At 59.5% G+C, this 115,343-nt stretch carries 96 protein-coding genes and 12 pseudogenes (1 of these 108 cut by a window edge); 69 read left to right on the forward strand and 39 right to left on the reverse strand.

The window, feature by feature from the left end; all coding sequences use genetic code 11:
- Positions 1-795, reverse strand: partial view of a ParB N-terminal domain-containing protein gene (locus RHIBR816_RS0132805; RefSeq protein ID WP_018240818.1) — the start only. It extends 960 nt beyond the left edge of the window; 795 of the gene's 1,755 nt are visible here — the first part of the coding sequence; it begins with the start codon at positions 793-795; its stop codon lies beyond the left edge, outside the window.
- 242 nt (positions 796-1,037) lie between these two features.
- Between RHIBR816_RS0132805 and RHIBR816_RS38805 the strand changes: the two genes are divergently transcribed.
- Positions 1,038-1,631, forward strand: a complete 594-nt coding sequence (locus RHIBR816_RS38805) for a hypothetical protein (protein WP_245262815.1) — start codon at positions 1,038-1,040, stop codon at positions 1,629-1,631.
- The gene (locus tag RHIBR816_RS0132815) at positions 1,621-1,968 is read left to right on the forward strand and encodes a hypothetical protein (protein WP_018240820.1); all 348 of its coding nucleotides are present in this window, start codon (positions 1,621-1,623) and stop codon (positions 1,966-1,968) included. Before RHIBR816_RS38805 ends, RHIBR816_RS0132815 begins: the two co-directional genes overlap by 11 nt.
- A 482-nt stretch (positions 1,969-2,450) precedes the next feature.
- On the opposite strand, the gene RHIBR816_RS0132820 is transcribed toward RHIBR816_RS0132815, so the two are convergent.
- From RHIBR816_RS0132820 to RHIBR816_RS0132840, 5 genes are all read right to left on the reverse strand, one after another.
- Positions 2,451-6,698, reverse strand: coding sequence for a helicase-related protein (locus RHIBR816_RS0132820; protein ID WP_018240821.1), 4,248 nt, complete (start codon positions 6,696-6,698; stop codon positions 2,451-2,453).
- Positions 6,699-6,804: 106 nt separating this feature from the next.
- Positions 6,805-7,203: a DUF3085 domain-containing protein gene (locus RHIBR816_RS0132825; protein WP_018240822.1), complete on the reverse strand. Its 399-nt coding sequence runs from the start codon at positions 7,201-7,203 to the stop codon at positions 6,805-6,807.
- 11 nt (positions 7,204-7,214) lie between these two features.
- Complete coding sequence (locus tag RHIBR816_RS0132830; RefSeq protein WP_018240823.1) at positions 7,215-7,817, reverse strand: DUF1419 domain-containing protein; 603 nt, start codon at positions 7,815-7,817, stop codon at positions 7,215-7,217.
- A gap of 143 nt (positions 7,818-7,960) precedes the next feature.
- The gene (locus RHIBR816_RS0132835) at positions 7,961-8,932 is read right to left on the reverse strand and encodes a DUF3991 and toprim domain-containing protein (RefSeq protein WP_018240824.1); all 972 of its coding nucleotides are present in this window, start codon (positions 8,930-8,932) and stop codon (positions 7,961-7,963) included.
- 218 nt (positions 8,933-9,150) lie between these two features.
- Positions 9,151-9,330 (reverse strand): hypothetical protein, encoded by a 180-nt coding sequence (locus RHIBR816_RS0132840; RefSeq protein ID WP_018240825.1) that lies wholly within the window; start codon positions 9,328-9,330, stop codon positions 9,151-9,153.
- Positions 9,331-9,853: 523 nt separating this feature from the next.
- Here RHIBR816_RS0132840 and RHIBR816_RS0132845 point away from each other — a divergent pair.
- The 19 genes from RHIBR816_RS0132845 (at position 9,854) to RHIBR816_RS0132935 (ending at position 41,904) form a co-directional block, all read left to right on the forward strand.
- A complete protein-coding gene (locus RHIBR816_RS0132845; RefSeq protein ID WP_018240826.1) occupies positions 9,854-10,447 on the forward strand; it encodes a DUF6088 family protein in 594 nt (197 codons plus the stop codon).
- A gap of 267 nt (positions 10,448-10,714) precedes the next feature.
- On the forward strand, positions 10,715-11,362 hold the full coding sequence (locus RHIBR816_RS0132850; protein ID WP_018240827.1) for a Shedu anti-phage system protein SduA domain-containing protein: 648 nt from the start codon (positions 10,715-10,717) through the stop codon (positions 11,360-11,362).
- A gap of 128 nt (positions 11,363-11,490) precedes the next feature.
- A complete protein-coding gene (locus tag RHIBR816_RS0132855; RefSeq protein WP_198294205.1) occupies positions 11,491-13,311 on the forward strand; it encodes a UvrD-helicase domain-containing protein in 1,821 nt (606 codons plus the stop codon).
- 145 nt (positions 13,312-13,456) lie between these two features.
- A complete protein-coding gene (locus RHIBR816_RS38195) occupies positions 13,457-14,164 on the forward strand; it encodes a 3'-5' exonuclease (RefSeq protein WP_245262816.1) in 708 nt (235 codons plus the stop codon).
- 274 nt (positions 14,165-14,438) lie between these two features.
- A complete protein-coding gene (locus RHIBR816_RS36905; protein ID WP_245262826.1) occupies positions 14,439-15,218 on the forward strand; it encodes a DUF6088 family protein in 780 nt (259 codons plus the stop codon).
- A gap of 4 nt (positions 15,219-15,222) precedes the next feature.
- Positions 15,223-16,281 carry a nucleotidyl transferase AbiEii/AbiGii toxin family protein gene (locus RHIBR816_RS0132870; protein WP_026187701.1) on the forward strand — a complete coding sequence of 353 codons (1,059 nt, stop codon included), beginning with the start codon at positions 15,223-15,225 and terminating at the stop codon, positions 16,279-16,281.
- A 13-nt stretch (positions 16,282-16,294) separates the two neighbouring features.
- Positions 16,295-17,152, forward strand: coding sequence for a response regulator transcription factor (locus RHIBR816_RS0132875; protein WP_018240830.1), 858 nt, complete (start codon positions 16,295-16,297; stop codon positions 17,150-17,152).
- Positions 17,149-17,727, forward strand: coding sequence for a hypothetical protein (locus RHIBR816_RS0132880; protein ID WP_018240831.1), 579 nt, complete (start codon positions 17,149-17,151; stop codon positions 17,725-17,727). The genes RHIBR816_RS0132875 and RHIBR816_RS0132880 overlap by 4 nt, the downstream gene beginning before the upstream one ends.
- 1 nt (position 17,728) lies before the next feature.
- Positions 17,729-21,130 (forward strand): UvrD-helicase domain-containing protein, encoded by a 3,402-nt coding sequence (locus RHIBR816_RS0132885; protein WP_018240832.1) that lies wholly within the window; start codon positions 17,729-17,731, stop codon positions 21,128-21,130.
- Positions 21,131-21,211: 81 nt separating this feature from the next.
- Complete coding sequence (locus RHIBR816_RS0132890; RefSeq protein WP_018240833.1) at positions 21,212-21,967, forward strand: multiubiquitin domain-containing protein; 756 nt, start codon at positions 21,212-21,214, stop codon at positions 21,965-21,967.
- On the forward strand, positions 21,942-23,114 hold the full coding sequence (locus tag RHIBR816_RS0132895; protein WP_018240834.1) for a ThiF family adenylyltransferase: 1,173 nt from the start codon (positions 21,942-21,944) through the stop codon (positions 23,112-23,114). Before RHIBR816_RS0132890 ends, RHIBR816_RS0132895 begins: the two co-directional genes overlap by 26 nt.
- On the forward strand, positions 23,111-23,554 hold the full coding sequence (locus tag RHIBR816_RS0132900; protein WP_018240835.1) for a DUF6527 family protein: 444 nt from the start codon (positions 23,111-23,113) through the stop codon (positions 23,552-23,554). The genes RHIBR816_RS0132895 and RHIBR816_RS0132900 overlap by 4 nt, the downstream gene beginning before the upstream one ends.
- A 166-nt stretch (positions 23,555-23,720) precedes the next feature.
- Positions 23,721-26,375, forward strand: coding sequence for a PD-(D/E)XK nuclease family protein (locus RHIBR816_RS0132905; protein WP_018240836.1), 2,655 nt, complete (start codon positions 23,721-23,723; stop codon positions 26,373-26,375).
- Positions 26,375-29,773, forward strand: coding sequence for an exodeoxyribonuclease V subunit beta (locus tag RHIBR816_RS0132910; protein ID WP_018240837.1), 3,399 nt, complete (start codon positions 26,375-26,377; stop codon positions 29,771-29,773). The genes RHIBR816_RS0132905 and RHIBR816_RS0132910 overlap by 1 nt, the downstream gene beginning before the upstream one ends.
- A 111-nt stretch (positions 29,774-29,884) precedes the next feature.
- Complete coding sequence (locus RHIBR816_RS0132915) at positions 29,885-31,051, forward strand: DUF6361 family protein (protein WP_026187703.1); 1,167 nt, start codon at positions 29,885-29,887, stop codon at positions 31,049-31,051.
- Positions 31,041-32,903, forward strand: coding sequence for a phospholipase D family protein (locus RHIBR816_RS0132920; RefSeq protein WP_018240839.1), 1,863 nt, complete (start codon positions 31,041-31,043; stop codon positions 32,901-32,903). The genes RHIBR816_RS0132915 and RHIBR816_RS0132920 overlap by 11 nt, the downstream gene beginning before the upstream one ends.
- The gene (locus RHIBR816_RS35135) at positions 32,900-36,037 is read left to right on the forward strand and encodes a helicase-related protein (protein WP_018240840.1); all 3,138 of its coding nucleotides are present in this window, start codon (positions 32,900-32,902) and stop codon (positions 36,035-36,037) included. The genes RHIBR816_RS0132920 and RHIBR816_RS35135 overlap by 4 nt, the downstream gene beginning before the upstream one ends.
- A gap of 27 nt (positions 36,038-36,064) precedes the next feature.
- Positions 36,065-38,767: a site-specific DNA-methyltransferase gene (locus RHIBR816_RS0132930; RefSeq protein WP_018240841.1), complete on the forward strand. Its 2,703-nt coding sequence runs from the start codon at positions 36,065-36,067 to the stop codon at positions 38,765-38,767.
- Positions 38,767-41,904, forward strand: a complete 3,138-nt coding sequence (locus RHIBR816_RS0132935; RefSeq protein WP_018240842.1) for a BPTD_3080 family restriction endonuclease — start codon at positions 38,767-38,769, stop codon at positions 41,902-41,904. The genes RHIBR816_RS0132930 and RHIBR816_RS0132935 overlap by 1 nt, the downstream gene beginning before the upstream one ends.
- Before the next feature lie 366 nt (positions 41,905-42,270).
- Here RHIBR816_RS0132935 and RHIBR816_RS0132945 read toward each other — a convergent pair whose 3' ends face one another.
- On the reverse strand, positions 42,271-43,377 hold the full coding sequence (locus RHIBR816_RS0132945) for an RHE_PE00001 family protein (RefSeq protein ID WP_026187704.1): 1,107 nt from the start codon (positions 43,375-43,377) through the stop codon (positions 42,271-42,273).
- 432 nt (positions 43,378-43,809) lie between these two features.
- On the opposite strand from RHIBR816_RS0132945, the gene RHIBR816_RS0132950 reads away from it, so the two are divergent.
- The 3 genes from RHIBR816_RS0132950 to RHIBR816_RS0132965 all read left to right on the forward strand — a co-directional run bounded on the left by RHIBR816_RS0132950 (position 43,810) and on the right by RHIBR816_RS0132965 (position 45,515).
- Complete coding sequence (locus tag RHIBR816_RS0132950) at positions 43,810-44,082, forward strand: AbrB/MazE/SpoVT family DNA-binding domain-containing protein (RefSeq protein ID WP_018240845.1); 273 nt, start codon at positions 43,810-43,812, stop codon at positions 44,080-44,082.
- Complete coding sequence (locus RHIBR816_RS0132955) at positions 44,079-44,483, forward strand: type II toxin-antitoxin system VapC family toxin (protein WP_018240846.1); 405 nt, start codon at positions 44,079-44,081, stop codon at positions 44,481-44,483. Before RHIBR816_RS0132950 ends, RHIBR816_RS0132955 begins: the two co-directional genes overlap by 4 nt.
- A gap of 132 nt (positions 44,484-44,615) precedes the next feature.
- Complete coding sequence (locus RHIBR816_RS0132965; RefSeq protein WP_018240848.1) at positions 44,616-45,515, forward strand: recombinase family protein; 900 nt, start codon at positions 44,616-44,618, stop codon at positions 45,513-45,515.
- An 11-nt stretch (positions 45,516-45,526) separates the two neighbouring features.
- On the opposite strand, the gene repC is transcribed toward RHIBR816_RS0132965, so the two are convergent.
- The 3 genes from repC to repA all read right to left on the reverse strand — a co-directional run bounded on the left by repC (position 45,527) and on the right by repA (position 49,511).
- Positions 45,527-46,846: a plasmid replication protein RepC gene (repC, locus tag RHIBR816_RS0132970; protein WP_018240849.1), complete on the reverse strand. Its 1,320-nt coding sequence runs from the start codon at positions 46,844-46,846 to the stop codon at positions 45,527-45,529.
- 204 nt (positions 46,847-47,050) lie between these two features.
- On the reverse strand, positions 47,051-48,064 hold the full coding sequence (gene repB, locus RHIBR816_RS0132975) for a plasmid partitioning protein RepB (RefSeq protein ID WP_018240850.1): 1,014 nt from the start codon (positions 48,062-48,064) through the stop codon (positions 47,051-47,053).
- Positions 48,065-48,293: 229 nt separating this feature from the next.
- A complete protein-coding gene (repA, locus tag RHIBR816_RS0132980; protein WP_026187705.1) occupies positions 48,294-49,511 on the reverse strand; it encodes a plasmid partitioning protein RepA in 1,218 nt (405 codons plus the stop codon).
- Positions 49,512-49,862: 351 nt separating this feature from the next.
- Between repA and traI the strand changes: the two genes are divergently transcribed.
- From traI to panD, 13 genes are all read left to right on the forward strand, one after another.
- Positions 49,863-50,495 (forward strand): acyl-homoserine-lactone synthase TraI, encoded by a 633-nt coding sequence (gene traI, locus RHIBR816_RS0132985; protein WP_018240852.1) that lies wholly within the window; start codon positions 49,863-49,865, stop codon positions 50,493-50,495.
- Complete coding sequence (gene trbB / locus RHIBR816_RS0132990; protein WP_018240853.1) at positions 50,492-51,463, forward strand: P-type conjugative transfer ATPase TrbB; 972 nt, start codon at positions 50,492-50,494, stop codon at positions 51,461-51,463. Before traI ends, trbB begins: the two co-directional genes overlap by 4 nt.
- A complete protein-coding gene (gene trbC / locus RHIBR816_RS0132995; protein WP_018240854.1) occupies positions 51,453-51,857 on the forward strand; it encodes a conjugal transfer pilin TrbC in 405 nt (134 codons plus the stop codon). The genes trbB and trbC overlap by 11 nt, the downstream gene beginning before the upstream one ends.
- On the forward strand, positions 51,850-52,149 hold the full coding sequence (locus RHIBR816_RS0133000) for a conjugal transfer protein TrbD (protein ID WP_018240855.1): 300 nt from the start codon (positions 51,850-51,852) through the stop codon (positions 52,147-52,149). The genes trbC and RHIBR816_RS0133000 overlap by 8 nt, the downstream gene beginning before the upstream one ends.
- Before the next feature lie 10 nt (positions 52,150-52,159).
- Positions 52,160-54,628 carry a conjugal transfer protein TrbE gene (locus tag RHIBR816_RS0133005; protein ID WP_018240856.1) on the forward strand — a complete coding sequence of 823 codons (2,469 nt, stop codon included), beginning with the start codon at positions 52,160-52,162 and terminating at the stop codon, positions 54,626-54,628.
- On the forward strand, positions 54,600-55,409 hold the full coding sequence (gene trbJ / locus RHIBR816_RS0133010) for a P-type conjugative transfer protein TrbJ (RefSeq protein ID WP_052522786.1): 810 nt from the start codon (positions 54,600-54,602) through the stop codon (positions 55,407-55,409). Before RHIBR816_RS0133005 ends, trbJ begins: the two co-directional genes overlap by 29 nt.
- Positions 55,403-55,579, forward strand: coding sequence for an entry exclusion protein TrbK (trbK, locus tag RHIBR816_RS0133015; protein ID WP_018240858.1), 177 nt, complete (start codon positions 55,403-55,405; stop codon positions 55,577-55,579). Before trbJ ends, trbK begins: the two co-directional genes overlap by 7 nt.
- Positions 55,573-56,769: a P-type conjugative transfer protein TrbL gene (gene trbL / locus RHIBR816_RS0133020; RefSeq protein WP_018240859.1), complete on the forward strand. Its 1,197-nt coding sequence runs from the start codon at positions 55,573-55,575 to the stop codon at positions 56,767-56,769. Before trbK ends, trbL begins: the two co-directional genes overlap by 7 nt.
- Before the next feature lie 17 nt (positions 56,770-56,786).
- Entirely contained in the window at positions 56,787-57,449 is a 663-nt protein-coding gene (locus tag RHIBR816_RS0133025; RefSeq protein WP_018240860.1) for a conjugal transfer protein TrbF, read from the forward strand.
- Positions 57,450-57,465: 16 nt separating this feature from the next.
- Complete coding sequence (gene trbG, locus RHIBR816_RS0133030; protein ID WP_018240861.1) at positions 57,466-58,311, forward strand: P-type conjugative transfer protein TrbG; 846 nt, start codon at positions 57,466-57,468, stop codon at positions 58,309-58,311.
- Complete coding sequence (gene trbH / locus RHIBR816_RS0133035; protein WP_018240862.1) at positions 58,311-58,772, forward strand: conjugal transfer protein TrbH; 462 nt, start codon at positions 58,311-58,313, stop codon at positions 58,770-58,772. The genes trbG and trbH overlap by 1 nt, the downstream gene beginning before the upstream one ends.
- 13 nt (positions 58,773-58,785) lie before the next feature.
- Positions 58,786-60,090 carry an IncP-type conjugal transfer protein TrbI gene (gene trbI, locus RHIBR816_RS0133040; RefSeq protein ID WP_018240863.1) on the forward strand — a complete coding sequence of 435 codons (1,305 nt, stop codon included), beginning with the start codon at positions 58,786-58,788 and terminating at the stop codon, positions 60,088-60,090.
- A 115-nt stretch (positions 60,091-60,205) separates the two neighbouring features.
- Positions 60,206-60,658 (forward strand): aspartate 1-decarboxylase, encoded by a 453-nt coding sequence (gene panD / locus RHIBR816_RS0133045; protein ID WP_018240864.1) that lies wholly within the window; start codon positions 60,206-60,208, stop codon positions 60,656-60,658.
- Positions 60,659-60,692: 34 nt separating this feature from the next.
- On the opposite strand, the pseudogene RHIBR816_RS38960 reads toward panD, so the two are convergent.
- Positions 60,693-60,889: pseudogene (locus tag RHIBR816_RS38960) on the reverse strand (aldehyde dehydrogenase family protein); the annotation flags it as partial.
- Positions 60,890-61,154: 265 nt separating this feature from the next.
- Here RHIBR816_RS38960 and ehuB (RHIBR816_RS0133050) point away from each other — a divergent pair.
- From ehuB (RHIBR816_RS0133050) to ehuA, 4 genes are all read left to right on the forward strand, one after another.
- Positions 61,155-62,018, forward strand: coding sequence for an ectoine/hydroxyectoine ABC transporter substrate-binding protein EhuB (gene ehuB, locus RHIBR816_RS0133050; protein ID WP_018240865.1), 864 nt, complete (start codon positions 61,155-61,157; stop codon positions 62,016-62,018).
- Positions 62,019-62,271: 253 nt separating this feature from the next.
- Complete coding sequence (ehuC, locus tag RHIBR816_RS0133055; RefSeq protein WP_026187708.1) at positions 62,272-62,928, forward strand: ectoine/hydroxyectoine ABC transporter permease subunit EhuC; 657 nt, start codon at positions 62,272-62,274, stop codon at positions 62,926-62,928.
- Entirely contained in the window at positions 62,928-63,584 is a 657-nt protein-coding gene (gene ehuD / locus RHIBR816_RS0133060; protein ID WP_018240867.1) for an ectoine/hydroxyectoine ABC transporter permease subunit EhuD, read from the forward strand. Before ehuC ends, ehuD begins: the two co-directional genes overlap by 1 nt.
- A gap of 15 nt (positions 63,585-63,599) precedes the next feature.
- Entirely contained in the window at positions 63,600-64,385 is a 786-nt protein-coding gene (gene ehuA, locus RHIBR816_RS0133065) for an ectoine/hydroxyectoine ABC transporter ATP-binding protein EhuA (RefSeq protein WP_018240868.1), read from the forward strand.
- 302 nt (positions 64,386-64,687) lie between these two features.
- On the opposite strand, the gene RHIBR816_RS0133070 is transcribed toward ehuA, so the two are convergent.
- From RHIBR816_RS0133070 to acs, 5 genes are all read right to left on the reverse strand, one after another.
- Positions 64,688-66,154 carry an NAD-dependent succinate-semialdehyde dehydrogenase gene (locus tag RHIBR816_RS0133070; RefSeq protein ID WP_034817685.1) on the reverse strand — a complete coding sequence of 489 codons (1,467 nt, stop codon included), beginning with the start codon at positions 66,152-66,154 and terminating at the stop codon, positions 64,688-64,690.
- Positions 66,155-66,269: 115 nt separating this feature from the next.
- The gene (locus RHIBR816_RS0133075; protein ID WP_018240870.1) at positions 66,270-66,455 is read right to left on the reverse strand and encodes a Rid family hydrolase; all 186 of its coding nucleotides are present in this window, start codon (positions 66,453-66,455) and stop codon (positions 66,270-66,272) included.
- Positions 66,442-66,816, reverse strand: coding sequence for a Rid family detoxifying hydrolase (locus RHIBR816_RS0133080; protein ID WP_018240871.1), 375 nt, complete (start codon positions 66,814-66,816; stop codon positions 66,442-66,444). Before RHIBR816_RS0133080 ends, RHIBR816_RS0133075 begins: the two co-directional genes overlap by 14 nt.
- Positions 66,817-67,131: 315 nt before the next feature.
- Entirely contained in the window at positions 67,132-67,743 is a 612-nt protein-coding gene (locus tag RHIBR816_RS0133085; RefSeq protein ID WP_026187709.1) for an adenylate kinase, read from the reverse strand.
- Between the two features lie 38 nt (positions 67,744-67,781).
- On the reverse strand, positions 67,782-69,740 hold the full coding sequence (acs, locus tag RHIBR816_RS0133090) for an acetate--CoA ligase (RefSeq protein WP_026187710.1): 1,959 nt from the start codon (positions 69,738-69,740) through the stop codon (positions 67,782-67,784).
- A 1,187-nt stretch (positions 69,741-70,927) separates the two neighbouring features.
- Between acs and ectB the strand changes: the two genes are divergently transcribed.
- The 8 genes from ectB to tnpB (RHIBR816_RS35140) all read left to right on the forward strand — a co-directional run bounded on the left by ectB (position 70,928) and on the right by tnpB (RHIBR816_RS35140) (position 79,192).
- Positions 70,928-72,268 carry a diaminobutyrate--2-oxoglutarate transaminase gene (gene ectB, locus RHIBR816_RS0133095; protein ID WP_052522790.1) on the forward strand — a complete coding sequence of 447 codons (1,341 nt, stop codon included), beginning with the start codon at positions 70,928-70,930 and terminating at the stop codon, positions 72,266-72,268.
- A gap of 135 nt (positions 72,269-72,403) precedes the next feature.
- Positions 72,404-73,879, forward strand: coding sequence for an aldehyde dehydrogenase (locus tag RHIBR816_RS0133100; protein WP_198294206.1), 1,476 nt, complete (start codon positions 72,404-72,406; stop codon positions 73,877-73,879).
- Between the two features lie 112 nt (positions 73,880-73,991).
- Positions 73,992-75,164: an amidohydrolase gene (locus RHIBR816_RS0133105; protein ID WP_018240876.1), complete on the forward strand. Its 1,173-nt coding sequence runs from the start codon at positions 73,992-73,994 to the stop codon at positions 75,162-75,164.
- Positions 75,165-75,189: 25 nt separating this feature from the next.
- Complete coding sequence (locus RHIBR816_RS37830; protein WP_157628313.1) at positions 75,190-75,441, forward strand: hypothetical protein; 252 nt, start codon at positions 75,190-75,192, stop codon at positions 75,439-75,441.
- 55 nt (positions 75,442-75,496) lie between these two features.
- On the forward strand, positions 75,497-76,315 hold the full coding sequence (gene ehuB, locus RHIBR816_RS0133110; protein ID WP_018240877.1) for an ectoine/hydroxyectoine ABC transporter substrate-binding protein EhuB: 819 nt from the start codon (positions 75,497-75,499) through the stop codon (positions 76,313-76,315).
- 442 nt (positions 76,316-76,757) lie between these two features.
- On the forward strand, positions 76,758-78,443 hold the full coding sequence (locus RHIBR816_RS0133115; RefSeq protein WP_018240878.1) for a GMC family oxidoreductase: 1,686 nt from the start codon (positions 76,758-76,760) through the stop codon (positions 78,441-78,443).
- A 99-nt stretch (positions 78,444-78,542) separates the two neighbouring features.
- Positions 78,543-78,914: a transposase gene (locus RHIBR816_RS36915; protein ID WP_084811396.1), complete on the forward strand. Its 372-nt coding sequence runs from the start codon at positions 78,543-78,545 to the stop codon at positions 78,912-78,914.
- Positions 78,911-79,192 carry an IS66 family insertion sequence element accessory protein TnpB gene (gene tnpB, locus RHIBR816_RS35140; protein ID WP_018240880.1) on the forward strand — a complete coding sequence of 94 codons (282 nt, stop codon included), beginning with the start codon at positions 78,911-78,913 and terminating at the stop codon, positions 79,190-79,192. The genes RHIBR816_RS36915 and tnpB (RHIBR816_RS35140) overlap by 4 nt, the downstream gene beginning before the upstream one ends.
- A 251-nt stretch (positions 79,193-79,443) precedes the next feature.
- Here tnpB (RHIBR816_RS35140) and RHIBR816_RS37835 read toward each other — a convergent pair.
- Positions 79,444-79,533 (reverse strand): annotated as a pseudogene (locus tag RHIBR816_RS37835) (IS5/IS1182 family transposase); the annotation flags it as partial.
- Positions 79,534-79,775: 242 nt separating this feature from the next.
- Positions 79,776-80,240, reverse strand: a complete 465-nt coding sequence (locus RHIBR816_RS0133135; RefSeq protein ID WP_018240882.1) for an Lrp/AsnC family transcriptional regulator — start codon at positions 80,238-80,240, stop codon at positions 79,776-79,778.
- A 491-nt stretch (positions 80,241-80,731) separates the two neighbouring features.
- On the opposite strand from RHIBR816_RS0133135, the gene RHIBR816_RS0133140 reads away from it, so the two are divergent.
- Both RHIBR816_RS0133140 and RHIBR816_RS0133145 read left to right on the forward strand, forming a co-directional pair.
- On the forward strand, positions 80,732-81,931 hold the full coding sequence (locus RHIBR816_RS0133140) for an aminotransferase class V-fold PLP-dependent enzyme (RefSeq protein ID WP_018240883.1): 1,200 nt from the start codon (positions 80,732-80,734) through the stop codon (positions 81,929-81,931).
- Positions 81,932-81,965: 34 nt separating this feature from the next.
- Complete coding sequence (locus RHIBR816_RS0133145; RefSeq protein WP_026187714.1) at positions 81,966-83,108, forward strand: M20 family metallopeptidase; 1,143 nt, start codon at positions 81,966-81,968, stop codon at positions 83,106-83,108.
- Positions 83,109-83,247: 139 nt separating this feature from the next.
- On the opposite strand, the pseudogene RHIBR816_RS37335 reads toward RHIBR816_RS0133145, so the two are convergent.
- A pseudogene (locus RHIBR816_RS37335) lies at positions 83,248-83,749 on the reverse strand (transposase); the annotation flags it as partial.
- A gap of 345 nt (positions 83,750-84,094) precedes the next feature.
- Between RHIBR816_RS37335 and RHIBR816_RS0133160 the strand changes: the two are divergent.
- The 5 genes from RHIBR816_RS0133160 (at position 84,095) to RHIBR816_RS35150 (ending at position 89,468) form a co-directional block, all read left to right on the forward strand.
- On the forward strand, positions 84,095-85,273 hold the full coding sequence (locus RHIBR816_RS0133160) for a Xaa-Pro peptidase family protein (RefSeq protein ID WP_026187715.1): 1,179 nt from the start codon (positions 84,095-84,097) through the stop codon (positions 85,271-85,273).
- A 239-nt stretch (positions 85,274-85,512) separates the two neighbouring features.
- Entirely contained in the window at positions 85,513-86,916 is a 1,404-nt protein-coding gene (locus RHIBR816_RS0133165) for an aspartate aminotransferase family protein (RefSeq protein WP_018240889.1), read from the forward strand.
- Between the two features lie 142 nt (positions 86,917-87,058).
- On the forward strand, positions 87,059-88,468 hold the full coding sequence (locus RHIBR816_RS0133170) for an aldehyde dehydrogenase family protein (RefSeq protein ID WP_018240890.1): 1,410 nt from the start codon (positions 87,059-87,061) through the stop codon (positions 88,466-88,468).
- A gap of 215 nt (positions 88,469-88,683) precedes the next feature.
- Positions 88,684-88,929, forward strand: coding sequence for an MFS transporter (locus RHIBR816_RS39140; protein WP_157628314.1), 246 nt, complete (start codon positions 88,684-88,686; stop codon positions 88,927-88,929).
- The gene (locus RHIBR816_RS35150) at positions 88,929-89,468 is read left to right on the forward strand and encodes a UPF0262 family protein (protein WP_018240891.1); all 540 of its coding nucleotides are present in this window, start codon (positions 88,929-88,931) and stop codon (positions 89,466-89,468) included. Before RHIBR816_RS39140 ends, RHIBR816_RS35150 begins: the two co-directional genes overlap by 1 nt.
- Before the next feature lie 387 nt (positions 89,469-89,855).
- Here RHIBR816_RS35150 and RHIBR816_RS38945 read toward each other — a convergent pair whose 3' ends face one another.
- The 4 genes and pseudogenes from RHIBR816_RS38945 to RHIBR816_RS0133200 form a co-directional block, all read right to left on the reverse strand.
- On the reverse strand, positions 89,856-90,068 hold the full coding sequence (locus RHIBR816_RS38945; protein WP_157628315.1) for a tyrosine-type recombinase/integrase: 213 nt from the start codon (positions 90,066-90,068) through the stop codon (positions 89,856-89,858).
- A 262-nt stretch (positions 90,069-90,330) separates the two neighbouring features.
- Positions 90,331-90,861 (reverse strand): annotated as a pseudogene (locus tag RHIBR816_RS0133190) (recombinase family protein); the annotation flags it as partial.
- Between the two features lie 45 nt (positions 90,862-90,906).
- Complete coding sequence (locus RHIBR816_RS0133195; protein WP_018240895.1) at positions 90,907-91,206, reverse strand: hypothetical protein; 300 nt, start codon at positions 91,204-91,206, stop codon at positions 90,907-90,909.
- Positions 91,206-91,436 (reverse strand): annotated as a pseudogene (locus RHIBR816_RS0133200) (transposase domain-containing protein); the annotation flags it as partial. The gene RHIBR816_RS0133195 and the pseudogene RHIBR816_RS0133200, both read right to left, overlap by 1 nt.
- A gap of 306 nt (positions 91,437-91,742) precedes the next feature.
- Here RHIBR816_RS0133200 and RHIBR816_RS0133205 point away from each other — a divergent pair.
- Positions 91,743-91,922 (forward strand): hypothetical protein, encoded by a 180-nt coding sequence (locus tag RHIBR816_RS0133205; RefSeq protein ID WP_018240897.1) that lies wholly within the window; start codon positions 91,743-91,745, stop codon positions 91,920-91,922.
- Positions 91,909-92,826 (forward strand): annotated as a pseudogene (locus tag RHIBR816_RS39145) (recombinase family protein); the annotation flags it as partial. The gene RHIBR816_RS0133205 and the pseudogene RHIBR816_RS39145, both read left to right, overlap by 14 nt.
- Positions 92,827-93,789: 963 nt before the next feature.
- Here RHIBR816_RS39145 and RHIBR816_RS35155 read toward each other — a convergent pair.
- Genes RHIBR816_RS35155 through RHIBR816_RS38200 form a run of 4 tightly spaced genes read right to left on the reverse strand, consistent with a single transcriptional unit; the run spans position 93,790 to position 96,467 of the window.
- Entirely contained in the window at positions 93,790-95,421 is a 1,632-nt protein-coding gene (locus RHIBR816_RS35155) for an IS66 family transposase (protein ID WP_018240899.1), read from the reverse strand.
- A 59-nt stretch (positions 95,422-95,480) separates the two neighbouring features.
- Positions 95,481-95,831, reverse strand: coding sequence for an IS66 family insertion sequence element accessory protein TnpB (gene tnpB / locus RHIBR816_RS0133220; protein ID WP_018240900.1), 351 nt, complete (start codon positions 95,829-95,831; stop codon positions 95,481-95,483).
- Positions 95,828-96,235 (reverse strand): transposase, encoded by a 408-nt coding sequence (locus tag RHIBR816_RS36935; RefSeq protein ID WP_026187717.1) that lies wholly within the window; start codon positions 96,233-96,235, stop codon positions 95,828-95,830. Before RHIBR816_RS36935 ends, tnpB (RHIBR816_RS0133220) begins: the two co-directional genes overlap by 4 nt.
- Positions 96,204-96,467, reverse strand: a complete 264-nt coding sequence (locus RHIBR816_RS38200; RefSeq protein ID WP_018240902.1) for a hypothetical protein — start codon at positions 96,465-96,467, stop codon at positions 96,204-96,206. Before RHIBR816_RS38200 ends, RHIBR816_RS36935 begins: the two co-directional genes overlap by 32 nt.
- Positions 96,468-96,773: 306 nt before the next feature.
- Here RHIBR816_RS38200 and RHIBR816_RS36950 point away from each other — a divergent pair.
- The 6 genes and pseudogenes from RHIBR816_RS36950 to istB (RHIBR816_RS35175) form a co-directional block, all read left to right on the forward strand.
- A pseudogene (locus RHIBR816_RS36950) lies at positions 96,774-96,995 on the forward strand (transposase domain-containing protein); the annotation flags it as partial.
- A 129-nt stretch (positions 96,996-97,124) separates the two neighbouring features.
- Positions 97,125-97,565, forward strand: coding sequence for a transposase (locus RHIBR816_RS0133245; protein ID WP_245262820.1), 441 nt, complete (start codon positions 97,125-97,127; stop codon positions 97,563-97,565).
- A complete protein-coding gene (gene tnpB / locus RHIBR816_RS0133250) occupies positions 97,549-97,902 on the forward strand; it encodes an IS66 family insertion sequence element accessory protein TnpB (protein WP_018240906.1) in 354 nt (117 codons plus the stop codon). The genes RHIBR816_RS0133245 and tnpB (RHIBR816_RS0133250) overlap by 17 nt, the downstream gene beginning before the upstream one ends.
- Before the next feature lie 41 nt (positions 97,903-97,943).
- Positions 97,944-98,612, forward strand: a pseudogene (locus tag RHIBR816_RS35170) (IS66 family transposase zinc-finger binding domain-containing protein); the annotation flags it as partial.
- 127 nt (positions 98,613-98,739) lie between these two features.
- On the forward strand, positions 98,740-99,999 hold the full coding sequence (gene istA, locus RHIBR816_RS0133260) for an IS21 family transposase (protein ID WP_026187718.1): 1,260 nt from the start codon (positions 98,740-98,742) through the stop codon (positions 99,997-99,999).
- Positions 99,996-100,340: pseudogene (gene istB, locus RHIBR816_RS35175) on the forward strand (IS21-like element ISRel3 family helper ATPase IstB); the annotation flags it as partial. The gene istA (RHIBR816_RS0133260) and the pseudogene istB (RHIBR816_RS35175), both read left to right, overlap by 4 nt.
- Before the next feature lie 150 nt (positions 100,341-100,490).
- Here the strand turns inward: istB (RHIBR816_RS35175) and istB (RHIBR816_RS0133270) are convergent.
- Positions 100,491-101,246 carry an IS21-like element helper ATPase IstB gene (gene istB, locus RHIBR816_RS0133270; RefSeq protein ID WP_018240910.1) on the reverse strand — a complete coding sequence of 252 codons (756 nt, stop codon included), beginning with the start codon at positions 101,244-101,246 and terminating at the stop codon, positions 100,491-100,493.
- A gap of 13 nt (positions 101,247-101,259) precedes the next feature.
- Positions 101,260-102,795, reverse strand: coding sequence for an IS21 family transposase (gene istA / locus RHIBR816_RS0133275; RefSeq protein ID WP_026187719.1), 1,536 nt, complete (start codon positions 102,793-102,795; stop codon positions 101,260-101,262).
- A 165-nt stretch (positions 102,796-102,960) separates the two neighbouring features.
- Here istA (RHIBR816_RS0133275) and istB (RHIBR816_RS0133280) point away from each other — a divergent pair.
- Together istB (RHIBR816_RS0133280) and RHIBR816_RS36955 are read left to right on the forward strand one after the other, a co-directional pair.
- Positions 102,961-103,506, forward strand: a pseudogene (istB, locus tag RHIBR816_RS0133280) (IS21-like element ISRel3 family helper ATPase IstB); the annotation flags it as partial.
- Positions 103,507-103,558: 52 nt separating this feature from the next.
- Positions 103,559-103,741: pseudogene (locus RHIBR816_RS36955) on the forward strand (transposase); the annotation flags it as partial.
- 101 nt (positions 103,742-103,842) lie between these two features.
- Here the strand turns inward: RHIBR816_RS36955 and istB (RHIBR816_RS0133290) are convergent.
- Entirely contained in the window at positions 103,843-104,619 is a 777-nt protein-coding gene (gene istB, locus RHIBR816_RS0133290) for an IS21-like element ISRsp2 family helper ATPase IstB (RefSeq protein ID WP_018240914.1), read from the reverse strand.
- Between the two features lie 11 nt (positions 104,620-104,630).
- A complete protein-coding gene (gene istA / locus RHIBR816_RS0133295; RefSeq protein WP_026187720.1) occupies positions 104,631-106,181 on the reverse strand; it encodes an IS21-like element ISRsp2 family transposase in 1,551 nt (516 codons plus the stop codon).
- Positions 106,182-106,354: 173 nt separating this feature from the next.
- On the opposite strand from istA (RHIBR816_RS0133295), the pseudogene RHIBR816_RS35180 reads away from it, so the two are divergent.
- Positions 106,355-107,146: pseudogene (locus tag RHIBR816_RS35180) on the forward strand (IS66 family transposase); the annotation flags it as partial.
- A gap of 245 nt (positions 107,147-107,391) precedes the next feature.
- On the opposite strand, the gene RHIBR816_RS0133305 reads toward RHIBR816_RS35180, so the two are convergent.
- The 8 genes from RHIBR816_RS0133305 to tnpB (RHIBR816_RS39150) all read right to left on the reverse strand — a co-directional run bounded on the left by RHIBR816_RS0133305 (position 107,392) and on the right by tnpB (RHIBR816_RS39150) (position 114,257).
- A complete protein-coding gene (locus tag RHIBR816_RS0133305; RefSeq protein WP_018240917.1) occupies positions 107,392-108,135 on the reverse strand; it encodes an SDR family NAD(P)-dependent oxidoreductase in 744 nt (247 codons plus the stop codon).
- A 56-nt stretch (positions 108,136-108,191) separates the two neighbouring features.
- Positions 108,192-109,022, reverse strand: coding sequence for an aldo/keto reductase (locus tag RHIBR816_RS0133310; protein WP_018240918.1), 831 nt, complete (start codon positions 109,020-109,022; stop codon positions 108,192-108,194).
- Positions 109,023-109,089: 67 nt separating this feature from the next.
- Complete coding sequence (locus tag RHIBR816_RS35185) at positions 109,090-109,779, reverse strand: 2-oxo acid dehydrogenase subunit E2 (protein WP_084811398.1); 690 nt, start codon at positions 109,777-109,779, stop codon at positions 109,090-109,092.
- Positions 109,779-110,015: a biotin/lipoyl-containing protein gene (locus RHIBR816_RS0133320; RefSeq protein WP_018240920.1), complete on the reverse strand. Its 237-nt coding sequence runs from the start codon at positions 110,013-110,015 to the stop codon at positions 109,779-109,781. The genes RHIBR816_RS35185 and RHIBR816_RS0133320 overlap by 1 nt, the downstream gene beginning before the upstream one ends.
- 29 nt (positions 110,016-110,044) lie before the next feature.
- Entirely contained in the window at positions 110,045-111,046 is a 1,002-nt protein-coding gene (locus RHIBR816_RS0133325; protein ID WP_018240921.1) for an alpha-ketoacid dehydrogenase subunit beta, read from the reverse strand.
- 3 nt (positions 111,047-111,049) lie between these two features.
- Positions 111,050-112,066 (reverse strand): thiamine pyrophosphate-dependent dehydrogenase E1 component subunit alpha, encoded by a 1,017-nt coding sequence (locus tag RHIBR816_RS0133330; protein WP_018240922.1) that lies wholly within the window; start codon positions 112,064-112,066, stop codon positions 111,050-111,052.
- A 290-nt stretch (positions 112,067-112,356) separates the two neighbouring features.
- A complete protein-coding gene (locus RHIBR816_RS0133335; RefSeq protein ID WP_018240923.1) occupies positions 112,357-114,009 on the reverse strand; it encodes an IS66 family transposase in 1,653 nt (550 codons plus the stop codon).
- Between the two features lie 62 nt (positions 114,010-114,071).
- Positions 114,072-114,257, reverse strand: coding sequence for an IS66 family insertion sequence element accessory protein TnpB (tnpB, locus tag RHIBR816_RS39150; protein WP_084811399.1), 186 nt, complete (start codon positions 114,255-114,257; stop codon positions 114,072-114,074).
- An 11-nt stretch (positions 114,258-114,268) separates the two neighbouring features.
- Here tnpB (RHIBR816_RS39150) and RHIBR816_RS39155 point away from each other — a divergent pair, with 11 nt between their 5' ends.
- Complete coding sequence (locus RHIBR816_RS39155) at positions 114,269-114,598, forward strand: DUF5372 family protein (protein WP_018240924.1); 330 nt, start codon at positions 114,269-114,271, stop codon at positions 114,596-114,598.
- Positions 114,599-114,721: 123 nt separating this feature from the next.
- The gene (locus tag RHIBR816_RS0133345) at positions 114,722-115,183 is read left to right on the forward strand and encodes a helix-turn-helix domain-containing protein (RefSeq protein WP_018240925.1); all 462 of its coding nucleotides are present in this window, start codon (positions 114,722-114,724) and stop codon (positions 115,181-115,183) included.
- The last annotated feature ends 160 nt before the right edge of the window (positions 115,184-115,343 follow it).

Below are 115,343 nucleotides of genomic sequence, written 5' to 3' on the forward strand. Positions count from 1 at the left end.
GTTAACCTCGACGATCGCCCCCTTTTTCGGCAGGTTGTCGGTCATCCATTCCTGCTGGGCGCCAAGGAAGGCTTCGACATTGGTCGTGTAGCGATTGTCCTCGTCGGCTGGTCCGAAGAGGTCCTCCGCCCATTCGATGCCATAGGCCGCACGCAGGTCATCGCCGAAGCTTGCGTCGCGGGCATACATGCGGGTCTTCGAAAGCGCGTTGGCGACCTGCCACCACGCAGCCGTGTCGCCCTTCTTCGGTTTCTGCGCCTTCCAGACCTCCTTCTGTTCCTCGACCGACGCGGCGGCGATCGTCCTGAGCTGCTGCTCGTTCGGCATATCGCCCCTTGCCATCTGGTCGAGCATGGCGGGAAGCACGTTCGCCAGCAGCCTGAGCTTGCGGATCTGGCGCACCGGCAGCGCCAGCGCCAGCGCAATCGCTTCTTCGCTCCAGCCGAGCGCCACCAGCCGTTCGATCGCCCGCCACTGGTCGACGGGATTGAGCTGGTCATGCGCCAGCGTTTCGGCCAGCGATCGCATGGCGCCGCCATCGTCTGCCCGGTCGATCACCAGCACCGCGATCTCCTCGAGACCGGCGGCGATCGCCTGGCGTACGCGCCGGTGCCCGGCATCGATCACATAGCCGTTGCCGCCATCGGCTTGCGGGGCGACGACGGGCGGCTGCACAATGCCGACGGCCTTGATCGTCGCCAGCAGCAATGCGTCGGCCTGCGGGGAGGATTTCGAGCGGCGCGCCCTGTCGGGATTTTCGGTGAGTGCGCGCGGATCGACGAATTTCAGTTCCATCGGATTGCTCCTTTTCAAGGGTTGGAGGACCAGGGCTTCCCCGGTCTTTTCCGTCTTCTTCTTGAAGACATCCCCCGGCCCGCAGGGCGGGCAGGCCGACGCAACTGCGTGCGACGCATCCCTGCCTGGCAGGCCAAGCGGGGTACTTGGGCCCTGCGCCGGACGCCGGGCCGGGATCGCGAACGCGCGCGGTTGAGCCCTTGGGCGTCGGCGGCTCGCCCGATCTGCGAACGGATTTCCTCATGTCCTTTCTTGCTGTTTTCCCCTCCCTTTCCCCGCCCGGCGGACCGACGTTTTTCGTGACAGGCGGTTGCACCGTCCGCCGTTCCAGTGGCACAAGAACGCGGACTGATTGCATCGGTGATCGTCCGCTGAGCGCAGGAATTGTGGAAGCACCGTCGGTGGTTCCTTCGGAAGGAGAGACGACGGTGTCCGGGAAACACGATCGCGACCAGCGGGCGGCAAGCGCCGCCGCATTCCGTCCGATGCAGGTCGAACTTTCATTTTCGACCATCACGATCAACCAGATCTTGGCCAATCCCCTCGAAGGGGAAACGCCGACAGCCCGCGTCAAGCAAATCGCCGTGATGATGGTGGTCGCCAGGCTGCATGGCGACGGTCTGCCCGTCACCTTGACCCGTCTGACCGAAATCACCGGCCTGACCAGAAGCGGTATTGCCCAGACGATCGGGCCGCTGGTTAAACGCGGGCTGCTGGTCGAGGAAATGGGCAAGAATGCCATGGGGCGCGGCATGGCCCGGCAATTCAAAATGTCCCCGACCCTCCTCCAAACCCTAGACCTGATGATGGGGAGTCCGATCGAAAATGGAAAATGAAGCCGAGCACCTGTCGCAAACGCTGGCCTGGACATGCGGCATGATCGCTGAAAGCAGTCCCGAGGATCGACGGCGGATCGCCCTTGCCTACAGGCAGGCGCAAGAGCTCATCGCCGGCATTCCGCTGGACGGCGGCGATGCCCGGCCCCGCATCGTTGCCTGCTTCAAGCGGTCCGATACCTATCGCGCCGCGGACGATATCGCCTGCGTCGGCTGGATACTGACCGCCATTCAGGAGCGGGTGAACCAACGAGACCTTCCCGACTGGCGTCAGTTCCGCAAGGTTATCAAACAGGCGGTGAGACAGCTGTCCCAGTCGGACCCAATCATGCATTGAAGGGCGACGCCTGGAATGATGGCGGCTCTGGTGTGAGCACAACCGGCAATCGGGACACGCTCAACGAGAAACGATCCCCGCCTGGAGAAGGCAGGGATTGAAGCCGAGGGACCACGCAAAGTCACCTTCGGCCAAAAAAAGAGGGCCAGCGGAAGACCGCGGCCCTTGAAGTGTGAAGGTCAATAAACCTCCAGAGGGGAACAGCCGATGCGGCGGCACTGGGAGGAGAAAACCGCGATGTGCATCAGCTGCGGTCACAATGCCCATTTTTTGACCTGACGGAAATCAATTTTTGTGCAATGCAGCCATGCAGATGCTGCACTGCACCCAATGGACGCCCCAGCCCAACCAGGCTTCGGCGACGCGCTTCCATGGCTCAACCGGCCGCTGCCGGGTCCCGCATCGTGCGGCGTAGTTCCGTTCGATCGCGTATGATCGAACGGAAGAGCCTGCGAGCCGGTCGCGTCCGCACACAAAGGGCGTCAGCCGGCCTTGTGTTCGTCGCTGCGATCGGGATCGTCCGCAAGCGCCTTTTCCACGGCGCTCAGTTGCCGGCGTTTGTCCGCCAGCTCCGCGGCAAAGGCGAAGGAACTCCCTTGCCGCGACTGGTAGGAGACGAGCCGGCGACGTGAATCTTCCAGCCTCTGACGAAACCGCTCCCGCTCGCCTTCAAAGCCGTCAAGCGCATGCTCGAGCCGCGCGACCGCGCCGAGCGGCGTGACGGTGACGGCGAGGTCGATCTCGTGATCGGCGCCGGTTCGCTTCAGCATCGTCTGATAGCGGTAGCCATCCTTCCCGAAGCGCTCGCCCGCGTAGACGAGATCGAAGCCGCCGATCGCGGCGATCACGACCTCTTCCTCCTGCTGCAGTTGGACGCGGGTGAGGATTTCCTTCATCAGCGCCCTGCCCGCTGGTTTGCGTTCAAAAAAGCGGTCTTCCGTAATCGTCATGACAAAGGCCTCGCCCGCCGTTGGGTCGAGACGTCCGAGATCCTGGCCGATCTCATTGATGCGTCGGGTCGCGTATTCGATGTCACGCTCGGCATCGCGGATCTGCCGGCGGATGGCGAACTGGTCATCCTCATGGGCGGCACGCAGCCGTTCGAGACGGGCAATGTCGGCTTCGAGCCCCGCTTTCTGCATCAGGCGCTGATCGCCCGAGGCAATTGCCTTGGCCATCGCGAACTGGTTGGCCTGCCCCTCGCCGAGATCTTCCAGCCTGCGGATCGAGGTGTCGCCGGAGAGCGCCGCGGCAATGAAGCGGGCCTTGCGCTCGTTGTTCTGCCACATCGTCGCGTCGAGTGAACCTTCGGTGGCGTAGGCGAAGATGTCGACCTCGTCATGCTGGTTGCCCTGGCGCACGATGCGGCCTTCGCGCTGCTCGATCTGCGACGGCAGCCACGGCACATCGAGATGATGCAGCGCCTTCAGCCGCGCTTGCGCGTTGACGCCGGTGCCCATCGTGTCGGAAGAGCCGATCAGGAAGCGGACTTTTCCCGCACGCACGTCGCCGAACAAGCGCTGCTTGGCCTCCGCCTTCCTGTAATCCTGCATGAAGGCGATTTCGGAAGGCGGCACGCCGAGGCGCACCAGTTCATCGCGGATCCAGCGATAGGCGGAAAAGCCCCTCGCCTTCTCGACGCTGATCGTGCCGAGATCGGAAAAGATCATCTGCGCGGCGCCGGGAAGTTCATACCGCTTGCCGTCGGGACGGACATAGGTCCGGTCGGCCGTGTCGCGCCAGATACGATAGGCGCAGGCGATCAGGCTGTTGAGTTTGTTCGCCGGCTCATTGTCGTTCTCGGCGTCGACCAGGCGCAGGTCGATCGCCGCATGGCGTCCATCGGTAATCACCGACAGCAGGATGTCGTCGCCGGGCTCCGGCGGCCGATCGCGCTCCTCGATCGCCTTGATGCGCGCGTCGAGCACCGTCTGGTAGCGCTTGAAGGCCGCGGTCGGCCTGGACGTGACGATCTGGCGCTTGAGCCGGCGCTGCTCCATGACGGCGGCTGCCATGGTCATCGTCTTGCCGGCGCCGACGGCGTGCGCCAGATAGGTCGAGCCTGAGGCGATGATGCGCCAGATGCCGCGCTTCTGGTGCGGATAGAGGGTGAAGGCCGAAGATGCGCCAGGCAGCTTCAGATGCGCGCCATCGAATTTTCTCGGCGCGATGTTGTTGAAGCGGTCGTTATAGACCCGTGCCAGCCGGTCGGTGCGATCGGGATCGGACCAGACCCAGCTCTGGAAAGCGGACTTGATCTTTGCCAGCTTCTCCTTCGCCGCTTCGGTGTCGACGACATTGAGCACCCGGCGTTCGCTCATCTCCGCCTTGATGGTGTCGAAGATCTGCGGCACGCGGCTGTTCAGCGCATCGGCGAGCAGTTCGCCGGCATGGCGGCGATCGGTGCCCCATTCCGAGGTGCCGGCCGCCGTCCATCCGAGCTGCCGCGCCTCCACCGTCCATGAGGCCAGCTCCGGCAGGTGGTGGATGCGGATTTCGGCCGCCATCGTCTCCTTGACGAAGGCGACGACGTCGGACGCGGGGATCCACGGACTGCCGAGACGCGCGGTGATTTCCGAGGGACGGAGATCGGCGGGCTGCACCTCGGTCAGCGCCCGGACATTACGCTCATAGGCCGGTTGAAGCGCGGCGGCAGCTTCGGCAACCTTCAGCTTGTCGCGCACATGGCCGGAGAGATAGGCGTCCGCCGTCTGCCAGGCGCCATCGGCCGGGTCCTGGAAAATCGCCTCGCCGAGTTCCGCGATCACCGCATCGCGATCGCAATGGACGAGCTCGGCGATATGATCGAGATCGACATGGCCGCGTTCGTTGAGCACGACGGCAAGCGCATCGGCGGCGCTGGTGATGTCAGGCGGCGCCGGCGGCGAGATAACCCGCTCGGAGAAGATCGGACCGGGTTTCGCGGTATCGGTCTCGAGATCATAATCCTCGATCGAGGCGACCAGCCAGCAAGCGGGGTCGTCGAGGAACGGTTGGAGATTGGGGCGCCGATGGGTCTCGCGCACCTCGCCGGTCTCCGGATCTTCGGCGATCGAGACCTTCGTATGGTTGATCGGCCCGTAGGCGCGCACGAAGCTCGACCAGGCGATGCGCAGGCGCACCTGCGCCCCCTTCGACGGCTGGTCGCACTCCTGGCACTTCAGCACCTCGCGCACCGCATCGCGGATCGGGATCAGCTTGCGGATGACGCCGACTTGTTTTTCCGGCAGGCCTTCGCCCGTGCGTCCCTTCCGCACCGTCACCGCGGCGGGTTCGCCATCGATGATTTGCGCAAGGCCGAAGGCTGTGTCGAAAAGGAAGCTGCCTTCGCGCACATGGCGATCGCTCGGCAGATCGATGACACGATCACCGTGCTCTAGATCGAGATCGGTTGCAGTCGGCTCGCCGTCGTAGAAGTCTTGCGGCAGGCGGCCGATCGCGGCATCGAGTGCCGCGCCGAGGTTTTGCGCGAGGCGCGAGCGGCAGGTGTAGGTTTCGCCGAACGGTCCCGATGTCAGCGCATGCTTGCCGAGCACGAAATCCGGATGCCGGGCGAACCAGCGGTTTACGCGGATGGCGCCCTCGTCGACTGTGGCTGCGCGAACGTCGTCGAGGTCGAGCCAGGCGAGGTCACTTGTCCGCTCGCCGATCTTGCGCTTGCGGAAAAACAGGATATCGACGACGACGTCCGTGCCGGCATCGGCGCGGAAGGAGCCCTCGGGCAGGCGGATCGCCGCGATCAGGTCGGCGGACCTGGCCATCTGCGCCCGGGCGGCGTTGTCCGCCTTATCCATGGTGCCATGCGACGTGACGAAGGCGGCGAGCGCACCGGGCTTGAGCAGATCGATAGACCGCGCGATGAAATAGTCGTGCAGGCGAAGGCCGAGCGAGCGATAGGCGCGGTCGGACCGCACGATGCGATCGGAGAAAGGCGGATTGCCGATCGCGAGATCGAAGCTTGCCGGCAGCTCGGTGCGGGCGAAATCGCCGGTGATAATCCTCGCCCGTGGCTGCAGCAGCTTGACGATGCGCGCGGTGACCGGATCAAGCTCGACACCGGTGAGGTGGGTGTTGTCGCGATAGTCCACCGGCATCAGCGCCGGAAACAGACCCGTGCCGATACCCGGTTCCAGCACGCGGCCGCCGCGCCAGCCCAGGCGCAGCAATCCGGCCCAGATCGCCCGGATGATGAATTCCGGCGTGAAATGCGCATATTGCGTGCAACGGGCCAGGCTCGAATAGTCGCTTTCGGTTACCGCGGTCTCAAGTGACGAGCCGAGTTCGTCCCAGCCCGCTCGGAAATCGACCTCGCCCGGTCGGCGGAACATGCCATTGGCCAGTTCGCCGGCGCCAAACCCGGTGAAGCGGACAAGCTTCGCTTGCTCGCCTCTCGTGGCGGCTCGCTCCTGTTTATCGATTTCAGCGGCAAGCAGGATAGCCGCTACGTTCGTTTTGGCCCGCTCTTTCCAGGATGAGCCAAGGCCGCGATCTCCGTCATCAAGATAGAAGTTGACATAATCGCCCTGCTTTCGAACGGCAGGGTTTCGAGGGGTGGTGCCCGGCATCGCCGGTGCGGGCGCCGGCGGCGTCGGATCGGGATCGTCGTCATTGGCAGGTTCGAGGGCGGCCGTCGGCGTAAAACCACCGAGGCCCGTGATACCGAGATTTGAACCCGACGATAGAGCGCTTGAGCCGAACATATCGAGCGTGAAGGAATCGTCATGCGCCATTGCAAAATTCTCCTGTGGTTGGAAGGCGCGCGCCGTCGCTCCACGGCCCGGACAGCGGTGGGCGAAACGGTGGCGAGATGGATGGGAGGTGCCGCGGTCCGGAGGGTCAGCAGCGGATCAGGGTGAGCGACATCGAGGCGTCGTCCATGACGACCGTCAGATGCGTGGCGCCGGGGGCTGCGGCGATCAGCGTGTCCAGTTCGGCCGCGTCGATGAACTCGACACCGTCATCGCCCCCGAAATGCCGCCGCTTGCAATGCCAGTAGTCCGGATTGGTCTTCGGATCGCACTCCTCGGCATGAACGACGAGCGGGCGTTGTCCCTCGGCAAGCTTGCCGTTGGACATGACGTAAACCCCTTCGTCGCCGACCAGCCACAGGCCGGCCCTCGCCTCGGTTTCAGAAGAGATCCCATGGTACGGGATCCGAAAGCCGCCGTTTGCGGCCGCGTCGGCGCGACCGCGCGCGAGCACGGCGCGGATGTTGGAGATGGAAAAGGTGAACATGCCGCCCTGCCTCACGCCGCTTGTCGCTCGGCCAGGAAGCGCAGATGCACCGGCAGCTTCGCCGCGATCTCCGCCTCGGTCAGGTCTTCCAAGAGTTTCAGCGTGGTGCCGCCGGATCTCTCGAAGAACATCACCATGCGCCTGCCACGGTCAGCCTCCGGCCAACCCTCACCGGCATAGGCGCGATAGTCGTCAGCCGTGCTGCTCCAGATATGCTCGAGCCGCTCCTCGCGGCTCATCGCCCGGACGGGACGGGATTCGCGCTCGATGATCGCGGCGCGCATGCGCTCCGAAAATCCTTTGTCGGCCAAGTCGCAGTAACCGTGGAAGTGGCGGATGCGCCCGTCGATCGACAGCGTGAAAAAGACGCTGGTAATCGAGCCGGTCAGGAACTCGCGCATCGCGAACATCCCACCCCGCATCCAGAGCGGCGGCAGGATCTCGAACATGTAATCGTGGGATGCCTCGCCGATCTCGAACCATTCGCCTCTGTAGAGGCCGCTATCGTCGCCCTCCCATCGGTTCGGGCGCTCAGCATGGCGGTCGAACATGCGAAACATCTGCCTGCGGTTGGCGATGCCCTGATAGACTTTGCGGATGGGCGAGAGGGTCATTGTCGGGCTCCTTCAAGGCCTCGTCCGGGCCGAAGCGCGGCGGATCCTCATGGTCGCCATCTTCTCTTCAGCCCTTCCTGACCCTTCCCCACGGCCGCCTCTCCGTCCGGACGGGTCAAGGGCAGGCGAAGCCTGGCGGAGCTTCACCTTTGACGCGGCCGGCGGGCATGCGGCAGGCCATTTCCCGTTCCCCTGCTTTTCTTCTCTTCCCTCGCACACACGCCCACCTTGGCGCGAAGCGCATCATTCCAGTCCTCGGCCGGCGGCATCAGACGAGCCCAATCACATCCGGTGTCTTCGGCGATGTCGCGCAGCCGGCCGGCGAAGGTCTCGCCCTGGCTGTTGGCATCGGTGGCGGCAACCAATTGGGCGCCGGGGCGCGCGGCAAGCCTGCGCACCGCCGCATCCGTCGCCGGCGACCATCCCCCGCCGGTGCTGAGGTAGAGGGTGTGCTCACGCAACCCCTCGAGGGCGGCAAGGCTCAAGGCATCGATCGCTGCCTCGGTAACGCAGAGACGCGAGGCACCCGGAGAACCGATGCGGAACAGCACCTTCGATCCACCGGTGGAATAGCCGCGCCAGTCGGGGCCACGCTCCTCCCAGCCGGTGAGGCCGCCGTCGCCATCGACATGGGCCGCCCACATGCTGCCGTACGGCCCTTCGCGCAACAGGTCCTGTCGAACCGCTGTCCGGATGACAGCGTCCGGCAGAGACCGTGCCTCGCGCAGGTAACGCCAGGTCGCCGATCCCGGCCAGGGCTTGCGCCGGGCGCCCCAGCGATCGCCGATCGAGGCTGCCTGTTCGGTGTCTCGCATCGGTTGCGCCCAGGTCGGCGCTGTCGCGACGAAGCCTACCAGCGATGCGACGCGATCCACGGCTTCAGCGAAGGAACCGCCGTCGACATGCGCGACGAGGCTGAACACATCGCCCTTGGCGTCGGACAGGGGATCAAACCAGCCTTTCCCACCATGGATGACGATGACGATCTCGGCCTCACGCCGGTATTTGACCGCGCGCCGCGTGCTCTCCTTGCGATCGATCGCAAAGCCGGCCTGCTCGAGGATAGCGGCGCAGGGAACGCGGTCGCGAAGCTCTTCAAGTTCTTGTCTTTCCATCTTTCTGGCCGGCGCTCTCGCATCCGCCTTTCTTGTCCGTTTCTCTTTTCCCGCAATTTGCGGGACCGCTTCGGGATGCCGCGAAGAGCAAAGGCGGCAAGGGCGCGGCCGGCAAGGTGCAGAATTGCACCTGGGCGACCTGGCGGTGCCGGCCGCGGCGAAGCTTCCCTTGCCGCCTGCCGCTCGCAAGCGGCACCTCCGGGAGAGAAAATGCCGGCTCAGTGAGCCGGCCCGAACTGGAACGGATCGTATTCGGCGACCGTCTCCACTTCGCCGTCTTCGAGTTCGTCGGACGGAAGGACGCCGAACTCGTCGCCGGAGCGAAAGAGCGTGATGGGCACCATGAGGGTGCGGGCGAGTTGGAAGGCGTGGTTCTGTGCTGTGGCAAGATCGGACATCTGAAGGCTCCATCTTCGCAGCGGGCCATTCCCGCTCGATGGCTCCTTCGAAGGGCCGGGGCCCGGTCGCGATCACCGCGAAGGCGTCAGCCGAAAGCGGCGGCACGCTCGCGTAGCCGACCCCGCCAGCGGGTTGATCGTGGAAGATCCGGAACCGGACCAGGACGCCATCACAAGAGAGCGGGATTGGTTTGCTGCGAAGTGTCAGCTGGTATTCCGGGCACCCGTGCCACAGCTGCAGCTTCGTCTTCCTTCTTTCCGCCGCACTCACGCAGGTGCTTCGCGGCAACCGCGACGCCAAAGGAGGCACTTGCGAATACGGCCGCGCCTCGGCAAGGCCACCAGCGATGCGATGTTAGACATGCTCGATGGCCTGATGAGTCAGTAGCGCCTGGTGGAGCGACCAGCGGCCACTGACCAATATTTTGATATAAATTTCGGTCAGTATGTCGGGGGCCGCCGACGTTCACCTTCTCTTGAATAGTGTCAGAAACTTGCATATATTCCTGACAGGAGAAATTCCATGCAAAAGCTGACGTCGCAAATTATGGTCCAAGCTGAACGACTGCCGGAAGGCTCCGCGCTTTCCGCAAAGAGCTTTTTGCATCTCGGAAATCGTGCTGCCCTGGACCAGGCTTTTTCGCGACTGGCCGAGCGCGGCGAACTCGTCCGGGCCGGCCGGGGCATCTATATGCGGCCAGTCAAAAGCCGTTTTGGCAACCGAGCGCCGACGGTCGAACAGGCAGTGGAAGCCGTGGCGCAGCAACGCGGCGAGGTCATCGTCCCGAACGGCGCCGCCGCGGCGAATGCCCTCGGCCTGACCACCCAGGTCCCGGTCCGCTCCGTTTATCTGACATCCGGCCGTAGCCGGACGATGAACCTTGGAAAGCAGACGGTCGACCTCAAGCATGTGCCTCGCTGGCAATTGGCTTTGGCCGATCGACCCGCCGGCATGGCGGTCCGTGCGCTCGCCTGGCTGGGGCCGGAGAAGGCCGATGAAGCTCTGTCGAGGATCAAGCGAAAGCTGCCGCCGGGCGAATTTGGAGAACTAGTGGCGGCGGCTCCGCAGTTCCCGACCTGGCTCGCAAGAAGCGTGGGAAAGGCTGCGCATGGCTGATCTGTTCCTTGCCCTGTCAAAGGATGACCGGGGCGATGGCCTTGGCCGTGGCAGCCGGCCGCACCGGGCGGCCCACTCGTCTGCTCGAGAAGGATGTCTGGGTATTTGAGCCGGCCATTGCGGGTCTAAATTACCGCCTGGGCTCAAGATGAAGCCATCCGGTCGCGGAAAATAGGGGTGGAGGGCGTGCTTAACCGGTTCGCTCAACTGTCCGTTTACCCGACTATTCTATCCGTCAAGAGGTATACTTAATGCCTTAGGATCATCATGAAAACTCACAAGCAGGAATTTATCGAGTTGCTCAGCGGATTGGATAAGATTGAACGAAAGCTTCGAGAGCCTCGTGTTCAAACTTACCTGGAACGAAATGTACAGCTCATTTGCCCGGAACATTATATTGCCCCGAGGATGGTCATCTCTAAACTCAGAGTGGGTGCTGACTTTGCTTGCGATTTTGCATACTTCGCACCTGTGTCGGGCGCGAACTATCTCAATCTCGTCGAAATAAAAGATCCAACCTGCAGCCTCTTCACAATCAAGAACACGATAACCTCCTTCATTCGGGATGCTCTTGACCAGGTCCGCACGAATCTCAGATGGGCATCGGACCACAGGCCGGACATCGAGTCTTTAAGAGCTGAGCTGGCAGCGCAATTTCCCGCAACTGAGAGCGGCATGGCTTTCGCCAAAGGTATTCTCTATTGTGGGCGTCGCAGCGAGATCGAAAGTCACCCTGAGCGGCGAGCCGTCTGGCAAGAGTTTGTTTCAGATGCGAAGAAGCATGTGGAGATCCGAACGTTCGACGGCCTCATGCAGGAAAACACATTTGCCTTCGCTCAGACCATTAATGCGGACAGCGAGATAAAATGTTATGCACGGCGCCGCCGCCGATACTATTTGAAGCATCCAAACTAATCAAAATGACGATTGCGCATGGCTTCCAGACTCAACTTTCTGGTAGCAAGTGTGTTCTGATGTCTGATCGCGCTCGAACATACCGGCCTGGATTCTTTGCGCGCCTCCTTCCCCAGGGGAAATGGAAGGTGATATTGCGCTCGTCGTTTCCGGCGATCGTGCAAATTAATCTGAATGGCGCCAGCAATCTTGCTTGCCAGGACGTCATAGCCATTTCTGTCAACAAGGCACTGCTTTGGCATTCGGTCGAAGTCCGGTCTCGCAATCACGTCCACGCCCTTCCCTGTCTTGGAGAAGAGGCCGCGACTCGGCTGGCGGCTGATCTTTATGGTTTCATCAACAGCCATCTTTTCGAACTGATAGGCTCCGATCTCAAACGTCTGAGCGAGGTGGATAAGAAACTGACGGGCATCGTCGAGGGCCAAAGCCAATATCTCGCCCATGCCGACCTCGCGCGGGCTATTGCCAGTGTAGACGGTGAAGCCGCCGCCGCCCTCTCGCACCCTCTGTTCGATCCGGAATTGATGCCAGCCATCTTGAAAGCGGCACTTCCGCGATCACTCGCCTTCATCACCGACCGGGACGTGCGCCACAGATATAATGAGACCTTCGTTTCTACCGAGCTGTCGAGATACCGGTCTTTCTTCGACAGTCTGGACGGCCGATCATTGTCCGATCAGCAGCGTGAGGCCTGCATTCGATTGGAGGATAACAATCTTCTCGTCGCCTCCGCGGGTTCAGGCAAGTCCGCCACCATGGTCGGCAAGGTCGCTTATGTCCTCAAAAAGCGTCTTTATCGGCCCGAGGAAATCCTGGTCCTCGCGTTTAACAAGAGCGCGGCCGACGAACTGAAGGAGCGCATAGCCCGGCAGCTTGCGGTCGATACCACAAACCTTGAATGCAAAGTCACCACGTTTCATGCTCTCGGTCGCGGAATTATCGAAGAGGTCGAAGGCCGTCCGCCTCAGCTTGCAGATTGGGTCGACCATCCGGCGGGCGAGGCGAAGATCATCGAACAGATTATCGACGAGCTATTGCGATGGGATCCGGAATTCGCCGGCCTGTGGGTCAATCTCCTCGTCCTCCATCCCAAGGCGGATATCCCCGCAGAGGTGTTCGATTCTGAAGCTGACTACGACCGTTACCTCTCAGCGCGTCGACGGAAGGGAAATGCGACCATCGGCACGATGGCCGGCGTCTATGTAAAGTCGCTCCAGGAACAGACGATCGTCAACTGGCTCTGGCTGCACTCTGTCGAATTCGAATACGAACGTCAGATTCCCATTGAAGAGGAGAACGGCGAGATCCGGTACGTCCATCCGGATTTTCACTACCCTGCCAGCACCACTATCCATGAGCATCTGGCCATCAATGCCGACGGTTCCTCCCCATTTGAAAACTACGTCGCCAATGCCAAACACAAGTTGGACGCCTACCGCAAGGCCGGGATGGACGTTTTTCAGACGACGTCAGCTCAGGCGCGCGATGGGTCGCTGATTGCAGCCCTTGAGGCCGAGATCACGAAACGGGGTATTCCGCTCGAACAAAAAAGTTACACCGCTATCGTCAAGGTTCTCGAGCCGGTTGTCATCAAGCATTATCACAAGCTTATCGCGATCTGCATCAAGCACATCCGCGCCAGCCATCTGACCTTGGATATGCTGCTTGAGCGCGCCAAATCGCTCCACGACCGGACGCGTGCCAGGGAATTTGCGCAAGCCATCTGGAAGATCACGGAATCCTACTCCCGGAAACTGGAAGAAGCCAAACGCATCGATTTCGACTCGATGATCGCCAACGCCACACGACTCATTGAGACTGGGCGGTATTGGAGCCCCTACTCCCTGATCCTCGTCGATGAGTTCCAGGATATCTCTGAACCGCGGGCGAACCTGATCAAGGCACTGAAACACCAGAAGCCGTTCACCAAGATCTTTTGGCGTCGGTGACGATTGGCAATCTATCTATCGCTTTGCCGGTTCAGACATAACCATCTTCACACAGTTCGAGGCAAACTTTGGCGCGAGCTGGAAAGGGCGTCTGGAGCAGACATATCGTTGCAACCAGCTGATCGCAGAGACGGCCGCCAGTTTCGTGCAGAGGAATCCTGCCCAGCTGAAGAAGACGGTTCGGTCGACGCGACCGACCATTCCACGATCGATCCGGGTCATTCCGATCGGTGGTGACGGCGGTAAGCCGGATTTCGGTGAGGCGTGTCACCAGTTATTGCTGCGCCTCGATACCTTCTTGGGTGGAATTTCGGGGCAATGGCGGAACGATGAACGCAAAAAGCTCAAGGCTATGGTGCTGTGGCGCTATAACCAGCTCGATCCATTCAGAGGTGCGCCGACGGAATTCGAGCATCTCGAAGTTTCGGGACTGTCTTTTCATCGCGCCAAAGGGCTCGAAGCGGACTATACAATACTGCTCGATGTGAGCGAAGGCGATTATGGGGTACCAAGCCGTATCGAAGACGATGAACTGCTCAATCTCGTCATGCCATGGCCAGAGACCTTCGAATTTGCCGAGGAACGCCGTCTCTTTTATGTCGCATTGACCCGCGCGAGCCGCGGCGTATTCTTGGTCACGAATAGCCGTGAGCCTTCCAGATACATCCGGGAACTCTCAGAGATCGCCGGCGATAACCTGCGTTTCGAAACCATTGATGGTGACACGGTACATCAATGTCCGGCGTGCCGCGTGGGTCATCTGGTGGAACGAAAAGGTCGGGGCAACAGCCATTTTTTCGGGTGTAACCAATATCCCGGCTGTGACCACATACAGCGACGAAGCGCCGAATGAACAAGCCAAGTTGCCGGTGCGGCCGCGCGAGGTCTCTATTCCACTCTTCCAGTCGATTTGTCAGCCGGAAAAAACTGCTTTACCTGCGCAAGATCGTAATTCCGAGCGCATGTCGCGTCGGAACGCCAGATGCCATGCATTTTCGTCGTTACGTTCTTCGATGAATATGGGAGGCGTTTGTCCGAAATTTGTATATGTATTTCGGACTGGCGATCTGTCCGAAAAAAGTATACATCTTTCGGACATGGCAGACTCACCCGACTTGAAAACAGCAATGCTTAAACGCATCCGTGCGGACGCACCGCGTAAGGTTTGGACGCCTAGCGATTTCGTTGACCTCGCCTCGCGAGACGCGGTCGACAAGGCGTTGCAGCGACTAACAAAAACAGAAATCCTCAGGCGAATCGATCGAGGACTTTACGACCAACCTGGTTTTAACAAACTAACTCAAAAGCCTAACCCTCCCGATCCGCGCTCAGTTATCGATGCCGTTGGACGCCGCGATCAAACCCGAATGCTTGTGGACGGGATGACCGCAGCGAATGACCTCGGTTTGACTGACGCTGTCCCTGCAAAAATTATTGTCCATACCGATGCGCGCCGGCGACCGATTAAGCTCGGCAATGTGACTATCACCTTTCGTCCGACGGCAGCCAGCAAACTGTTCTGGGCCGGACGACCGGCAATGCGGGTCGTTCAAGCGCTTTACTGGCTTCGCGATATTTTGCCCCGCGAAGGTGAAAGTCACCACGTGCGCGGCAAGCTTGCCAGGCTTTTTGAGGATCCTGCCGTCGGCGCGGCTATTAAAGCCGATTTGGTAGCAGGCATTCCCGCGCTTCCAACATGGATGTGGACATTTCTAAAGCCGCTCATCGAAGATGAGATGGGTGGCCATGATCGGCATGTCAGTAACAATCGCACTGTAGATGATCACGACGCCGACGATCATCGCCGCGACGACGATGATGGATATCGCCCAGACGATACTCGCCTGAAACGTAAGTCAGTCTCGACTCGCATAGCAAGCAACAAACGCAGTCACTCCAGGCCATGACGAAATGAATCCAGCTTTTGACGAAGTTCTAGCAGCCGGAGAGGCGGCGATGTTAAGCGCGTTCGACACAACAGCTCAACGCCTCGGCACGTCGGCACAGAACATAGAAAAGGACTTCTGGGTCTGCTGGACGCTGGACGTCTTGTTCAACGGCTTGAAAGAAGGTGGTCCCCGCCTCCTCTTCAAAGGCGGAACCTCGTTGTCCAAAGGGTTTGGCCTGATAAGCCGCTTCTCCGAAGACATCGATGTCACGGTGTTCAGGGACGATATCGGCGAGGCGGCGAGCATCGAGGAACTTGAGGAACTCAGTGGCAAGAAACGCAAGGCACGTCTCGAAGCGATCAAAGATGCCTGCAAGGCCTACATCAACGAGCCACTCCGCGACGAACTAACGGTGATCCTTGCGGACCGCCTCAAGGCCAACGGTGTTGATGCTGCAAAAGCGCGGATCGAGGCTGACGACACCGACCCTGACGGTCAGACATTGTTGATCTGGTACCCCGCGGCGACGCCGCGTTCCGATTATGTGAGAGCGGCGATCAAGATCGAGTCGGGCGCGAAATCCGCGCTTGATCCGAACAGCGAAGTGCCGATCAAGCCCTATGTCGATGATGATCTTCCGGCGCTCGACCTGACGGTGCCGGCGGTGCGGACCGTCGATCCTGAACGGACCTTCTGGGACAAGGTCGTAATTCTCCACGGGCTGCGGCGCTGGTTCGACAAGCGCGATGAATTGAAGGGCGGCGGGCAGCGGGTATCGCGGCACTACTACGATCTGCACCGGCTCGTCGGGACAGCCGCTGGGGCGGCAGCCATCAAAGACAGAGCGCTCGGCGACGATTGCGTCGCGCACGCGCGCATGTTCTTCAATCGGCCCGACTTCGACCTTGCGACCGCTGTACCCGGCTCGTTCGCGCTTGCGCCGCATGACGCGATGATCGAACAGCTCCGCGTTGATTATCGGGCGATGCAGGGCATGATTTTCGGCGACGCGCCCGCGTTCGAAGCCGTGATCGAGAGCATCGCTTCGCTCGAGGCAAGCCTAAACAAGATGGCCGAATGAGGCGGGGGCGGCGATGAAGAAGCTGGAGGGATCGGTGAGCACGAAACCGGAGCCGGACGCATATCGCAGCGGCTACGCGGTGGTCGCGCCGCTGCGCAAAAGACGACTGACTGGCGAGGTTTATGAGCGCGACCCGAAGGTGGAAACACTCATCGCAGAACTGGCAGTCTTGCCACGCGACGAGTTGATCGGCCGAGCTGCATTCACCAAGCGCTCCGACCCAGGCTACGTACCGAGCGAGTGCCTCGTGTATTTTATTCGCGCTTCTCGTCACGACAATAACGAGGCATGGTTCGAGCGGCTCTATCGCATTCTCATGGAGAGGGTACTGCGCAGCGTGCCCAGATCAGAAAGCTCCGACGGCAAGACTGAATCGCTGACGCGCAGCGTGGTCCGTGACAAGGTCTTCAGCCGGTTTGTCGAAATGCTATCCGCGGACCGGGCATCATATGTCGACAAACTCGACTATTTCGAAGTGCGGTTCGATGGCGCTGTTGCGAGCCTCAGACGCGATGCTCAGGAACAGGCTTGGCGGGACGAGAACAGATCCCAGCCTCTCGAATATGACGAGGAGAGTGGTGAGCTGACGGCGGAGGTGGAGAGAGCGGCCGGCGCCCATGATCCTTTTGCCGCACCGGATTTCGACGATCCGGTTTACCGGTCGCGTCTGGATGCGGCGATTGAGGCTCTACCGCCAGAACAAATCAGGATCATACACATGCTGAAAGAGGGCTTTCCCATAGATTCAAAGGAGCCAGACGTCATGACCATCTCCAAGGCATTGGGCCGCTCCGAAAAGACGATCCGGACTTATCGCGACAAAGCGATTGCAGCACTGCGGTTGGCTCTGGCTGACGGGGAACAGCAATGAGCCCGGCTGGCGAACGCCCCTCCCGTGAAGCCGTGCTTGACGCATTCGCGGTCGAAAGCGAGCCAGATCGCTCGACCCTCGAGCGCTACCTGCGGCTTTACCCGGAATACGCCGCCGAACTCGTTGACCTTTCGCGCGAATTGAGCCGTGAAACTTCGGAAGATGACGCACCGCTCTCCGCCGCGGATCAGGCCCTGGTTGACGCCGCTTGGTCGCAACACGCGGAGGCTTTGCCAGCGGCTGGGTCAGATCCATTTGCGGCTCTGACATCCGACGATTGGCGCGCTGTTGCTCGCCAACTGGATGTCCCGCGCCAGGTCATCACCTCGTTGCGTGAACGGCGGGTATCGCTGCTGAGTATCCCGCAGCGGTTTCTCAAGAAGCTGGCAGAAGCGATGCGCTGCTCGCTCACACAGCTGCAGATGTCTTGGGGAACGGCACCGTTGGCCGCAGCTCGCAGCTACAAGGCAGATGGCAAGCCAAGCGCGGGCGAGCAGGTCACCTTCGAGAAAGTTCTGATCGACGCCGGTGTTTCCGATGAGAAGCGCGCCGAGCTTTTGACAGAGGCTGAGTGATATGGATAGCGTGGAGCTTGCCAGGCAGGTTGCCGCCGAGCTTCACGCTCAGCTGGTCGAGTCCGGCGCCGATCCTTGGTCACCATATGATTTCGTCGTCACGGAAGCCAAACGACGGGGCATCGACGTTGAGCCGACTGCGGCGGGTGCCGCTGTTCTCAACGGCGGTCGCGCGACCTTCATAGCCGCCGACGACCTGATCCTTCATCAGAACGTCGGCTCCTCGTTCGAGCGAGCCTTCCTTGTTGCGCATGAGATCGGACATGTCGAACTTGGCGACGATCCCGACGATGCGCCCGCACCGACAATCGATCCCGCTCGCGCCGCCGAGCCATCGCCCGTCGGCATTGATCGGGTTGTCGACTACGGGCGCAAGCAGCGGCGCGAAGTTCAAATGGATCTGTTCGCGCGCGAGCTGCTGCTGCCGCGCAACGTCGCGCGTGCACTTCATATCGACCAGGGGCTTTCCGCATCCGACATTGCCACGAAGCTCGGCGCACCATTCGACGTCGTCGCGCAACAGCTGTTCGATGCCCTGCTCCTGCCGCCGGTGCCGCCGGCGAACGAGGCGGCGCATGTGGAACGGCGGTTGAATCCTTTGCAAGCGGCAGCGGCGACGCATCGCGGCGAAGCCTACCTGCTCGAAGCGGGTCCCGGCACGGGCAAGACCCAAACCTTGGTTGCACGCGTCGAAGGCCTTCTGGAGGAAGGCGTCGACCCGAGGCGTATCCTGCTTCTGACGTTCTCCAACAAGGCGGCGGGCGAGATGGCCGAAAGGATCGCGCGCAAGCGCCCCAAGGCAGCGGCCGCAATGTGGATCGGCACATTTCATGCCTTCGGCCTCGACATCATTCGGCGATTCTATGCGGAACTCGGCTTGCCGAAGGACCCGCGGATGATGGATCGGACCGAGGCTGTCGAACTCCTCGAGGAAGAGTTCCCGCGCCTGAGGCTTTCTCACTATCGCAATCTCTATGACCCCACCCAGATCATTGCCGACATGCTGGTTGCCGTGTCGAGAGCGAAGGATGAGGTGGTCGATGCCGACAGCTACGCTGCGCTCGCCGGCGCCATGCTGTCAAACGCGGGTGATCCCGAGGCACGCGAAGCCGCTGAGCGCGCGGTCGAGGTCGCGCGCGTTTACGCGGCGTATGAGCAGCTCAAGCGCAATGCGCACTGTGTCGACTTCGGCGATCTTGTCGCTCTGCCCGTACAGCTGCTCGAAAATGATCCAGCCATCCGCGCGACACTCCAGGCGCAGTACGATCATGTACTCGTCGACGAATATCAGGATGTCAACCGCAGCAGCGTGAGATTGCTGAGCGCAATACGTCCGGACGGCCGCAATCTCTGGGTGGTCGGTGACGCCAAGCAGTCGATCTATCGGTTCCGCGGAGCGTCATCGTTCAACATGACGCGCTTCGGCAGCCAAGATTTCACCGGCGGCAAACGCGGTCGATTGAAGCGCAATTATCGCTCGGCGCCGGAGATCACGACCAGCTTTTCCGATTTCGCGATCAAAATGCGAGCTGGCGATGCCGATAGCGGCCTTGAGGCAGAACGGGGCGCCAATGGCCATGAGCCGGAACTGCGCACCGTGCGGCGAGCCGAAGAACAGCAGGTCGCCCTCGCCGAGGCGATCGAGGAACTGCGTCGCGAGGGGCATAACTATCGCGATCAGGCCGTCTTGTGCACCGGCAATGAAAAGCTGTCCAGGATTGGGCAGGATCTTGAGCGCCTCGGTGTGCCAGTGCTGTTCCTGGGCAGCCTCTTTGAGCGAGGCGAGGTCAAGGACCTACTGGCACTCCTCTCGATCCTCGTCGACCGGCGCGCCATGGGCCTGGTTCGCATCGCCTGCTGGCCTGATTTCGCAATGTCTTTCGCAGACGTCGCGGCTGTATTCGCGTATTTGAGAGCCACAGATTCCGCGCCGGCAAGCTGGCTGCAAAATATCGACTCCATCCCGGAACTGAGTGAGGCAGGACGCCGGGCACTGGGCAACCTGTCAGTTGCCCTGGGTGGTTTCGGCGACGCCACCTCGCCGTGGACAATTCTCGCGATGCTGCTTCTTGATCGCACGCAGATTGCGGCACGTCTCGGAGCATCGTCAGACCTCGGCGATCGCACACGCGCTGTAGCGATCTGGCAGTTCCTCAACTTCATGCGCGTACAGCCGGCGGGTCGCGGGCTGCCTGTCCCGCGCCTTCTCGATCGAGTGCGCAGACTTGTGCGCCTGGGCGACGACCGCGACCTGCGACAGTTGCCGGCAGCAGCACAGCATCTCGATGGCGTGCGACTGATGACCATCCACGGCGCCAAGGGGCTGGAATTCGAAGCCGTGCATATCCTGGGACTTAACAGCGATACCCTACCACGGACGCCGCAGGCTCCGGCGTGCCCGGCGCCGACGGGCATGATCACTGGTGCGGAAGGCAGTGCCCTCGATGCATTCCGGACTGGCCAGGCCGAGGAGCAGGAATGCCTTTTCTACGTCGCATTGTCACGCGCTCGCGACCGCCTGTTCCTCTATGCACCGACAGAGAAGAGCAATGGGCACAATCGGCCGCTCTCACCCTTCCTCGACCGACTCGGGACCACGTTGCTGCGCCGCCCGATCGTGCCGGCGCGAGCCCTTCCCCCGGCCGCAGACGCGCAGGGCGTTGAATTGATCATCGACGGTCGGCTTCGCTTTAGCGGACCGCAAATCGCTCTTTATGAATCGTGCCCTCGCCGCTTCTTCTACACGCATGTCCTTCAGGTCGGCGGACGCCGAACCACCACCGCGTTCATGCAGTTGCATGAGGCAGTCCGCTCGGTGGTTGGGGCGGTGGTCGCTTCCAACCTGTCTCTTTCTGAGCGGGAGCTGCAAGATCGCGCGGAAGCAGCGTTCGTCAGCCAAGGGCTTTCCGATCATGGCTATCGCGCCGAATTCCTCGATCTCGCCTTGGCGATGCTGCGTTTCTTTCTGTCCGGCCGCGCAGGAATGGTCGCGAAAGTCCCTACCGCTGTCAGCCTCATAATTGGCGGCGAGGAAATCCTCGTCCAGCCGGATGAAGTGCTAGTGCGACCTGATGGCGTCCGCGCCGTGCGCCGCATCGGCACAGGTCACATGCGATCCACCGATGGCAAGGATGTTGCCGCCGCGGCGTTGATCCTCGCGGTCAAGCAGGCCTTCCCCGGCGCCATTGCGGAGCTGGTCCACCTGTCGGACAGCGAAGCGCGTCCGCTATCCCTGTCGGACCGCGAACTATCGGGGCGCAGAGACAAGCTTGCAAAGTTTCTGGGCGAGATTCGCGCGGGGCGGTTTCCTGCCGCGGTTTCATCATTCACATGCCCGAACTGTCCCGCTTTCTTTATCTGCGGTTCGGCCCCGGAAGGGTCGCTCAAAAAAAAGTTTGCCTGACCTTACCGGTCGGCCAATGTCGCACCGATTGGATCCTTAGAGCCGCGGCGTCGCCACGGCGAGAACATAAGGAACCAATCTATGACGACAACAGAGCTTCTTGATTATGACGATGTCGGAGACGCCCTGCGCGAAGGCCGGGCGCTTCGTCCGGCGCGTTGGTATCGCTTTCTCCTCGCTGAGGGCGATCTCAATTTTCAGCAGCGTCAGGTGAGCGATCCCGTGCCGCTGGGGCGCCAGGTGCTGGAGGCCGCATCTCTCGATCCTCGGCATGGCTACAGCCTCTTTGCGATCTTGCCCTCGGGCGATTTCGAGGATGTGCGCTTGAACGAAACCTTCGACCTGCGCGAGCGCGGGGCCGAGCGTTTCATTGCTTTCCAGTCGGATCGCGAATTCAAGCTGACCCTCAACGACGACGAACTGCGCTGGGGCAAGCCCGTTATTAGCGGCGCTGTCCTCTATGGCCTGGCTAAGCCGGGAGATAACGAGGCGGTCTTTCTTGAAATTCCGGGCGGTGAAGACCGCTTGATCGAACAGAACGAGCTGATTGACCTGACCGGCGCCGGCATCGATCGCTTCATCACTGCGCGCAAGCCGCCGGTGACCTTTGAAATCGTCGTCAACTCGCGTCTCCGCACGGTCGACGAACGGACGGTCACGTTCGAGCAGGTCGTCCAGCTCGCGTTTCCGGGCCAGCATGAGCCGAATGTCGTCTTCTCGATGACCTATCGGCACGCCGCGTCAGCGCCCCATGCGGGCGAACTCGGGGCAGGCGGCTCCGTCGATGTCAAGAAGAAAGGCACGGTGTTTAATGTCACGCGCACTGTTCAATCGTAATCCGGACCTTAAGCGCCTGCTAGACGAAGGCTACTTCGTCCAGCAGCAGGGCGGCTATCTCGTTATGCGTGAGATTCCTTACGTCGATGAGCGCCGGCAGCCGCGCATCGGCACGTTGATCTCCAGCCTCACGCTCGCGGGCGATCAAACCCGTACGCCCGACACGCATGTCATCCACTGGGATGGTGATTTCCCCTGCCATGCCGATGGCGTTCGAATTCAAGGGATTTCGCACGTGAGCGGCGCCTTCGACCTTGGCCATGGTCTGAAGGCAACGCACAGCTTCTCAAGCAAGCCGGAAGGCGGCTATGCGGACTATCACCATAAGATGACGAGCTACGCGAACATCATCGCAGGCCCCGCTGCAGTGCTGAAGCCCGGTTCGACCGCACGCACTTTTCGCGAGCCCGAACAGGAGGAAGAGAGCGTGTTCAACTACGTCGAGACTGCCTCCGACCGCGTTGGTATCGGCGCGTTGACCGGACGGCTCGTCGGCGAACGCATCGCCATTATCGGGCTCGGCGGCACGGGCGGCTACATTCTCGACCTTGTCGCGAAAACACCGGTTTGCGAAATCCGGATCTTCGACCGCGATGAGTTTCTGACTCACAATGCCTTTCGCGCGCCAGGTGCTCCGAGCATGGACGAGCTCCGAGAAGCGCCCAAGAAGGTCGAATATCTCAAGCGCATTTATAGCCGCATGCACCGCAACATCGTGGAGAACGATGTCGCTCTGAACGCTGACAACCTCCACCTTCTCGACGGCGTGACCTTTGCGTTCCTTTCCCTTGATGCGGGTGAGGCTAAGCGGTCGATCGTGGAGAAGCTCGAGGCGATCGGCGCCGGGTTCATCGATGTCGGCATGGGGCTTGAGCTGGATGAAGGGTCGCTGGGCGGCATCCTGCGGGTGACCGCCAGCACGCCCGAAAAGCGGGATCACGTGCCGCAGCGCATTTCCTTTGTGGGCGGCGGCGTCAAGGACATCTACGCCTCCAACATCCAGGTGGCCGACCTCAACGCACTCAATGCCGTGCTCGCGGTGGTGAAGTGGAAGAAGATCCGCGGCTTCTATCGCGATCTCGACCAGGAACACCACTGCACCTACACGACCGACGGCAACATGCTGATCAACGGAGACCTCGCATGATCCGGCACCAACGACTTGAGCACCGCTTCGTCGAACATATTCCCGAGCGCCTGCAGACTGGCGTCCTCTACGTGTCGATGGACTACGCGACGTCGGCCCACAGTTGTTGTTGCGGCTGCGGCGAGGAGGTAATCGTCCCCTTCACACCGACGGACTGGAAGATGACATTCGACGGCGAAACCATCTCGCTTCGTCCGTCGATCGGCAATTGGACGCTGAAGTGCCGGTCACATTATGTGATCGATCGAAACAAGGTGATCGAAGCAGGCCCGTGGAGCGACGAGCAGGTAGAAGCAGAGCGCCGTCGCGATCGCGCCGCCAAGGAGCGTTTCTACGGCCAGTCGGCAAAGGCCGAACCTCCTGCCCATACCGCTCCAGCAACGGCCCAGGGCGGTATCTGGCAACGCATTTGGACGTGGATATCAGCGCCTAAGCAATAAACCTGTGAGTTACATTGGGGCGCAAGCATATCGCGCCAAAGTGTACTTCCAAACCGTTGCTTGTACCTCGTAAGAAGGACCGTGCGGCCTCAAAAGCGCGCGTTCGAGCAGTCCGACGGCACAGCGAAACCGATTGGGAAACGGGTCGGTGAGGAAAGGAAACATCATGACCACTGTAAGTCGGTCAACACTTGTCGTCCATGGCCGCCTCGCTATGCGGGAAGCCCGGCTTGCGGCGGCGCGCGACGGTCGTCACGGCCTCCAGATCATGTCTTTTGAGCAAGCCGCTGTGCGACTTGCAGGCGGTTTCGCCCGGCCGATTGACGAGGAAAGCCTGCGCGCGGCAATCCAGGTGGTTTTGCCAGAAACGCCGATGGGCGAACTGGAAAGCATCAAGATGCTGCCGGGCATGATTGGCGCGGCGGCGGACACGCTGCACAAGGCATGGCGCGCAGGCATCGATCTGGCAGCTCGGGCAGGTGACCACCCGCGTCTCGCCGCCATCGGTGGACTGGAGGCTGCGGTCCTCGCGCAACTTCCAGAAGGAATGATGCGCCCAGTCGACATTGTCGCCGTTGCCAGCAGTCGTATTGCTCACGCACCGGCGATTTTCGGCGACCTCGAAATCGTCGGTCTGACGGAACTGTCTCCGTGCTGGCGTCCGCTGGTCAAGCAGCTTGCCGAGTGCATCCCGGTGCTATGGACGGCCGGACCGCGCTCCGTTCCGGCCTGGCTCGGCGATTGCGGTGTCGCCGTCGCCGAGGGTAGGATCGAAGAGCCGGCTGTCCGTTCCATTAGTTGCGCGACCGCCTACCACGAAGCTATCGAGGCGATGCGCTGGGCGCGTGCCATGCTCGCCGCAGGCATCTTGCCTTCCGAAATCGCCATCGCGACGGCTTCTCCGGCCGATTATGACGACCATTTCCTGGCCTTGCGCGCCGACGCCAATATCGACCTGCATTTCGTTCACGGCGTTCGCGCTGTCGCGACGCGCGAGGGACAGGCGGCTGCGGCACTTGCCGACATCGTCGTGCGCGGGCTCACGCAATCACGTCTGCGCCGCTTGGCTTCGCTGTGTCGAGAATCGACGCCGCTGTCTGGTCTTCCCGACGGATGGCTGCGAGTGCTGCCGAGCGATGCGCCCTTATCGACATCTGCCGCGTGGAATCGTCTGCTCGCACGCCTCAAGCCGGATGATTGGCCCGATGGCACGGATCACGTATCAGCGTTGAGAGCGGTGGTTGAGTTATTGGCCAAGGGATCAGATGCCGCAAAGGAGATAGGCGAGGTTTTCCTCAAGGGCAGGGCGTTGTCCATCTGGCGCAAGGCGCTGCTTGCCGGGCCTGCCACGTCCGTTGACGCCACGCTTGATGCATTGAAGCAGGACGACGGGCTGGAGGCCTGCGTGTCGGTCGCGTGGATGCCGGCAAGCGCGCTTGCCGCATCGCCTCGACGCTTCGTTCGGCTGATCGGGCTCAATTCTTCGCGTTGGCCGCGCGGGATTGCTGAAGACAGGCTGATACCCGATCACATCATCCCGACTGGCGAGCTTGACCCTCTTCCCGTCAGCCTCGCCGATCGCAGGGATTTCGAAACGATCCTTGCGACCACCTCCCGTGAGGTAGTGCTTTCCCGCGCCCGTCGTGACAGCGACGGCCGTTTACTCGGCCGCAGCCCGTTGTTTGCCGCCTACGGCGATGAAGCCTATCTGCGCCGTAACGCAATCCCTGAGCATGCCTTCAGCGAAACCGACCGACTGATGGCTCGCCCGCGGGAGTTTGCCGCTGATCCTCAGGCGATCGGCGCCCGCAGCTGCTGGCGGGACTGGCGCACGACCGACATCACCGCTCACGATGGCCTCGTCCGGCCTGATCATCCGCTCATTCTCGCTATTCTCGCGCGGACCCAGTCGGCCAGTTCGCTGAAAACCCTGCTGCGCAGCCCGCTCGGTTTTCTTTGGCGCTACGCTTTCGGCTGGAAGTCGCCGCAAAGCAGCGCTGAACCGCTGGTGCTTGATGCGCTTGCGGCCGGCGATCTCATTCACCTGGTGCTTGATCGCGCATTGCGGGCTCTTGAAACGGTCAGCGGGCTGGCTTCCGCCAATGCGTCCGCCATCGAGAGAGCCGTGGCCGAGGCTGTAGACGCGGTCGCGATCGACTGGGAAAGCGAACGCCCCGTTCCCCCCAATGTCATATGGGGCCGAACACTTGCTGACGTGCGCCTTCTGGCTGGTCAGGCGCTTGCCTGTGGCGACGTGCATCTGCCGGGCAGCCGTTCCTATGGCGAAGTGCCCTTCGGTGGGTCAGAACCCAAGTCGACGGCACAGCTACCTTGGGATGCGACCTTGCCCGTGGCAATTCCGGACACGGGATTTTGCATCGCCGGCTACATCGATCGGCTCGATATTGCCGGCGACGGAAGCCGCGCGCTCGTTCGCGACTATAAGACTGGAAAGCCTCCCAAAGGCGAAATTCGGCTGAATGGCGGACGCGAACTCCAGCGCTGCCTCTACGCTTTCGCCGTGAAGGCGCTCTTGGGCGACCATGTCGCGATCAGCGCATCACTGCTTTATCCGCGCGAAGCGATCGACCTTCAGCTCGATGATCCAGAAGCCACGATGGCGGAAATCATCAAGCATCTGCGGGCGGCGCGAAGTGCGTTCGCGAGTGGCGCCGCTTTGCCAGGTCCGGATACGGGCAGCGATTATGACGATCTCGCTTTCGCCCTGCCGGCCAATGCCAGCGCCACCTACTGCAAACGCAAGCAAGCCGCCGCGACCGAGCGGCTTGGCGAAGTCGCTCAGGTCTGGGAGGCGGAATAATGAATACCATGCAAAGGATTCTCAAGGATGATGGCGCCCGGCACGATGCCATCAGCGGACACGACCGTTCGATCCTGGTTGAGGCCGGCGCCGGTTCGGGCAAGACCGCGGTCATGGCGGGGCGCATCGCCGTCATGCTGGCGCAGGGTGTTGCACCGCGTGCTATTGCGGCCGTCACGTTCACGGAACTCGCCGCGAGTGAACTCCTTTCTCGCGTACGGGACTTCGTCACCGATCTCGCCGCCGGTCGCATCGCGCCCGAACTCCGCGTCGGATTGCCGAACGGTCTGTCGCAAGCGCAACGCGATAATCTCATCATAGCGAGCGCAGCGATCGACGAGATCACCTGCTCGACCATCCACGGCTTCTGTCAGCGTCTGATCAAGCCCTACCCTGCCGAGGCGGATATCGATCCCGGCGCCACCGTCATGGACCGCAACCAGGCCGATCTCACCTTTCTCGAAATTGTCGATGAATGGCTCCGAGAACGCCTGTCGGGCGACCAGGGTGGGATCCTTGCCGAGATGGTGTTGCACAGTCCCGGCGAGACGGTTGCGCTCATGCACAAGATCGCCGAAGCGCTACGCCGGCGCAGGAGCCTCGTCGCGCCAGCGGTAACACCGCTGCCCGAGCATTTGCAGGCATTTCGGCAGGCGGCCGATGACCTCTCTGCCTTCCTGCGAGCCGCGGGCGTCGTCGAGCCGGAGACCGAGGTCTACGCGGCTCGCTTTTCCGAAATGGCCACGCGCTTGCCAACTGCAGCGAACGCATCAATGCCTGCAGGTCTCGTCGGATTATTGGTCTCACGCCCCCATTCCGATCTGTGCACCAAGGCCGGCGGCTTTTCATCCTACCGCAAGAAGGGCAAATGGGCAGCGGCGGCGAAGCAGGCGGGGCTTTCCAAGGCCGATGGCGACCGGCTGAATGATGCCGCAGAGGGCCTCTTTGATGCCTGCTGCGCAGCATGGACCGCCCTTCTTCAGGCCGCATCGAGCCAAGTACTCGCGGCGCTGATCGATGAGGCGCGGCCAATCCTGGAACGCTATCGAGAACACAAGCGCGCCAGCGCCCAGCTCGATTTCGACGACCTTATATACGCTGCCTGTGATCTGCTGCGCGATCACGAGGCGGTACGGCAGGCGCTTGGTCAGCGTTACGCCCGCGTCCTCGTCGACGAGTTTCAGGACACGGACCCCCTCCAGGCGGAAATCTTCTGGCGCTTGTGCGGCGATCCCGCGGACGACGTGCAGGATTGGACCAGCTTCCGAATTCGCCCCGGCGCGCTCTTCCTGGTCGGTGATCCGAAGCAGGCCATTTATCGCTTTCGCGGCGCGGACGTCGGTGCCTATGTTCAGGCGCGCGCGGCCTTCGCGGCCCAGGATGCGGACGGCCTGGTGTCTATCTCGACCAATTTCCGCTCTTGCGCCTCGATCCTCACATTCGTCAACAAGCGCTTCGAGGCGATTCTGTCAGCGGATGGACAGCCCGGCTTCACGGCGCTCGATCCTTTTCACAATGATCGCGGCGAAGGCCTCTGCGTCGCCGCCCTCGATATCGCTGTCGCGGACGCAGACGGCAAGGCGAGTGCCGAACAGCAGCGTGACGCGGAAGCTGATGCCGTGGCCGAGCTCTGCGCCCGGTTGATCGGCAGCCACCGCATCCTCGACCGAAAAAACGGTGAGGACCGGCCGTGCCAGCCTGGCGATATCGCTCTCCTTGCCCCGACCGGCGCGGATCTGTGGCGCTATGAAGAAGCATTGGAGCGGCGGGGCATTCCAGTGGCGACGCAGGCTGGCAAAGGCCTCTTCCGCCGGCAGGAGGTTCAGGATCTGATTGCGCTGACCCGCGTTCTGGCCGATCGCCGCGACACCCTGGCATTAGGTGCGCTACTGCGCGGCCCACTTGTCGGGCTGAGCGAAGAAGAGCTGCTGGACATCAGCTGGACGCTGCCGCGCTCGGAGGATGAACCCGACCGGATTCCCCGTCTCGATCTTGGCGTCGATCCGGCGGCTATCGGCCATCTTGTAGCTGGCGACGTTATTCGAAAGCTCCAGGCGCTTCATCGGCGCAGCAACAGCACGACACCATACACGCTTCTCTCTCAGGCCATAGATGTATTGCGGGTGCGTCCTATCCTCCTCGAACGACACCGCGGCCAGGCCGAGCGCGCGCTCGCCAATGTCGATCTTTATCTCAATCTGTCGACGAACTATGCGGTCCGCGGCTTGCGGGCATTCTCCGAGGCGATGACCGCGGCTTGGACCGACGAGGCCCGCGCCGTCGAGGGCCGGCCAGACGCTCAGGAAGAAGCCGTCGCGCTCTTCACAATGCACGCGGCCAAGGGCCTGGAATGGCCGATCGTCATTCCCATCAACACAATGACCGGCGTGATGCCGCCGGACAGCGCGGTGATCGACCGGCAGAACGATACGTTCTACTGCCCAATTCTCGGGGTCCCGCCGACCGGCTATGAGACCGCCCGGCAGGCAGAAAAGGACGAGCTCGACCGTGAACGCGTACGTCTCTGGTATGTCGCCGCGACGCGCGCCCGGGAGTTACTGGTTCTTCCGCGACTCGACGTGACGCCTTCGAAATCGGCGTGGATCAGTCTCGTCGACTTGTCGATCGCAGCGCTCGCCGCGCTGGACGCGTCGCGCCTGCCGCCAGATCCCGTTGTGGTCGGTGGCGGCCCGAGCAACGACCAGACGCGCGAGGCCTTCGCCGCCGAGGCCGGCGCGATCGCCGATCGGCAAATGCGCTTGACATGGCTTGCGCCAAGCCGCGACGAGAATGCAGCCGGGGCGATACTGCAGGAAGAGGAACCGGATATCTGGAGCGGATCAGACGAAGGTGCGCCGACCGACCTCGAAACACTCGCCTCCCCGCAGGGTGGTCGCGAGCGCGGGCTTATCCTGCATAAGCTGATGGAAGAAGTCTTGACCGGCGAAACCGACGACGCGCCCGCGGCGCTCGCCACGCGCGCCGAAGAACTTATCCGCGCGCTCGGCAAGGTTCCGGCCGCCAATTCGGCCGCCGGACTCGTGCCGGAAGAACTGGCCGGCTGCGTTAGCCGGACGCTCGCGCTGCCGGAAATCGCGCCCCTGCGGTCAAGTCTGCTTGCCGAGTTTCCCGTTTATGCCCTTCGTGCAGAAGACAATGACATTGTCGCAATGGCAGGCATCGCGGATGCTCTTACGGTCAACCACGAAGGTCGCCCTGTCGTGGTGGTCGATTGGAAGAGCGATGTGGACCCAGATGCAAAGACACTGGACCAGTACCGGGGCCAGGTTCATGCCTATCTCGAAATGACAGGTGCCGAGCTGGGCCTAATCGTGCTGATGACGAGCGCGACCGTAATCGCCAATAATCACGCAAAAGCGTCCCTGCCGCCATCCTGACGACGAGATCACCGCAGCCTGCGGAATGCCTGTTCGGCTGGTTTCTTAGCGGTGACAACACCGCCGCAGGAGCGAGCCGCCGATTTTAGCTTACTGCCCAGACGGATGCACATGTCCTACCTTGCTTGGATTGATTTCGACCCGGAGGAACGTCGACGCGCTCAAACGCTCATCGATCTCTTCAAACAACCGGAAGCTCGCGACGAGTTGGGTTTAGGAACCGTGCGCGATGGCCTCGCCGATCTTCTTTTTCCAGGAACCAGCACCATCCAGACACGGCTGCGCTATATGCTGTTCATTCCGTGGACCTATTGCGAGGCGCAAAGCCGCAAGGCAACGCAGGCAGAACGGACGAATATTGCGCGCGATCTTGAATTTCGGCTGAGCGAAGCGTTGCTTCGCGGCGGTGAGACTGTCGGTGTGATCGGCCGTGATGCCGGCCGAGACCTCAAGCGACTTGCCTCAAGTGTGTACTGGGCGGGCCTGAACAGTCTTGGTATCCGCACCATGATGGGTTCGCAGGCAACCTTCCTGTCCTATGGTCCCGAAATTTTCAAGGATCACGACCTGAAGCTTTGGTCATCAAGCCTGCCGAAGGCGCCTGCAAATCTGTTTGAGGAGACAACATTCGCTCTGACGCTGAAGGAAGCGGACTTTCTGCGCGACCGCATCGCCAATAACGCGAAGCCGAGCCTGCTGAATGAACTGTCTGCGACGGGCAAGTCCTTCAGCCAGGATTGGCCATGGCAGGTGAGCGAGAGCACCATCTCAAAGCCAAATCGCGCGCTATTGCGCCACGCGGAAAGATTTTCCGGCGTGATGTATGGTGCAAGCTTGCTCTACAATCTCTTGCTAGCGCTGCGTGCCGCAGAACGACCGAACGCAAAGAAGCACGCTGATGCTCCGGCACTGATAGAACATTACCGCTCGCGTCTCGACGATTGGAAGACCAAGCTCGAATTTCTCGACTTGAACAGTTGGGACCTAGACGATCTCTTTAGCTTGATTGGAACGACTAGCCACACTCTGACGAAACCATCCCGAGACTTTATCCGAGCATGGGTATCGATAGCTCGAGAGGGGGCATGGTACCTGGAAACCGATAGTTCCGCCATCGACCTCTTGAAGCTTCGAGAACAAAACCTCAAGCGGTTGAAGGCGCGGCTTTTGCATGATGCACCGCTGGAGAGGTGGTCGGGCGCCTCCGGCGACGCGCGTCTCGATTTCAGATGGGGAATTTCCAAAAACTATCTTGGAGAACTCGCCGATGCCGGCTGAACCCGCCTTTCACCCTGAAAATCGTCAGCTTTACACGGCACTCATGCGGGCGCCCGATCAATACCATTTCGACAACGCCGTAGCGACGACCTACTCTCTCGACTTCGAAACTGCCCTCACCATTCCAATAACAATCGTCTTTCGAGATGCCGAAAACCGCGACGAGATGTTGCGAAGCCCGCTGGCTTTGCTGCAAAGCGTAGAGCGAATGGCCGGCAAAATGGCCATTTACTGTGATCGGGGCCGCATTAAGGAGGCTCGCCCGAATGCAGCACGGCTGACGGCACTGTACGAGAAGACGATCATCGAGGTTTCGGCTCCAGGCGGCGGTGCTTTCCATCCCAAACTTTGGTGCATTCGTTTCAAACCTGAGCGCGAGGGGCAGCCTACGCGTATGCGGCTTGCGGTTCTTTCCCGAAATCTGACGAATGACAGGTGCTGGGATTTGGCTCTTTGCCTCGATGGCAAGGTTCAAGAACATATCAACGATGACAATGAACCGATTGCGCAGCTTCTTCGTGCCCTTCCGGGCCTGGCAAATTCGGCCACTCGTCCGGCGGCGCCAAAATTCCTTCCGTCGCTATTGCGCGACCTCGAGCGCTGCACCTGGGAGGATCTCCCTGCGGGGGCGACCAAGGTTAGCTTTGCAGTCAATGGTCTGAATTCGAGCGCATGGACTCCGCAAAAGGGTGATCGCCTTGCCATCCTCTCGCCTTTCGTCAGCGGTAACGCGCTTACGCGCCTCTCCCAGGGTTACGACCAACCCTCCGCTTGTCAGCTTGTCGCTCGCGCTGAGGAGCTAGACTGCATCAAGCCGGACATCCGCAAGCATTTTGAGATACAGACGCTAGATGACCGGGCGACAAGATATGAGGAAGAAGATCGTGACCACCCAGCGGCCACCGATCTCGAAGGTCTGCATGCCAAGGCGTACATCGTCGAACGTGGCGCACGTCTGCATATCCACCTTGGCTCTGCCAACGCAACATCTGCTGCACTGGTGCCTGTCCCGGGCGGTCGGACGCAAAACGTGGAAGTCATGGCGACCCTTGATGGTCCCAAAAGCCGAATGGGTTCCATTGCAGAGACACTATTCTCGGACGGGTTTCAGCGCCTTCTGACGCCCTACGTGCCGTCAGCGCCAGTCGAGCAGGACGCTACTGTCCTTGCTGAAAAGGCCCTCGAGAAATTACGCACCAAGATCTCAGCCCTGCCGCTCGATCTCCACTGTACACAATTGGCTGAAGGGGTGGGCCTTGAACTGGCCGTTGCCGGCAACACAGCGCCGATTGAAATTCCAGCGGGCGTGAAGTGTTTCATTCGGCCGATCACGGTTGCCAATGAACAGGGCTACGACGTAGCGCCGCTGCTCTGTGGTACAGCCGCGAGGATGGCTGTTAGCACGGTTCCGTTGAGCGATGTCACGCGTTGGCTGGGGATGCGGCTCCGGGACGAGGAAACGGGTGTGTCGATTGCATTCACTCTGGGCGCCCGGCTCATTGGCCTGCCCGACGGACGCGACGCTGCAGTGCTGCGCGCGCACATAGCCAATGTCGAGAACTTCTTCCGCTATCTGAGCATGCTTCTCGGAAGTTTGGGTGAAGGCAGTTTCCTGGAGAGCGATAAGGCAGGCGAGGGTCAGTGGCTTCGACGGCTTGGTCAAGGTGGAAACGCGCTGCTGGAGCCAATGGTGCGGGCTCTGGCGCTCGCTGGTGACGAGCTTGCCGAGATCGATCAGCTTATTGAACACCTGAAAGACCCCGACACGGGCAAGAGCATCGTCCCCGAAGATTTTCTAAAGTTGTGGGCCAGCTTTGCGCCGCTCGCGACGACCAAGGGCACCCGAAAATGACCTATCAAGCAGACGAGCATCTGACGCTGCTCAAGCCCTTTCAGCGGGACACGGTCAACTATGTGTTTCAACGTCTTTTCACCGACCCGCGGACGACGAGGCAGTTTCTCGTGGCCGATGAGGTTGGTCTAGGCAAGACCATGGTGGCCCGAGGCGTCATTGCGAAGGCGATTGAAGAGCTGACCGGCAAGGTTGATCGTATCGACGTCATCTACATTTGCTCAAACCAGGCGATCGCCGAGCAGAACATCAAGTCGCTCAACGTCATCGGTTCGTCCACAAAACCGTTGAACACCCGCCTAACCTTGCTGCCACTGGAAATCGAGCAAGACGGCGGAATTGCCTCCCGCCCCATAAATTTGATCAGTCTCACCCCGGGAACCGCACTCGATCTGAAGTCATCGCTCGGTACCGCAAAGGAACGCGCACTCATTTACGAGATGCTGAGGAAGAGGATCGGCATTCGACACAAGGGCATACAGCGGGTTTTCCGCGGCGGTGTCGATGCCGAAAACTGGCCAGGCTGGACCGACTGGATGCGTGGCCAGAAAATCTCTGAAGAAATCGCCATGAATTTCAACGCGGCTGTCGCAGACGAATTCATAATGCGAATTCGTGCTGCCTCGGAATTGGCTAGAAGCAAAAAGAGTCCAATTTATCCTCCTGATCAGCGGCCGGCGGTCATGATCGGAGAGTTGCGCCGTATCCTGGCTCGGATTTGTGTTGATGCCTTGAGTCCGGATTTGATCATCCTTGACGAATTTCAGCGGTTTGCCGACCTGCTGCACGAGCACGATGAGCAGTCGGCGCCCGAAAAGGCCGCCGCGGCGGAGCTCGCTCGTGCTCTCTTTTCCTACTCCGGCGCCGACGGCTCGAAAGCGCGCCTGTTGCTGCTATCAGCTACACCATACCGCATGCTGACATTGAACAGTGACGATCCGGAAGAGGGCGATCACTACGGTGATTTCTTGCGTACCATGCGCTTCCTGTTCGGGGAGGAAGATGGTGAGGTGCGGATAAGAGAACTCGAACGGGAGCTTAAAGGCTTCCGCCGTGCGTTGCAGGCAATGCCCGAGACGAGGGTTCACGCCCGCGTCCAGCGTGACCGGGTCCAGCACATTCTGAGCGAGGTCATCGCCCGGACCGAGCGCGTGGATTCCACCGACGACCGCAACGCTCTGGTCAAGGAAACCAAACCAGAACTGACAATCGAGACGGAGGATCTCAAGGAGGCGAAGGCTATCGCCCAGGTCGCAGCCATTGTCAGCGCGCCGGGTATCGTCGAGTATTGGAAGTCGTCGCCATACCTGCTCAATTTCATGCGTGAATACAAACTTCGTCAGAAACTGCAGACGCTCAAACTACAGCCCTCCAGCGAACTGCGCAGCGCAATCAAGGCGGCTGCTCCGTTCCTTATCAGCAAGGAGCAGGTTGAGAGCTATGGAGAGATCCCGCTGAGAAACGCGAGAATGCGCGTGGTAGCCAACACGGCCTTCGAGCACGGACTTGATCGCGCATTGTGGCTTCCACCTTCCCGGCCGTCATACGGGGAGCAGGTCGCGGCCACGAAGTCGCTGATATTTTCAGACTGGTCGATGGTTCCGGACGCGATCGCTGCGCTTCTGTCGCATGAAGCAAGCCGTCGCATGGGCATGACAGGCGATCTCGTTAGCCGCACCAGCCGCCCCATTGGCATCGAGGAGATGATGCCAATGCTATGCCCCTCCCCTACCCTGGCGGCTTGGGTAGACCCCTTGGCAATGGAGCGCCAGCTTGGACGTGCGACAAGCTATGATGAGCTGCGCCGCCAGGCGGTTGGAGTGCTTACCGAGCGCATCGACGAGGAGCAACTATCACGTCTATCCGGGAAATCCGACCGACTCCTCCCGCTCAATTTGGAAGATAATCTGGGAAGGAGCGTGGACTGGAGCAGGGTGGGTGCTGTTGAGCACGATGGTCACGAGGAACACGGGGCTATGGGACGCACCATTGAGGTGCTTAAGAACGCGCTCGAAGCCGAAGATCATTCGGACGATCAAGATGTCCGAGATATCTATGACAAACTCGCGGACTTTGCCCTCGGATCACCGGCAACCTGTGCTCTTCGAGCACTCGGCCGCCTATGTCCGGAGCTACCACTAGACCATCCTGCTCTTCTCGAAGCGTCAGTCTCGATCGCTCTCGGCTTCCGGACACTGTATAATCAGGCAGAAAGCCGGGCATTGTTGGAGGAAACTTCGCCCCTGAATTATTGGCGCCAGATCATTGCGCATGCCGCAGGGCACGACTTATCGGCAGTCTTGGATGAGTACCTCCAGCTGGTACTTGAAGCTGAGCGTGGCATCGAACTGGTAGCGGACAAACGAGCAGCGCTAATTGCTACGAAGCTCGTCGAAGTCGTTGCCTTGCGGCCGGCTCAGATAACGCTTGATCACTGGACCGCTGGGCGCTCCCGCTTGCACGACAAGACATTTGAGGTGCGTGCGCGTTTTGCGATGCGATTTGCGACAAAAGCAGAGGATGAGAAGGGCGTTCGCCGCACGACGCTCGTGCAGGCTGCGTTCAAATCGCCTTTTCGTCCGTTTGTTCTGGCGACGACTTCCATTGGCCAAGAGGGGCTGGATTTCCACCCCTATTGTGCCAGGATCGTCCACTGGAACCTGCCCCGTAATCCCGTCGACATCGAGCAGCGGGAAGGTCGGGTTCATCGGTTTAAAAACCATGCTGTCCGACGCAATATTGCTGCCAGGTTCGGCGATTTCGCTCTGAGCCAGGGCGGTTCTGTCGCACCGTGGGAGTGCATGTTCGAGGCCGCCCGGCAGCAGGAGATCGCGCGCGGTCGCGCTGGCGATATCGTGCCGTTCTGGCTATATCCCGGCGACGAAAAAATTCAACGCGTTGTACTCATCCCCCCATTTAGCAGAGAGGTCGAGCGCTACGAAAATTTGAAGAAATCTCTGGCGACCTATCGATTGGCGTTCGGTCAGCCACGACAGGAAGAGTTAGTTCAGCTATTTACGACATTTGAATCTGAGGTTGTCGCAGAGCTAGCTGATCTGCAAATATCACTCAGGCCAAAAAATGATTTGAATATAGACAGCAAGCTGCACAATGCGCAGCTAGGGCAGCGTTGAAGGTTTTGGGCGAAGGGTAGTTTAGGTATGGTGCAGGATAATTTTTCGGGCGCATCGATATACAAGCATAAGCAGGACTCAGTGCAGCGGCCCGATGTCGGCGTCGAAGCGCAGTTTTCGACTAAGAAGGCACCGAAATCCTACCGATACGATTCCAGTCTTGCGCCTGAACTCTCATGGGATGAGAGCGCCGATCGCGCCTTCGCTGAATGGCTTTTGACGCTGGTTGCCGAGGCGGCGGAGAAGGACGAGGCCGCCGTCTTTGCCGAGCCGCAGATCTGGCAAGGAACCCAGGAACGCTTCACGTCGCTGCCGCAATGCGCGGCACGGCTTCGCAGCCTGACCAAGCCGTTCCTGAATTGGACCGGCAAGGCGGAGCGGCAGCAGGTGACGGTGCCCACGCTGCCGTTATTCGTGCACGAGCGTCATTCCACCCAGGCAATTCTCGAAACCCTTAAATCGCACAAGGCACTTGGTACCAACCTCGACCTGTTCGGCGACATCAACCTCGACGTGGCGGACAAGCTCGATGCCTACGAGCACAAGGGGCCGTGGACCAACCGCCTTATTCTCGGCGATTCCTTGCAGGTCATGAACTCCCTGCTCGAATATGAGGGCATGGGCGGCCAGGTGCAGATGATTTACTTCGACCCGCCTTATGGCGTGAAATTCGGGTCAAATTTTCAGCCGTTCGTACGAGATCGAAAGGTTTCGACTAACCACGGCAACGACGAGTATATGATCCGCGAACCTGAGATGGTGAAAGCCTATCGCGACACATGGGAATTAGGTCTTCATTCGTACCTAACCTACCTTCGTGATCGACTTCATCTTGCGAGAGAGCTCCTTTCGGACACTGGCTCTATCTTCGTCCAAATTTCCGATGAGACCTATACCGAATTACGGTCAGTTGTCGAAGAGGTTTTCGGAAAAGAAAACTATCTTGTCACGATAGTATTCAAGAAAAAGAGCGCAACTCAAGTCACGCATGCCGTAAATGATTATATCATCTGGTGCGCGAAGGATAAAGCGAAGTTCGCCCCGAAGCAAATCTATTATAAAAGGCCAAACCCTGAGGATAACAGCAAATTCAATACGCTAATTTCTTCGGATGGGAAGGCTAAGAAGGTAAAAGACCTTTCTCAAGATGATATTGACGAGCTAACATCATCCGGATGGCGGTGGGCGCGCGCAAATTACCCGATCGTTAGCCAGCATTACAGCAAGACCCGTACTAAGCCGTATATTTTTCAGGGCAAGGAAAAAACTTGCGGGGCTAACAATCAGTGGCGCTTTGATGTTCCAGAAGGGCTTGATCGTCTCGCGAGAGCGGGCCGCTTACACGACGGCGGGGGGCAGTCGCTCGGCGGGATCAGCTTTTGGGACGACTGGCCTTACGTCAGCTACAACAATGTATGGACAGATGTTCATGGCGAACAGCGTCCGAGCTACGTCGTTCAAACAAGCGCAAAGGTGATCGAGCGCTGTATGCTAATGGCGACGGATCCGGGCGACCTCGTGTTGGACATAACTTGCGGTTCCGGAACAACTGCGACTGTCGCCGAACAATGGGGACGACGTTGGATAACGACTGACACGTCTCGTGTGCCGATAGCGCTTGCTCGGCAGCGACTTTTGACTGGAATCTTTCCCTGGTATCGTTTGAAGGAGCCCGCCAGAGGACCAGCGGGAGGCTTCGCCTATGAGCGCAAGCAGAACAACAAGGGCGAAGAAATTGGCGGGCTGGCTCCCCGGATAACGCTGAAGTCCATTGCAAACAACGAAGAACCAGGGATCGTCACTCTAGTTGACCGCCCGGAGGTCAACAACAAGATTACCCGCGTATGCGGCCCCTTCACGGTGGAGGCTACCATCCAGGCGGCGATGAGCCTGGACGAAGACGCACCGCAGGAGGCGATGCAGCAACGCCCGAGCAGCCCGCGTGCCTATCTCGACCGCATGATTGAAGTGTTGCGCCAGAGCAAAACACTTCGTTTGCCGGGCAACGTGACGTTGGAACTCGAAACAGTCAGCCCGCTTGCTGACCGCGAGTATCTCCACGCCAAAGGTTTGGCGCAGAACGGCGTTGAGAACCGGATCGCATTTGCCTTCGGACCGGAGGACGGAGCTATCGGCTCCGAATATGTTTTCAATGCCCACACCGAGGCGCTGCAACAGGGATATCAACAACTTTTCTTATTCGGCTTCGCTATCCAGGCCAAGGCGCGGGAAATGCTAGACAAGCTGAAAATTCCGACCGTATACGTGTCTGTAACGCCGGATGTGGTCATGTCCGACCTTCTTAAGACCAGCAAGGCGAGCGAGATTTTCTCCATCACCGGCCTGCCTGACGTTGAGCTGCAAGCCGCCGGGAAGCGAGACGACGGTACACCGCTGCACCGTGTCGTCATCAAAGGGCTCGACATCTTCCGGCCCGATACTATGGAGACGGACGAGATCAAGGCCGAAAATCTGCCGTGCTGGATGCTCGATACCAATTACAATGGCATGGCGTTTCTAGCGTCGCAGGTGTTTTTTCCGAAGACCAGCGCGTGGGACAATTTACAGAAATCGCTCAAGGGCCAGTTCGCCGACAGCGTTTGGGAACATCTGGCGGGAACAGTCAGCGAGCCCTTCCTTCTTGGCGACAAGAAGCGCATCGCGGTTAAGGCCATCGACGAGCGCGGCAATGAGCTGATGGTTGTCAAAAGCGCGGAGGTGGTCCGCTAATGCCCGCCGCGCAGGAGAAACAACAACCGCCGCTGACCGTCGCGGAGGTCGATTCCCCGATCATCAATTCGCCGTTCCGCGAGCCGGAATACCATTGGCAGATCAAACGGGGGAAGCCGCCGGTAAAAGCGGGGGGACGACGGCGCGCCAGCTATTTCTATCGCGTGCCGGAACATGCCGGCCGCGGACAGAAGAATAAGAAGCAGGCTGAGCTCTTCGAGAGCGAGAAGGGCGAGGAAATCGAGCTTGACATCGTCAACCTCATCCGCGATCGGGTGAAGGAATGGCGCTCAGGCGGTCGATCCGGCGGTGTCGCCTACGATGGCGCGTCGCCCGTCACCAAGGAACTGCTGGAACTATGGCGCAACAGCGACCGTATGCAGCGGCTCTTCTTCGCGCAGATCGAGGCCGTCGAGACGATCATCTTCCTTATCGAGGCCAGCGAAGTTTACCACAAGGGTTTGCCGGAGGTTCCAAAGGACGAGCCTGGATTGGCGGCGAAGGCCGCCGGCATTCGAGCATTCATCCGCTATGCATGCAAGATGGCGACCGGCTCCGGCAAGACCACCGTCATGGGCATGCTGGCGGCCTGGTCGATTCTCAACCGCACTGCCTCGCCCCGCGATGATCGGTTTTCTGACACGATTCTGATCGTCTGCCCCAACGTCACGATCCGAGAGCGTTTGCAGGAGCTAGACCCTGCGCTGGGCGACCTGAGCCTTTACCGCACGCGCCAGCTTGTGCCCCCGCACCGCATGGAAGAATTGCGGCGCGGCGAGGTCATGATCGCGAACTGGCACCGCCTTGCGAAAAAGGAAACCAACACCGTCAACGGCGATTCCGCAAAGGTCGTGAAGACCGGGCAGGCGCTCGAAGTTGTGAAAAATGCCGGCAAGGAAAACGAGTCCGTCGAAATCAAATACTTTGAATCCGACGCCGCGTGGTTCAAGCGCATCCGACGCGAGCTAGGCAGCGGGAAAGGGCGCAGTCCTCACTGGCTGATCTTCAACGACGAGGCGCATCACGCCTATCGGCGCAGCGAGGCCGGTGCAGAAGATCAAGCCCTTGAGGAAGACAAGGACCTTGCAAAGAAGAATGATCGTGAGGCGACGATCTGGATCGAAGGGCTGGACCGCATCAACCGCCTCGCCGGAGGCAGCCGAAGGCGCGGAATCAATCTCTGCGTCGATCTGTCAGCCACGCCTTTCTATATTCAGGGTTCCGGCAATGAAGTTGGCAAGCCGTTCCCGTGGATCGTTTCAGACTTCGGGCTTCTGGATGCCATCGAGTCCGGTCTTGTCAAAATCCCGCAATTGCCCGCCCGCGACGTAACAGGAGCCGAGGAGGCCGCCTATTTCAATATCTGGAGATGGGTACAGGCGAAGGCCAAGGAAGACGGTTACGGTACCAATCTCACGCCTGAGCTGGTCATGAATTATGCCAGCGCACCGATGAATCTACTGGCGGCCGAGTGGCATGACCGCTTTCTTGAATGGGAGCAGTTCTCGAAGCAGCAGCACAAACATCCCGTGCCGCCTGTTTTCATTGTCGTCTGCCGCGACACGGCCGTCGCCAGAGAAGTCCATTCCTGGCTTGCGAACGGCAATGACGGCTACGGCGTTTCCCCGCCCTGGTTTCGGAATTCCCCCGGTCAGGAGGTCACGGTCCGCATCGACTCAAAGGTGATCGAGGACATTGAGGAAGGCGGCAGCAAGGACGAGACCCGCCGCCTGCGCTTCATTCTCGATACGGTCGGCAAGGCCGAATGGCCGGGCGGTAAGGTGCCGGAGGAATGGTCGGAGCTGGTCCGCAAACACAACGACAAGGTCGCCAGCGACGACAATGACGGCTCCATGAAATGGATCGACGAGCGGATCCCGCCGGGCCGCGATGTGCGCTGCATCGTGTCCGTCGCAATGCTTGCCGAGGGCTGGGACGCCAACACGGTTACACACATTGTCGGTCTGCGACCTTTCGGCTCGCAGTTGCTCTGCGAACAGGTTGTCGGTCGGGCGCTTCGCCGCAAGAGCTATGCGCTGAACGAGGAAACGCAGATGTTCGCCGAGGAAACGGCCAAGGTTTTCGGCGTGCCGTTCGAGTTAATTCCGTTCAAGGTCGCGCCTGCCGGACCGACGCCGCCGCAGCCGGAACCCAATCATATCTATTCGGTGCCCGAGAAGGTCGAGTTCGAGATCACCTTCCCGGTTGTGACCGGCTACCACCAGTCCGGACAGTTTGACGTTTTCATCGATTGGGATCAGGTCGCCAAGGTCACGATCGATCCGATGAGGATTCCACAAATCGTCGAGCTGACCCCGCTGACGACGCCTGATGGCACTCTCGCGGCTTACGGCCCCGGTGACAGACCGGTCCTGTCGCTCAAGGACTGGCGCGGAATGTTCCGCGATCAGCAGGTTGCCTTCCGTCTCGCGCGTGAAATCTGCCTGCGCTGGAAGGCCGATAACGGCGCTGCGGCGGTACCGATGCAGCATCTCTTTCCAAAGGTTGCCTTCGCCGCAAAGCGTTTCCTTGCCGAGAAGCTGGATCAGAAAGGCGATAGCCAGCCCTGCGATCTTCTGCTGGTCGGCGAATACATGCAGGCGGCGATCGGTTCGCTGCTTGAGGCGATCAAAAAAGGCTCCTCGACCACAGATGCAGAGGCTGCCGTCGTCCCACAGGGCGCAGCCGGGCGTGGCAGTACCCTCTATGTCGATTTCCATACGACGAAGCCTATCTATCCCGTGACGCGCTGCCACCTGAATGCGATGGTCGCCGACACGCAGCGTTGGGAGCAAAGCGCGGCCTTCCTTCTAGATAGTCACCCCGGGGTGAAAAGGTGGGTCAAGAATGACCGGCTGGGCTTTTTCATCCCCTATCGGAATCGTGGAATTCAGGTCAAATATGTACCTGACTTCATCGCCGTCACTGACACGGACCAGAATGTCGTCATTGAGATTAAGGGCCAGATGACTGACGGCGCGGACGCAAAGGCGAAAGCTGCTAACCGTTGGGCCGATGCGGTCAACCGGCTCGGGCAACACGGCCAGTGGCACTACCTGCTTGTGACTGATCCTGGTCGACTTGCCCTAATGCTCGACCGCTTCACGGAGGCCACTTGCGGCGCCGCGAAAACATAGCGCGGTCTCGCCAAAGCAAGCCACTGCACAAATGAGATTTTGAGATAGTCCAGAGAAACGAAATGTGCTTTGAGACGAGTAAGCACAGTCGATCCCCACTGAGTGCCGGCTCAGCGCAGCAACACGCCGTCGATATAGATGTTGCGCGAGATCTTGCCCCACCCAGGATTCATCCGAACACCACTTCGGGGATGAGCGCGAAGAAAGTCGGCAACATCATCCAATCTTGCATGCAGCACGGGAGCCACATTCGACCCGAAATGATGGCACGAATAGTTGCCGTCCGAGCCGCTTTCGACGCGCCCGATGACGAGACCGCCGACAATTCGTTCAATTCGACTAACAGGCAAAGAACACCACCTCGTTCTAAATTACACCCCATGCACGAAAGCTGTCCCGTCCGGTCACTTCACGGACGCCCAGCTCGGCGACCAGATTGAGCGCTCCTCGGTGGCTCACCTTCAATTCCTTCATGATCACCGAAGCGGACACGATCGGCCGGGCTATAAGTAGTTCCGCGAGGCGGGGCAAGTTGCTTGACGAGCGCTTTCCTTGCAGCTTTCGCTGAAAACGGTCTCGCACCTGCCCGAGCCGAATGATTTCCTTGATCGACAGCTCTGCCCCATCCGCCATAGCCTCCAGACCCGCGAGCAATCGCACCGTTCGGTCGCGGGACCGCCGCCGCTCGCGGGGCACAGCCTTCAGGCCGAAATTCAGTCCGAATAGATGCGACGAAACCTTGCCGCGCGACCGGAGATAGGCGTTAACCAGCTGCGCTCCCAGCCAATGTTGCCTTTGTAGCGGTTCCAGGGTCTCCCATGCGTCCCATATGATCGCAGCGCCGAGCGTCGGCGGCATCGCGGAGACTTCTTGCATAACAGCTCTCCACTCCGAGATCCGGCCGCCCTCATCCCAGTCCGGATCCCGGACGATCAGCTCGCCGACGGCTAAAGAACCCGCTTTGTTTTCCTGGCTCTTCGCCGCGGATTCGAGCGTGCGAGCCGAACGGTCAAGAAGCGCGTCGATTTCCGCCATCTCCGCGGCGAAGCCATCGTGCTCCTCATCCAAAGCAACTACAGCAAACGAGCGCCGCGCCCCCTCCCCCCTTTCCTTCCTATCGGCCGGGGCCGAAGGCCGCCCAATCAGGTCGTCGATCCCTGATTGGCTCATCGCCCAATCCGCCTCTGCCCCGGCGATACGTCTCCGCGTTCGAAGGATAGTGTGGGCAATGGTGATGTCGTGCGTGGGAGCTCGAACATCGCGCTCGGCATCGTGAAGAACCAGGTCTTCTACATGGACCAACTCTCCGGTTACCCACATGCTTGCCACTGCCTCGAAAAAATGAGACCGTTCGATGAAGCCCTCTCTGACAGGGCTGCGCCGAACGACTTCGTCGAGGCGCGCGACCTGATCCTCGGCTTTTCCAATTGCCGCGAGCATCTCTCTAGGAAAATCACCAATTTCGTAAAACATTGTTCTCGCTCAATTTCTGACGCGATATTGAAGCTATCCAATCACTAGCTTCAATCATAGCAGATGATTTTCCTCGCGCGCGTACAATATGACGCCACCCCAACTGCCGGATTGAACAACGCCGGCATCGAGGGCTTCAGATCGACGAAAACTCCAGCTTTTGCAGCTTTTCCGTTGCTAACGAACGCAGAAAAGTAGGCCTAGAGACGTTTACAAACGATCAGTTGTCCGCGTCTTCTACATTTGGAAATCCGATCTGAGACGACCGCTTCGGTGCCCAAGGCCTTCTTATCGGCCGAGTGTAGCCGCCAAGACTAGAGGATGGCCCGGGCGACATTACGCGCCCAACCATGCGCGCAACGAACCAGCAATCGGACTTGAATCGGCGAGACAAGGCATATACATTTTGGCATATACAACGGAGGCTGCCATATGCCTATTTCATTGCCCTCATCCAGACCGAAAGAAGTCAAGCTGTTCCGCAACAACCGTAGCCAGGCGGTGCGCATCCCTGCGGAATTTGAGTTACCCGGAGATCGCGTGCTGATCCACCGCGAAGGGGATAAGCTCATCATCGAGCCTCTAACCAGGCCGTCCAATTTGGCTGAGCTTATTGCCGAGTGGAAGAAGGAGCCTCCGCTCGGGCCTGAAGACCAGTTCCCGGATATTGAGGATATGCCTGCAAAGCCGGAGAATATTTTTTGAACGGGTACCTGCTCGATACGAACATCATCAGCGACATCATACGCAATCCTTTCGGACCGGCGGCACGCCGCATCGAAGAAATCGATCCCAAAGAGATTTGCACCAGCATTATCGTCGCAGCGGAGTTGCGATATGGCTGCGCAAAAAAGGGATCAGCCAAGCTACTGGCCAAGGTCGAAAGCGTGCTCGAAACGCTTCCCATACTGCCCATGGATGTACCTGCTGACATCAAGTACGGCGGCATCCGTGCGGAGTTGGAAGCGGCGGGACAGAGCATTGGCCTCAACGATCTATTGATCGCCGCGCATGCCTCTGCGCTCGACCTGACACTTGTGACGGACAACACGCGCGAGTTCGAGCGCATTCGCGGGCTCAATCTGGAAAACTGGCTTGATAGATAGCAGGGACGCTCACACGGCGCTGACAAGCGCTGAGGATGATATGTCGCCATTTTTCGGTTTCATCGACACGTTTTCCGGAAATGTCGATAGCATCGTCAAATCGTATCTTCCCGATCTGCAAGCGAGGCAGGCATGAAACAGCCGCGGGGCCAGCTTATCGGCTATGCGCGAGTTTCGACGGACGAGCAGGCGACTGAAGCTCAGGAGATTGAACTCCGCTCGGCCGGCTGCGACCTCATCGTCCAAGAACACGGGTCCGGCGCATCGCGGGCGCGCCCTGCCCTGGCCAACCTCCTGCGTGAGATCAAGACCGGAGACACGCTCGTCGTCGTGCGGCTCGATCGCCTTGCGCGCTCGGTCAGCCATCTGCTCGAGGTGATCGACGATCTGACAGCGAAGAATGCGCATTTTCGCTCGCTTCGCGATCCGATTGATACGACCACACCGCAGGGCATGTTTTCTCTCCAGGTGCTGGGCGCCGTGGCACAGCTCGAACGCGCGCTGATCTCCGAGCGAACCAAGGCGGGCATCAAGGCCGCAAAGGCTAAGGGTCGACTGCCGGGCAATCCCGGTATCCGGGAAAAGCGCCCCGAGGCGCTCGCCGAAATGACCGCTGTGCAGAAGGCGGCTTACGGCGATCGCATCCAGGCTTCCGCCAACCAATGGCTCCCGACGGTTCGGCGCATGCGACCGGATCATACCTGGGACGACATCGCCCGAGTGCTCAAGCAACGCGGCCTCGCCTGGACGCCGGAACGCCTTCGTCGTGCCGTGAAGTGGATGGTTGCGGAGCGCATGGCCGATCCGGCTTTGCTTCGCAAGTCCCCTCCCCGCCTGCCCGAGGATCGCTTGATGACGCTGGTGGCCGGCATCCACTCGTCCAACCCGGACCTGACGCTGCGCGAGATCGCGACCCAGCTCGAACGGTTGCACGAGCGAACGCCGCGAGGCGGCTCCAAGTGGTCGCCCTCTTCCGTAAAGAACCTCCTCGACCGGGCCCGCCGATCGGGACTGATTTCCAGCACCGGATAACCGCAAGCCCTTCATCGCGATTTCGGCCTCTGCAGGCTCTTCAACAGCGAATCCGACACCTGCAGGCGATCCCCGGCTTCAGCCGTATCATTCGATCGGCCCCTATCCAGGTTGTCGGTCTGCTTTTGCGCGTCGAGTTTCGCCCGGAGCAAGGCCATGACCATCGGCCAGGTCGAGAACTTCCCGTCTTTGGCGCGATCGGTCAGGCTGCGCAGATAGCCACCGGCGTTGTTGATCTGATCGGCCCTCTGGTAGATTCCGGCCAGCGTGATCCCCGCATGCTGCTCGCCCATGACCTCGCATGCTTCCCGCCAAGCGCTCTGGCTGATCCCCAGCATCGGCCGGGCGACCTCCGCCGCGGCGAGCAAGTCGCGCCAGTGCCGGATTGCCCCTCCGCGCGCCAGTTCGCGAATTTCGGGGCAAGCATCCAGTACGATCCCCAATGGCAGATCTCGCCTCGGCAGGCTCCGTACGTTGTCGGTTTCGGCAGCGTTGCCGTCCGCTTCATCTTTTTCTCCTAGGCCGTATTCAGATTCAAAATTAGAGTCTGGTTTTGAATTCTGTATGTGACGACCGGAATGGGACTCATTGGCGTCCAGATTCTGCAATTTCACGAATGATTCCAACACTTCACGGATTTCAACATAGAGCTCGTGAAGTGCCTGGGTAATCTCCTCCACAAGCTGCCTGGGTGCGGAGCGCGGCAGTTGCGCAATAATCGCCTGGTAGGTCTGTGTGACCCTGCCCCAGTTGCCAGGAACGTTCTCTTCAATGCCGGTTTCAACCATCTTGACGATGTCACGCCGGAGCAACGTCAAGCGCTCCTTGGCAACGCGAAAAGCCTTCTTCTCGGTCTGCATTGCTTCCACCAGCTCGCGAAACTCGTCTGCTCGCGCCACGATCGGCGACAAGTCGAAGCCGTAGGCCTGCTCGACCTCTCCTCTCCGGTCCTTGCGGGCGAAGCGCTTGCCGTTGGGGCTATCGCGGCGGATGATCAAGCCGCAGTCGACAAGGACCGCGATATGCCTGCGCAGCGTCGTGGGCGGCATACCGTTGGCCCGTGCCGCGAGTTGTTCATTCGAGGGCCAGACGATAAGTTCACCATTTCCGGAGAGCGTGGTTTCCGGATGGAACGTCAGTAGGGCGTTGAGGATCGTGAGGGAGCGATCTGTAGCACCGATCAGTTCGCGCGCTTCGCGGATGTGCTGAAAGACCTGCCACTTGTGAGCGACAGTTTCGGGTGAGACAGCCTTCGCCGTCATCTGGCTTGCTATGTGGCCGAGCATCATCGGCCGCCGCCCAAAGGGCGTCGTTGAGATATGCCTGTGCATTTCCTTTTACCTTTCGTTAGGCAAAAGAAATTTGCTCGCCGGAACGGCGTTGAGCCTCAGAAGGCTCTTGACGGCGATTCTCGGAAATGCGATTCTCTTAGTTGCGACACTACAGAGAAGGGGTTCCGAAATTCGTTTCGGGGCCTTTTTCTTTTGCGGGTGGTGATAATCTACTGTTGTCCAGCGAGCCTATCGATCAAGGCCTCACTCTGGGTCGGCGTTTCCTCCTCCGCTCGTTTCAATAAATTGGACGTAGAGACGATCCAATTGGTCTGCGACATATTCTCCGAAGGACGGCACCAGTTTCTCATCAAAAATTAAGGCCGTCCTTCCCGCCTCCTGCTGAATGCGCGCCGCTTTTTTGCCCTTCGGCGTACTCCAGGCTTTTACTTTCTTGGAAGGTTTCGTCGTGCGCTTTGATGCAATATCGAAAACGAGCGCGAAACGAGCATCGCTATCCGCAGCTTTAAACGATCCAGATTCCAGAACCGTCTCGACCGCCTCCTTGATCCTAGGTTTCCCAAGGCTGTCGGCGAGAGCCACCCAACGCGACCTACCGACTTTCGAGGCCGGACCGATCTGAACAGCGAGCCTTTCTGGTATGCTCCGCGCAACGGCTATATACCGGCTTATATCAGCCTTGTCCGTTGATAGTGCCGCGGTGATGGTCGCCCGATCAAATCCAGCGTCTTCAAGTCGGAGTGCAAAGAGCGCTTTCTCGATAAACGAAAGATCGGCTCGGTCTAGATTCTCCCGCCCTTGAGCGACGACCAACTCGCGATCTGTGAGAGTACGGACAATAGCCGATACCTCTAGACCCAAATCGGCGGCAGCCCGCAACCGACGCCGACCATATGCGATCTGATAGCGGCCAGTCTTTTCCGGATGAGGTCGAACAAGAATCGGAATTTGCTGCCCGTTCTCCGCAATACTTGCCTTGAGTTGATCGAATTTCGGATCGATGGCTGTCGGCAACCGATCGGCAATCGTAGATCCCTCCACCGTTGAAGGATCTAGGGAAACAACGACCTCGCCAGAAGCCAATTGATCCTGAAGTCGGGCAGCGTTTTTGGCTCCCTCTGCCATTTCCTGTAACGAAGAGCCCATTGCCGAGATCGCGCCTGTACGTACACGAGCAGCTGATTTATCAGCTGTGGCTTTCTCGCTCGCCACAGGCTTCTTGAGGAACAATGAGTCGATTGCGTCTTTACGGCTCATGGCATTAACCCCTGCGGCCTAGTTCTCACGCGATTGATTTCCGCTGATTTGCGTAGCCTGTTGGGAGCTCCCAACAAACCTTGGCGGAACGAAAAGTGCAGGAAATCACCCGAAATTTTCAAATTGGAATACGGCAGAAAAGCACTGCGGAGAGCCATCAAGAAGTTCGTAAATGGAACATTCCTGTTGGGAGCTCCCAACAACAGGTGGTCATAGTCCGCAACAGCCGTCATGCCCGGCCCCACGCAGTTTTGATCAAGGCCTCGATTTCGGCATTTACCGAATCCAAAGCTTCCATTGCACGGTCATATGTAGACCGCGTCAGATTCTCTCTCCCAATCTCATAGAGAGTCTGCTTCGTGAGGCCAGCATCCGAGACCGCCGCAGACTTCACCATTGGATTGGTGAGGACATGGTCGTCAAACATGTTGCGCAATAGAGCGGCGACCTTCGTCTGCGGTGCGTCCTGAGGCTCGAAACGAGTGAGCAAGTAGCGGATGAAGTCGTATTGGAGATTCCCCCCGGCCTCCTTCACGACACCCAGAAGGTCGCGGGTCATAAGCAGGAACTGACTCATGGAGGCTATGTCGAGCATCTGAGGATGCACCGTGATGACCATTGATGTCGCGGCACACAAGCCACCGAGCGTCAAGAAGCCAAGCTGGGGAGGGCAGTCAATAACGACGACGTCATAATCATCGGCAACTTCGTCGAGCGCCTCTGCGACGCGGGTGAAAAACAGCCCATCGCGTGAGCCGCGACCGGCCAGGGCCTTTGGAGTCGTGTGTTCAAACTCCATGAGCTCGAGATTTCCGGGAACGAGATGGAGGCCATCAAAATAAGTCGGACGGATGACCTCTCTAAGTGACCGCCTCGAGTCATCATACCGGATCGCCGCATATAGCGTCTCGTTGGAACCCACATCCGTCTCCGGCAGAACACCGAGGAGTGCCGAAAGGCTAGCCTGCGGATCTAGGTCGACCGCGAGAACCCTGTATCCCTGCAGCGCAAGATACTGAGCAAGGTGAGCTGAAGTGGTCGTCTTGCCAGAGCCCCCCTTGAAGTTCGTTACCGCGATGACCTGTAAATGCTCCGAGCCGCGCCTATGGGGTACAAACTCCGTGCTTTCGCGCCCACGGGCAGAACCCGCCAGCATATGCCGTATCTCATTTATCTGTCCGAGGGTGTAGAAGCGTCTTCCATTGCTGGCGAGTTCAGGCTGCGGGCCTTCACCTGCCAGGGTCATCTTTCGAAGAGTCGAGTCAGATATCTTCATTAGGCGCGCTGCTTCACCGGACGTGAACTTGCGCAAACTCTTGTGCGAAGTCGGAGGAAACAGAGCTTCGCTCATAGCTTGCAGCTGAGAGCTCAGCTGTTCAGCGTGCTCACCTATGGTGACATCTACCGAAGGGCGATCATTTCGGGATACGGCAGCGACTTTGCTCACGGTGAAATCTCTTGTCACGGTTAATCGGCATGTAATGCCATTTTTCCGTGACGATTACTGAATGCGTGTTTGGTTGCAAGGCGTTTTTGGTTAACAAAAGATTAACGCGCTATCGCCTCCTTTAGGCCAAACGTGGAATAGTCATTTGTTATCTGATAGTTAGCGAACTCATCCTCTTTGCGGCGACGTGTGAGAAATGCAGATCTGCATTGGTCATCCACACGTTAATTAAGCTCTTTCGCCGCACTAAACCCCGATTCGGCAGAATCACCGAGGTGCAAAATTGCACCTAGCCACCACCGAGTCGTGGTGATTGATAGATGCGCAATTCGATTCTCAACGGAGTGGATCATGCGCATTCTCGTCGTTTCGCCAGACCTTTATGAGCGCCATCGCAGCCTGCTGACGCAGATGCACCGCCTTCGTGCACTGATCTTTGGATCGCGCTTGAGCTGGGACGTGGAGATCGCGGCCGCCGAGGAGCGCGATGAGTATGACGCGGTTGGACCGACCTATATCCTGGCCGTGGACGCGACCGATCGGGTAGCGGGCTGCGCCCGGCTTCTTCCCGCCCTCGGGCCGACCATGCTGGAGCGGACCTTTCCCACGCTGCTGGCCACCGGCGCGCTCGCCGCTCACATGGGAATGGTCGAGAGCTCGCGCTTTTGCGTCGACACCTCCCTTGAAGCGGGCAGAGGAGGGGGCCAGCTGCACCAGGCGACCCTGACGATGTTTGCCGGCATCATCGAGTGGTCGATGACCAACGGCTACAGCGAGATCGTCACGGCGACCGATCTTCGCTTCGAACGCATCCTCAAACGTGCCGGATGGCCGATGCGGCGACTGGGCGAACCCGCCGCGATCGGCAATACGACGGCCGTCGCCGGCATCCTGCCGGCCGATCGCACAAGCTTCGAGCGCGTTCTGCCGGCGGGATACCGTTCAACGCTCGCACCGGAAAATGATATCAGGGGTGCGGCGTGACCCGGCTTCCCTCCCATTCGCGCCTGGTGCGCAAACTTCAGGATGCGCTGGGCGACCAGCTCTGCGTGGCGCTCGATGACACGAGCGTCGCCGAGATCATGCTTAATCCGGATGGGCGGCTGTTCATCGAGCGGCTTGGGCACGGCATCGCACCGGCCGGCGAACTGACAGCGGCGGCGGCCGAGGTCGTCATCGGCAGTGTGGCGCACGCCCTGCAGTCCGAAGCGGACCACGAGCAGCCGATCATATCCGGCGAGTTACCGATCGGCGGCCACCGGTTCGAAGGCCTGCTTCCCCCGGTCGTCTCGGCGCCGACGTTTACGATCCGCCGCCGGGCGTCGCGTCTCATTCCGCTCGACGAGTATGTGAAGAACAAGGTGATGACCGAGACCCAGGCGTCTGTCCTGCGCAGCGCGATCTCATCGCGCATGAACATCGTGATCTCGGGCGGGACCGGGTCGGGCAAGACGACGCTTGCCAATGCCGTGATCGCTGAAATCGTCGCGACCGCGCCGGAGGATCGCATGGTGATCCTCGAGGACACCGCCGAAATCCAGTGCGCAGCCGAGAACGCCGTCTCGCTCCACACGAGCGACACGGTCGACATGGCACGGCTCCTCAAAAGCACGATGCGATTGCGCCCAGACAGGATCATCGTCGGCGAGGTGCGCGACGGCGCGGCCCTGACGCTGCTTAAGGCCTGGAATACCGGCCACCCCGGCGGCGTCACCACCGTGCATTCCAACACAGCGATGTCCGCGCTTCGGCGCCTTGAGCAGCTCACCGCCGAGGCCAGCCAGCAGCCCATGCGCGAAGTGATCGGCGAAGCCGTCGACCTGGTCGTGTCGATCGAGCGGACCGGGCGCGGCCGGCGTGTGCGCGACGTGATCCATGTCGAGGGTTTCAGGGGCACGACCTACCAGACCGAACACTATGCCCAGATCGATGAGGACAGTCATGCAGCGTAAGCGTCATCCCCTATTCACCGGCGGTGCCCTTCTCCTGGTGTCGATGATTCTGGCAGCGCCAGCGCTTGCGTCATCGGGGGGCGGCGGCCTCCCCTGGGAGTCGCCGCTGCAACAGATCCAGCAATCGATCACCGGCCCTGTCGCCGGCTTCATTGCGCTCGCAGCCGTGGCAATCGCCGGCGGCATGCTGATCTTCGGGGGTGAGCTCAACGACTTTGCGCGACGGCTTTGCTACATCGCGCTGGTCGGCGGCGTCCTGCTTGGGGCGACCCAGATCGTCGGCCTGTTTGGTGCGACCGGTGCGACGATCGGCAGCCTCGAGCCACAGATACGGGATAGTCTGGCAAGCCAGACCGAGCTTGCGCATCCGAAAGGGGAGGGGGCTCGTGGCTGACACCGTCTCCAACCTTGTGCGCTCACGGATCCATCGCGCCTTGTCACGCCCCAATCTGCTGATGGGTGCGGATCGCGAGCTTGTGCTCCTGAGCGGGCTCGCGGCCGTCATCCTGATCTTCGTCGTGCTCACCTGGTATGCGGCGATCTTTGGGCTGGCGCTCTGGCTCGTGACCATTGCCGCGCTTCGGATGATGGCGAAGGCCGATCCGTTGATGCGCCGCGTCTATCTGCGGCACGTCTCCTACAAGTCCTCATACAGGGCGACATCGACGCCCTGGCGGCGCTATTGAGGCGGCAAATATGGTAGTTCTGAAGCGTTTCCGTCACGCCGGTCCGTCATTCGCCGACCTCGTTCCCTATGCCGGTCTCGTCGATAGCGGCGTCATGCTCCTCAAGGACGGCAGCCTGATGGCAGGCTGGTACTTTGCCGGCCCGGACAGCGAGAGCTCGACCGACACCGAGCGCAACGAGATCAGCCGGCAGATCAATGCGATCCTGGCACGCCTCGGCTCCGGCTGGATGATCCAGGTCGAGGCAGCACGTGTTCCGACGACCGACTATCCGGCCGAGGCGGATTGCCATTTCCCGGATCCTGTCACGCGGGCGATCGACGCGGAGCGGCGCGCACATTTCGAGCGGGAGAGGGGACATTTCGAAAGCCGGCATGCGCTGATCCTGACCTGGCGGCCGCCCGAGCCGCGGCGCTCGGGGCTGACGCGCTATGTTTATTCCGATGCGGCCAGCCGCTCAGCCAGCTATGCCGACAGCGCGCTCGACACCTTCCGCACCTCGATCCGCGAGGTCGAACAGTATCTCGCCAATGTCGTCACGATACGCCGGATGCTGACGCAAGAGACGGAGGACCGCGGCGGCTTTCGGGTCGCGCGCTATGACGAACTCTTCCAGTTCATCCGTTTCTGTGTCACCGGCGAGAACCATCCCGTGCGATTGCCGGAAATCCCGATGTATCTCGACTGGCTGGTGACAGCCGAACTGCAGCACGGGCTGACGCCGACCGTTGAAAACCGCTTCCTAGGTGTCGTGGCGATCGACGGCCTGCCGGCGGAGAGTTGGCCGGGCATTCTCAATGCGCTCGACCTCATGCCGCTCACCTATCGCTGGTCGAGCCGCTTCGTCTTCCTCGACGAGCAGGAAGCGCGGGTGCGGCTGGAGCGCACCCGCAAGAAATGGCAACAGAAGGTAAGGCCATTCTTCGACCAGCTGTTCCAGACACAAAGCCGCTCGCTCGACCAGGACGCCATGACGATGGTGGCCGAGACAGAAGATGCGATCGCGCAAGCGGCCTCGCAGCTCGTCGCCTATGGCTACTATACCCCGGTCATCGTCCTCTTCGACGACGAACAGCCACGCTGCCAGGAGAAGTGCGAGGCCATTCGCCGGCTGATCCAGGCGGAAGGCTTCGGCGCCCGGATCGAGACGCTCAATGCGACAGATGCTTTTATCGGCAGCCTGCCGGGCGTCTCCTACGCCAATATTCGCGAGCCCTTGATCAATACCCGCAACCTCGCCGATCTCGTGCCGCTCAATTCCGTCTGGTCGGGTAGCCCGATGGCGCCTTGCCCGTTCTATCCGCCTGGCTCGCCGCCACTGATGCAGGTCGCCACCGGCTCGACCCCATTCCGGCTGAACCTTCATGTCGACGATGTCGGCCATACGTTGATCTTCGGCCCGACCGGATCCGGCAAGTCGACACTGCTTTCGCTGATCGCGGCGCAGTTTCGCCGCTACAGGGAGGCCCAGGTCTTCGCCTTCGACAAGGGACGGTCGATGCTGCCGCTGACATTGGCCGTTGGCGGCGATCACTACGAGATCGGCGGCGATGCAGCCGAAGCAGGGGAGGGGACTTCGCCTCGGCTGGCCTTCTGCCCGTTGGCCGAACTCTCGACCGACGGCGATCGCGCCTGGGCGGCGGAATGGCTGGAGACGCTGGTGGCGCTGCAGGGTGTCACGATGACACCGGATCATCGCAACGCCATCTCCCGGCAGATCGCATTGATGGCGGAGTCGCGCGGCCGGTCGCTATCGGATTTCGTGAGCGGCGTGCAGATGCGCGAGATCAAGGACGCGCTCCATCACTACACCGTCGACGGACCGATGGGGCAGCTTCTCGACGCCGAGGAGGACGGCCTGACGCTCGGCGCCTTCCAGTGCTTCGAAGTGGAAGAACTGATGAACATGGGCGAGCGCAATCTCGTGCCGGTCCTCACCTATCTGTTCCGCCGGGTCGAGAAGAGGCTCACCGGGAGCCCAAGTCTCATCATTCTCGACGAGGCCTGGCTGATGCTTGGCCATCCGCTGTTCCGCGACAAGATCCGCGAATGGCTGAAGGTGCTCCGCAAGGCCAACTGCGCGGTGGTGCTCGCCACCCAGTCGATCTCAGACGCCGAACGCTCCGGCATCATCGATGTGCTGAAGGAAAGCTGCCCGACCAAGATTTGCCTGCCGAATGGGGCGGCGCGCGAGCCCGGCACACGCGAATTCTATGAGCGGATCGGTTTCAACGAGCGGCAGGTCGAGATCGTCGCGACCGCGCTCCCGAAGCGGGAATACTACGTCGCCTCGCCCGATGGCCGCCGGCTCTTCGACATGGCGCTCGGGTCCGTCACGCTCTCCTTTGTCGGCGCATCCGGCAAGGAAGACCTCAAGCGCATCCGTGCGCTTGAGGCGGAACACGGGGATTCATGGCCACGCCACTGGCTTCAACAGAGAGGGATTGCTCATGCGGAAACTTATCTACACGACGTCTGATCGACGGACCGCCGCCGCCATTCTCGCCGTCGCAGCAGCGATGGCGCTGCCTGCAACGGGCCAAGCCGGCGGCGTCACCGGCGAGGCGACGGAGTTCACCCAGCTCGCTAACAATGCGGAGCTCGTGGCACTGGTCGGCAAGTCGGCCGAACAGGTGAACAACCAGATCACCCAGATCAACCAGCTTGCGGAGCAGATCCAGAACCAGCTGAGGATCTACGAGAACATGCTGCAGAACACCGCGCAACTGCCCGACCACGTCTGGGGCCAGGTCGAAAGCGATCTAAGCCGGCTGCAGAGCATCGTCGGGCAGGGGCAGGGGATCGCGTTTTCGATGGGCAATATCGACGACCAGCTCAAGCAGCGGTTTCAAAGCTACGCCGAGATGCAAACCAACCTGCCGAGCCAGGCAAGCTTTTCCACCACCTACCAATCCTGGTCCGACACCAATCGCGACACGATCGCCGGCACGCTGAAGGCGGCAAACCTCACCGCCGAGCAGTTCGCGAGTGAGGAATCGACCATGTCGTCCTTGAGATCGATGTCGGAGAGCGCCGACGGCCAGATGAAGGCGCTGCAGGTCGGTCACGAGATCGCCACCCAGGAGGTAGCGCAGCTTCAGAAGCTCCGCGGCCTGGTCTCGCAGCAGATGACCATGATGGGCACATGGTATCAGTCGGAACAGGCGCAGAAGGACCTCGCCCAAGCCCGGCGGAACGAGTTCTTCAGCTCGACGGCGCCTTCCACCTCCGGCGGCGAAAAGATGAGGGTCGATTGGTGAACACGAAGCTGATCCTGATCGCTATCGCGATCGTGCTTGCCATCGGCACTGCCGGCCTATGGTTCCTCATCTCCGAGAAGCAGGCGGCCCAGGAGCGCCGTGCCAACTTTTTCGGCTCGTCAAAGACCTACCCGACGTCCGGTGGAGAGAAGATGAAGGTCGAATGGTGATGCCCATGACCTCAAAACGTCTCGGTGCGCTGCGGACAGTGGTGCTGGTCGCCGCGGTCGCGGCAATAGCGGCGCAGCCGGCACTGGCCCAGGAAGGCTCAGTGCTCACCTCATTGCAGAACCAGATCACGACGGCGGCAAAGGGGTGGGAAACCACCGTCATGGACGCAGCAAAGTCGCTGTTCTGGATCCTCGCCGGCATTGAGATCGGCATAGCGGCTGTGTGGCTCGCCCTTCAGGCGGCTTCCCTCGACAGCTGGTTCGCGGAGCTCGTCCGGCGGATCCTGTTCGTCGGCTTCTTCACCTTCGTTCTGACCCAGGGCCCCGCCTTCGCAAAGGCGGTCGTCGATAGCCTCTTCCAGATCGGCGCCGGTGGCGGCACGGCATCCCCCGCCGACGTCTTCAATGCCGGCCTCGCCGTTGCAACCAAGATGTCGGAAAAGATCCAGTTTGGGCTCTTCGAAGACAACGCACTGGCGATCTCGGCCGCCTTCGCCATGGTCGTCGTCGTCATCGCGTTTTCCCTCGTCGCGGCGATCTTTGTCTCCGTTATGGTCGAGATGTATCTGGGTCTGCTGGCCGGCATGATCATGCTCGGCCTCGGCGGCTCCTCCTACACCAAGGATTTCGCCATCCGTTACCTGGTCTATGCGTTTTCGGTCGGCATGAAGCTAATGGCGCTGGTGATGATCTCCCGCATCGGCTCGGAAGTGCTGATCGGGTTGGCGAACGAGCCTCAGGTTGGCGACCAGTTCCAGACGGCGCTCGCAATCGCCGGCATTGCCGTCGTGGTCTTCATCATCGCGATCTATGTGCCGACCATCATCCAGGGCGTGGTGCAGGGCGCCTCGGTTTCTGGCGGCATGGAGGCGATCCGGCACGGCAGCCAGGCAGCATCCTTTGCGGCGGGCGGCGCATTTCTCGCCGCAGGTGCTGCCGGCGCCGGCTTTGCGGCAGGCCAGTCAGCGCGGGCAGCTGGATCGTCATTCGCGGGCGCTGCTCTGCGTGGGATGGGCGCCGGGGTCTGGTCGGCGGGGGCAGCGGCCGGGTCGGCGGCGAAAGAAAAGGCGATCGGCTCTCCGGGCGCCTATGCCGGATCGCTGCTCGGCCTGGCCAATGCCAAACTGGACGGAAACCGCAGCGGCTCCGGTCGGCGCACGCCCTCTCCCGAACGTCACGATCAATCATAATCAAAGAGGACGGGAAGATGGCAGCCAATCGCGCCCCCGATAACCCCTATCTTGCCGCCCGCCAGGAATGGAACGAGCGCTACGGATCCTATGTGAAATCTGCATCAGCCTGGCGGCTCGTCGGCATCACCGGCATGCTCATGGCGGTCGTCGGCTTTTCCTATGCGCTCTACCAGAGCACGCAAGTCAAGCTCGTCCCCTATATCGTCGAGGTCGACAAGCTGGGGACGGCCGTGACGGCCGGCTTCCCGCAGCAGATCGAATATGCCGATCCCCGTGTCGTGCGGGCGACGCTCGGCGGCTTTGTCTCGAACTTCCGCTCCGTCTCACCCGATGCCGTGGTGCAGAAGCAATATATCGACCGGACCTATGCGCTGCTCAGGACCTCCGATCCGGCGACGGAGAAGGTCAATGCCTGGTTTCGGTCGAGTTCGCCCTTCGAGAAAGCGAAGAACGCGACGGTCGCCATCGAGGTCAACAACATCGTGGCGCTTTCGAACCAGTCCTACCAGATCGACTGGACCGAGTTCGAGCGCGACCGGAAGGGCAAGGAAACCGCGGTGCGCCGGTTTCGCGGCATCGCCACCGTGACACTGACCCCGCCCCAGGATGAGGGCGTCATCCGCCTCAACCCGATCGGCCTTTATCTCAAGGACTTCGACTGGACTGCACAGCTTTGAAAGGCATGGCCATCCCATGACTACGACCATCTTGACTGGCCACGCCAGACTTATCCTCACCTTGGCATGCGCCTTGATCGCTGGAACCGCTTTTTCACCGAATGCACTGGCTGGAGATGTCTCCGCCAACGAGGCAAAGGGCATCGACATCTCCGGCAAGTGGCGTGGCACCCGCGGCCTGGTGACCCGGGGCGACGACGGCAAGGTGATCTTCCTCTTTGGCGAGGTGCAGCCGTCTGTCGTCTGCTCGCCGCTGCAGGTCTGCGATATCGAGCTGCAGCCGGGCGAGGTGGTGCGCGACGTTCTCGTCGGCGATACGGTGCGCTGGAAGGTCGAACCGGCGACCTCGGGGGCTGCCGGCGGGCAGGCGATTCATCTGATCGTCAAGCCGTCCGAACCGGGGCTTGTCACCTCGATGGTGGTGACGACGTCGCGGCGTACTTACCACATTCAGCTCAAGTCCCATCCGACCCAATATATGGCGCGCATCGGCTTCGAATATCCGGAGGACGTGTCGGCCAAGCTCGCCGACATCAATGCGAGGCTGGAGGCAAGCACCATTCCCGGCGCCAATGTGCCGGCAGAGCAGTTGAGTTTCTCCTATTCCGTCTCCGGCCGGGCCAGATGGCGGCCGACGCGCGTCTATAGCGACGGCCAGAAGACCTACATCCAGTTCCCGCGCCGGATTTCTGGCCAGGACGCGCCGGTCCTGTTCGTCGTCTCCGGCGGCCAGAACCGGATCGTCAACTACCGCATGAAGAACAACATGATGATCGTCGACTACAATGTCGACCGGGCGGTGCTGGTGTCCGGGGTTGGCTGGAAACAGGAGAAGGTAACGATCCGGCGGGGAGGGCGGTGATGCGCGCTCTCCCCTCTCGCCCGATCCGCCGGCTCGCCGCCGCCGGCCTCATCGTCCTTCTGCTTTCCGGATGCGAGAGCGTTGGAACAGATAGTCTCGTCGCCAGCGACGCGCCGCCAGAGATTTCCGGTCCGGCGGCGAGTGCGATCGCCGGCGATATGGTCAGTCGTCTCGCCGAGCAGATCGGGCCGGGCAAGGCGACGATAGCACTCAAGCCCGATACTTCTCCCTTCGGTCAGGCGCTCGAGGCGGCGCTCAAAGGCTGGGGTTATGCCGTCGTCACCGATCAGAAGACAGACGACAAGAAGACCGTCATTCCGCTTGCCTATGTGATCGTGCCCTTCGAGCGCCAGTTGCTGGCACGGCTCTCCACATCCAAGGTCGAGCTTGGGCGCGCCTATACCGTCACTGCGAACGGGGCGACACCGGCTAGCGCGCTGTCGTTGCTGAAGCGCGGGTGAGGGGGAGAGGGCCATGATACAATCTCTCAAGCTCGGCGGCTCCACAAACGAGGAAGCACAAGCCGGCATGCGCCGGATCAACCGCCTGCCCATCATCATCGTCATCGTGCTGGTGATCGTCTTTCTCGGGGTGATCTTTTACGGGCTGACTTCGCGCGGGCTGTTCTTCAACAAAGACGCGGGGCTCGAGACGAACCCAGGAACGCCGGCCTCGACCTTCGCTGATCAGATCAAACGCGGCGTCACAGACGGCATCATCGGCGATCCCGAGCAGCAGGTCACCTACCAGCCGACGCCGGTCGAGAAGAAGGAAGACACAAAGAATCCGTTCACCTCGCAACCGGTGAGCCGCGAGGAACCGCAAAAGACCCAGGCACTGGAGTCGGAGGCGGCCTGGCGCGCGCGCCTGGAGCGCGAACAGCGCGAGCAATATCTGCGTGAGCGACATCGTCAGCGGATGGCACGGCTGCAGGCCAATGACGCGGCCTATGACGCGCCACTCGCTATCGACCGCAGCAAGCTCGAGGCAAATGCGAAATCCAGCGACCAGGCAGCCGCCGACAAGACCACGGCATCGTCGACCGCGAACGCTGCGCTACCGGACCTTTACGCGGCCGCCCTGAACAACGGCCTCGGCCAGAACGTCGACCAGAACGGTCAAAAGTCCAAGGAGGACTTCTTCAACTCCGATCTCAAGGAACTCGGCTATCTGCCGAACCGGGTCGTGCCGCGGCAGTCGCTGTTTGAACTGAAACGCGGCTCGGTGATCCCGGCGACACTGATCACCGGCATCAATTCCGACCTACCCGGCCGCATTTCTGCGCAGATCAGCCAGAACGTCTATGACAGCGCCACCGGCCATCGGTTGCTGATCCCGCAAGGTGCAAAACTGTTCGGCCGCTATGACAGCAAGGTGTCCTTCGGGCAGAGCCGCGTTCTCGTCGTCTGGACCGACCTGATCTTTCCTAACGGTTCTACACTGCAGATCGGCGGCATGGCCGGCACGGATGCGGAAGGTTATGGCGGTTTCCATGACAAGGTGAACAACCACTATTGGCGAACTTTCGGCTCGGCGGCGCTGATCGCGCTGATCGGGACCGGGATCGACGCCTCGATGCCTGAGAGCTCTACGCTGGCGACGCAGGAGACGGCGTCGGACGCGGCCCGGCGGAATTTTGCGGAGAGCTTTGGCCGTGTCGCCGAACAGACGATCAGCCGCAACCTCAATGTCCAGCCGACCCTCGAGATCCGGCCCGGTTACAAGTTCAACGTGCTGGTTGATCAGGACATCGTCTTTCCGGGCCCTTATCGAAACTAAGCTGCTGGGGCCGCAACGACGTCCGGGCCAGAGCGTCAAATTTCGGTCTCGAACGCCTTCATCTTTAGTGCGCTTTGCTCTAATGAAGCGACCACGAAACCTAAGGTGAGGGAACGTGAGAAAACTCGTCGCAGGCAAACTCCATGGCATCCACGTAACCGAGGCCAATCTCAACTATCACGGATCGATCACCTTGGATCCCGACCATTGCGAGGAGGCGGGAATCCTGCCGATGGAGTTCGTCGAGATCTGGAACAAGAATTCCGGCGACCGTATCTCCACCTATGTCATCCTCGGCGAGCGCGGCTCTCGATGCTGCATCTTGAACGGTGCGGCAGCGCGCACCTGCCAGCCGGGTGACCAGGTCATCATCTGCAACTCGGTCTATCTCGACGAAAGCCGGATCACATCGGTGAAGCCGAAGGTGCTCACCTTCGACGAGAACAATCACATTCGTGACCGGCTGAGCTATTCGGTCGGCGTCGATGCGGAAGGGCGATACACTTTCGACATCCTCGACCAGGCGCAAAATGCCTTGCCGGTTCCGCTGATGGTGTCTCGCGCATAACCCGGCATCCCCATGCTGGGTAGGGCGGGCTAAAGCCGCCCATGCAGAGGTATTTCATCTCGAGATAATCCTCGAGGCCATGGCGTGAACCCTCGCGGCCGATGCCCGATTGCTTCACGCCGCCGAAGGGCGCGGCTTCGGAGGACATATGTCGGGTGTTGATGCCGACCAGCCGTATTCGAGCGCTTCGGCGACGCGCCATACCCGCTTGAGATTGGAGGCATAGAAATAGGGCGGCTTGCAACAGAGGTTCAGAACCAACGGCGCCGACCAAGCTCAAGATCCAGCTGACGCAGTTTTTTTGCTCAATCGCCCCACACAACGCAGCTTTCCTGCAAGCTGAAAGCGCAATGCGTGAACTGCGCCTCTGCGGGTTAGATATGCTCGTTGAATGCTCAATCGAAGGGGTTCAGGTTGCCGAATTGTGATGCCGAACTGAGGAGCAGAACGGCGCCACCGGCGATGAAGTTCTAAAAAAAGCGCAAGGGGAAGCTGTATGCGAAAAATCGTACGATCTACATTTCTCACCGCGGTCGCTATCGGGGCGACCGTGTTTTCAAATGGTGGCGCCACTGCTGATGACCTCAAGTCTATCAAAGACAAGGGGTACGCTCGCGTGGTCGTCGCGAACGAGCAACCGTACGGGTTCATCGACGCTGAAAACAAGGGAGCCGGCATCGGCCCGGACGTGGCTGCTGCTGTACTTCGCAAGATCGGCGTAACCAACATCCAGTGGAGCTCTGTTGCGTTTGCTGGACTCATTCCCGGAGTTAAGGCAGACCGTTTTGATTTCGCGGCCGCCGAGCAGGCTATTTTGCCTGAGCGGTGCGCGCAGGTTCAGTTCACCCAACCCAACTCTAGTTATACCTCGGGTCTCTTGGTGCTCAAAGGCAATCCAAAGAAGCTTCATAGCTTCGATGACTTGCTCAAAGTGCAAGGGACCACGCTCGCTGTCGTGTCGGGGGCTGATGAAATCATTCCTGACGCCTATCAGGTGCCGCGAGAAAATCGTGTCTACATCCAGAGCAAGGCTGACGCGATTGCAACGCTGACGTCAGGTCGCGCCGATGCGTACTATGCAACGGAACTTACAATTGCTGATCTCGTGAAGCAGTCCTCGGAGGTCGAGTCCGCAGAAATGACCGGTCCACCGATAGTGAATGGTAAGCCGTTTCGCAAATACGGCGCTTTCACGTTTCGTCCGCAGGACAAGGAACTGTTTGGGGCCTTTAGCGCGGCTTTGAACGAATTCAAGAAGACCGACGAGTACGAAAAGATTCTCACTCGCTACGGCCTGTCCAAAGACAGCATTCAAGCGGCTCGAGACGGCTCCACCGAAAAGCTGTGTGCAGGCGAATAAGGCAGCAAACACCGCCGGCAGTTTACTGGCCAGGATCAGGAACTGTGAAGTCGTTCCATTCCGGACCCTGGCCAAAAAGGTGGGACGAGGTCAGTGGCCACTGATGCATGCGGGGTGCAGCCGTGGGCAACGACATGACGTGCTGCACCGATGCGTTTCAACGCAACGCCCTTTTTGGCCTGCCGATTGCCACTCCGTTCGGCCTTCTACGAAAGTCAACTAGCTGACTTAGCTGGGTGCGAGGATTGATTCGATGGTTGAGAGTCTTAGTCTTATTTTGAGAGGATTGCAGACCACCGTTTCGTTGACCATCTTCAGTTTGACTCTTGCGCTCGTTGTCTCCTTCCTTGCGGGCCTCGGGCGCCTATCGAAAAACAGCGCTGTACGGGCGGCAGCGATCGCCTACATCGAATTTTTCCGAGGAACATCGCTCTTCGTACAGCTTTTCTGGGCCTTTTACGTGCTCCCGTTCATGGGCGTCGAATTAAGCCCCATGCAAGCCGCTGTTCTTGCGCTTGGCTTCAATTATGGTGCCTACGGAGCAGAAGTTGTCCGTGCGTCTATCAACGCAATCGGGCGCGACCAATGGGAGGGATGCGTCGCCCTCAATTTAAATTATTTCCAACGCCTACGCCATGTAATCATACCTCAAGCTATCGTCATCATGTTGCCGCCATTCGGAAATCTGGCAGTGACACTTCTAAAAAGTACTGCGATCGCCTCGCTAATTGCGTTGCCCGACCTGACCTATCAAGCACAACTGGTGCGGAATCAGACTGGGCAAACGCTACTCCCCTTCGCCATCATCATGATCATTTACTTTGCAATTTCGACATTCCTCAAATCTGGAATCCAGCTTGCTGAACGGCGACTTGGTGCGGACCGTACGCAACCGGCGAGGTCAGCGTAATGGAATGGAACTGGGCTTTTGCGTTTGCGATACTTCCGCGCCTTCTGGAAGGCGCGAAAATCACGATTGTCGCGACGTTTCTGGGATTTTTGATTGCTATTGTGATCGGGCTTGCCATTGCTCTTGGGCGACGCTCACAGCAGGCGTGGATCGCACGTTCGGTGGGGCTCTGCGCTGATTTCATCAGGGGCACCCCGCTACTTGTGCAGCTCTATGTTCTGTTTTTCGTTCTACCCAATATTGGAATCGTATTGTCGCCGTTAACTGCCGGGGTAATTGGACTGGGCCTTCACAATGCGACTTATATTGCGGAGGTATATCGCGCTGGTATTGAGAGCATTTCGCGCGGACAGTGGGAGGCTTCGAAGGCTTGCAACCTTAGCATCGGCCAGACCTGGCGCCACATTATCATCCCACAGGCGATCCCGCCTATGGTCCCGGCGCTCGCGAACTACCTGATCGCCATGTTCAAAGAAACACCCCTTCTCTCGGCGATTACGGTCTACGAGATTATGGGAGAGGCATTGGGCGCAGCGAGCAGAACGTATCAATATCTCGAGCCTGTAACGATGGTCGGGGGGTTTTTCCTGATCATAAGTCTCGTCTGCGCCTACCTAGCTCGTGTTCTCGAAGAGCGGGTACGCATTTATCAATAACGGCGGCATTGCACCATGACTAAGCCAATCATCCGGATCAAGAACATCAGCAAAAGCTTCGGCGCCGTCCGTGTGCTGGACGGACTATCGATAGACGTAATGCCCAAAGAAAGGCTGGCACTGATTGGCCCGTCGGGCTCCGGTAAAACGACTATCCTGCGGATCTTGATGACCCTAGAGCGAATAAACGACGGTCATATCGAAATCGATGGTGAGCAGCTTTGCCACATGGAGCGCGCTGGGCAACTCGTTCCCGCAGACGAAAAGCATTTGGCCAACGCGCGCCAGAAGATCGGCATGGTCTTCCAGCATTTCAACCTGTTCCCGCACAAATCCGTCATTGACAACATTACGCTGGCGCCCATCCTCACGAAAGGAGTGGCTAAGCCCATCGCGGAGAAACGCGCGATGGAACTGCTGGATATGGTGGGATTGGCTGACAAGGCCAAGGGCATGCCGGTGGAGCTTTCCGGTGGTCAGAAGCAACGCGTGGCAATCGCCCGCGCTCTGGCGCTTCAGCCGAAGGTTATGCTTTTTGATGAGGTCACCTCGGCTCTTGATCCCGAACTCGTGGAAGAAGTGCTCAGCGTCCTCTGGCAACTGAGCACCGAGACAGACATGACAATGTTGCTCGTCACGCATGAAATGGGTTTCGCGCACGACTTCGCGCACCGCGTGCTATTTTTTGACCGCGGGAAGATTGTTGAGGAGGGCAAACCCGGCGACATTTTCCGCCAGCCGAAGCACGAGCGCACGCAGGCTTTCCTGAAGAAGATTCTCGCTGCCGGCCATCGAATTTAGCGAAACGGCCCTTTAAAATCGAAAGGCAATCGAAAGAAGCCCTGAAGTCGTGTGAGCTGAATTGGTGCCCCGACCACATCGGAGTAGCTTCAATTGGACGATCGATGTGGAAAAGGCATCCTGACGCGGCAGGAGCGGGAACTAATTCGGCATCATCTGCAACTCCGGTCTATCTCGACGACAGCCACATTACGTCCTTGAAGGCGAAGGGAAGGCGCTAATCTTCGACGAGGCAATGCGTCACCGGTTCCGCAGATGATCTCTCGCACCTAACACGGCATCTTGCGGACGCGGGGCGCTGGTTAAAGTCCGCCCATGCAGAGGTATTTCATCTCGAGATAGTCCTCGAGCCCGTGGCGTGAGCCCTCGCGGCCGATGCCTGATTGTTTGACGCCGCCAAAGGGTGCGGCTTCGGACGACATGCGTCCGGTGTTGATGCCGACCATGCCGTATTCGAGCGCTTCGGCGACGCGCCAGACCCGCTTGAGATTGGAAGCGTAGAAGTAGGCGGCAAGGCCGTAGATCGTGTCGTTGGCCGCGCGCACCACCGCGTCGGGATCGTCGAAGCGGATGATCGGCGCCAGCGGCCCGAAGGTTTCTTCCTGGGCGATCCGCATGGTGCTTGTCACGTCGGTGATCACCGTCGGCGCGAAGAAAGTTCCGGACCGGCCGATCCGGTTGCCGCCGCAGCGGATCGACCCTCCCTTGATAACAGCGTCACTGACATGGTCTTCAATCTTGGCCAGAGCACGCGCATCGATCAGTGGGCCGATTGCTGCATCTGGATCGAAGCCGTCGCCGACGCGAAGTGTACGAACACGCTCGCTGAACTTATTAGCAAATTCGTCAAGCACACTACTATGGACGTAAAGCCGGTTGGCCGAAACGCAGGTCTGGCCGGCATTGCGAAACTTCGCCTGGACCGCGCCGTCGACGGCCGCATCGACATCGGCGTCGTCGAAGACGATGAAGGGCGCGTTGCCGCCGAGTTCGAAGCTGACCTTCTTGACCTGGTCCGCACATTGCCGCATCAACAGTCGGCCGACCTCCGTCGATCCGGTGAAGCTGATCTTGCGGACCTTGGGACTAAAGCAGAGGTCGCGCCCGACCGCATCGCCCTCGGAGGCATAGATCAGGTTGAGAACACCGTCGGGAAAACCTGCCAGCCGGGCAAGGGCGAACATGGCGCCGGCAACGAGCGGCGTTTGCTCGGCGGGTTTCAGGACGACGGTACAGCCGGCGGCAAGTGCCGGCGAAATCTTGCGTGCCACCATCGACGCCGGAAAATTCCAGGGCGTGATTGCGCCCACAACGCCGATCGGTTGCTTGATCACCAACATACGGCGGTCGTTGGAGGGTGCGGAGATCGTCTCGCCATAGATACGGTTGGCCTCCTCGGCATACCATTGCAGATAGGCCGCGGCATGGGCGATTTCGGATTTCGCCTCGGCAAGCGGCTTGCCCATCTCGGCCGTCAGGATCGAAGCGAGATCGTTGCCGTGGTCGAGGATCAACTGGTGCCATTGCCACAAGGCATCGGAGCGCTCACGCGCGGTGAGCCCCGCCCAATGCTCTCTCGCGGCATCAGCCCGGTCGATTGCCCTTGCGACGTCCGCCGCCTCCATGTCCGGAAGCTCCGCGAGAAGCTCGCCGGTGGAGGGGTTGAGAACCGGGAAGCGCCTGACGCCGCCTGTTGCGGTGAGGCCAGGGACCGACGCCAGGTCGGCGAACAGCGCGGGGTTTTTGAGATGCCTGATCAGCGACTGCATCAGCGTCAACGGTGATCCTCCTCATGCAGTGAAACGTGCCGCATCTATAGCCGCTCGCCCTTAAAACGGCAGCACCGGAGCGATCCTCGCCGATCGCTCCGGCCACAGAACGTGATTACTTACTCCGAGCCGATCGATCGACCGCGATGACCGCTTCGATCTTGACCTTGGCGCCATTCGGCAAGGCCTTGACCTCGTAGCAGGCGCGGGCCGGATAAGGCGTCGTGAAGAAGCCGGCATAGACGCGGTTGACCTCGGCGAAATCGCCAAAATCCGTCTTCTCCGGGTCAGCCGACTGCAATGACAGCGTCGATCTTTACATTGACTCCCTTCGGCAAAGCCTTGACTTCATAGCACGCACTCGCCGGAAGAGGTGCCGCGAAAAAGCTTGTATAGACGCGGCTCACCTCCACGAGATCACCGAGGTCGGTCAGCAGCATCGTGATCTTGACGGTCTTCGAAAGATCAGTGCCAGCAGCCTCGGCGATGGCGGCGAGGTTCTCAAGGCACTGCCTGGCCTGCTCGACGACGTCAGCGGAACTGAATTCGCCCGTTGCGGGATCGATCGGCAGCTGTCCGGTCACGAGCAACAGATTGCCGAGCTTGGTGGAGTAGGGGTCGACAGCGCCCTGTGCATCGGCGGTGGAAATAGCGGTGATCAACTAAGTTCTCCAATTCGTTGGGGGTGCGCCATGCACCGCGGACGACCGCCACTTCAGCGACGCGGTCTGGCATGCCGGGCGCTCACGAGATCGCTAGTGAGCGCCCCGGAGCCGTTAATCATGGTCGGACTGACGTGTCGCAGCCGGTGTTAAGGTAAAACCAGTCCGCCGGGCCAGCGTATCGTCCGGAGTCATCCGCTTCAGGCCCGACCAGAAGGTCGCCTTAGACCGTTGCTACCTTAGCTCCTGTTATGCGATTGGCCCGAGTCCCAACGCACGTGCTTGAACCGCTCATGCCGCAATGCATCCCTGCGCTCATCGATTAGCGTCCCGCGGCATAGGTGATTTCCGGATGCTGTTGAGAAGGCTTGCGATCTCCTGTGCGACGTCCTCGATCGAAGCAAGTCCGTTTACCTGCTTCAAGAGTCCTCTCATAGCGTAGTGCAGCGACAATGGACGTGTCGCTTCATAGTAAGCACTCAATCGCACCCGCAGTGTTTCCGCATTGTCGTCCGATCGAACCTCCGCTCCTGCGCTGACCGCCTGAGCGGCACGCGCGCGAATCCGCTCAGACAGGACGTCTTCATTAACGACGAGCTCGATGACCGCAGAAATAGCGCTTCCAACCAGCATTTTGTCCAATGCGTTGGCCTGAGCCAGTGTGCGTGGATAGCCATCAAGTATGAAACCCGACGCCGCATCCGGCTGACTGAGCCGAAGAGCGACGATTTCCGAAATCGTCTCGTCATCGATGAGAATGCCAGCATCTATCTTCGCCCGGAGCATATTCCCCAGTGATGATCCAGATCGGATTTCGGTCCTGAGCATGTCACCGGTCGAGAGATGTGGAATGCCAAAACACTCAGAGATGCGGTTGGCTTGCGTACCCTTTCCAGCCCCCGGTGGGCCTAGCAATATCAACTTCAATGTCTTCCCTCACCCTTGATGTGGTTGTTGATTCTTCGTCACGCGGCGTCTGAGCGATTCTGCCGATTGGCGATCAGGTCGTCGACGACCGCCGGGTCGGCGAGCGTCGAGGTATCGTCGAGCGAGCCGAAATCGTCCTCGGCGATCTTGCGGAGGATCCGGCGCATGATTTTGCCCGAGCGCGTCTTCGGCAGGCCGGGCGCGAACTGGATCTTGTCCGGGGTGGCGATCGGTCCGATCTCCGCGCGCACATGTTTGACCAGATCCTGGCGCAGCGCATCGTTGCCTTCCTCGCCGGCCATCAGCGAGTCGTAGCAATAGATGCCCTGTCCCTTAACATTGTGCGGGTAGCCGACGACAGCGGCTTCGGACACCAGATGGTGCGAGACGAGCGCCGATTCGATCTCCGCCGTGCCGAGGCGGTGGCCGGAAATGTTGAGCACGTCGTCGACGCGGCCGGTGATCCAGTAATAGCCGTCCTCGTCGCGCCGGCAGCCGTCGCCGGTGAAATACTTGCCCTTGTAGGTGGCGAAATAGGTCTCGATGAAGCGCTTGTGATCCCCGTAGACCGTGCGCATCTGTCCCGGCCAGCTGTCGATGATGCAGAGATTGCCGTCAGCGGCCCCCTCCAGCACATTGCCCTCGTTGTCGACGAGCTGCGGCTTGATGCCGAAGAAGGGGCGTGTCGCAGACCCCGGCTTCAGGTCGGTCGCGCCCGGCAGCGGCGTGATGAGGATGCCGCCCGTTTCCGTCTGCCACCAGGTGTCGACGATCGGCGAACGGGCTTCACCGACGACGTTGTAGTACCACTCCCAGGCTTCCGGGTTGATCGGCTCGCCAACCGAACCGAGAAGCCGCAGCGACGAGCGCGACGAGCGTTTCACGAAGGCATCGCCGGCCCCCATCAGGGCGCGGATCGCGGTGGGCGCGGTGTAGAAGGTGTTGACCTTGTGCTTTTCGATCACTTCCCAGAAACGGCCGGCATCCGGGAAATTCGGCACGCCCTCGAACATCAGCGTGGTCGCGCGGTTCGCCAGCGGCCCGTAGACGATGTAGGAATGGCCGGTGACCCAGCCGACATCGGCCGTGCACCAGTAGACGTCGCCGTCCTGGTAGTCAAAGACATATTTGTGCGTCATCGAGGCATAGACGAGATAGCCGCCCGTCGTGTGCAGGACGCCCTTCGGCTTGCCGGTGGAGCCGGACGTATAAAGAATGAAGAGCGGGTCCTCCGCCTTCATCTTGGCCGGCGGGCAATCGCGCGGCACGGAGAGCATTTCCTGGTGATACCAGAGGTCGCGGCCCGGCGCCCAGCCGGTCTTGCCGCCGGTGCGGCGCACGACCAGAACCTTGTTGACGATCACATGCTGCTTGGCCGCGATGTCGATCGCCGTGTCGGTGTTTTCCTTGAGCGGAATCGGCTTGCCGCCGCGCACGCCCTCGTCGCAGGTGATGACGAAGGTGGATTCGCAATCGACGATGCGGCCGGCGAGCGCCTCAGGGGAAAAGCCGCCGAAGACGACCGAGTGGATCGCGCCGACGCGGGCGCAGGCGAGCATCGCAAAAGCCGCCTCGGGGATCATCGGCATATAGATGGTGACGCGATCACCCTTCGTGACGCCATATTTCTTCAGGACGTTGGCGAGCCGGCAAACCTTGTCGTAGAGCTCGTTATAGATGATCTTCTTGTCGATATAGGGGTTGTCCCCTTCCCAGATGATCGCGGTCTTCTCGCCATGCGTCTTCAGGTGACGGTCGATGCAGTTGTAGGAGACGTTGGTGAGGCCGTCTTCGAACCAGTTGATCGAAACGTCGCCCTCGAAGGAAGTGTTCTTGAGCTTGGTATAGGGCTGGAACCAGTCGATCCGCTTGCCATGCTCGCCCCAGAACGTCTCGGGATCGGCGACGCTCTCGGCGTACCAATTGTCGTACTTGGCCTTATCGATCAAAGCGTTTGTACGAATGGATCTGGTGGCCGGATATGCTTTTTCGGACATGATCAAGTCCACCCCTTTGATTTTGGTGCTCGTGGAAGCTCGGCTCCGTCGTCTGGGAAAAAAGCCCGGTACCGTTGGCACCGGGCTAGTTAGCGGGAAATGGCTCACTTCCCGCGGGAAGCTATGGGCGTAAGCGACAAACCAAGCCTTCGCGTTGATCTCGCTAGATTTGATAGAGGGAAGTGCGCTCTTACCTGATCATGTGTCCGTCTCGATTACCTGGCGTAGCAAGCGCCGCCGCGCCGGACTTGGCGCGTGATGGGCGAGCAGCAGCAAGTTTGATGCAGTGCCCGCACGATCCGCTTCCTAGTAGGGAAGCAGCCTTAGAAAGGAGTTGCGGCGAAAAAGCACCCAGTGGGCGCAGAAAACCGGCGGAATGTCACAAAGAATGCACTGTTTCGGCGCCTAGCAGTCCAAAGGATAAAATTTCTACTTTAGAATGTCCTCGGCCCAGCGTCACCGGCTGGTAATGCTCAGCACGTTTGGGAGCAGTGCCGGAGACTCATCGCGAGTGGTTTCCGCCGCGGCACCTTGGCCGTCCCTCTGTGCATTTCCGCATCAATCATGAAGGAAAGCTAAACAGCGTGGCTGGATTGAGCCCCGACCGTCGGAAGGAGAGCTCGTGACCGCTAGCGCCCGTTGACGCTGCAATGAATCAGTCATCAATAAAATGCGGAACGACGCGCGCCCAACCGGCCAGACCAATTTGCTGCGGCTTTAACCCCCGCCTATGGGAAAAGGCCTGACCGCGCATTTGGCTGTGTATGCTGAAAATTCTTTTTGAGTCCTCCGATATTGCTTCCCGGCTTCATTTAGTTGAGCCGCGCTCTATCGCCATTTTCAGCGCATCAAGCTCCAGATTCACACGCCCTCGGTACGTGAGGAACCCGTCATCTCCGCCGAGTAGCCGACGGCAGTTAGTGATTTCCAACTCAGATTATCCGTGGGCCGACATGCTCGTGAATAGGTCTTACCTCTTTATGCAAAAACGCGCAGGATTTGTGCGCAAATCATAAAAAAAAACTGCAATCCGGCACAATCGAGCTATTTGACACGCAAACGACCCGCTTTGCGTTGTTACATTATTCCCAATCACCAAGTTGTCCGTCGTACAATTTAAGCGGTGCCTGCACTAACTCGTGCGAATGGCAAGACGAGGAATGAACTCTATGAAGGAGCTTGCGGCTATGAACAAGACATCCGTCGCTACGAGTGATGCAGGCATCGGAATTTTCGAGCGCCTCGAATCTGAGGTCCGTGGGTATATACGGTCGTTTCCCATCGTCTTCGATCGCGGAATTGGCACGACCCTCATCGACGCCGATGGTCGGGAATTTCTCGACTTCTTTGCAGGGGCGGGCGCCCTCAATTACGGGCACAACAATCCAGCTTTTAAGAAGCCGTTGCTCGACTACATCCAGCGGGACGGCATCATTCACGGACTCGATCTCGCAACGAGCGCGAAAAGGGCATTCATCGAGGCCTTCGAGAAGTATATTCTGAAGCCGCGGGGTTTGAATTACAAACTGCAATTTACCGGCCCAACCGGCACAAACGCTGTCGAGGCGGCCCTCAAGCTTGCGCGCCAAGTCACAAAAAGATCAAACGTTGTGGCTTTTACCAACGGATTTCATGGCGTCAGCGCCGGGGCTTTGGCGGCGACCGGGAACAAGAAATACCGGAGTGCGGCGGGGTATGGCCTCGCGCACGTGACGACTTTGCCCTACGACGGCTATCTCGGTCGTTCGGTTGACACGCTCGACTACTTTGAGAAATTGCTCAACGATCCGAGCAGCGGCCTGGACAAACCTGCCGCCGTCATTTTGGAGGCGATCCAAGGCGAAGGTGGAATTAGGCCTGCCAGTTTTCAGTGGCTACAGCGGCTGCGTGACCTCACCAAGCGCCACGAAATCCTGCTCATTCTCGACGACATTCAGGCGGGTGTGGGCCGCTCGGGGAAATTCTTCAGCTTTGAAGCGGCAGGGATCGTTCCAGACATCGTAACTTTGTCGAAGTCGATCTCAGCGGTCGGTACGCCGATGGCCCTCGTTCTTTTGAAGCCTGAACTGGACATCTGGTCGCCTGGTGCTCACAGCGGTACGTACCGTGGCAACAATCTTGCATTCGTTGCCGCTCGCGCAGCTCTCGAGACATACTGGGCCGACAACAAGTTCGAGGATGAGATCGCGGTGAAGTCCGCAATACTGGCGGACGAACTGAAGTCGATCGCCAACGATTTCCCCAACCTTGGACTGACCGTGCGCGGCCGAGGACTGATGTACGGTCTTGTATCGGAGAAGGATCCGTCGTTGCCAGGCAAGGTTCAGGCGGAAGCTCTTCGGCGAAGTCTGGTGATCGAGACCTGTGGTGGCCGGGGCGAGGTATTGAAGTTCCTCGTCGCCCTAATCATCACCGAGAATGATTTGCGCCGGGGCCTATCGATCGTTCGCGAGAGTATTGGTGCGGTCCAGGCCAGCCTGGACAAGAGGCCCGCCTCAGCAATTCTCGGTGCCGAAGTCAATACGTAGCTCGTCTTCCAAGGACCAACGATCAAGCCGGATCGCCTCCTTGCACGCGAGGGGATCCATACTGGCCCGGCCGCCCGCACTAACGGGAGGAGCAGCACCGCTTTGGGCCGATCAACGAACGCAAGAGGCATGCAAATGAGAGTCACAAACGCCGAAGTGAACAGTCCGATGAGGGGCGAGCACGTCGATATCTATATCAACGGGAAACTCCGACCGGCGCATTCGTCGGCCCGGATCCCAGTGATTAACCCGGCTGATGAGCGCGAGTTTGCCACGATTCCGGATGGCGACAAGGAAGACGTAGCTGCAGCAGTAGACGCTGCGCGGGAAGCGTTCAGAAACTCCGGCTGGCCGCAGCTTCCGCCATCCGAGCGAGCAAAGCATTTGCGCAGGCTTGCCCGCGCAATTGACAAACGCGCCGAGCAACTTGGCGCGATTGTCACCGCACAGATTGGCATGCCTTTCGCAGCCTCGGTGCAGTCAAACGGTGGCGGAACGTCGAAACTGTACGACTATTACGCCGAGGTCGCCGATCAGTTCGAAGTTGAGTTCGAGCGCGTCGGACACGGCTTGCGTACTGTCATGCGGAGAGAGCCTGTTGGCGTTGCAGCGTTGATCGTGCCGTGGAATGGACCACAGGGGGCCATCGCGTGGAAGCTGGCTCCGGCACTCGCCGCCGGCTGCACAACTGTAATCAAGCCCCCACCTGAAGCATCGCTGGATTCATATTTGCTTGCAGGAGCTTTGGACGAGGCCGGTATCCCTCCCGGCGTTGTGAACATCGTTTTCGGTGGCCGCGAAACAGGAGCATTGCTTGCCTCGCACCCAGGAGTCGATAAGGTGTCATTTACGGGCTCAACCCAAGCCGGGCGTCAGGTAGCTCTTGCCTGCGCTGAGCGCTTCGCCCGCGTCACGCTTGAGCTTGGTGGTAAGTCGGGGGCATTGTTACTCGATGACGCTGATCTCGATACGTTTCTTCCACTGGTTGCGCCGGCATGCATTCCGTTCAGCGGGCAAATTTGTCACGCTCTCACCCGAGTGATTGCACCGCGTGAACGCTACGACAAAGTCGTGGAAGGGATTGTAAGCAAAATGGCCGCTCTCGTCGTGGGGCATCCCCTGGACCCAACGACGCAGGTCGGCCCCCTGGTGGCGAAACGGCAGAGGGACCGGGTCGAGGAGTACATCGCATCGGGACGTGCACAAGGCGCAAAAGTCGTGGCAGGTGGAGGCAGGCCGCCAGGCTTGGAAGCTGGCTATTACATTCAACCGACGGTTTTCCGCGACGTCGATAGCTCGATGCGCATTGCCCAAGAGGAAATCTTTGGGCCGGTGGTGTCCGTGATCCCCTATGACAACGAGGAAGAGGCACTCGCGATTTGCAACGGCACGGCATATGGCCTGGGCGGGGCAGTGTTTACATCTGATCCTGAGCGGGGAATGGCTGTAGCGCGTCGTATCGAGGCTGGCGTGGTCGGTATCAATCGTTACACACTCCATATTGACGCGCCGTTTGGGGGCATCAAAGGCAGTGGCATAGGTCGCGAATTGGGGCCTGAGGGGCTGTCGGCATTTCTCGAAGCCAAATCGATATTCCCGCCTCAAGGGTGAACGCGGTGTAGTGCGAGCGCGCCAAACTCGTCTGTTGTTCTTCGCAGGCTTAACAAAGTCCTGCGGACTTCGAGGGACGAGTTGGCTTAATCCTTCATGAAGGGAAACTCCGATGGCCATCGTCAAACGAGTCGCCGATCTCCTCCCTGATATCGTATCCTGGCGTCACGGCATCCACGCGTATCCGGAGTTCGGCTTTGCCGTACACCGCACTTCCGCCTTCGTCGCGGAGCGCCTGCGGGAATTTGGCTGTGATCAGGTCGTGACCGGAGTTGGGAGGACCGGCGTCGTCGGCGTTGTCACCGGAAAGAGGGCCGCGAGAAACCGCAAGCCTAAGGTCATCGGGCTGCGCAGCGATCTGGATGCGCTGCCGATCGAGGAGGCGACTGAACTGCCCTATGCCTCGAAGGTCAATGGCTTCATGCACGCCTGCGGTCATGACGGGCACGCGGCGATGCTGTTGGGTGCAGCACGCTACCTCGCCGAAACCCGCAATTTTGCCGGCACGGCAGTCTTGATCTTTGAACCTGCGGAAGAGCTGGGTACGGGCGCTCAAGCGATGCTTGAGGACGGCCTGATGGAGCGCTTCGGCATCGAGCACGTCTATGGCATGCACAATCTGCCAGGCTTGCCAATCGGTGCCTTTAGCATCCGGCAAGGCCCGGTCATGGCCGCAACCGATAGCATCGAGGTCAAAATCGAAGGCCGCGGCGGCCATCCCGGAATGCCGCATCAATGCATAGATGCGATCCTGGTCGCCGCTCAGTTAATCATGGCCCTGCAGCAAGTCGTGGCGCAAAACGTCAATCCATTGGAGCCGGCGGCGATTTCGTTTCACCAACTGCAATCCGGGGGCTCCCAGAGAGTCATTCCGGAGGTAGCGGAGTTGCGAGGTAGCATGCGAACGCTGACGCCGGAGGTGCGTCAGCTGGTCAAAAAGCGGGTGAGCGAGATTGTCGCCGGTATCGCCCTGGTAACTGGCGCCAAGATAGATCTCAAGATTGAGAGCAGCGACGCCGTTGTTTTCAACCATGCAATGCAGACCGAACTTGCAATCAGGGCGGCGAAGGACGTGGCCGGCGAGGACAATGTGCTCGAGACGCCTCCCGTGTTGGGAGGGGAGGATTTTTCCTACCTGGCGGAGGCGCGACCGGGTGCATTCATCTGGTGCGGAAATGGGGATAGCGCCGGTTTGCATCACGCCGCCTATGATTTCAGCGACGAGGCAATACCGTATGGAACGTCGTTCTGGATCAAACTCGTGGAAAACACGCTTGCGGCGTGAGGTGTTTGACGGGAGAACACAACCGATGGATATGGGCGGGCTGGTCGTGAGCCGTGGCGCCGGCCAGGCGACGTTCGGTCCGCACATTCCTGAACTCCAGCCCCGCCAAAAGCTCGTCGAATCCTCCGCAAGAACAAGAAAAGCCGGTTTCCAGCGTTCACGAAGGCCGATTGCGCGGATCGCTCATCTTTCGCTGCTAGATTTACAACGCAGACAGATGTGTTTTGGTGGAAGCAGCGAACGAAAACTTGACTTGGGAGGAATTTCAGATGGGTAAGCGGGAACACGACGAAAATAGAGAACTTCCCTCGAGACGTGCAATCCTGAGGGGAATGGCTGCACTCGGCATAGCTGCGATGGCGATCCTCTCATTTGCCGGATCGACTTCTGCACGGTCGCTGCTTGATAAGATCAAGAACGGAGAGACGATCCGGATTGGCTTCTCCAACGAGATTCCCTGGGCCTACCCCGGCGAGAAGAACAAGCCGCTGGGCTTCGTCAATGCAATGACGCTGGACATTCTGAAGAGGCTGGGCACGACAAACGTCGAGCCGGTCGTCACCGAATGGGGTTCGCTCATCCCGGGCCTGCAGGCGGGCCGCTTCGATATTATTACCGGCGGCATGTTTATCCTCCCGGAGCGCTGCCGCAACGTCCTATTCACCGAACCGCTCGGCAAGGCCGCAGACGGGCTGCTCGTGCCGAAGGGCAACCCGCATGGACTGCACTCCTACGAGGACGTGCGCGACAAAGGCCTCATCTTCGTCACTGCCGCCGGCTACGATTCAGTGGACTATGCGCAAAAAATCGGCATTTCCGAGGACAAGCTCCTGCAGGTCGCGGGACCGGCGGAGATCCTGCAAGCAGTGAAGGCCGGCCGCGCCGACGCCGGCGCCGGTGACTACTTCACTGTAAAGAAATTTGCCGATAAGGATGACAGTGTTGAGCTTGCCGATCCGTTTACTCCGCCCGCCATCGGCTATCCCGCCTTCGCCTTTTTGCCCAACCAACAGGGCGCGGTCGACGCCTTTAATGCGGTGCTCAAAGACTATATCGGTTCCGCCGAGATGATGGCGTCGGTCGGCGAATACGGTTACACAAGAGCCACCCTGCCGGACGACACCCGGACCGCTGATCTTTGCAAGCATTGAACCCCCTAGCCGGTATGACTCATGCACCTGGACGCGCACGAGTGCCAGGTTTGTGACTGGTGGTTTCACTCGGAGGGGCGCAGCCGATGGTTTTCCGCGACGTCGACAGCTCGATGCGGGTGGGCACGAAAAGCTCTTTAGCCCGTGGTCGCCGGTGATCCCATACGAGAGCGAAGACGAGGCGTTCGCGATCTTCAACAGCACGACGTACGGCTTTGAGGGGCGGTGTTCACGTATAGCCCAGAGGTAAAGGGGGAGTTTTGGTCAGGAAGTTAGCGGAGAACATAATCTCCCGAAGGCGAGAATGCTGCAGAAACTGAGCGGATTGCTGGCGCACGAGTGAAGCTTGCAAAGGCTGGTATTCGTATCTGACAACATCCATCGAACCACTCCTGCGGACAAGTACTCGATAGTCCGTGCCTAGCTGAATGGGGGTATCAATTTGACGTTCGACTATATTATTGTCGGCGGCGGCTCTTCTGGCTGCGTCATGGCGAATAGGCTTTCCGCCGATGGGAAACGTGTTCTGCTCGTCGAAGCTGGTCCCGACACGCCTCCTGACGCCGTCCCCGACGATATACTAGATGGCGACCCCACTCGCGCATATTTCAATCCGGCCTATCAATGGTCATCTCTCAAAGCCCGGGCGGTGCGGGACGGGAGAAAAGCTCAACATTATGAGCAGGCTCGCGTAATCGGTGGGGGGTCAAGTATTAATGCCCAAGTGGCGAATCGGGGGGGTCCTGGCGACTACGACGAATGGGCGGCAAATGGCGCTACCGGCTGGAGTTGGGACGAGGTCTTACCTTATTTCCGCCGTCTCGAAACGGACTTAGATTTCGATGGTGAATTTCACGGCAAGGATGGCCCGCTGCCAATAAGACGCGTTCGGCAGTCGGAATGGTCGGGCTTCATCAGGGCGGTGTCCGAGGCCTATGAGCTCGCCGGTATTCCCTTTAGGCCCGATTTCAACGGCGCCTTTGGCGATGGGTATTCCGTGGTACCGTTGACGAATAACGACGGCCACAGAGTGTCTACGGCAATAGCGTACCTGAACGAAACTGTACGGTCCCGGCCGAACTTGAAGATCTTACCGCACACGACTGTGGTGCAGCTGGTATTCAGGGATAACGTGATCACTGCTGTTGAGGTCGAGAACAGTTCCGGTCGACAGGTGGTTCACTGCTCCAATGTGGTTCTCTGCGCGGGATCGCTTCATACACCCGCAATTCTGATGCGTTCGGGGGTTGGGCCTGGCGAACATCTCACTAGGCTGGGAATTCCCATGGTTGCAGACGTTCCAGGCGTAGGGCAAGGTCTGCAGGAGCATCCCGGCATCGCGATTTCGGCCTATTTGGAGCCGAGCGGTCGGATGTCACCTAACGTGAGCGGCCATATACAGATGCATGCACGTTATTCGTCGGGGCACGAAGCGTGTCCATCGACGGATATGGCAATATCTGCAGTTGCAAAGTCAGCATGGCATCCGCTCGGTAAGCGCCTTGGCTCCCTCTTCTTATGGGTGAATCGTAGCTACTCCACCGGAGCGGTCACGCTCAGACATTCCTCGCACAACGTAGAGCCAGAGGTGGATTTTAACTGGCTAAGCGACCAACGCGATTTGGCGCGATTGAAAGCAGGCTTCCAGTTCCTGGGGCGGTTACTGAAGCAAGATGCTTTGTCGGGAGTTGCACTCGATCCATTCCCTTCGGCTTGGAACTGGCGAGCCAAGCAGATCAGCCAGATCAATCACCTCAACTACGGACTGACATCCGTGCTAGCAAAGCTGATGGATAGTTCCCCAAAACTCCGCCGTAGCCTGATAAAGCACCTCATCACAAATGGTCAAACATTCTCAGATCTTCTTGCCGATGAGGAGGCGTTACATCGTTTCGTGCGCGAAAACGTGACCGGCAATTGGCACCCGACTTCAAGTTGCCGGATGGGAGGTAAGTTGGACTGCATGGCTGTGACCGATCCTTCAGGGAGGGTCCGCGGTGTTACGAGAGTTAGGATCGCTGACGCCTCGATCATGCCACACTGCCCACGCGCGAACACTAACATTCCAACTGTTATGGTAGCCGAAAAAATGGCGGATACGATCCTGAGAGAAAGGTACAAGGGTTAATCATGAATCGATTAGTACACATCCGAAGTGGGCCGCCTTGTCAGAATTGTCGGATTTGGCACTGACTGTCCTTATTGGCGTCAATACGGACAGTGCGGAATGGAACGACTTGAGATTATCGATAACGGCCGGCGGCGACGCTTCAGCAAAGAGATGAAGCTGCAGATTGTCGCCGAGAGCTATTCGGAACCTGGCTTGTGTGCGACGACGGCGCGGCGACATGGAATATCGCGTTCGCAGTTATATGAATGTCGCCGGCTCGCACGAGCGTGGCAACTGGATGTTGCGTCGCCTGTCGGTGGCTTTGTCCCGGCGCTGCTTGTCCCAGAGGTAGAGCCGGCAGCAGGGTCATTGCCGGCCGCCGGTCGGATGGAGGTTGTCAGCGCGAATGGTCGCCGTGTGATCGTGGACCGCGATGTCGACGTTGAAGCGCGGCTTCGGATCCTGCGTGGACTGGAGGCGCTGCGATGAATCCGTTTCCGATGGGAACAGGGGTCAAGGTCTGGCTTTCGACGGGCTATACGGACATGCGCTGTGGCTTTCCCGCCCTGGCGCTTCGGGTGCAGGCGGTTCTGCAGCATGATCCATTCTCAGGGCATCTCTTCGTCTTCCGGGGGCGCAGATCGGATATTTTGAAGATCATCTGGCATGATGGTCTGGGCGCCTGCCTTTTTACCCGGCGGCTGGAGAAGGGCCGGTTTATCTGGCCGAATATGGAGGGCGGTGTGGTAGCGATCTCACCGGCGTAATTGTCTTATCTGTTGTCCGGGATCGACTGGCGCAATCCGCAGGAAACCTGGCGTCCGACACGGGTCGGATAGCATTATTGCATTGAAAATATTGAGTGAATCTGATCGAATGGCTTCATGACTTCGAAGCCTGTGGATCTTCCTGCGGACCTTGCGAGCGCCTATCTGGCGCTGCTTTCCGAACGTGAGATGTTGCAGGCTGAAGTGATGTCGTTGTTGCCGAGCGCGACACCGTCGTCGCCGAGCGGGACATTGCGGTTGAGAAAGATGCTCAGAACTCGCCGGTCATCCACACGCGGCTTGCCGTGGCTTTTGGGAAAATACGGCGCAAGCCGCACCATTTACTCATCTGTTAGCCAGTAGAGGTGCTTCTAATCAATCTCCTTACGGAGCCTGAATCACATCAGACGCATCCAATCAATGGATCCTGACCGTAGGTCCGATAGTGATTCTTCTTGTGTCGGCACGATTTGTCAGTTCTTCTGAATGTGTGTGAGCGGATCGCTGATGATAATTGGGGCGCCTCGCCTTTATTGGCTACCCACTCGGAACATCGGCCGCACCGACTTTGGACGTGCCCATTTTATTCATCTATCGGAACGGTGTAGGAGACTTTGGTGCGGTCCATTACCACCATTGTGTTGAAACTTTTGATGTCAGGATTCTCGTAGAAGAAGCGGCGGGTAAACATCTCGTACTCTACCATGTCTCGCACGGAGATAATTAGAACAAAATCGGCTTCACCTGTCACATAGAATCCGCTCATGATCTCTGGCGTCTTCCTAATCGCTTGCTTAAATCGGTCGATGATATTCGAGCGATCGCGCTCAAGACTGATTGACACCAGCATGACCATGGGTCGCCCGACGGCGTCGGGCGACACGATAGAGACATCAGCCTCAATCACACCGTCATCGCGAAGCCGCTTGAGACGCCGCTGACAAGCGGTAGCCGAAAGTCCGGCAAGCTCCCCCAATTCTTCTGTGGTGAGGCGGTTGTTGTGCTGCACTGCATTAAGAATCTTTCGATCTATCCTATCCAGATCCATTGCCAAATCCTGCAGGTATGCGCTCGTCGGCGCAGAAAAAAAGCTCGGAGACGATATTTAGGGCGATTTGCTCCCCGAGGAAAGTCCAAATTGAGGGATTGTAAATGCTTTCCGCTGCATAAAGGCGCTTCCGGGAGCCTGCTCCATATGACCAGCGCTCCGGTAGCGGTCGCACGAAGTGGTCATCTCGATGCGGCAGGGGAGTGACACATCGGGTTAACTCCGAACTTGGTCCGCAAGCAGCAGCGTTGATCATAGAGCGCAGCCAGACGTTATCTCAGCACGAGGAAAAACTGCAAAAAAGCGATGCCTGCGCAGCAAAGCCTCAGCGGCATGCCAAAATAGCCCAGTTTTTGCACCGACAAAAGGATAATGTGAAGACATCAGCGACCGAGCTGGTTCTGCGCAATTGATAGCGCGGATATTCGAGCGAATTCCCTAACGCTGGACGCCGGTAAAGGTACCATCGTCCACCAATTTGACGAGCCGCTATGACTGGTACAGAAAGCAGTTTGCTTCCCTTGAACATCCTCCGGCACGAGTTTCCCGCAACCCAGAACTACGTTTACATGGACGTTGCAAATCAGGGGCTCATTTCGCGCACTACAAGGACGTCCTTTGAGCAGCATCTAGACAACCGATTGTACGGTGAAAACGACGAACTCCCTCAGCTGAAGGATGTCGAAAAAACCCGTGCCAGGTTTGCGAAGTTCGTCGGTGCTGACCGAGATGAAGTAGCGATTACAAAGAATGCGTCGGAGGGCATCAATATTATCGCCAACGCGATCGACTGGCGGCCCGGAGACCGCGTGGTGCTCTGCCCTCAATTGGAGCATGCCAACAACATCTTGCCCTGGCTGCAGGTTAAAGCGCTGCACAATATCGAGCTGAAAGTCGTTGAGCCGGACAACGGCGCAATCCCGGTCGACGCTATCATCGACGCGATCAATTCCAAGACGCGCGTGGTGGCTGTTTCCACTGCGACTATGGTTCCTGGCTTCCGGACGGTGACGAAACCGATAGCCGAAGCCTGCAGGCGATCAGGCGCTTTTCTTCTCGCCGATGGAACCCAGTCGGTCGGGATCCTCCACACCGATGTTTCCCAAATGGGGTTGGATGGCTTGGCAGTCTCGACTGTGAAAGGTCTCATGGGCCTTTATGGATCAGGATTTCTCTATTGCCGCCGGGAGTGGGCCGATCGTTTCAATCCCGCCTATCTTGCCCGTTTCAGCGTTGACCTTGGAAATGCGCCAGAATCTGCTCCCATCCTCAAAGCGGTCAAGCTGCGGGACGGGGCTCCTCGTTTTGATGTGGGCCATTACAACTTTCCAGGTATGATCGCTGCATATGCCTCCATGGGGCAAATGCTGGAGATTGGAACCGAAGCAATCGATAGGCACGTCACAGCGTTGGCCACGCGATTGGCTTCGGGGCTATTGGAGCTCGGACTGCCTGTCTGCGGGGGAGCCCCGGGCAAGCAAACGGGAAGTATTGTGGCGCTCGGCGACGTCGCCACGCTCTCCGGCGCTCAAGCGGCCGCACCCTTCGTTCAGGAACTACAGAGCTATCTTAACGAAAACAAAGTTCAAGTATCGTCCCGGCGCGGAATGCTCAGGTTCTCGCTTCATCTCTACAACACAGAGGACGAGGTCGATCAAGTTGTCGACCTGACAAGGAACTGGCTGAAGTAGTTCGCCGCGATATTGCACGGAAGCAGGAGAATTTATGTCATCGCTCAGCACAGATACCGTCGCGCTCCTTCAGGATCTCGTTAAGATTGAGAGCGTGAACCCGTCACTCTCGCCAAAGGGGAGCGGAGAACAGCGGGTTGCCGAATATCTCGAAAGGTTCTGTAAGGACCGACAACTTCCGTATGAGCTCCAACATGTAGTTGATGGCCGCTCCAACTTGTTGACTTGGGTGCCAGGAAAGGATCCTGATCGCCGCGTTCTTTTTGTAGCCCATATGGACACTGTGCCGACTGACAATTGGGCTTCTGATCCGTTTTCTGGTGAGCAGAGAGACGGTCGAGTCTACGGTCGAGGGAGTTGCGACACGAAAGGTTCCCTTTCGGCGATGTTGGTTGCCCTCACTAGCCTTGGAGGCCGCCAGCCCAATGCCACCATTGTGGTCGCCGCCAGTATCGATGAGGAGTATCGTAAGATCGGCGCTCGGGCAATCGCTCTCGCTGGCACGTCATATGATGCCGCAGTTGTGGGCGAACCAACCGAGCTGGAACTCGTGGTCGCGCATAAAGGCTCTGTTCGCTGGCAAATCGAAGTTCAGGGTGTCCCGGCACACACTTCGAAACCCCACCTTGGCATCAACGCAATAACGGGTATGGCCAAGGTCATTTTGGCACTTAACGAACACGGCCAGGACCTTGCCTCTCGCACGCAACCTTTGGTCAGCCCTCCGACTTTGACTGTAAGTCTTATAGAGGGTGGGCTGGAGCTGACGACCGTTCCTCCGTCGTGTCGCATCTGGGTGGATAGGCGCTTGGTTCCCGGCGAGCGACCAGACCAGGCGTTACAAGAAGTAGAGGATATATTGCAGACGTTGCGCGACCGAGAAAACATCAGCGTCCGCTCCTTGCTACCCGCGCTTGAAGACCCGGCTCCGGACAGTGCCGAGTCGAGCAAGATAGCAGCCGTGGCAGCGCAGGCCTGTGCGGATGTAGCCGGGACCGGTACATACGTCGGAGTTCCTTACGGGACAGATGCTAGTCAGCTGTCCCTGGCGGGAATCCCTTGCATCGTTCTGGGGCCAGGAAGTATCGATCGCGCTCATACGAACGATGAGTTCGTCGAATTGGACCAATTATCCAAGTCAGTAGAAATTTATCGACGTATCATGCTCAGTTACTAGACGCACACTCGATGCAGATTGGTGCTGTTTTCCCACCGCACCAGGTTTTTGACTTGACTTGGCCGGCAGCTGCTGGCCGAGTTCCGGTATCGAGCATTTGGTCGACTTGAGGTGCTGACCTGCCACGGGTTGTGATGCTGCGCGGCAGCCAGAAGGAAGTGACCGTCTGCTCGATGGCTTCCTCGACCAGCACCATTTGCCGAGCCCGGCAGCATGGTCGGTCTCGCTTCGGCGAGGTCGCGGCGATCATCGATCCAGCGCAGTTCCTGCAGGCAATCATCGCCGTGTTTGCGTGGCAAATGATCGAGGGCACGCCTATACACCTTCGCAAGCGTGGCCATTGCGCTCGCTCCGGAGCGCTGGCACCGATCGGACAACTCGGTGGAGAAGTGCCCGAACGATCCTGCGGCACGCTCAACTCCCGCTTACCGACCGGGCTAATCAGCGTGCGGCTGTAATGGCCGGACCGGTAGCCGAGCGGCTCGGCGTGCGTTCGCCATCGCTGCGCCCAAAGCCTTGTCTATTTCTGGCTTCCAGCACCTCCTGCATCACCGCCCGGATCACTTCCCGCAGCCCATAGGGATTTGAAAGCAGAATATCTTTGAGGCGTCGCTGGCGGCCTTATCTTCAGTCTTGGTCATGGTGGCGTCCTCGCGAGGGAAGCAGGTGACGTGGACATCACAAGCCTCCATAACCGTCCCTATCAGAGAAATTGCAAAACCTTAAGCACACTATCGCAAACCGCCGCTGAATTCGCATTTTTCTTGTCTACCCTTGTATCCGAGTCCCAGGCGCCATTGGTGAAGCACTCAAAGACATGCGACGATCCACACGGTGGGCTTAAGTCCATCGCGCGCAGGAACCATGCGCAAGGGTGAGCATTACGCAGCAATCCTGCGTAAAGCGCCCGTCAATCGCGTCAAGTCTCACTGATATCGCTGCTACTGTTCAGGATATAGCAGCTCCGACATCGAGGATGGGGTAAGATGAAAGTTCCTGGAATGAACGACGCCGTTGTGGAAAAAGATCTCGCTTTTCCCGTCGACGAATTTCAACGGCGTCTGAAAGTCGTCCGCCAAGAAATGACAGAAAGAGGGCTGGACCTTTTGGTCGTGAGCACGCCTGAAAACATCTACTACATGAGCGGCTATCACACCGTTGGATATTTCAGCAGCCAATTCCTGCTCATCCCCATTTCCGGGGACCCGGTTCACATTACACGCGGCATCGAAGAAACGAACGTCAAAGTGTTGTCTTGGATAGAGCAGTCTTCCAGCTACATGGACCATGAATCGCCGATCGAACTGCTGACCGACACGATCCGAACAATGGGCTATGCCGATGCGGTGATCGGCATTGAGAAAATCAGCTGGTTCTTGTCGATTGTCGACTACGAGCGCCTGAAGGAGATGCTCGGTGACGCAAAGTTCAAAGACGGCTCCTTCACCGTGGAAAGCTCGAGGGTCGTCAAGTCAGACCTCGAGTTGGACTATATTCGCCAAGCTGCACGCATTGCGGAAGTGGGCATGGAGATGGGCATATCTCAGATCCAGGCTGGCGCCAATGAAAACGACATTGCGGCGGAGATCCAGCGAGCCGTCACAAGTATGGGAAGCGAATATCCGGGATTGCCTGTTTTTGTCTCATCAGGCGTGCGCACAAGCCAGGCTCATGCGACATGGGCCGGGAGAAAGGTCCAAGAGGGTGATCCCGTCCTGCTGGAAATCTCCGGGTGTGTTCATCGCTACAGTGCTGCGCTAATGCGATTCATCTTGGTCAAACCGGCCAATCGCGAGATGGAGCGAATGGAAGAGGTGTCGCGTAAGGCGCTTGAAAAAATGATCAACGCCATTCGACCCGGGCGGCCGCTAGGCGAGGTCTGGAATGTTTGGTCGGCTGCTGTAACCGAGGGTGGCTATGAAGGCCGTTTTAAACGGACCGGGTACTCCATCGGCATCAATTTTCCGCCTGACTGGGGCGAAGGCTACATCCTTTCCTTCAAGCGCGGAGAAACGCGAACGTTGCGCCCCAACATGACGTTCCATATTCCTTCTCTGGTGAAGGTGTTCGGTTTTGCCGACGCGGGCACGAGCGAAACGGTCCGCGTCACGGAAACAGGGTGCGAAATATTAACGAATTTCCCTCGTCAACTTCACGTACGCTAACGGCGCGGACAGACCAGCGGGAAACCGAGGTGAAGCTACCCCAAAGACGCCCAGGAACTGCGCGTGGGCAAGAGGCTCTTGAGGAATGAGGTTGCCCCGGAAAAATCGCAGAAATTGTACTCTTAAGGTCACCTGATCTGCGGGCAACGCTTTCGCCAGCCGCTACCCGAGATAGTTCCTGGGTCTATAGAGTAAATGAAAGTCTGCGTTGTGTTGGCGCAGCTTGAAAGGATGCATACATGACAATCAATGTCAACGATATTAGCGAGAAGGACCGCAATTCGGTCCTACATCCCTTCACGCAGCTCAAGGATTTTGCGACCGGCAAGCTTGGCGAACCGACGATCGTAGAGACGGGGAAGGGGATTCGCATTCAGGATGCGCACGGCAAGCAGCTTATCGACGGCTTCGCCGGCCTCTATTGCGTTAATGTTGGCTACGGCCGCACCGAGGTTGCAGAGGCGATCTCGCGTCAGGCCTATCGGCTTGCCTATTACCATTCCTATGCCGCGCACACGACCGATGAACTTGCGCTCCTCTCCGATCGTCTTGTGAAGATGGCGCCGGGCAAGATGAGCAAGGTGTTCTACGGCATGTCCGGCTCAGACGCCAACGAGACCCAGGCCAAACTTGTCTGGTACTATAACAACCTGCGCGGCAAGCCAACGAAGAAGAAAATCATTTCGCGTGAGCGCGGCTATCACGGCTGCAGCGTCGTCTCCGGCTCGATGACCGGGATGAGCTTCTATCACGACCAGATGGACCTGCCGCTGCCGCAAATCGTCCATACCGGGGTGCCGCATCACTATTTGGGCGCCAACCCCGGCGAGACCGAACGCGAATTCTCCGCCCGCCGTGCTGCCGAGCTCGACGAGATGATCGAGACACTCGGTCCGGACAATGTCGGCGCCTTCATTGCTGAGCCGGTGCTTGGCACCGGCGGCATCACCCCGCCGCCGGAAGGCTACTGGGAAGCGATCCAGGCGGTACTTAGGAAGCACGATGTGCTGCTGATTGCCGACGAAGTGATCACCGGCTTTGGCCGCACCGGCTCAATGTTCGGCTCGCAGCACTACGGCATCGAACCGGACCTGATCACCGTCGCCAAGGGCCTGACCTCTGCCTATTTCCCGCTGTCGGCCGCGATCGTCGGCGAGAAGGTCTACAAGGTCATGGAAGAGGGAGCCGACAAGGTCGGCGCCTTCTCGCACGGCTACACCTATTCCGGCCATCCGATCGGCGCTGCTGCCGCCAATGCGGTTCTTGACATCGTCGAGAAGGAAAACCTGCCCGGTAACGCCCGTGAGGTCGGCGGCTATTTCCAGGCCCAGCTCAAGGAAAAGTTCGCGCAGCTGCCGATCGTCGGTGAAGTGCGTGGCGTTGGCCTGATGGGCGCCATCGAATTCGTCGGCGATCGCGACAACAAGAAGCGCTTCGATCCGTCGCTGAAGGTCGGTGCTCGCGTGTCCAAGGCCGCCCGCGACCGCAGTCTCATTGCCCGCGCGATGCCACATGGCGACATCCTTGGCTTTGCGCCGCCGCTCGTCACCACCAAGGCGGAGATCGACGAGATCGTCACCATTGCAGAAAAGGCGGTGCGCTCTGTCATGGACGAGCTCGTACGCGACGGCCAGAAGGTCTGAGTGAAGACGGCCGGGTCGCCTCGGCCGCACTATTCGCATCAAACGCATTCGGAACAGGGCAGGGGACCACCCCTTGCCCTGACCGATAAGCTCAACCGTCGCGCAGCACTGCTGCCACCATCAGGGAAGAGGAAGCCGGCCTATGACCGCTGCCAAACTTCATATCACGACCAGCTTGGCGCCGATCACCGTCCATAGCCCCTATGACGGATCTGTCCTCGGAACGATTGACGCGACGGATGCCAGCGAGATCGGTGAACTCATCGCCCGCGCCCGGCGCGGCGCCGAGCTGTCGCGGAACCTGCCACGGCACAAGCGGGCAAGCATTCTTGAGGAGGCAGCTCAGCTCATCGAGCGCCGTCGCGACGTCTTTGCCGAAACCATCGTGCGCGAGGCCGGAAAGACGATCGTCCAGGCGCGCAAGGAAGTGCTGCGCTGCGTCAATACGCTAAAGCTGTCGGCGGAAGAGGCCAAGCGCAACGCCGGCGAGATCGTGCCTTTCGACGCCTATACCGGATCGGAGCAGCGCCAGGGCTGGTTCACCCGCGAGCCGCTCGGCATCATCACGGCCATTACCCCCTACAACGATCCGCTCAATCTCGTCGCCCACAAGCTTGGCCCGGCGATTGCCGGCGGCAATGCGGTGCTGCTGAAGCCGTCGAACCTGTCGCCGTTTTCCGCGATCAGGCTCGTCGAGGTGCTTGTGGAAGCGGGCTTGCCGAAGGAGATCATCACCACCGTTCACGGTGACCGGGAATTGGTGACGGCTCTGATCTCTGAACGCGATGTGCGCATGGTCTCGTTCACCGGCGGCTTTGCCACCGGCGAGGCGATTAGCCGAAAGGCCGGCCTCAAGAAGCTCGCGATGGAACTCGGCGGTAATGCTCCTGTCATCATCATGGATGATTGCGATTTCGACAAAGCCGTCGAAGGCTGCGTCTCTGGCGCCTTCTGGGCCGCCGGCCAGAATTGCATCGGCGCCCAGCGTGTTCTCGTCCAGGCAGGACTTTACCAGCGGTTCCGCGACGCCTTTGTCACCGCCACGAAGAAGCTCAATGCCGGCGATCCGCTGCTTGAGGGTACCGATGTCGGTCCGATGATCTCGAAGGAGGTGGCCGAGCGCACCGAAGCCGCCGTCAATGACGCGATCGCCGTTGGTGCGAAACTGCTCTGTGGCCACAAGCGCGAGGGATCGCTCTACCACCCGACGGTTCTCGAAGGCACGCCGATGACTTGCCGCCTGTGGCAGGAAGAAGTGTTCGCCCCTGTCGTCATGCTCGCCCCGTTCGAGACGCTCGACGAAGCGATCGCAATGGCCAACGCTCCGGACTACAGCCTGCATGCCGGCATCTTCACCAGCAACCTCAATGTTGCGCTCGAGGCGGCGAACAGGATCGAGGCCGGGGGCGTCATGATCAACGACTCGTCGGATTATCGGTTCGACGCGATGCCCTTCGGCGGTTTCAAATATGGCAGCATGGGCAGGGAAGGCGTGCGCTTCGCCTACGAAGAAATGACCCAGCCAAAGGTGGTTTGCATCAATCGCGGGTGAACGAATTCACCCACCTTTAGGAGACAGGAAGCGACTGTCAAAACTCGGGTATAACGACTGAACTGTTCCAATTTAGGCCTCCCAAGGCAACCAGGCTGTCGCCGAACATAGTTTCTGCGCCAGCCATTTTCGCTTGCTGATAACGGCTTGTCAGAAATGGTTCAGGCAGCAAGTGTGCCTTTGAGCGGAATAACCCTTAGATGCGGTAGAAAGTCATGCGGGACGAAAGTCACTCTGCAACCAGTTCAAGGACTTTGGCGCCTTTCGATAACGGGGTGTTTCGTTCAATCTGGACAACCACACTAGTTTTAAGTGTGGGCTGGCTCGTCCACACAACCGCTTTCAGTTGGTTTGCTCAGCACGCTGCTATTCGAGATAAAGGGCCGGGACATCAAGAAGGGCTTGGCCACGCCTTGCATCGACAGCGGCATGGATCTGGCTTGAGGGGAAGAAAAGAGTGATGGCCGATACCACCTTCCAGCTTTGCGATGTCGCGCTTGAGGGCTCGTTCGGCAGCCGCAACATCCACATCGAACGGGAACGCGCGATCGCGGTCTATGATTTACTCGAGAAGAACACCTTCATTCCGGTCGGACATGACGGCGGTCCCTATCGTCTCAGCCTGGCGCTGGCGGACACAAGATTGGTAATGCATATCGCCACGGAGGAGGGGGCGCATGTCATGAGCCATTATTTGTCACTCACTCCTTTCCGCCGGCTCATCAAGGACTATACCCTCACCTGCGAGACCTTCTACGACGCCTTGGCGCTGGCGAGCCCCACCCGGTTCGAGGCCATCGACATGGGCCGGCGCGCCATACACAACGACGCCTCCGAACTTCTGAGAGAGCGACTTGCAGCGAAGGTGACAATCGACAAAGACACGGCCCGGCGATTATTTACTTTGATTTACGTGTTGCTCACCGCGGGCTACTGTAGCCTTGCGGGGATGGACACAACGGGTGCGACATCTCCTCACTCGCCAAAGGACTGGATCTGAAAAGCGAATCAGCCTTGTGGCCCTGCAGCATGCCGCGCCACGACAGCTTGCGGCAATCAATGGCACGTTGAAAAGGGGTAAGGCGGTGTGAACGACCAAAGGTCGCGGTCTCGGGGAACTCGGTGTCGGGATCGAGCCTGGCCAGATACCTCGCGAACGGGCGAAGGACCTTGAGGCGCCAGGCCCATGAGAAGGGACTGGCCCGTCTGGCCCGGCCTTGCACCCAGTTCAGGACGATATCGTTGGTGAGCGGGCCACTATGGCCGCGCTCGTCGGCGAACAAGGCGAAAGAGGTGATTTGGTGGCCCTCCATTCTGAGGGCGAAACCAAGGGCGCGGCGTTCGGACAAATAGTCCTTTGCCAGCGAGAGCATAGTGCGCGCGCCGGTCATTGTGCGCTCCCCGGCCAGGGTAGGGCCACGGCCGCAAGATTGGTCAGATCGACCTTTGCGTAGATGGCAGACGTGTCGAGGCTTCGATGCCGCAGGATGTCCGCAATCTCCTTCATCGGCGCGCCGGCGCGCAGAAGTCGGCTCGCCATGCTGTGGCGGAGAATGTGGACACCTGTCCCCGTCCATCCACATCTTCGGTAGCCGGCCAACCTACGCGACGATCTTCGGCCTGATCGCCGCTACGGGTCTGCGCCGATCAGAAGCGCTCCACCTGCGCTGCAGCGATGTACAATCTCGACGGAGCGTTCCTTACGGTTCGGAACACCAAGTTCCGCAAGTCCAGGCATCTGCCCAACCGACAAGACAATCTCGAGCTTCTGTTCGTCGCGCCACCGGCGCCGACGTTCCTGCCCAAGAATCTCGACACGCATCGCATACCTCGCCCAAGACACGTCGCTAGCGACGTCGTTAAAGCCCCGCCTCTCGATGCCAAATGTAGCCGAACGGAACGGAAAGTCGCAGTTCGCCACGGCGCGCCTTCGATCTGGCGGCATCGAGCATCCGTGCTCTCAGCACGCCCAGTTCGAACTCGCTGATACTGCCCTTCATTCCCAGCAGCAGCCGATCGTTGGGTCGACACGGATTGTAGACGCCGTCATGGTCAATGACGCGGGCTTCGACCAGGCCGCAGAGTTCGAGCAGGTGATGCCAGTCCCGACCGTTGCGCGCAAGCCGTGAAGCATCGAAGCATAAGACGGCACCAACTTGGCCAGCGCATAAAAGGGCGACAAGACGGTCGAAACCAGGGCGCGCGACAGTTCCGCTGGCAGAGCGCCCGAGGTCGTCGTCGATGGTCTCGATGTCGCTGAAGCCGTGTTGTCGCGCAACGTCAACAAGATGATATTGCCGTCGCTGGCTTTCCAGATTTGTCATGACCTGCGATTGCGAGGACTGCCGTACGTAGACGATGGCTTTGCGCGTGAGCAGCGCTGTCGGAATCAAATTAGTTGTTGCTCATCGGTAACCATCCGGCCAAGGCCGCGGGGCTTATGATTTCGGCTCATCTGCCATGATGCGTTCGATCTTTTCCGGATCACATTGCTCATCGAGAAGGAATTGGCGAATGCCGCCTTCCCAGGAGCGCACGTCGGCGAGGAACTCCTGCAGGCTCTCGATGCCGCGGTCGGTAAAGGTTGTGCTGCCCTCGTCGGTGCCGTCGTAGATATGGATCATCTCGCCGTAGTCGATGTTGTCGGAGTTGCTGGCGATTTCTTCAAGCAACTCGAGGTTCTCACCGATCACCGTGGCGACATATTCGATCGTGTAGACATGCGTCGGGCGCGCCATCAGGCCGCCACCTGCCGGGCGCTTCCGGCGGACCAGTTCCACGGCAATAGTTCCGGCAGCCTTGATACTGGAAGGCTGGGCATGCGGGCGAGCACGTCCGCCAGCCAGGCCTGCGGATCGATATCGTTCATCTTTGCCGAGACGATCAGGGAATACATGAAGGCAGCTCGTTCGCCTCCGCGCTGTGAACCGGCGAATAGCCATGCCTTTCTTCCCAGAGCCATTGCCCGTTCATTCTGCCCATGTCGGTCAGGAATTGGAGGTTCATTACCGTTGGCATCCCTATTTTGGCCGCAAGGTCAGTGTGCGGCGGGTAGAGCATCGAGCGACGGGCCAATTTTTTAAGGTGCAAGGTCCATCGGGTCTCGTAGTTTCGATGGCTGCCTGGATGCTTGATCCGGTGGTTTGCGCCGGGATGACGCTGGGCGCGCCACAGGTCGATCTCTTGGCATTGTCCGATCTGAAGAGGCTGGTCACGGTAGCCGCTGCTCCCCCAAACTCCCAACGCGATAATGGAATCGCTTGGGAGAAAGTCGATGAAACAGCACGACGCGCCCGCGCTGACCTCGGGCAGACAGATGAGCCTGATATTCGAACCTCGCCGGCTGGACGGGATGAACGAAGCGGACCGGGCGAAGGTCGTTTTGACGCTTGCCCAAGTCCTGATGCAAGCCGCCGGCATCCGGGTCGAGGAGCTTGCCGATGACAAGCGCTGATCTGCTCCCGGCGACCGTGCTCCAGCGTAAGGCAGTCGTCTATGTGCGCCAGTCGTCGCAGTCCCAGGTCATGACCAATCTGGAAAGCCAGCGACGCCAGTATGATCTGGTCGACATCGCGCGCAAGTACGGCTTTGCCGACATCGAGGTCATAGACGACGATCTCGGGCGATCCGCGAGCGGAACGGTGGCGCGGCCCGGCTTCGACCGTCTGGTCGCTTGGCTCTGCGCGGGTAAGGTCGGGGCCGTCCTGTGCTTCGACGCGTCGAGGCTCGCGCGCAACGGGCGCGACTGGCATCATTTGCTTGAACTGTGCGGACTTGTCGAAGCCCGCGTCATCGATCATGACGGTGTGTACAACGCCTGCCATCCGAATGATCGCCTGCTCCTGGGCATGAAAGGCAGCATCAGCGAGTTCGAGCTGGGTGTGTTGCGGGCAAGAATGTACGAAGCCGCCAGGTCGAAGGCGCATCGGGGTGAGCTGCGCCTGTCGGTTCCGTTCGGCTATATATGGCATCGCGAAGCAGGACTGGGGCTCGACCCCGACATCCGTCTGCAAGAGGTGATCCGGCTTATCTTCGCCCGCTTTCGCGAACTTGGTAGTGCCCGCCAGGTGCTGTTGTCGATGAAGGCCGCGCAAATCCACTTCCCCCGGCCTGCAGATGAAGGCCGCATGACCAACTGCATCTGGCAGCCGGTCCGCTACCGCAATGTGATCAGTGCGCTAAAAAATCCATTCTATGCGGGCGCTTATGTCTACGGCAAAAGCGAGAAGCGAACTTCAATCGTTGAGGGGCGAGCGCGGCGAACCTACGGACATTACAAGCCTGCGGGCACCTGGGAAGTGATGATCAAGGATCATCACGAAGGGTACATCGGCTGGGAGGAATATGAACGCAACCAGAAGCAGCTGGCGCTCAATGCCTACGGTCGCTCGGATGGTGTAAAGTCAGGCCGTGGGGGCAAGGCGCTGTTATCGAGCCTCCTGACGTGCGCCCGTTGCGCCCAACGTCTGAGTGTTTGCTATAGGGGCGGCCCGATAGGCCAGCCGGTCTACCGCTGCGACAAGGGCAATCTGGCTGGGCTGCCTCGTTGTATGATCTTCGGTGCTCCGAAGATTGACACGGCGGTTGCACGAGAGCTGTTGCGAGCGGTAGAACCCTTGGCGATCGAAGCCGCGATCGAGGCGGAACGGATGCACCGGAAACAGCAAGATGATCAGCGCCAGATCCTTGATCTGGAGCTCCAGCAGGCCCGCTACGAGACCGGCCTTGCCGAGCGGCGCTACGCGGCATGTGATCCCGACAATCGTCTGATCGCCGCACAGTTGGAGAAAAACTGGGAAATCGCGTTGCGCCGCGTGCGTGATCTTGAGACGCGCCAGCCTGCCGAAAACCCGACGACCATCGAGGTTGATCCAGGTGCTTTCGCCAACCTGGCGGAAAACCTGTCAGCGGCCTGGAATGCTCCTGATGTGACGATGCGCGCCCGCCAGCAGCTTCTTCGAACGCTGATCGCCGACATCATCGTCGATGTCGACGATGCCATACGTGATGTCGTGCTCACAATTCATTGGCGGGGTGGCCAGCACTCGGAGCTGCGTGTTCGCAAGCCGCGCTCCGGCGAACACGGCAGCGCGACAGCCGAAGATGCACTGGAAGTCATGCGCAGCATGGCCGGCCGCTGGTCTGACGAGCACATCGCCGCCACACTCAACCGAATGGGCTTTCCCACCGGCCAGGGAAAGACCTGGACAGCCCATCGGGTCCGTTCTGTTCGTTACGTGCGTGGCATCGATGCCTACCGTTCAGCGGACAAAAATGGCGAATGGCTCACGCAGACCGAGGCCGCGACAGCGTTGGGTGTCTCAAGCCATATGATACGCAAGCTTGTTTCCACGGGCGTTCTTCCTGCAGTCCAGGTTGTTCCGCGGGCGCCCTATCAGATCCGAGCCATCGATTTGACGTCCGAGCCGGTCAGAGCGGCGATTGCCCGGAAAGGTCGCCCGTTGCGCGATGTTGATGCGGACACGCTTCCAATGTTTACAGACACTTAACGAAGGGGTGCATAATGAAACACGTCTCGCAATGCCGCGCAGGGCGCGTTCGGCGGCATTGTTCGAAAGGCAAAGCCTGCCGTCGTCGAGGAAGCGGGTGAACGCGTCCCAGCGACCCTCCTTCTCGAACATGTAGTTGATCGCCTTGGCGACGGGATTGTGCTTGGACATCTGGGAACGCTGGGCCATGAGCCATTGATGCAATTCCTCGACGCGCGGGCGAGCATGCTGCTGCCGCGCCGCGAGACGTTCTTCGACGGACATGCCGTTTATGCCGCGCTCGATCTCGAAGAGCGCGTCAATGCGGGCGACGGCCTCAAGTGCGACGGGCGATATCTCGTGGGCAGGCTTGCCCTTGCGCACGTTGCCGGCGATGTCGGCCAGTTCGAAGAACTTGCGCCTGGCATGGCTCCAGCAGAGTGCGCTCTTGACCGGCGCAGGGCCGCGGTCCGCACGGTAGAGGTCGTTGTAGCCACCATAGGCATCGGTCTGGAGAGTGCCATGCCACCCCACGAGATGCCTGTTTGGATGGGTCTTCTCGCGATCGGGTGAGAAGTGGAAGAGTGCCGCGGGAGGCGCGCCGCCCGCGAAGGGGCGGTCGTCGCGGACGTAAGTCCATAATCTTGCCTGCCGCGTTGCACCCCGTGCCAGAAGCGGCACGGTGGTATCGTCGCCATGCAGGCGAACGGCTGCCAGAACATGGGCGCGGATCAGATCATGGATCGGCTGCAGCGCCGTCGCGCAAGCCCCGACCTGATCGGCCAAAGTGGAGAGGCTGAGATCGACGCCTTCCCTGGCGTAGCGCTCGGCCTGGCGGTTCAAGGGCTGATGCTGGCCAAACTTCTCGAACAGGATCGTCGCCAGAAGGTTCGGCCCCGCCCATCCGCGCGGCGTGGCATGGAAAGGTGCCGGTGACTGGCTGATCTTCTCGCAATCCCGGCAGGTGAACTTCTCGCGAACCGTCTGGATCACCTTCCACTGGCGCGGGATCGCCTCCAGCGTCTCGGTGACGTCTTCGCCCATCTTCACGATCCGGTCCGAGCCGCAGCAGGTGCAGGTCGACGGAGCTTCGATGATCAAGCGCTCGCGCGGCAGGTGCGCGGGAAACGGCTTGCGGGCCGGCCGGCGGCGTTCGAAGGCGGAGACATTCGTGATCTTCGCTGCCACGCGTTCCGCCGCGATCTCGTCCTCGGTGGCGTCGGCCTCAAGTTCTTCGAGTTGCAGTTCCATCTGGTCGATCAGCCGGGCGCGGCGTTCGGAGCTCTGGCCATACTGCTCGCGGCGCATTTTGGCGATCTCAAGCTTGAGGTGTCGGATCATCGCCTCGGACGTCGTCACGATGGCGCGCACCTGCGCGAGATCGGCCTCGGCGGAGGCAGCACGTGCTTCCGATGCCGCTAGCGCGGCACGCAGTCTGGATATCTCCGAAGCAGCATCATCCATGGCCGAAAGCTACCATGCACCATGCTAAAAGCCCAACAAAAACAGAGGAATGCAGTCGATTAGCCTGCCTTGGAAGGCCGCTGCGTCCAGCGTGGATTGCGCCAGTCGATCCCTTCCAGGAGATAGCCGAGTTGCGCCGCCGACACTGGCACGGTGGAGCCATTTTGACTGACCGGCCAGATGAACTTTCCGGCTTCAAGCCGCTTCAGGTAAAGCGACATGCCGATCCCGTCGTGCCACAGAACCTTGATCAGGTCACCCTTGCGACCGCGGAAGCAGAAGACTTCGCCGCCATGAGGATCGCGGCCAAGACCCTGTTGCACCTTCAGCGCCAGGCTGTTCATGCCGCAGCGCATGTCCGTCACACCGCCCGCAATCCACACCTTCACACCAGCCGGAAAGGCGATCATGACGCATCCAGAACCGGCAACAGCCGGGCGAGAATGATCGGATCAAGCGACGCCGGGATTATCAACCGTCGACCGTTCGGCAGGCCGATCTCGATCCTTTTGTCATCTTCCGGCCGGGGCGGCGAGACCTTCTCGCAAGATGCCGCCGCCGGTGACGAAATCGAAAGCGGCACGAAGCCCGTTGAAGCCGAACCGCTCAGAAGGCCACTACGGAACTCCCGACGCCAACGGGTCAACAATGACCGCGACAAACCATATCGCCGCGCCGTCGCGGACCCCTGCCGAAAGCCTTGCAGGCTCTCCTCGACGATCCGAACCTTCTCTTCGTCCGACCAATCCCGCCGGCGACCAAGATCATCGGAGGAAAGGACCTCAATGGGGGAAATGATTGTAGCGCATGACATAAGCCATGGACTTAAAGCCAATCAGCAAATCAGGGCAGACGGCCTTCGGCGGAGGGTTACGCTCATCGTTGAACTCCTCGACGACGAGGCCTGCGGCCTGCATCAGCAGGCAAGCCAGCGTTGAAATCGCCTTCTTGCGATCCTTGTCGCTCAGTCCGTCGAGCATCCGGGTTTTGAATATCAGGTCGAGCTGCCGGCCCGACGCCGGCACCAGCGTATTGCGGGATCTCATCATGGTCCTCCTGAGTGATTCTACGTCCACTTCGGAAGGGTGCCGCTTTGCTGCCGCCAGAGACCAGCCTGTTCAATTCGATTAGCGTCGCAAGATCGACGCGTGGCGTTCCCATGGTCATACCGCGGCAAACCAAGGGATCGATCATCCACCCTGAGATCGCGATCACGACACCTGTCGGCCCCAGAACCTTCAAAAACCGGCCTGTCGCTCGTTCTTCAACACGGCGAATGGAAACCCTCTGGCCAAAATAAGGATGCCAGCGATAAAGAACCTCAACTTCATCGCCGACATGGGCAGAATGAACGGGGCATTGCAACTGGAAGAAAGAGTTGGCTGTTCAGTGACACCGTCGATGGAGCAAGAGCCAGCGCCGTTGTCTACAGCATCATGCTGACCTGCCGGGCTTGCGGCATAGAACCCTTGGCCTACTTGCGCTACGTCCTCACCGAATTGCCTCAGCGCGACGGCGACGCAGACATCTCTGACCTCCTGCCATTCAACTTTCCAAAGGCCCTAGCGGCCTGATCCGATGCACCCGTCTGATAGCGATCCACGTCAAATGGGCCACGTCAACGGTAAGCGCACAATTCCCTGCACCTGTTCATTGAAAAGCGAATGAGGGATTCTGTGTCCACAACGGAGACTGTGGACATAATGGCATTGGATATCTTGAATGGATCAGGGGCTCTTCGGGCTGTGAAGGTTCTTGCGAACGGGAAGCGGCGTTTCGATCCCGTCGAGAAAGACCGCCTGATCGACGCGGCAATGAAGCCCGGGGTATCGGTCGCCCGTCTGGCACTCGCGCACGGGGTCAATGCCAATCAGTTACGCAACTGGGTGAAGCTTCGCCGAGATGGGCAGGCCCAGGGTGCTTTGACGGTTGTTGCAGGGCAGGAAACGTCGGCCTTTGTTCCGGTGGTTGCAGCGTCGCCGATTGCGCGGCAGCCCGACATGCCGGCCCGGCCATCCTTGGCAGGAATGCGGCTGATGGCGTCTTTGCCAAATGGTGTGCGGCTTGAGCTTGAGAATGTGGATGAGCGGGCCCTTTCCGCGATGATCGACGTTCTGGGGCGGTGCAATGTTCCGGCTGGCTGACGATCTTCGTGTCTATCTTCACCGGGACCCGATCGACTTTCGTGCGGGGATCAACAGCCTGGCGATCCTGGTCGAGCAGTCGATGGGCCTGAGCCCGTTCGAGCGTGCTGTCTTCGTCTTTTGCAACCGCCGGCGCACCCGGATGAAGCTCCTGTTCTTCGAGCGGTCAGGGTTCGTGCTCGTATTGAAAGCCTTGTCCGAAGACCGGTTTCGCTGGCCCCGCCGCGAGGCGCCGGTCGTGACGCTCGATACCGAACAGTTGCGCTGGCTGCTTGACGGCATCGATCTCGACGCGATGGTGCGCCATCCTGTTCGGCAATATGAGTTTGTCGGCTGAAGGCTGTTGACGCAGCGGGGCGGCTCAGATTCAAAGCTACGATGACACGAGCCGGCACCCCTGATGTTGCGGAACTGATGGCGCTTCTGGCGGCGAATGCTGCCGAGAACGCCGCGCTGCGGGCTGAGAGGGACGCCCTTGAGCAGCGTGTCTTCAAGCTCGAGGAAGAACTGGCGCTTGCACAACTGCATCGTTTTGCGCCGCGCAGCGAAAAGCATATGGATCGCGTCTTCAACGAAGCCGAGAACGCCGCTCTCGAGGCCGATGCTGATGAGGGCTTGGCCGACTGTGACGAGACCGACGCCACTGAGCTTCCCGACACGGGATTGCCAGAGGTGGAAACGCCCGAAGGCCGCAAGCGCGGGCGTAAACCTCTTCCGGCAAATTTGCCACGCCAACGCGTTGAATATGACCTTGCCGACGATCAGAAGACCTGTCCGTGCTGCCGCCATCCGTTGCATCGCATGGGCGAACTCGTCACCGAGCAGCTGCATATCGAGGTGAAGGCCACGGTGCTGCAGAATGCCCGGGCCAAGTATGCTTGCCGCAACTGCGAGCGCACCGATATCAGCACTCCCGTTATCATCGCGCCGATGCCCGCACAGCCCTTGCCGGGCAGTATTGCCACGGCCTCGACGCTGGCCTTTGCTCTTGTTCATAAATATGTCGACGGCACACCGCTCTATCGCCTGGTGTCAGTACCGGAGCAATACTCCCCAATAGTGCCGTTTGAATCTTCCCCAAGTGCTGCGGTTGCCGGTCTTCCGGGGCGCGCCCCGGAAGACCGGCGGCGCATCATCGCTGATATTCCTTCCGATGGTCGGAAGGGGGATGTTGGTGATCAAGCTGAGGGAGACGATCATGATCCTGGATCTGCATCAGCAGGGGCTGACGGTGTCGGCTATTTCCAGAGAAACAGGCATCGATCGCAAGACGGTGCGCAAATATATTGAGCGGGGCCTTGAGGCTCCGGCTTATGGACCGAGAAAGCCTCGCGCGACGGTTATCGATCCGTTCGCTTCATACCTGCGGGAGCGGGTGAAGACCTATCCCGGCCTCACCGGCAGTCGTCTGCTTCGAGAACTCCGAGATCGAGGTTATAACGGCGGTTACACCGCCGTCACGGATTTTCTCCGTGATGTGCGGCCTCCGGCTAACCAGGGTTTTGAAGTTCGTTTCGAGACGCCACCTGGCGACCAAGCTCAGGTCGATTTCGCCCAGTTTCATGTCGTCTTCACCGACGAGCCGATGACGCCACGGATCGTCTGGTTATTCTCGATGGTGTTGGGTCACAGCCGCCTTATCTGGGCTCGTTTCGTCATGCATCAGAACCTGCCGACCGTCCTGCGTTGCCACATCGCCGCTTTCGAGGCGATTGGTGGTGCGCCGCGGGAGGTGCTTTACGACCGGATGAAGACTGCCGTCATCGGCGAAGGTCAGACAGAGGGCATCATCTACAACCGTGCTCTCATCGATCTGGCCCGCCACTATGGATTCCATCCCAAAGCATGCAAGGCGTACCGAGCCAAGACAAAGGGCAAGGTCGAGCGGCCGTTTCGCTATATCCGTGAAGACTTCTTCCTCGCCCGTTCGTTCCGCAATCTCGACGACATGAACGCCCAGCTCCGGCACTGGCTAGACACCGTCGCCAATCCAAGGAAGCACGCCACGACCCAGCGGGTCGTCAACGAGGCCTTCGCCGAGGAACGACCGCATTTGCGACCACTACCGCTGGCACCGTTCAAATCCGTTCTGAAGCTGGAACGCCGCGTCTCTCGGGAGGGCATGGTCAGTGTCGGTGGCAATACCTACAGCGTACCGGATGCGACCCGCAGCCGAATGGTGGAAGTCCATTCTCTCGCCGACGAGGTCCGCATCTTTGAGAATGGCATCTTGATCGCGGCTCATCTTGTGTTGGAAGGCCGCAAACAGCGCCGCATCCATCCCGATCATCGACGATCGATGTCATCACCACACCGGTCCAGAACACGGGATGAATCGCATGTCGTCAAACCCGCCGGCGACACCGTGTTGCAGCGGTCGCTCGCCTTCTATGACGCCGTCGGCAAGGTTCTGGCGCAGGAGAACCGCCCATGAGCGCGGCCCTCGATGCCACTCCGTCCATGATCGACCGTATTCGCCATGATCTTGTGGGCCTGAAGATGCCACGGGCATTGGAAGCACTCGACCATGTTGTGCGACGCCTCGAACACGGCGAGCTATCTGCCCTCGAAGCGATCGATATCCTCCTTTCCGAGGAGCTGACGCTGCGCGAGAACAGCCGCATCAAAACAGCGCTGCGAATGGGCAGGCTTGCGACGATCAAGACGCTCGCCGGTTTCGACTTTACCTTCCAGCCTTCGCTCGACCGAGACCGCATCTTCACCCTGGCGCAGCTCGGCTTCGTCGATCGTCACGAGGCCGTCCATTTCCTCGGCCTGCGTATTCCGACGAAGCCGGCCAGTGATTCCAATCAATCACCGGCCACCCATTCCGATTTCATTCCGGCCGGGGTTCCGATTTGAAGCCGGCCACCTTTGGACATCACCTGGGTCGTTGTTGAGGTTTGGTTCGAGTTTCGTTTCGGGTCAAGCCTGAGCGTTTTCCGGCATGGCGATGGGGCGCTGTTTTCGCATGCTCTCGCCGGTCAGCTCGATGCGGTAGGCGTTGTGAACGAGGCGATCGAGGATGGCGTCGGCGATGGTGGGATTTCCGACGATCTCGTACCATTGATCGACGGGAACCTGGCTGGTGACGATGGTCGAGCGCCGCTCGTAGCGGTCCTCGATGATCTCGAGGAGGTCACGGCGCTGATCGTCGGTGAGTTTTTCGGGGCCCCAGTCGTCGAGGATGAGCAGGTCGGTCCGGGCCAGCGCCTTCAGCATCCTGGCATATCGGCCGTCGCCCCTTGCCAGGGCAAGGGCGGCGAAGAGCCGTGGCGCGCGATGATAGGCGACGGAGAAGTCCTCGCGGCATGCCTTGTGGCCCAGCGCACAGGCAAGCCAGCTCTTGCCGACACCGGCCGGGCCGGTCAACAGGAGCCCATGTCGCTGGCGGATCCAGTCGCAGCCAGCGAGCTTGAGGAACAGGGAGCGGTCGAGGCCGCGCTCGGCGCGGAAGTCGACATCCTCGACCTGCGCATCATGACGAAGTCTGGCGGCACGGGCACGGGCCTCGAAGCGCTTCTGGCGTCGCAATGTCGATTCCTGCTCGAGCAGGATGGCGAGCCATTCGCCATGATCGAGGGTGCGCGCTTCCGGCTGGACGTCGAGGTCCTGGAAGCCTTTTGCCATGCCGTGCAGGCCAAGATCGCGCAGCATGTCGAGAGTGGGATGGGTCAGCATGATCTTTATCTCCTCAATGGAAGTAGCCGGGTCCACGCAGATTGGCGTGGTCGATGATGGCGCCGGGACTGCCGGCAGGCTGGGCGGCCTTGTGATTGGCGATGAGAGCGGCAATGCTCTTGCAGGTCAGCCCGCCGATCTCGACGGCGCGGGCCGACACCGCCTCGGCGCGATCACGACTGAGGTCGCGATAAAGCCGCAGGATGCCCAGGCATGTTCTGAAGCCCTGCTCGGGATGAGGGCGGCTGGCCAGAATGGCGATGATCAGCCCCTCGGTCTGCGGCCCGATCGAAGTCGCCCACCGGCGGAAGCGTGCCGGCGTCCACTCGGCATAGCGGCGGTGGGAACTGGGCATGTGCTCAGGGTTCGTGCCGTAACGGCGTCCGCCATGGCGGCGCTGATGAACGGCGATGCGCTCGCCGCGGTGGAATATCTCGATCGTCCTGGCCGTGGCGCGGATGTCGACCTGCTGGCGGATGAGGCCATGCGGCACGGAATAGAAGAACGCCTTGAACTCGACATGATAGTCGGTGGCGACGCGGGCCAGACGCCATTCGGCGAACTCGTAGTCCTTCTCCGGCAGGCTGGCCAGCGCTGGTCGTTCCACGGTCTCGAACAGATGACGACGGCTGACGCCGAGACGGCGCATGACATGGTCGTTGATGCGATCGAGCGCCCCGGCAATCGCGGCATTGGCCTCGGCCAGCGAGAAGAAGGTCTGCCGGCGCAGCCGGCCGAGAATGCAGGTCTGGGCGAAGCGCACGCCGTTCTCCACCTTGGCCTTGTCCTTCGGCCGCCGCGGCCGGGCCGGCAGAACGCCAACGCCATAATGGGAGGCCATCATGCCGTAGCTGCGGTTGATCTCCGGGTCGTAGAAGGAGGCGTGGTTGACGCCAGACTTCAGATTGTCGGGGACGATGAGGCGCGGGACGCCACCGAAGAAGCTGAACATGCGCACATGCGCGCCGATCCAGTCCGGCAGCGCCTGCGTCCAGGTCGCTTCCGCATAGGTGTAACCGGAGGCGCCTAGGACGCCGACGAAGATCTCCGCCTCGCGAACCTCGCCCGTCAACGGATCGACGATGGCGAGCTTCTTGCCGGAATAATCCACGAAGACCTTGTCGCCGGCGATATGCTCCTGGCGCATCGTCGGCGACAGCCGCTTCTCGAAGCCGCGAAACAGGTCGCAGAAACGGCTGTAGCCGTAGCCGCCGGGATGAACGGCGCGGTACTCCTCCCACAGCAGCATCAGCGTAACGCCGGGCTTCTTCAACTCCAGCGCCAGGTCCGCCCAGTTCGGTTCCGGCAGCCGGCGCAGGCCCTGGTTCACACCGGCGCGAGCGAATAGCCGGTTCTCCAGAGCGTCGTCGGTCAGGTCGCCAGGAAGCGGCCAGCTCAATCCTGAAGCCGCCGCCCGCTGCAGATTATCCTGCACGGTGCTGCGCGCGATCCCCAGCCTCTGTGCGATCTCGCGGGCGCTGGTTCCGTCACCGGCAAGCCGCAGCATCTGTCGTAGTTGTCTCATGGTCAGCCTTCTCTTTGCCGGCATTACGCGTCCCTTGTTCAAAAGGACCGTCATGCCAAAGTTGCTGACCCAGGTGCTCTTGCTCAGGCCCTCAAAGTGGCCGGATATTGATCGGAATGGTGGCCGGCTTCACGTCGGAATGGTGGCCGACTTCAAGTTGGAATGCCTGGCCGGATTACGTCGGAATCCGCACTCGGCCCACCGGGAACGGGTAAAAGTCATCTCGCCACCGCGCTCGGTGTCGAAGCCGTCAAGGCTGGAAAGAGCGTCTACTTCACGACGCTCGCCGACCTCATCGGCTCGCTGGCCCGTTCCGAACGCGAGGGTCGGCTGCAGGAGCGCATTCGCTTCTTCTGCAGGCCGAGTCTGCTGATCGTCGACGAGATCGGCTACCTCCCCGTCGTCCAGGGCGGCGGCAATCTGTTCTTCCAGCTCGTCAATGCCCGTTATGAACGCGGCGCCATGATCCTGACGTCAAACCGTGGCTTTGCAGAATGGGGCGATGTTTTTGGCGACCCTGTCGTAGCGACGGCGCTGCTCGACAGACTTCTTCATCATGCCGTCGTCGTGCAGATTGAAGGATCCAGTTACCGGCTCCGGCAGCACGCCGAACTCATGCCGGAGCATGTCCGCTCTAAAGCCCTCATCGCGCCGCCAGCATTCGCTCCACCACAAAAGCCGCGGGGCCGGCCGCCGAAAAATTCTCAATTCGCCCTCGCGTCCACGTCGGCATAAGTGGGGAATTTTACTTCGGCGCTTCTGAGGAAAATTCACGCGGCATTGACACCTGGCACAGGCCTTCGAGCGCGCTGGCGTCCCTGTCAGCCGTGGTGCTCTTGGCCATTGGGTGATCGGCTCCAGCGAAAAGCACCTCGTTCACATCTACAATGCACTGAAGCAGCGGCTCCTGTCGCAGAACGTCATTCACGGTGACGAGACCACGGTGCAGGTGCTGAAGGAAAAGGTGCGCGCTTCGCAAAAGTTGGACAGGATTTCCGCCAATTCCCGGACAGCAGTTTCACTAAAGTCCGGACAGTTTGACGAGGTTGGTCCTCGGCAGCCTGGTTTCTGTCAGGGCTGATTGATTTCGCCGTTTTCGGCACCCGTCAAGAGGGGTGCGCTTTTTTGCTTTCGCATACTCTCGCCCCGGAGAGTGATGCGGTGAGCATTGTGCACGATACGATCGAGTATGGCGTCGGCGACCGTGCTGTCGGCAATAAGGTCGTGCCAACTCGCCACGGGGACCTGGGCTGTGATCAGGGTAGATTTTCTTTGATAACGCTCCTCGACAATTTCGAAGAGGTGGAAGCGCTGCTGATCGGAGAGCGTATGTGTTCCAAAGTCGTCGAGGATGAGTAGCTGGACGCGGGTGAGCTTGTCGATGAGGCGGGGAAAGGAGCCATCGAGGCGGGCAAGCGCGAGATCCTCGAACATGCGCGGCACGCGCACATAGAGCACGGAGTGACCGAGCCTGGCCGCTTGCCTGCCGAAGGCACAGGCCAGCCATGACTTTCCGGTGCCGGTGTGGCCGGTGATGATCAGGCCCTCATGGGCGGTGAGCCATTGCCCCTGGGCTAGCGCCATGGTGTTGCGCCGGTCGAGACCGCGGGCGGCGGCGAAGTCGATATCTTCGATACAGGCCTGGGCAAAGCGTAGCTTGGCGGAGGCGAGCCGGTTACGGATGCGCTTGTCGGCACGCAGGCTGACTTCGCGGTCGAGCATCAGGCCGAGCCACTCATCGCGGCTGAGCTCATTGGTGCCGGACTGCTCGGTCAATTCGCGCCAGGCGGCGGCCATGCCGGTGAGCCCGAGGGCTTGCATCTGGTCGAGGGTGGGGTTTGTCAGCATTCTTGCTTCCTTCACTGATAGTAGGATCGGCCACGGATATTGGTATGCGCAGGCGTGGGGGCCGCATGTTCAGCCTGCGGTCTTTCCCGGTCGAGGCCGGATTTGAGGATGGAGGCGACGGAGGAATAGGTGATGGCATTGATGGTGAGCGCCCGCTCACAGGCCGCATCGAGGCGCTGCGATCCATAGCGCGGCGCCAGCGACAGAATACCCATGGCCGAGCGGTATCCCTGTTCCGGATGCGGCCTGTCGCGCATCATGCGTTCAACCAGGATGGCGGCATTGGGGCCGATCTGGGTTGCACGGCCGATCAGATTGGCCGGCGTGGTGTTGGCATAGCGCTGATGCGCCTTGGGCATATGGTCATTGATGGTGACGTGGCCGGACCGCTGGGAGCGGCGAACATGGCTGGCGACACGCTGGTGATCATGGAAGATCTCGACCACCCGGTGGGTGAGCCGCACCTGCAGAGTGCATCCGATCAACCGATGTGGCACCGAGTAGAAGGTCTTGTCGACCTCGACATGATAGTCCGGATGAACCTTCGCCGACTTCCATTCCGCATATTCGAACGGCACCGCCGGCAAGGGTTTCAAGGCTGCCCGTTCGATCTCCTCGAACAGTTCGCGGCGGCTTTTACCGACGTGGCGCATCGTTCGATTGTTCAGCTCCTCGAGCAATTCGGCAATCGCCGTGTTGAGGGCGGCAAGCGAGAAGAAGGTGCGGTTCCTCAGCCGGGCCAGAATCCAGCGTTCCACGATCAATACCGCGCCTTCGACCCGGCCCTTGTCGCGCGGTTTCCTGCTGCGTGTCGGCAGGATCGTGGTGTCGTAATGCTCCGCCATGGCGGCGAACGTCGCAGTCAACGTCGGCTCGAACCAAAGGGCCTTGGCCACCCCTGATTTGAGGTTGTCGCACACGATTGCCTTGGTGACCCCGCCATAGAAGGTCAGAGCACGCACCTGGCCGTCGATCCAATCCGGCAACTGCTGACTAAAGCTGGCATGGGCGAAGGTCAGGTTGGAGGCGCCCAGCACCGCGACAAAGATTTGGGCCGGATGGATGACACCGGTCGCCGGATCGATCACCGGCACCGTCGGCCCGGCATAGTCGGTCTGCATCACGGCGCCCGCCGCGTGCCGATTGCGGAACGCTACACTCGTGCGCTGCCGAAAGGCGGCAACCTGCTCGCAAAACCACGTGAAGCCGTAACCATCGGGATGGTTGGCACGGTATTCCTGCCACAAAAGCGTCAGCGTCACGCCTTTGCGCTTCAGCTCCCGAACCACCAGCGCCCAGTCCGGCTCGCTGAGATCGCGCGGCGGTCGACCGGCTCGGCCGAACAGCCGCCGCTCCAGCTTTGCATCCTCGTCCGCACCGACTGGCAACGGCCACGAAAGCCCGGCCTCCCGCGCTCGTAGCAAATAGGTCGATACCGAGCTCTTGCCGATCTTCAGCCGCTCGGCAATCTCGCGCACCGAAAGACCCTCTTCATGGGTCAGGCGCAGAATCGTCCGGATATCCCTCACTGTCGTTCGTCTTGCTTGCTTCCGTCTCGGCATCGGCCCCTCTCAACGTTGTCGTGAGAGGGGTAACAACCAAGACGGCGCAGCCGCGAACCAACCGTCAAACCGCCGCCGGAAACTGTCCGGGATTTAGCGGAATCGCTGTCCGGGAATTACTGAAAACTGTGTCCGGAGATTACCGGAAACCCTGTCCGGACGTTGCCGAAACCCGCAAAAAGGACAGGAAAGCAACTGACGCGTCCTACATCTGGGCCTATCGCAGCGGAAAGGATAGTGTCGAGCCGGTTGTGCTGCTTGAATATCAGCCCGGTCGTGGGCAGGTGCATCCGCAGACTTTCCTTGGTGACTATCGCGGCATCCTGATGAGCGACGGCTATCAGGGCTGGCGCACCCTGAAGGGCGCAACGCATGTCGGGTGTATGGCTCACGCCAGGCGACGCTTCGTCAACGCCTTCAAGGCCGGGAAGAAACAAAGCGGGCCGCCCGCGCAGGCATTGAAGTTCTTCGACCAGCTCTATCGGATTGAAAGGCAGGTGCGGGACGAAATGCCGGATGACGGCGAAACGCAGGCCGATTGCATCCGGCGCTTGCGCCAGAAGCATAGCGTTCCAGTCCTTGACGCCCTGAAGGAGTGGCTCGACAGGATGGCCCCCAAGGTCGTGCCCGACACCAAGCTCGGCGATGCGATCTCCTATACGCGAAACCAGTGGCAATATCTGACCCGCTACACCGAAGACGGCAGGATGCCGATCGACAACAATTTATTGGAACGCGATATCAGAGTTTTTGCCACTGGAAGGAAGAGCTGGCTATTTTGCGACACTGTCGACGGGGCCAAGGCAAGCGCCGTCATCTACAGCCTTATGCTGACCTGTCGCGCCTGTGGCGTCGAGCCATTCGCCTGGTTGCGACACGTCTTCGCCGAATTGCCGCAGCGTCCCGACGGCGCCGATATCGACGATCTGCTCCCATTTAACTTCGCCAAATCCACTGCCGCATAAGCCGCTGCGGGCCTCACAAGCCACTGCGTGCAGCGAAATGAGCGCTTACCGTCAACGCGCACGGAAATGAGCGCTTACGACCGATCCACGACGCGTGACACTCCGTCAATTCCAGTGGCGTTTCAGGGTCGTTTCCCTGTTAAGGAACACGCGTCAGCCGATAAGCGTAAGATTTGAAGTTCTGAGCGGACAAACGCGCCCTGTTCGTCCAGGTCTGCCCGCTGTGGCAGTTGCAAGCCGAGCGCTTAGACAGTGAGGTAGCCACCATCCACCGGCAAGGTCACTCCATTTATGAAACTGGCTGCTTTCGATGCTAGGAACACAACCGGGGCCGCGACCTCATCTGGTTGTCCGAAACGCCCCATTGGGCAATGCCATCCCAACCACTCGTCCATGCTGCTGTCGCCTCCTCTCCCCATTTCAGTGTCGATATAACCAGGCGCGACAGCGTTGACCCGGATCGAATATGGGGCGAGTTCCCGACACATGATCTGGGTTAAGGATCGAACACCACCTTTCGAAGCCGTGTAGCTAACGTGCGCGAATCCGCTAGTGAACGCAACCACAGAAGAGATGTTAATGACTGTACCGCGCGTGGCCTTGAGGCTCGGCAAAAGCGCTCGAGTCATGTCGAAGGCTCCAGTCAAATTGACCGCGATATTTCGGTCCCATGCAGCCGCCGACGTAGGATCATCCATACGTTCATTGCCACCTATACCAGCATTATTCACAAGAATAGCGACGTGTCCGAGCCACGCGGGAAGGCGCGCTGCAAGCGCCTCGATTGCGGCTCTATCAGTCACATCAAGTACGTCATGGTGTGCATTAAAGCCATCTGCTTGAAGCGATCTTGCAACCTCATGCGCCTTCGTACCGTCCAGATCAATTACCAGAACACGGGCTCCGGCTTGCGCCAATGAACGAGATATCGCGGCTCCAATACCTCTACCCGCGCCCGTCACCAAGGCAAGCGGGTTATTGTCAAACATCGTAAATCTCCTTGAATGGGTTCCTCAGCGGAGGTTGCGCTCCATCGATGTGATCGCTACGGGGTGTCCCATGCTGGAGCGTAATCCCGATCATAAATTCGAATGTTCCGTGACCGGAGTTGTGCAATAGCCGCCATCTCTTCATTGGAAAGTTCAAAATCGAAGATGTCGATGTTCTCCGCTAGCCATTCTCTACGTTCGGCACGCGGAATCGCCACGACATTCTCCTGCTGGATATGCCAGCGTAAAACGATTTGCACCGGGCTTTTCTGATGGCGTTTCGAGACTTCTTCGATAACTGGCTCCTGAAAAAGCGCCTGACCGCTTCCTAAAGGTGCATAGGCGACCATTGCCATACCAGCCTTGCGACAACTAGCATACACCTTGCTCTGATCTAGATAGGGGTGATACTCTACTTGGTTTGCCACAAGAGGTCCGTCGGACAGACCCACAGCATCAGCTACCATGTGGCTGGGAAAATTCGACACACCGATATGTCGCGCGATTCCCAGATTACGTGCCCTGTTCAGTGCTTTGATCGAATCTGCCAGTGGAATCGCGGGATTGGGCCAGTGAATGAGAAGCAGGTCAATTACGTCAAGACCAAGTCGCTCCAAACTTCTCTCTGCGGACTTCTCCAAATCACCCGGTCCAATATCCGTGAGCCAGACCTTAGTTGTCACGAAAACATCGTCGCGCGGCACTCCTGAGTGCCGCAGCCCCTCGCCGACCGCATCCTCATTTTCATAAGTGGAGCCCGTGTCCAGGTGACGGTATCCCAGGGATAACGCGTCGGCTACCAGCTCGGCGCACGCCTCGCCCTTGAGGGTCCAAGTTCCACATCCGATCACGGGAATAGCCGCGCCGTTCACTAATACCTTTCTCAATCAAAGCCTCCAGCATAATCCGTTACAATTTTCTCGCATAGTCATCAATTCAGGAGCCGGACTTCAGCTATGCCAAGCGCTCAGGATGAGTGATAACTTCGCGCAACGTCTGTAAAAATCTGCCTGCTTCCGCGCCATCGATGGCGCGATGATCAACAGATAGTGTGAAGGTCACGACGGTCGCGACTTTGACTGCCCCGTCAGTGGCCGGTACAACGATAGGAGTAGCCTTCCCAACCGCTAGGATCGCGCATTGGGGGACGTTAATAATGGCATCAAACTGTTCGACGCCGTATCCGCCAAGGTTCGAAATGCTGAACGATCCGCCCGAAATTTCGTTCATCTTCAAGGCGTTTCGTCCCGCTCTTTCAGTGAAACCCTTTACCTCGGCGGCAATAGCCCTGAGAGACTTCTTTTCCGCCCCCCGAACAACTGGCGTCGCGAGACCTCCCTGAACAGCAATCACGACAGAAATGTCCGCAGTGTGAACCCTCTCAATATGTTTTTCAGCCATCCGGCTATTGATGGCTGGGTTCTCTATCAAAGACAACGCAACCGCTCTTATGATGCAATCATTGATTGACACCTTCGACGCCGGATCAGCTTCATTGAATGCGGTTCGCCAAGCCATCAGCTTGTCAACTTCGATCTTCGCAATCAGACGGAAATGGGGAACCGTCTGCTTAGCCTGGGTCATGCGCGCGGCTATCGCTTTCCGCAGTGGTGTGAGTGGAACTTCTGTGAATGAAACGGGCATCACTCTTCTATCATTCCAATGACAGCATTGACCTCAACCGTGGCACCTTCGTCCGCCACGATGCTCGCCAAGGTTCCTGAAGCTGGTGCTTCTACCTCAACAGTTGCTTTCGCTGTTTCAACTTCAGCAATGACCTCGCCTTCGTTCACTTGGTCACCGACATTTTTCAGCCACTTCACTACAGTGGCCTCTTCAATACCCATCCCACTCGATGGCATGATTACTTCTGTTGTCATTTTCTAACTCCGTTTCCGCATCCAAAGTGTCAAAGCAAGCGGCGGACCGCAGCGATGATGTCGTTCTTAGAAGGGAAGAAGTCCTTCTCCAAAGCCGGGCTAAAGGGCACGTGAATGTCAGGAGCACAAACGCGAAGGATGGGCTTCTTCAGAAGGTCAAATGCTTCCTCCGCCATCACAGCAGAAATCTCACTGCCAACGTTGCAAACCTGATGGGCGTTTTCAACAATCAACAGCCGACCCGTCTTCGCGACCGACTTCTTAAACGTCTGGTGATCTAGTGGTTTTAGCGTTCGCGGGTCGATCACCTCGACAGAGATCCCTTCAGCTGAAAGAGCATTCACAGCTTCCATGGTTGGGCGGATAGCGCCAGCGATTGCGATAAGCGTCACGTCTGTGCCTTCTCGCTTGATATCTGCTTTTCCGATCGGCACGAGGAAGTCTGGGTCGGTGGGCACGTCACCTTTGAGCGGCCACAAGCGGGTGTCTTCAAATACAAGAACGGGATTTCCGTCGCGCACAGCTGACTTCATCAAGCCTTTGATATCAGCTGGACTCGTTGGACTAATAATTTTGAGCCCAGGCACGTTCATAAAAAACGGATACGGTCGGTCGGCATGTTGGGCCGCCTTGGATCCAACTGAGAACATGCAGCACCGGAATACAATTGGGATGTCAATCTGTCCGCCCGTCATATAACGCAACTTAGCAGCTTGATTGATAATCTGATCTGAGGCGAGGTACACAAAGCTCGCAATTGAAAGATCTACGATGGGACGGGAGCCATTAATTGCGGCGCCAATGCCGAGACCCGTGAAACTACCCTCCGAGATCGGCATGTTCCAAACTCGGTTCTTGCCAAAACGCTCGACGAGCTTGTCACCACCATAAACGGAAATGTCCTCCCCCATCAGGAATACGCGTTCATCACGCTCCATTTCCTCGAACTGAGCTTGCATTAGCGCGTCCAGATAAGTCATCTGGACGGAAGCGCCGGTCGCCGGCTCAGTCTTCTGCTTTAAGTTTTCCATCCTTCAGTTCCTCTCCAGCCCTGCTGCAAAACTGTTGTGGCCTACAAGAGGCGAATTGAACATATAATCGGACAGCGTCTCAGGTTTAGGCATCGGGCTTTCGAGCGCGAATTGGACGGCCTGCTTTATAGCCGCTGTGACTTCGGCCTCAATGTCCGCGAGTTGTTGTTCTGACAGCCCTTCAGCCAAAAGATGGGTACGGTACAGTTTGATAGGATCACGATCCCGTTTGTAAGCCTCCACTTCTTCGACTGGCCGGTATGGCTGCCCTGGAATGACGAGTCCAAAGTTATGTTCGTCGAAGCGGTAAGTGTTCGCGACTATGAGGGTGGGACCTTCTCCTGCCCGTGCACGCCTGACGGCTTCAGCAGCAGCACCGAATACGGCAACAACGTCTTGCCCGTCGACCGTCACCCCGGGCATCCCATAGCCACCGGCTCGAAGAGCGATGTCTGGTTGGCCATGGCTTTGCGCAACGGACGTCGAGATTGCATAGCCGTTATTTTCGCAGAGAAATATCACGGGAAGCTTCCACAGCGACGCCATATTCAAGCTTTCGTGGAACGTGCCCTGGTTGACCGCCCCATCTCCAAAGAAACAAAGCGTAACCTGGTCGATATCGCGGATTTTGGCGCTGAAAGCGCATCCTATAGCGAGGGGCAAGCCACCGCCGACAATAGCGGATTCACTGATGATCCCGACGGACTTATCGGCAAGGTGCATCGAACCGCCGCGGCCCTTGCAGATGCCACCTTCTTTGCCCATCAATTCGGCCATCAGCGCATCCAGATGCGCACCTTTCCCAATTGGATGGCCATGTGAACGATGGGTTCCCGTCATGGCGTCTTTATCGCTAAGGGCCAAACAGGCGCCTACGATAGCTGCCTCCTGCCCGATACTTGCATGGAAGGAACCGGGTATCCTCCCAGCTTTGGACTGGCGCATACCTTCTTCCTCGAAACGTCGGATGCGCAACATCCGTCTATACGCTTCAAACTTCTGATCATCGCTTAAGTGCATAGTCAATCAACGCTCCAACGTCTGAATGGGAGTATTCTAGCTCCCCGAAAAAGACAGTTTGCGACGAACTTACGGCACTATGTGTGGAATACCTGCTTTTGATGACAAAATGCGCAGAAATTGTGCGTGACGGAGCCGTAGCTCTCGTCAAGCTAAACTGCGAGTCGTTATCTGCAACGGCCACAGTGCACTGTATGCGCCGTCTACGCCCCATTGATTTTACAATTTAGGCTACGGGGTAAAGCTACCTGCGGGCCGGATGTGAGCTCACCGGATAGTATCTGACGAGCTCATTGTGAGGCTTTGATGCGGGCGGCGTATGCCCATGGCATCAGGGCATCGATGTCCTTGGCGAGGTGGCCGTTTGCGAGACGGGTGAAGAGGTCGCACAGGTAGGCGTAGGGCTCGACGCCGTTCATTTTGCACGTGCCGATCAGGCTGGCAAAGCGGGCCCAATTTCGCCCCCCTTCATCGTGCCCGGCAAAGAGCGCATTGCGGCGGTTCATGGCGGGGCGGCGGATGGCGTTTTCCACCAGGTTGGAGTCAATATCGACGTGGCCGTCGCCCAGGAACAGCCGGAAGCCCTCCTGTCGCGTCAGCATATAGGCCAGGGCTTTTCCGAGATCAGACTTGCGTGAGACACGCGAAGCCTGTGCTGCGATCCAGGTAAAGAACTCGTCCACCAGCGGAAGGGAAAGGTCCTGTCGGACCGCCCGGCGATGTTCGGGATCTGAACTGCGGATACTGTCTTCGATCTTGTAGAGGGCGGCGATCCGCACCAGCGCCTCGTCGACGATAGGTGATCCGCTCTTTGGCGTGGCCTTGATCAGCTTTCTGCGCCCGTGCGCCCAACAGAAAGCCAGCTTCAATGGGTCGCCACCCACCCGGTCTGGCGTGGCGAGGTGAGAGTAACCGCCATAGGCATCAACCTGGATTGTGCCGTTGAACCCATTGAGGATCTCGGCGGCATATTCGCCTTTACGCCCGGGCCGATAATGGAACACCACGCCCGGCGGCGCTAAGCCGTTCCAGCCGCGGTCGTCGCGTAGCACGGCCCATAGATAACCCGTCTTCGTCTTGCCTCGCCCCGGATCCAGAACCGGAGCGGTGGTCTCGTCGACATAGAGCCTTGTGCTCTCCCAAAGCAGCCGTTTGGCCATATGGTCGACCACCGGTGCGATTTCGCAACCCGTGCGCCCCATCCAGTCGGAAAGGACAGTGCGGTCGATCGGCACTCCATGTCGCGCCATGACCTCGGCCTGCCGGTTGAGCGGCATATGTTCGGAATGCTTGGAGACGGCAATCTCCGCCAGAAGGGCTTCCGTCGGCCAGCTTGCCTCCAAAAGATGCGCCGGCGCTTTGGCCTGGACGACGCCGGTTCGACCCTTTGGGCATGCGTATTTCGGGCGGATCGTGACGATCACCTCGTAGCGCGCCGGGACCCGGTCGAGCCGTTCCGTCCGATCCTCGCCGATCCGGACCATGTTGCCGCAACCGCAGGGACAAACGATGCTCTCGGGCTCGATCACTCTCTCGACCCGCGGCAGGTGTTCGGGCAGTGCACGGGCCTTACGCTCCTTGCGAGGAGCGACTTTTTCCGGATCGGATGTGCTGGCTTCGATCTTCTTCTCGACGGCGGCGATCCGTGCCTGTGTTTCGGCGATCGCCGTTTCAAGGTCTTCCAGCGCCAGTTCCATCTGCGCCGGATCGAGCTTTTCCGATTTCGGCCCGAACTTCGTGCGCCGATAGTCGTGAACCTGCCCCTCAAGCTTCTCGATCAGTTCCTTCAGCTCGGCGATGAAGGCGTCCTTTTCGACAACCACAGCCTGCTCATGCTGACGTGCGGCACGCTCGACCGACAGCTCGACCTGCATCGCCGCAAAGGCTTTGACAACCTCTGGCGGAAGGTCCGGAAACTGGCTGAGATCAAGCGGCGGCGACATGCGGCCTTATAGCAAGGCAGTACAAAAAAGCCAAATAAAACAATGCAAAGACGGCCGGATATTTACCCTGCCGCCGACGGCGCGCTCATCCGTTGCGCCATCACCCGTCGCCAGTCAAGACCTTCGAACAAAGCCTCATATTGACCCCTGGAAAGACGCATCGTCCCATCCTGAACCTTGGGCCAGGCAAAGTTTCCATGCTCAAGAATTTTGTACCTTATCTGAGAATGCAGCCCCTTCCGGCGCAGATCAGCAGCTAGTGCTGGTTACCCATCAGTTTCATCCTCTTTTCGGCCGGCAGCTGCCCTGCGTTGGGAAGCGAGGTAACTTGCAGGGCGACCGTCTGCTTTTGCAGACCGAGGATGGCGCCATATGGCCGCTTCCCCCTCAATGGACTGATCTTGTGAGCATTGATCCAGAAGTTGTCGCGAGCAACGGGCGCGCGCTCTTGCTGGTTTCGAACTTGATGGAACTAGCCAGCATGGTGGAACACCTCTGTGGCAGGTTGGCAGCGCGGTCGGGAGCGGAGTGTAAGGATAATTATGCCGCTAGTGTAAACCAGATTATGCCGCAAGAGGCCCCGCAATGAGCGGTAAATCCTGTAATATCTGCCAATTTCTGGTGATACAATGTGGAATCGCTCTTGATTTAAACGAGAATGGCGGTATAAATAGATTTACATTAACACTCGATCTTGCACCCGGAACCTACAATGCCTGCGAAGTACGGCGGCAAGCGATCAAAGATGGATACCCTCCTCGACGAGGGCACCTTCAATCCAAATCCCGAGAAGGTGCGCGACCCGAAGTTCCAGGGAAGCGAGTTCTTCGATCCGCACGACGCCGTCCAGGTCAAATACGAGATGCTGCGGCGCGTCTCCATCGACAATGTCTCGGTAACGGACGCTTCCGACGAGTATGGTGTTTCCAGGCCAACCTACTACCAGGCCAAGGCAAACTTCGACACGAGTGGGATTGCCGGACTGGTACCGGCAAAGCCGGGACCCCGCGGTCCCCACAAGGTCGACGACGAAGTCCTGGCATTTCTCCAGGCGCGGCTGGTACCGGGCGAGCCCGTTCGTGCGCGCGAACTCGCCAAGCTGGTCCGCAACGAACTCGATGTCGCACTTCATCCCAGGACGATCGAGCGGCTGTTAAAAGAAACGATCCGCTAGAAGTTGCCACGGCATCGGCATGTTCATTGCCGGCCACCGCGGACCAGTACGAGGTGCTGCGCAGCGCAGCTCTCGGCGAAGTTCTGCCGCTCAAGGCCCGTAGCGGCCTCATGCTTTTTCTGCGCCGCGGCATGTGGGGATGGGCCCGCGCACTGCCTGC

The sequence above is a fragment of the Ensifer sp. BR816 genome, assembly GCF_000378985.1.
In the GTDB taxonomy this organism is placed as follows: Bacteria; Pseudomonadota; Alphaproteobacteria; order Rhizobiales; family Rhizobiaceae; genus Sinorhizobium.

Coding starts and splice junctions, on each gene's coding strand:
- RHIBR816_RS38805 (WP_245262815.1), top strand. CDS start 1,038: ATGTCCTTTCTTGCTGTTTTCCCCTCCCTTTCCCCGCCCGGCGGACCG.
- RHIBR816_RS0132815 (WP_018240820.1), top strand. CDS start 1,621: ATGGAAAATGAAGCCGAGCACCTGTCGCAAACGCTGGCCTGGACATGC.
- RHIBR816_RS0132820 (WP_018240821.1), bottom strand. CDS start 6,698: ATGGCGCATGACGATTCCTTCACGCTCGATATGTTCGGCTCAAGCGCT.
- RHIBR816_RS0132825 (WP_018240822.1), bottom strand. CDS start 7,203: ATGTTCACCTTTTCCATCTCCAACATCCGCGCCGTGCTCGCGCGCGGT.
- RHIBR816_RS0132830 (WP_018240823.1), bottom strand. CDS start 7,817: ATGACCCTCTCGCCCATCCGCAAAGTCTATCAGGGCATCGCCAACCGC.
- RHIBR816_RS0132835 (WP_018240824.1), bottom strand. CDS start 8,932: ATGGAAAGACAAGAACTTGAAGAGCTTCGCGACCGCGTTCCCTGCGCC.
- RHIBR816_RS0132840 (WP_018240825.1), bottom strand. CDS start 9,330: ATGTCCGATCTTGCCACAGCACAGAACCACGCCTTCCAACTCGCCCGC.
- RHIBR816_RS0132845 (WP_018240826.1), top strand. CDS start 9,854: ATGCAAAAGCTGACGTCGCAAATTATGGTCCAAGCTGAACGACTGCCG.
- RHIBR816_RS0132850 (WP_018240827.1), top strand. CDS start 10,715: ATGAAAACTCACAAGCAGGAATTTATCGAGTTGCTCAGCGGATTGGAT.
- RHIBR816_RS36905 (WP_245262826.1), top strand. CDS start 14,439: ATGCTTAAACGCATCCGTGCGGACGCACCGCGTAAGGTTTGGACGCCT.
- RHIBR816_RS0132870 (WP_026187701.1), top strand. CDS start 15,223: ATGAATCCAGCTTTTGACGAAGTTCTAGCAGCCGGAGAGGCGGCGATG.
- RHIBR816_RS0132875 (WP_018240830.1), top strand. CDS start 16,295: ATGAAGAAGCTGGAGGGATCGGTGAGCACGAAACCGGAGCCGGACGCA.
- RHIBR816_RS0132880 (WP_018240831.1), top strand. CDS start 17,149: ATGAGCCCGGCTGGCGAACGCCCCTCCCGTGAAGCCGTGCTTGACGCA.
- RHIBR816_RS0132885 (WP_018240832.1), top strand. CDS start 17,729: ATGGATAGCGTGGAGCTTGCCAGGCAGGTTGCCGCCGAGCTTCACGCT.
- RHIBR816_RS0132890 (WP_018240833.1), top strand. CDS start 21,212: ATGACGACAACAGAGCTTCTTGATTATGACGATGTCGGAGACGCCCTG.
- RHIBR816_RS0132895 (WP_018240834.1), top strand. CDS start 21,942: ATGTCACGCGCACTGTTCAATCGTAATCCGGACCTTAAGCGCCTGCTA.
- RHIBR816_RS0132900 (WP_018240835.1), top strand. CDS start 23,111: ATGATCCGGCACCAACGACTTGAGCACCGCTTCGTCGAACATATTCCC.
- RHIBR816_RS0132905 (WP_018240836.1), top strand. CDS start 23,721: ATGACCACTGTAAGTCGGTCAACACTTGTCGTCCATGGCCGCCTCGCT.
- RHIBR816_RS0132910 (WP_018240837.1), top strand. CDS start 26,375: ATGAATACCATGCAAAGGATTCTCAAGGATGATGGCGCCCGGCACGAT.
- RHIBR816_RS0132915 (WP_026187703.1), top strand. CDS start 29,885: ATGTCCTACCTTGCTTGGATTGATTTCGACCCGGAGGAACGTCGACGC.
- RHIBR816_RS0132920 (WP_018240839.1), top strand. CDS start 31,041: ATGCCGGCTGAACCCGCCTTTCACCCTGAAAATCGTCAGCTTTACACG.
- RHIBR816_RS35135 (WP_018240840.1), top strand. CDS start 32,900: ATGACCTATCAAGCAGACGAGCATCTGACGCTGCTCAAGCCCTTTCAG.
- RHIBR816_RS0132930 (WP_018240841.1), top strand. CDS start 36,065: ATGGTGCAGGATAATTTTTCGGGCGCATCGATATACAAGCATAAGCAG.
- RHIBR816_RS0132935 (WP_018240842.1), top strand. CDS start 38,767: ATGCCCGCCGCGCAGGAGAAACAACAACCGCCGCTGACCGTCGCGGAG.
- RHIBR816_RS0132945 (WP_026187704.1), bottom strand. CDS start 43,377: ATGTTTTACGAAATTGGTGATTTTCCTAGAGAGATGCTCGCGGCAATT.
- RHIBR816_RS0132950 (WP_018240845.1), top strand. CDS start 43,810: ATGCCTATTTCATTGCCCTCATCCAGACCGAAAGAAGTCAAGCTGTTC.
- RHIBR816_RS0132965 (WP_018240848.1), top strand. CDS start 44,616: ATGAAACAGCCGCGGGGCCAGCTTATCGGCTATGCGCGAGTTTCGACG.
- repC (WP_018240849.1), bottom strand. CDS start 46,846: ATGCACAGGCATATCTCAACGACGCCCTTTGGGCGGCGGCCGATGATG.
- repB (WP_018240850.1), bottom strand. CDS start 48,064: ATGAGCCGTAAAGACGCAATCGACTCATTGTTCCTCAAGAAGCCTGTG.
- traI (WP_018240852.1), top strand. CDS start 49,863: ATGCGCATTCTCGTCGTTTCGCCAGACCTTTATGAGCGCCATCGCAGC.
- trbC (WP_018240854.1), top strand. CDS start 51,453: ATGCAGCGTAAGCGTCATCCCCTATTCACCGGCGGTGCCCTTCTCCTG.
- RHIBR816_RS0133005 (WP_018240856.1), top strand. CDS start 52,160: ATGGTAGTTCTGAAGCGTTTCCGTCACGCCGGTCCGTCATTCGCCGAC.
- trbJ (WP_052522786.1), top strand. CDS start 54,600: ATGCGGAAACTTATCTACACGACGTCTGATCGACGGACCGCCGCCGCC.
- trbL (WP_018240859.1), top strand. CDS start 55,573: ATGGTGATGCCCATGACCTCAAAACGTCTCGGTGCGCTGCGGACAGTG.
- RHIBR816_RS0133025 (WP_018240860.1), top strand. CDS start 56,787: ATGGCAGCCAATCGCGCCCCCGATAACCCCTATCTTGCCGCCCGCCAG.
- trbG (WP_018240861.1), top strand. CDS start 57,466: ATGACTACGACCATCTTGACTGGCCACGCCAGACTTATCCTCACCTTG.
- trbH (WP_018240862.1), top strand. CDS start 58,311: ATGCGCGCTCTCCCCTCTCGCCCGATCCGCCGGCTCGCCGCCGCCGGC.
- trbI (WP_018240863.1), top strand. CDS start 58,786: ATGATACAATCTCTCAAGCTCGGCGGCTCCACAAACGAGGAAGCACAA.
- ehuB (WP_018240865.1), top strand. CDS start 61,155: ATGCGAAAAATCGTACGATCTACATTTCTCACCGCGGTCGCTATCGGG.
- ehuC (WP_026187708.1), top strand. CDS start 62,272: ATGGTTGAGAGTCTTAGTCTTATTTTGAGAGGATTGCAGACCACCGTT.
- ehuD (WP_018240867.1), top strand. CDS start 62,928: ATGGAATGGAACTGGGCTTTTGCGTTTGCGATACTTCCGCGCCTTCTG.
- ehuA (WP_018240868.1), top strand. CDS start 63,600: ATGACTAAGCCAATCATCCGGATCAAGAACATCAGCAAAAGCTTCGGC.
- RHIBR816_RS0133070 (WP_034817685.1), bottom strand. CDS start 66,154: ATGCAGTCGCTGATCAGGCATCTCAAAAACCCCGCGCTGTTCGCCGAC.
- acs (WP_026187710.1), bottom strand. CDS start 69,740: ATGTCCGAAAAAGCATATCCGGCCACCAGATCCATTCGTACAAACGCT.
- ectB (WP_052522790.1), top strand. CDS start 70,928: ATGAACAAGACATCCGTCGCTACGAGTGATGCAGGCATCGGAATTTTC.
- RHIBR816_RS0133100 (WP_198294206.1), top strand. CDS start 72,404: ATGAGAGTCACAAACGCCGAAGTGAACAGTCCGATGAGGGGCGAGCAC.
- RHIBR816_RS0133105 (WP_018240876.1), top strand. CDS start 73,992: ATGGCCATCGTCAAACGAGTCGCCGATCTCCTCCCTGATATCGTATCC.
- RHIBR816_RS37830 (WP_157628313.1), top strand. CDS start 75,190: ATGGATATGGGCGGGCTGGTCGTGAGCCGTGGCGCCGGCCAGGCGACG.
- ehuB (WP_018240877.1), top strand. CDS start 75,497: ATGGCTGCACTCGGCATAGCTGCGATGGCGATCCTCTCATTTGCCGGA.
- RHIBR816_RS36915 (WP_084811396.1), top strand. CDS start 78,543: ATGGAACGACTTGAGATTATCGATAACGGCCGGCGGCGACGCTTCAGC.
- tnpB (WP_018240880.1), top strand. CDS start 78,911: ATGAATCCGTTTCCGATGGGAACAGGGGTCAAGGTCTGGCTTTCGACG.
- RHIBR816_RS0133135 (WP_018240882.1), bottom strand. CDS start 80,240: ATGGATCTGGATAGGATAGATCGAAAGATTCTTAATGCAGTGCAGCAC.
- RHIBR816_RS0133140 (WP_018240883.1), top strand. CDS start 80,732: ATGACTGGTACAGAAAGCAGTTTGCTTCCCTTGAACATCCTCCGGCAC.
- RHIBR816_RS0133145 (WP_026187714.1), top strand. CDS start 81,966: ATGTCATCGCTCAGCACAGATACCGTCGCGCTCCTTCAGGATCTCGTT.
- RHIBR816_RS0133160 (WP_026187715.1), top strand. CDS start 84,095: ATGAAAGTTCCTGGAATGAACGACGCCGTTGTGGAAAAAGATCTCGCT.
- RHIBR816_RS0133165 (WP_018240889.1), top strand. CDS start 85,513: ATGACAATCAATGTCAACGATATTAGCGAGAAGGACCGCAATTCGGTC.
- RHIBR816_RS0133170 (WP_018240890.1), top strand. CDS start 87,059: ATGACCGCTGCCAAACTTCATATCACGACCAGCTTGGCGCCGATCACC.
- RHIBR816_RS39140 (WP_157628314.1), top strand. CDS start 88,684: ATGCGGGACGAAAGTCACTCTGCAACCAGTTCAAGGACTTTGGCGCCT.
- RHIBR816_RS35150 (WP_018240891.1), top strand. CDS start 88,929: ATGGCCGATACCACCTTCCAGCTTTGCGATGTCGCGCTTGAGGGCTCG.
- RHIBR816_RS0133195 (WP_018240895.1), bottom strand. CDS start 91,206: ATGGCGCGCCCGACGCATGTCTACACGATCGAATATGTCGCCACGGTG.
- RHIBR816_RS0133205 (WP_018240897.1), top strand. CDS start 91,743: ATGAAACAGCACGACGCGCCCGCGCTGACCTCGGGCAGACAGATGAGC.
- RHIBR816_RS35155 (WP_018240899.1), bottom strand. CDS start 95,421: ATGGATGATGCTGCTTCGGAGATATCCAGACTGCGTGCCGCGCTAGCG.
- tnpB (WP_018240900.1), bottom strand. CDS start 95,831: ATGATCGCCTTTCCGGCTGGTGTGAAGGTGTGGATTGCGGGCGGTGTG.
- RHIBR816_RS36935 (WP_026187717.1), bottom strand. CDS start 96,235: ATGTCATGCGCTACAATCATTTCCCCCATTGAGGTCCTTTCCTCCGAT.
- RHIBR816_RS38200 (WP_018240902.1), bottom strand. CDS start 96,467: ATGAGATCCCGCAATACGCTGGTGCCGGCGTCGGGCCGGCAGCTCGAC.
- RHIBR816_RS0133245 (WP_245262820.1), top strand. CDS start 97,125: ATGGCATTGGATATCTTGAATGGATCAGGGGCTCTTCGGGCTGTGAAG.
- tnpB (WP_018240906.1), top strand. CDS start 97,549: ATGTTCCGGCTGGCTGACGATCTTCGTGTCTATCTTCACCGGGACCCG.
- istB (WP_018240910.1), bottom strand. CDS start 101,246: ATGCTGACCCATCCCACTCTCGACATGCTGCGCGATCTTGGCCTGCAC.
- istA (WP_026187719.1), bottom strand. CDS start 102,795: ATGCCGGCAAAGAGAAGGCTGACCATGAGACAACTACGACAGATGCTG.
- istB (WP_018240914.1), bottom strand. CDS start 104,619: ATGCTGACAAACCCCACCCTCGACCAGATGCAAGCCCTCGGGCTCACC.
- istA (WP_026187720.1), bottom strand. CDS start 106,181: ATGCCGAGACGGAAGCAAGCAAGACGAACGACAGTGAGGGATATCCGG.
- RHIBR816_RS0133305 (WP_018240917.1), bottom strand. CDS start 108,135: ATGTTTGACAATAACCCGCTTGCCTTGGTGACGGGCGCGGGTAGAGGT.
- RHIBR816_RS35185 (WP_084811398.1), bottom strand. CDS start 109,779: ATGCCCGTTTCATTCACAGAAGTTCCACTCACACCACTGCGGAAAGCG.
- RHIBR816_RS0133320 (WP_018240920.1), bottom strand. CDS start 110,015: ATGACAACAGAAGTAATCATGCCATCGAGTGGGATGGGTATTGAAGAG.
- RHIBR816_RS0133325 (WP_018240921.1), bottom strand. CDS start 111,046: ATGGAAAACTTAAAGCAGAAGACTGAGCCGGCGACCGGCGCTTCCGTC.
- RHIBR816_RS0133330 (WP_018240922.1), bottom strand. CDS start 112,066: ATGCACTTAAGCGATGATCAGAAGTTTGAAGCGTATAGACGGATGTTG.
- RHIBR816_RS0133335 (WP_018240923.1), bottom strand. CDS start 114,009: ATGTCGCCGCCGCTTGATCTCAGCCAGTTTCCGGACCTTCCGCCAGAG.
- RHIBR816_RS0133345 (WP_018240925.1), top strand. CDS start 114,722: ATGCCTGCGAAGTACGGCGGCAAGCGATCAAAGATGGATACCCTCCTC.